The organism is Pontibacter brevis, assembly GCF_054779655.1.
In genome coordinates, this window is sequence record NZ_BAAGXV010000029.1 from 56,036 (window position 1) to 145,077 (window position 89,042).

The window sequence follows — 89,042 nt, forward strand, 5'->3', positions numbered from 1 at the left end:
ATTTCATGGAGCAGCACCTGTCAAATGTTAAAGTTTACAGAGTAGGCAGGAGAGAGGTGGCAGCACTGGTGTTAGGTCATATGCCAGAAGGTGGCATAGCAGGACTGAAAACAACACTCATAGAGACTTAAACCTGACTTTTGGTGATTTTACACGGCAATCACCAAGCTGCTTTTGTTTCACCTAACTGTACCAGCTTCTCCTTTATATATAAGTAAAATTGATAAAGGATATGCTTATACTAAAATACAGTTACCTGGACAGGGAAAAGCAACTGGTCAAGCTGCTTTCTAATGGCAGCTACGGAATATTTAACCTTTTAACAGATAGTGTTCTTGCTGAGCCAGTATTTGACCTGCTGCAATACCACAGCCACACGGATTCTATTTGGGCAAAGCAAAATGGCTTCTGTTTTTTGATTGACCACACTGGCAAGAGGTTAAGTGATGCGGCAGTATCAGAGGATGAATGGATGTTTATAGATAAGAATGACTACTGTCCTGGCTGCCATGGCAACGGCTGTAGGAACTGCCACGGCTTCGGTATAGTGCCTTTGGGTGGTGATTATGCCAGTTACTATGATGAACTATAGTGGCTTAAGCAAGGCATGGTAACAGGTATAGCTGGAAATTCTATACCTGCTTATCTAATATCTTATAATGCTTTCCCGTTACTGTTTTTGAAGTCGTTAAACTTCAGGACTTTATTGGTGTTATCCACTTGTAAGTAAGTTGCAACGCTTACTATGTCGATGGATACTGTGCATGGAACCAGTCGCACCGCTGGTGAGTCTTCACAATGAATTACCACACAAACCATTAAATGTTCTTCCAGTTCATAAATCTGTTCCTCATAGGTGTTTATGATACCTTTTACGCGGTTTTCCACTTCCTCCTGCTCCCACATGTAATCAAAGGTCATACTTTGATTGTCTTCACACACAGTCAATTTAATCGTGTAGCAGACTTCTTCGGTATCATAAGTAAAAACTTTTTGAAATGCATCATTGAAAATTGTTTTGAAATTATAGCTGTTTTCAATTTTGCCGAGTACGCATAAATCGCACCCAAACATTTCGTCAGTACCATTGCAGTTGCACCTCGAATCGCCTACCCTTAAAACTTCCCAAATTACCCTGCTCAAATCATCCATTTCGGACTCGTTCAAATCAGTGTCAATCCACATCCACACCCACTCAATCCCACCTACAAATCTCAGCGCAGCGGCTCTCTGATTCTCAAAAGGGTGGATAAGGGTGTAGTGATATTCCGACCTCCTGTAGCCATCAGGTGATGTCCAGTAAAGTCCATAGCTGTCTTCCTCTTTATTATATGTCTTATAAATTTCTATCTCGCCTGCTTTGTATAGCAGTTCGTTTTTCAGTACATGTTCCATGATTTTTATTCCTTTTGAAGTATATATCATGGTAGAAAAGTGTAAAAGTGTAGAAATCCGATTCTAAATTCTGATATATAAGATAAATCAACATACCCATAAATGAGAAGCTTAAAGATATCAGAAGATACTGATTACCAGATAGAACTAATTAAGATGCTGCTGGCTAAGGACTACAAAATCAGAGTGACAAAAGGAAAAGTGGTGCGTTATGCGCTCAAAGCACTGAAAGAAAAAATGGATAGCAAAGAAGATGGAAACGAGTAGCTATCTAAATCCTATGATTTATGACTTGGACAGCGACATGTATGAATTAGATGTTCCGAAAAACCTGAGGGTTGTAACTAAAGATGGAGTCTATGATGTAGTTGTCGAAAGCGTAATCAAGGACAACCTGTTTGATTGTGTCACCAGCTTTGAAGATTACGATTACGTCATGGAGCAGTACGTGAAAAAGCAGATGCACATCTTCTCTCCATCCATAAGGGTGCTGGTTTTATTTTATGATGAAGAACTTGCTCTGCATGCTACAATGCCTGTTCGAGTGAGTATTAATGGAATCAGTGAAGGAGTTTCGGTTGCTGATGTGTCTTATAGGGTCAACAGATTAGTAATGTCGTTTCAGGAATGGCAGCTTAAATCATAAAGCTGTGGGTTTGATAACTTCCTGCGCTATTTGGCACATCATAATAGCATATTTGCCTATATAATGTTCTAATTATCTGATTAGTAATAAATATTGCTGATTTTTACATGACTGGGTGGTACACTTATCTTGTTTTGGCAAGTATACACCTTTTCTTGTGCAGTGATTATTTTATATCTTATAAATTCCTGTGCTACTATAATCTTCGTAGTTTTCTCACTCTATTTTGTCTGTGGTTGATTTGCTATATTATTACAATAAGTAAGCAAAAAAACATTTCACCTTTTACTATTCTTAGCCGATATTGGAAACCTGATTACCTTAGTATAGAATAACACATTGTATGAAAGAAACAGAAGAAGAGATAAATTTTGCTAACCTACACGAACTAACCACTATGTTAGATAAAATTAGGAAAACGGGGTTGAACAGAAATTTACTGTCTGAGTATGTAGATTTATACCTAACACTGAGAGTGAAAAAGTTTAATGAAGGTGATTTACAGCGGCAGTTAGAAAAAAGTGTGGATGAATTAGATAAATATCGGTTGGCATTACACACATTCTACAACTGCCTCAGCAATGTTATTTTGGAGCGTAAGCATGAAATTTATTCAGGACAGAAAGCTAAAAACTTCAACCAGCCAAAGTACAAGCTAAATGATTGCGCTAAAATACTTGGAGTGTCAAGACAGACGCTGTACAATTGGGCAGATGGCAAAGGGGGATATATCACAGCGTATGATGCTGGTAAAAATAAATTTGTTTTGGAATCTGATTTGAAGGCTAAGTATAGAGAATTCCATAAAAAAGAACTAAATACAGACGATAATTTCAGGTCTACTTATGAGTACAAAATTAAGCCTGAAGTTATCAAGCCCGAAGTCGTTAAACCTGAGCATGTAGAAGACTTTGATTGGGATTCGTTAGAAAAGTTAGAGTTTGGAGTAGAAAAAGGGGCAGAATAATCTGCCCTTTTTTTGTAGTACTGTTTTTCGTTACACTCTACGATGTCACCTATATCATCATATAAATCAGGTATATCCACATGAGTGGAGAAAATGATTTAAATGAAGCAGAAATTATTCTGTTATTACTTCTGGTTTGAACCCAATAACGCTCAGGTTTTAACTAAGTCCACTGAAGTGTGAGTTTTGAATATAGATTAATGAAGCACTTCTATAACTGGATAGAATATGTTCATAAGATGAAGATGGTAAATCAACAATTATAGGATTAGCGGTTCCCAATGTTGGTGCTTAGTAGTAAAGGCACCCATGTTCGAACAGCTTTACCACTGGAAGGGATAGCGCATCATAAGATTTTTCGAGTATGGCATATTGAACACATCATGCTATCAGAAGTAGATTATGTATTTGTCGTGTCTGGTTCGCCCTTTCAACTTAAGAAACCATTTATACCAGAGGATGTAGTGACTTTTTAACCCACCTCAACCCCAAACAATATATTTGTAGAAGCACCTCAGAAGGATATTTGTTTACCCTGACCTTTAAAAATAATCCTGAATAGCCTATAAGGGACTTTTATACACTTTCATAAATTGTACTTTAAAAACTTTATTTAAACAAGTGTATCGCACTTGCTTTACAATATATCGTTATGCTTTACAAAATAAATAAGCCGATTTATTCTAATTAAAGCTTTTAAGCGTCTTTTTACATTTAGTTTACAATATTATTCACAAGCCTATAACATCAATCTTTAATGAACATGTTTTGTACATATCAAAGATATGATTTTTTGTTACTACCTTTGTGATATGATAAATGCAAAACATATAAAAATCACACCAGATGGAACGGTTGAAGCAATCAGACCAGGTAAAAAACTATTTTCTGTGAAAGAATTAAGAAAAATTGTGGGTGGTAATCTTGAAGTCTATTTTACCACTGACAAGCAAAGGGCAATCATCATGAACGATAATGGTAATCCACACAACATGCCTTACAATAAGGTTGCTTCGGACTTCTTCAACGCAAATACACCATACATGAATACGGTGCAAATTAAAGGAACAGTGGCAATAATAGACATCAATGCTTATGACCCTTTGTTGCTTGCGAAAGAGAAACAAATGCTCATAAAGAAGATGTTCGGCAACGCAGCAAATATTTCACACATAATCATTCGATAGCAATTGTAGATACATGCAGTAGGTGAATGTCACTTAGTAAAGCCTCACCCAAAATATCTTGCAAGCGGGGGAGGTAATAGAAGTGCGCAGCTTTGAAAAGGCAGGTTATACCAGAAAGACAAAAAAGCTGTCTATGGCTGCTTAGCTAAAACAGTAAACGATTTTCAACACTAAAATAAATCAAATATGACTGAAGAATTACAGAGAAAGCTACAGAAGCTGCTTTGCACACTTGCAGATGCTTCCGCTGAGATTGAACAACTGGCTTTTGAGCATAAGCTTCCAGAGCTGGAAAAGCTGATGGAAAAGTGCGAGAGGGAAATTGAGCGTCCTATGCAAAAACTAATCTAATTTTCTTAAGGACAACCATGCAATATTCAGGAAACTCCGAGTGAGATTCCTAACAGGACTACATATTATAAACACTTAAATGTATAAACATGATTAGAATTATTAACGGAAAGCGGTACAATACCGAAACGGCAACAGAGGTTGCCAGCTACAGCAATAACCTGAGCGGTTACCAGTATATGAAGGAAGAACTTTTCCTAACTAAAAAAGGAGCATGGTTCCTGTATGGCGAAGGAGGGGCTATGTCTAAATACGCAGAAAGTGCTGGGAACCAAAGCTGGGGCAGTTCAAAAATCATCCCCCTGACACCTGAAGAGGCATTCGAGTGGTGCGAGAGCCACGATAAAGTTAAAGCCATCGAGCAGTACTTCCACGACAGGGTAGAAGAAGCCTAAGCTGTAACTTAAATTATTATCCACTACATATTTAACCTAATGAATGTAAGCACATTTACAAGACACCCGCAAACAAGTAGCTTTTACAAGAGCAAACAACCAAAACAGCCCTTTAACCCAGACCATATCGGCAGGGTGAAGTTCTTCGACACCATCAAAGGTTACGGATACACCTCAACTGATTTCGGTGGAGATGTTTACTTTAAGGCAAGAAATGTCTGCTCTATGCCAGTCCAGGTAAACGATGAAGTTTGCTTTCACCTTAATGCATCCAAAAGGTACCCAAGTAGACTTGAGGCAGTAGCCTTGCGCAAAGTCTATCGCTCAAAGGACGGACATCCAATCTTTAACAGGGTCAACAGCCACCTGCACACAGGTATAGAGTCAATACTCGAAGATGTAACTCGACAGGTAAATTGCCAAGGCAGAGGGTATGTACAGGAGGAAGTCAACTTTAATTATAACTTAGGAGAAAACATCCTTGTCCGCCTTAATGCCGAAGATAGTGTGGTTTACGCTATCAGAAAAGGTCGGTCTGGCTATACCAAGTTCGTTTTGAACCGAGAGCCTGAGGAATGTAATACAGCTACCATCGTATTGAAAAAGGTTGAAGTAGGCTACTTGATAATTACTGCCTACATCGGCAAAATTTCTGCCCCAGAACCTTGGGATAAGAATGCCACGTCAGCATCGCTGCCATTCTGGGAAAATCACGCACTTATCTATGGGCATGAGGACGTGTATGAGGACACACTTACTGATGTTTGTCCTTGGAGATTAAGAACAGCAGCATAGTACCGTGTGATTCTATCTCACCAAAGAATACTTTCAGTTAAATTATTTTTAAACATTTAAACCAATAAATCATGAAAAAACAAAAAGTTTACAAAATCAGAAAATCAGGCACAGACGAGTATTTGGGATACTCGAAAGAAGAGTTCTCCGAGGACTTCAGCAAACAGAAGGTGTACGTTTCGGAAAAAAGCGTGAAGAAGGTCTGTGACGAGTTAACAGCTAAGGGCTATGACGTGGAGGTTGACGGCTTTGAACTTAACCTAAAGAACAGGAAAACTGTAATTGCTGACCTGGTAGAGAACCTGTAGTGAGAAGACTCAGAGGGTAAGGAGGATATATTTTTTGCCTGAATCTGTTACGTAACTTATCTAAGTCAAGTTAATAATCAGTGTATGCGGAATGTATCCTCCTTTAACAACCAATCTTTGAAAAGAATCTTCAATATTAACACTAAACCAATTACTTAAAAATTAACATCAATCAACTAAACATCAATTATGGGATACACATTTAGAACATTAAAAACGTTGCCTTACATCAAAAAGAAGGTACGGGCATTAATCGAAGATTATGAAAAGCCACTGTGGGATGGTGCTGAGCCACGACTTCTTACTATTGTTTATTATGGCAGTGTGTACGGTGAAGATGGCGGTACTATATCATTAAACCATTGCCAAATCACAATACCAGGTAAAGTGTTTGAGGATGAAGTCCTTCCTGCAATGGAATGGATTCATGAAGGCACAGATATGAAGTTTGGAATGGGTGATGGTCCAGGTTACTATTCTTTAAAGGAGGGCTTGCAAATCAACACCAGGCTTAAAGAATGGGCGGAGCTTTTTGACCGAAAAAGGAAAATCCAGAACATCCTGAATTCTCCCGATAGCTAATGCCTCAGGATAGTGTTAATGCACCCTGCACAGGTGGCAGCAAAATATTGCTACTTTAAATCATTTGTAATCCTTTAAATTAACATGAATATGATAAACAGAAAATTGAAAAAGAAAGAGTTCAGCGATTTACAAACCCTGAAGAGCATGCTGCGGGGCTGTGTCATGAGAAGAATGGAAACTCCTTTGACTCCCAGGGCAAAAGGCAAGCTGGTGTTTGAAAGCAGGTTTACTCAGGAGTACTTCTGGCTTGAGTTTGCCGATGATATCATCCAGGTGTTCAAGCCAGCGGTGCAACCTCATCCGTTCAACACCGCCAACAAGTTCTTGGTGGACCCTGCGGCTTTCGATGCTATCCTGACACGACTGCTGAGGGAGCTGAAGATAAAGAACCCGTTGAAGTAGAAGCGCCCTTAGAAGTTTCCGAACCTGATAATATATTTTTTGGCTTTTCTTGTTACGTTAAGTAACATTAACTAAATTAGTATCAAAATAATGTGATATCAAAAGCGATGAGTCATGAAATACACAATTGATACGGAGAAGGAGCTGCCTCCTGCACAGTACGCCAGGCGCATTGGCGTAGATGTGCATGTGGTCAGCAACTGGATGAAGCGGGACCAGATAAAATTTAGAAAAATTGAGGAACTGGGGCTGACGCTCGTGGAAATAGGAAGTGAAAGCGAGAAAATCAGGGAAAGGAGAAAACGCATTATAGACGCCTTTTTAAAAGAAGAGCGAAGGAGTAAAGGTTAATTTTTAAATTTCAAAACAAAGAAATGATTATAGGAAATATCAGGAGCATCAAAAGTCTCTCGAATAGCAACAGGAACATCTTTGTAATAGCTGGTGGAAAAACCTGCACCGACATTGATAAAATTGATGAGCTATTCGAATCGCTGAGCGAGCAGACAGTAATAGCAGGCGATTGCTTAGAACTTAACTATATCGTCAGTGGTAGCGTGTACCACTTCAAAGTGTTTGAGGAAAATGGGGGAGTCTATAAGTTGGATACAAACCAGAGTCTTTGTGTTGACTTTTCCAAAAACCCAGCGGGTGACATCGAGTACTGTAGCAACATTACCGAGAAACAGTCCGCTGAGGATAGGAGGCAGTTGAGGAAATCAAAAATAGATGCAGTTCTAAATGATGATGGTATTTAGTAAATGCCAATGGTTATATGTTTTAACTAAAAGTCCACTATGAAAGTAGCCCTTTATTGCAGAGTTTCCACCTTTACCCAGTCGAATGACACCCAAAAAGCCATATTGATTGACTATGCCCAAAGAAATAGCTTAGACTATGACCTCTATGAAGAGGAAGAGAGTTCTCGTAAGACACGACCGATAAAACAGCAGCTACTGGCGAAGCTTAGGTCAGGCGAGTACTCGGCAGTCTACGTGTATAAGCTGGACAGGTGGGCAAGAAGTTCGACAGAGCTTATCCTGGAAGTGACCGAGCTATATAATAAAGGAGTTGGCTTTGTCTCCCTAAGTGACCAACTGGATTTCTCATCAGCTACTGGTAAGCTACTCTTCCAACTGCTAAGCTGTTTTGCTGAGTTCGAACGCTCTCTTATCTCTGACCGAACTCGTGCCGCACTTCAACGAAAGAAGGAGTCAGGTGTGAAGCTTGGGAGAAAGGTGGGTTCTAAGGACACGAAGAAAAGAGACACCAGGAACTACAGACTTCGGGAGATGCGTAAGCGAAAAGCCGCTGATGAGGCGAAGGGAATCTTCAAGCCTATCGAGGAATACATAATGTAAGAGTCATGAGACCACGAGTAACATGAAAAGTCTGCTTCACCTGGGGCAGACTTTTTGCTTTTAAAGCCCTACCAAATAATACTCCCCCCAAACAATTCGGCATTGCCCAAACCACGTTTTTTCGCTCCTGCTGCTACCCAACCTCCCCTGTAAAAATCAGCCAAATATTCGAACGTTTATTTGCTGCTATAAGATTTGTTTGATGCCGCCAATAGAGTACTTTACACCAAATTTCCATCTACTAATTCCTAAATACATTATTCTGATTAATCTGATAGCAATATTCATTTTTAGTAATTCTTAGAAACTATAAACAACAAACCGCAGGTGCAATGAATGAAGTTAATCTCTCGAAGAGTATAAGAGAGACGGTAGAAGTAACTTTTGTTAATGGTCAATTATATTTCCCCTTCTCTGATACATATGAAAATTTCAAAAAGGGTGAAAGGAATAACCCAGAATATGGTTATATATATGTAAAGAGTTATAACTATCAAGATGAATTAGATACGATTGCTCATGACAGCATTCATCCAGAAAGAGATTGTAAAGTTTATTCAGTCGCTCTATACGGGAAGCTATCTGACCTACAGTTACTGCTCCATACCAATAGTTCCAACGTTAGAATTCCTGGAAAAATCGTTGGTGGAAAATATGTAGGCAAAATACCTCACAGGTTCATTAATAGAATTAAGAACAAAGAAATGGAGTACTACTGTGTACGTGATATCAAAGGACACAAACTTTGGTTAGAGGGAGAACCCATTTATAGATTAGCTGAATATGTATTAACTGAAACGCTGTACACCGACAATGTTGTCAAAGTCATAAAAAACTCACAAGGTGAGTTCATCAACTTGTATCGAAACTCAAATTTTGGTTACATCGATGTTAGTGATGAGGTATTCCAAGTAGATAACGGGCATTTAGAGGTGAAAACCAGATTTGCACAAATAAAGGGGGCTGTTAAGTTACTTGAGCAACTACTAAAAAGTACCACCGTGAATGACCAGCTACCTGGTCGTATCATAGTGAAAGAGTTTGTAGAAAGCGAAGTTCCTATGAAGTATGATGAAAGATACAAGGGTGGTGAATATAAAAGTTATGAGGACAAAATATCCCCGTATATTAAAAGGGAAGGTGAAGGCATTGGTTTATTAAGTAAATATTCTGAAAAAATTTTATCATTTCCAGAATATATTATGGCTGACTCCACAGAGAAAGATACTCTTGTTCGGCATCAATTTCTCCCTGAGCTTGAGGATTGGCGTAACGAAAAATACTTTACTTACAAGCAATATCCTGATTATGAAGAAAGGTGGGAGTATGAAAACAGTGATGAGTATCGGAACCAAATTTCTCACACTGAATGGTTGAAAGAAATAGAAGGAGATGCATTTGACAATGACCCCATGAACTATTGGAATATATATTAACCAATTATTTGCAATAGTCAGGATGTAGGCTGATACTCCCTGGGATTGAACAATAGTTTACCTGATATTGCCTACTTCATTCTTCTTTCGTAAACCCCTCGCACTAATGAATGGAGGGGTTGCTAAAGAAAATGAACATGCAAGCCTTCCGCTACCAAGTTTAGCAGAAGTGTCAGTTCAAGTAGTGGCAATTTCAATTTACAAATCTTCCAACCCACCCTCAACATACATTTTAATCACCAGCTAAGTTGTTAGCACCGTTCTTCTTGAGATAGAAGTAACAATACTCGTCCAGTCTCCCCTAAACTTTACATAATTTACTTTACTAACTTTCTTTACTGGCATACTCGCTGGATATGTGAGTAAGTAATTCATGTAAATAGCTGTAAAGAATACCTTCGTTTTATTTAATTAAAATTTCTATATATAATATTTCGCAAACTAATCAACATAGCTTATCTTCAGCATGAGCTAATGTATTCCATGAATGGATAAACAGAATCCTTTCTCCCTATATGATTTTTTAGGTTATCTAATACCTGGTGGTTTGTTAATCTATGCCTATTTAACCATCAGATACATTGATTCGACTAAGGAATTTAATGTTGACTTGTTCATTGAAACCTTTTCCAGAGTCAAACTTGAAGGAGTGTTTGTTTTTATCATAGCCGCATATTCTCTCGGGCATTTGTTAAGCTTTGTTTCTTCTATAACTGTAGAGATGTATGCTAACTGGCAGTACGACTACCCATCAAAATATTTACTTGGTCATAAGAACAAAAACTACTGGCAGGACTTTGATAGAAAAAATTGGAAACAAAATTTTTGGAGGGTAGCATTAATTATTATACTGTTACCTTGTGTGGTGTTGGATTATCTCTTAGGTCAGTTCTTCGAGTTTAGAAATTTCTATCAGAAGCCTCTCGATAGTTCCCTAAGAAATGCAGTAAACATAAAAGTGGTAGCTTTAATTAAGAAGCTAAGCTTAGTTGGTGAGGAAGGTTTAAATAAATCAGATTATGAGAAGCATGACTTCCATCGGATAGTTACTCATTACACCTTTGAGAATTCTAAGCAGCACCAGTTTCGGATGGTCAATTATGTAGCACTATACGGTTTCCTAAGAAACTTTTCTTTTATTTTTATCATACTATCTTGGTATTGGTTGTATCAGTTAATCTATGTACAAGGTTTGAATTTCCGACACGAATTTAGTGTAAGTAAATTATTGATATTGATTACTTTGATGGCAATATCCTACATTGCTTTCATGGCTTTTATGAAGTTCTACAGAAGATATACTCTTGAAGGATTTATGTTACTTGTGGTTGATGAAAACTTAAAGTAGGCTTTTGGATTTGAATGAATTTCATAGCAATCTGCTAATAATTCAACTTCGCCCAAACCACGTTTTTCTGCTCCTGCTCCAACCTTACCTCTTTTGCAAATATGGGGGAAACAAAATGCTGTTGAATATGACAAGCTTGACCAGGAGGTTAAGACAATTAATAGACTAAATATTAAGAGATTGTATGATGATGAAAATACAATTAGTATCCTTCAGTCTTAATCTTACACTAAGTGAAAAGCGAAGTTCAATATTAGAAGTTTTCAACAACTCTGAGGCTGATGTGGTACTGTTTGCAGGGTACAGCTTACTTATCTAAAAATGGCAAAGCCTATTTCTCAACACAAAACATGGATAGAGAAAAAGGTTTGGAGACACGTAAGCTGCAACATGCTTATGATAATGGGCAGGAAGTTGCAGTTGAATTAGTGATGTCTACACCAGAATACGTTGTCAGGGAATATCAGATATAAGTTTGATTTTATTGCTAACCCATAGCTGTATTGTAATATGGAAACTTATCTTTTTACATGGAATCCTGATAAATGGGATTGGTCAGACCTTGAACAAGGTATTAAGCAACTTGAAACAATAGGATATTTTGAAAGACAATGGAGTTGTGGAAATTCAAAGAGTATTCAGAAAGGCGATAGAATTTTTCTTATTCGACTTGGGGTTGAACCAAAGGGTATAATAGGGAGTGGCTACGCAAAGTCTTCATACTATAAGGGGCAACATTGGGATGGAACTGAAGGGAAGTTCACTAATTACATTGATATAGAATTTGATGTTTTGATTAACCCAAAGTACAATGATATTCTACCTGTAGATGCACTGGAATTCATTGACCCAAATGGAGTGCAGCTTTGGTTTCCACAACAAAGCGGTATCTCTATCAAATCTGCAATAAGGGACGAACTGGAAACTGTCTGGTTTAATTTTTTTACGGAAAACCTGTATGTTAAAACCAGCTTCATCTCTAATGATTTCCAAGGTCAAACAGTAGAGTCTTATTTTGAAGGTAAAGCAAAAGAAGTTACCCAGACACGATATGAGAGGAATCCCAAGGCAAGAAAGGTTTGCTTATACCATCATGGCTACTCGTGTGTAGTGTGCGGCTTTAATTTTGAAAATGAGTTTGGAGAAATCGGCAAAAACTTCATACACGTCCATCATCTAAACCCAGTTTCTGAAATCGGTCAAGAGTATCTGTTGAATCCAATAGAAGATTTAAGACCTGTTTGCCCCAATTGCCATTCCATGCTGCACATGAAGCGTCCTCCTTTTTCAATTGAAGAAATAATGCTTAAAAGAAAAGCCTCAAACACAAGTGTGACTTAACATGGTTGAGACATTTTTACTCATATACTTCTATTTCTTATAACAATTCGTAAGGAGATATACATTCAGTAGCCAGTAAGTGTACTTTAAAGCCTGCAAACACTTCGAACACAAGGTCAAATTCATCTAAATAACATCTACCAAAGAATACATAAGTTAAGAAACGTTTTCATGTTTATAATTGATAGAAATAAGAACAGAGTATCCAAAATACAGGAGATGAACTTTGTTGAGTTGGGGCTGAAAGAAAGAGAAAATTTGCAGGAGTGGGTTGCAAATGACCCAGCTTTCTTCGGTGAAGAATTACTTATAATACAAAAGGAATTTGATGGCTTTAATGACACACGTGAAAGACTGGATTTGTTAGCTATAGATAAGGTTGGTGATATTGTTGTCATTGAAAACAAACTTGATGATAGTGGGAGAGACGTGACATGGCAGGTTCTTAAGTATGCCTCTTACTGTGCAACTCTTTCAAAAGCTCAGATAAGGAGCATATATCAGCAGTATCTCGATAAATGTGGTGTATCAGAGGACGCTGAGTCTAATTTATCGGAGTTTCTTGAAGCAAGTGACTTTGAAGAAATAGAACTGAATAAGTCACAAAGGATTATAATGGTGTCAGGTAATTTTAGAAAAGAAGTAACCTCAACAGTTCTGTGGTTACTAAGTAATAAATTAAGGATTCAGTGCTTCAAAGTTACTCCATATAGCCTGCATGAGCAGTTGTTGCTTAATGTTGAACAAGTGATACCTGTAAAAGAAGCAGAAGATTACATTATTAGAATGGCAGAGAAAAAGCAAGAGGATTCTGATGCGCAGGAGGAACTAAAATCTCGGCACAAGATACGGCTTGAGTTCTGGAAGGAGCTTCTGGAAAGGGCTAATCAATCTGAGACAAGGCTATTTCAAAACGTAAATCCATCCAAAGATAGCTGGATTTCAGCAGGAGTTGGAATGAGCGGAGTGGGGTTGAACTTTGTGATATCGAGGAACTACGCACGTTCTGAATTGTACATATCACGTAGCGCAGCCGATGTGAATAAATTTATTTTCGACCAATTATTTGAGCAAAAGCAGCAAATAGAGTGTGAGTTTGGGGGTGACCTTGTTTGGGAAAGACTTGATGATAAAAAAGCTTGTAGGATTAAGCATGAGCTGACTGAAGTTAGCTTATACGAGAGAGAAGACTGGGATAAAATGATGAAGTTTATGATTGATGGTATGATAAGAATGGAAAAAGTTCTTGTTAAGCGTTTACAGGCTATCAACTATAAGCTTAAAAAAGAAGGAATAGATTAGTAAGATAGAATGTCTTAAGGGTTAGAATATCTTCAATATTGCTGATGTTGTTTCAGTAGCAGGTTAGCTTCGACCTCCTTTTCAAGTTTCACTATATTCTGCCACAGACATAGTTTTGCCTATTGCGTAATGCCCCTTAAAAGCCATTGAACGAATCTTGTAGCTTGTCAAATATAGTATTGCTAATACTCTTGATTATTTAAAGGGAAAGGTACATTGGAAATTTTAAAATCGTTTTGGGAGTTACTTGTTTGTACAGCACTTGTTGAAAAACAAACGGATATAATAAATAATTTATTCTTATAATTGTATTATAAAATATCTCTGTGGAATTCTACGAAAACAACTTAATAACAATAAAATGAAAAAACTTTTACTCACTCTATCACTAACATGTTTTTTGGGGCTTTCAGCTTCTTTCGCACAAACAGTAAATGATGTTCCTATCAAAGATGTCGATGTTGAATACATACAAATCGTAGGAACATCTAAGATTCTTAGTAATAAGGTAACTATAGAGATTGATTTCGGACAGGAGAACAAGTTTTGGAGTGCTAAAGACACACAAGTTAAAGATGAGAATGGTAAGCTCGTTGTATTCAATTCAATGATTGATGCTTTAAATTTTATGAGCAAAAACGGGTATGAGTTCGTTGATGCCTATGCTATTACAGTAGGCAATCAAAATGTCTACCATTATATGATGAAGAAGAATAGAGGACTTGTGTCACGTCAATAGTTTTATAAAAAGGAAGGGCAGTAGCTTCTGTAAATTATTTTGAAATAAATTATTTTTGAAAAAAAGAAGGAATTAGTAGCTGATTCCTTCTTTTTTTAGGTAGGCATCAAAGAACTTCTAACCAAGGTGATTGATGCTTTCTGTGCTACTGATAATAATTTTGATAGAAAATGGCAGCTTTACTTCTCAATTCTTACCACATTCTTCCACTGACCTGACTCAGCATACTGTTTTATCACCCTGTCTCTCTCAGACAGTAACCGAGTCATATAGCTCTTCAGAAACAACCAATCTGCCATTTTTCCCATGAAGCCGAGAGGGGAGGTGTAGTCGAACACGTCCAGCATCAGTGTGCCTTCTTCTATTTTGCTAAAATGGTGTTCATGCCTGAACCGCTTGAAGGCTCCACTTACCATTTCATCAACAAAGAAGTAGGGTCTGTCATACTCCGTAATTTTGCTCGTCAGGTGCTGCCACACGCCAAAATGCTTTGCTTTCCATGTAACTGTTTCACCCAACTCTATCAGACCAGAAGTAACGCCAGCAACGGCACGTTCACCTGTGTGCTTTGTGGATATGGTATGGAGGTCAATGCTCCTGGATAAGTCGAAGCAAACCTCTAATGGAGCATTGACCGTGGTTTCGATGGTGATGATGGGCATGATGTTCTAAAGGTACTATTGGCTTTGTGAGCAAAAGGAATATGTAATTTTGGTGTTACTTTGGAAGCAGCAGTGACAGGTCATAGAGGGGCTATTACAACATAGCCCCTTTAGTTTCACTTACTCATCCAATTTTTCTACGGCACTTCTTAATCTGCCAGAAGTTGATTTTGCATAGATTTCTGTAGTCTTGATACTTCTGTGTCCAAGAAGGCTTCTAATATCTATAATGTGAGCATTCGTATTCAAAAGATTACATGCAAAGCTATGACGTGAATTGTGAAAAGTAATATGCTTGTTTATACCTGCTTCTTTCATCCAATTATTTATTATAACATTTGATTGGCTATAGCGCAGACCTTTAAAGAGTTTGTCGTTAGGTTTACCGTTTAACTCATCTTTGATAAAATCTATGGTTTTACGAGTTATTGGTATAGCAACAGACTCTTCAGTTTTGCCCATTTGAATTGAGCATTCAAATGATTTACCATCAATGGAATAAATATCCTTTACCTTTAATCTTAGTACGTCACTAAAACGAAGACCTGTAAAGCAACTGAATATGAAAGCCTTCTTCAGTACTGTATGATTTTCAAATGAGGTCGCTTTAAGTTTCTCTACTTCCAGTTTTGACAAGAAGCTTCTTTTGGGTTGCTTATATTTTCCACGTCCTTTTATGTGATGTGTAGGATTAGAGGTCATAACTTTATCTTCGATTGCGGAATTGATTACAGCAGAAAACTTCTCAAAGTATGCAAGAGCCGAATTATTAGCAAGTCGCTCATTCTTGCGAGATATGGCTTTAGTAAAAAGATAGTCATGATAGCTTTTAGCTAACTCAACTGATAACTCACAAAATCTGACAGTTTTAGAACCAATAAATTTTTTGAAATGGTTGAAGGAAGAGATGTACTGCTGTTGGTTTTCATCCCTTTTTTGTTCAGCATATAATCTAAAATACGTTACAAAATCAGAAGTTGCAGTTAAGTTAGTCCTCGAACTGAAGCAATATGGATTATTGCCATTTTTGAAATCATCAACAAACTTCATAGCTTTTTGCTTCGCTGCATCATTCATCACTTTAACTTGAGGGTTACCTTCATCTGGATAGAGTTTCCCCAACTTAACATATTCTCTTTGTCTATATCCGTAGTAGATATCTGCATAAATGCTCGTAAACTTTTTATTCTTGCGTAATCTTAATTTTATGTTCATGATAGACGATTATTATAGGTAACTGTTGAATAGCTTCTCAGTGGTGCTGGTATTAGCTGTATTATATCTTTCTGTAGATGTGAGTGCTTCACGTAACTGTTTAGTAGAATAATAAATTTTGTTCCCATCTCTTATCTGCTTGTATCTAACGCCTCTCTCACGCAGAGTTTCTTTGGTGATATCTAATAGATATGCAGCATCATCCTGAGTGATAATATCCGTTTCCCAAAGTATCTTTTTAGTCATGCTTTTCAGATGAAGCAATTGCAATTCATATAGTGCTTGTTGTTGTTTATCTGTGGTATTCTTTTCCATTTTAATAGAGTTAAAAAATTTCAAAATCCTCCATTATGGAATCGAGAAAAGCATTAGTTTAAAATATTTTTAATTCTTCTAAAGATTCTTTCTTTTGTATTACTATTCTTCGGTTAAATCTAATTATTGGCAGCTTTTTGCTTACTATCATCCTCCTGATTGTTTTTTCAGAGACACCGAACAGGACTGAAGCTTCTTTTATGGACAGGTATGCCTTTTCGTGAAGATTATTTTCGATTACTTGGAAGGTGGCACCAGTTTCTAATTCAGACGTTGTAATCTTTTGTTCTTTTAACCTCCGTTTGTAGGCTCTTTTGGCGCAGTAATCTGAACAGTTCTTAGTGACAGTAGTCTTTGCTACAAACTGTTTTCCGCAGTACTGGCATTTGCGAGTTATTCTGATGTTGCTGCTCATGTTAATGGACTACTAAGGTCTATGGAGGTCAGCAACGGACAGGAGTGGACTGTAGTGGACATGATTTCGCCACTACACAGCATTAAAATGAAAAAGGAAGAATTCGTAACAAAAACGTCACAAATTCTTCCTTTAAAACAGGTTAGAAGCCTGTCGAATTCTTCTAAAATCGTGTCATACGCTCTAAAAAAGGAGTTTTTGAGTCGACCTATTTGCCGATGCAAAACTTCGTAAATATATTCTCCAGCAGATCATCTGTTGTAATCTCACCGGTGATCTCACCTAAGCTATAAAGCGCCCGACGAATATCAGCGGCTACAAGGTCGTTGCTGACGCCGAGGCTAAGGCCGTTGAGCACATCGTCGAGGGCAGCGTAGGTTTTATTCAGGCTGTCGACGTGGCGGAGGTTGGTGACGATGGTCTGGCTTTGGGTGTTCAGCTTGCCGAGGTTCACTTTTTCTACCAGCGCCTGCTTCAGTTCTTCCAGGTTGGCTCCTTCGGCGGCGGAAATGGTCACCAATCCTTCTATACTTTCAAAGGCTGCTACTTTGTCGGTCGGGGCACGGTCTATCTTATTGGCTACAGCCACCAACGGCAGCTTCTTCGGGTTGAGCCTGTCCAGTTCTGCCTGCACTTCCTTTGCTGTTACTTCTGTGATATCGAACAGGTAAATGATCAGCGACGACTGGCTGAGCTTCTGCATGGTGCGCTCCACCCCAATGGCTTCTACCTTGTCAGTTGTTTCGCGGAGGCCGGCAGTATCGATGAAACGGAAGGTGATGCCTTCGATGTTGATTTCGTCTTCAATAAAATCGCGGGTAGTGCCAGGCACATCCGATACGATGGCTTTTTCTTCGTTCAGCAGCTTGTTCAGGAGGGTCGATTTACCGGCATTGGGATTGCCCACAATCACAGTCGGAACACCATTCTTGATGACATTGCCCAATTCAAAAGACTTCAGTAACTCCCGGATGATGCGCTGGATGTTGCCAATGAGGTTTCGTAACTGATCGCGGTCGGCAAACTCCACGTCTTCTTCACCAAAGTCCAGCTCGAGTTCTATCATAGAAGCGAAATGCACCAGCTCTCCGCGCAGCCGTTTTATTTCCTGCGAAAAGCCGCCGCGCATCTGCTTCATGGCTACCTCATGGGAGAGGGCAGAGTCGGACGCAATCAGGTCAGCTACGGCTTCGGCCTGTGCCAGGTCGAACTGCCCGTTCAGGAAAGCGCGCTTTGTAAACTCCCCGGCATTGGCGAGGCGGGCACCCTGCTTCAGGAGCAACTGGATAATCTGCTGTACAATAAAGTCGGAGCCGTGGCAGGAGATCTCCACCACATTTTCTTTGGTATAGGAGTGAGGCGCCACAAAAAGTGACACCAGCACCTCGTCCAGTACCTTCTCCTCGTTTCGGATGGTGCCGAAGTGGATAGTGTGGCTGGCCTGCCTGCTCAGGTCCTTTCCTTTGAAAACCTTATTCGTTATAGTGATGGCCTCAGGACCAGAAAGCCGGATAACAGCAATCGCACCCACACCAGGTGCGGTTGCCAGGGCCACTATTGTATCGTTGGATATATTTAGATTTATCAAGTTCGTACGCTTGTGCTTCAGTTGAAGTACAAATTTACGATTTTTAAGGTATAAAATGGGGAGAAGGGTATTGAGGTTTTACGGTGCCGGGTCCAACCACCCCTAACCCCGCCTTGTCTAAGGCGGGAAGTCTGCTATTCGGCAAGAAAGGTATATGTTCTATGGGCGCCAGTTGTCTAAGAGTATACATATTAAGTAACTTGGCTAAATAAAAAAACACCCTCTCCTGTTCTTAGGAGAGGGCGGGGGTGAGGTTACTTCTTCTTTTCATACTCCTGCCAGGTCATCTTCTTGTGATGGTCTTCACCGAAGTAGCGCAGGATGGGAGTGATGCTTTTGGCGTCGAGGTAGCCGGGCACAGGGGTGAGCATGTTCATCTGCTCGTCGAGGTAAACCGTAGTCGGGAAACTCATCTGGCCGTTTAGCAGTGCTACCGCCAGTTCATGGGCTTTGTACTCTGGTTTGAATGTAAAGGTGTGGCCTTTTAAAGTGATAGGGGCCTTGCCTTCAGCATCCAGTTTTACAGCATAGTAGTGCTTGTTGATGATGGCGGCTACTTCCGGATCCGTAAAGGTGTTCTTGTCCATCTTTTTGCACCAGCCACACCAGTCGGTATACACGTCAACCAAAATTTTGCGTGGCTCCTGTTTCATCTTTTCTGCCGCCTGCTCCATCGTGAGCCACTGAATCTTTTCTGCCGGTTTATTGGCTGGCGTTGCCGCCGTAAAGGTAGCTGGAATCGCTGCAGTTGTGGCTTCTGATGTAGTGGCAACTGGCCGTGTGTCCTGCTGGCAAGCGCTCAGCAGGAGGGTGGCAACTATAGGGAGCAAAAATTTCTTTTTAAACATAACGAAGTCTATACTATACATAACGAAACAGGATGAAGCCTTAACATGCACCACTGAGGTTAAATATAACGTTTTTAGCGTTTATTTCCTGCAGGGCAAACTTTCGGCAATGGCAGCTTCATGTTTAGTTCTTTCTGTATTCATAAACCATGCCCAAAACCTTTATACAAATTAAACGACGAAGCAACTCCACTAAGGCTGTGCCACCTGTACCTGTTTGCGTCTGAAAAGGATGCCTCGAGCAGGCGAAAATAAAAACGCCAGCAAAAATTCGAAGCCAATGAAAGTGGCAATGGCGCCTGCTATAGAGCCATCCATCCAAACAGCGAGATAATAGCCGGCAAAGGAAGCCAGGATACCTGCCAGCACAGAGAGCACCAGCATGGTTTTGAAATTGTCAGTTAAGAGGTACCCTGTGGCAGGAGGGCCCACCAGCAGTGCCACCACCAGGATAGCCCCCACCGACTCAAAAGAAGCAACCGTCGTCAGGGAAACGGCTGTCATGAGGGCATAATACCAGGCGGAGGTAGAAATACCAATGGCTGTTGCATAGGCAGGGTCGAAGGCGGTCAGGAACAGTTCTTTATAGCCGAGCACGATGAACAGCAGGATAAGCAGCATCACCACTCCCAGTATCCAGACGGTGCGGGGACCGAAGCTCAGGCCGCTTTCTGTTATCCAGAGGTCGAGGGGCACGTAAGCAATTTCTCCATAGAGCACACAGTCCTGGTCCAGGTCGACCTGACCAGCAAAAACGGAAAGCATGATGATGCCGATGGCGAAAAGCCAGGTGAAAGTAACGCCAATCGAAGCATCAGCCTGTACACGGGCGTAGCGGTGGAAAAACTCAATCAGGAGGGTGGTGAGCACGCCTAATAGGCCTGCGCCAATCAGCATCGGCACGGAGTCGCGGGAACCTGTCAGCAGGAAAGCAATGACAATGCCTGGCAACACGGCATGTGAAATCGCATCGCCGACCATGGCCATGCGGCGCAGTATCAGGTAGCAACCCAGCAGACTGCAGCAGGTGGCTACTAAAGAACCGGTTAAGATGATCCAGAATGCGTTCATGGTTTATTTATCAGTTAACGTTGGTCATTTATCAGTCTCAAATTTGTTGTGAGAAGCTGTTGTCGCTGCTTCTGTTCAATTTGTCCAACCACCCCTGACCCCTCCTTGTCTAAGGCGGGGAATCTGCTTTTTAGTATGCACACTGCCTTTTGCATTGCAACTCTTCGCCCTTACTGTGTCTTTTGACCAGCAAGTATTTGTTGGTCAAAAGACACAACAACGGCAGCGGGTGTTGCTAAAAACCCCCCTAGGCTGGGTTATGTGTGCTTTTAACTATTCGTTTTTTTTATTCCCATTTGTCTTTGCTCCATCTTCTATCACGGAATTTTAGAACTATGCGGGTCGAGGACCGGGAAGCTCAGTTCTTCCATGAGTTTCTGCTCCAGTTCCGGGGTAATGATGTGCTCTATCGTTTCGGCGTCTTCGTGCACGTGGTCGGAGGCGAGGTGCAGGTACTGTGTCAGGTAGAGTTCCCAGAGGCGGTGCAGCCGGACCACGCGTTGGCCACGGCGCTGGCCCTGGTTGGTGAGCTGCCAGCCTTCCGGTGTTTTCTTTACATAGCCCTGGCTTCTGAGTTTTTGCAGCCCTGCCCTGGCCTGTTTCATAGGAATCGCCCGGCGCTCCAGGAGGTCTTCCAGGGTGTGAGCCGCCATGTGCGCTTGCTTTTGCTCACCGGTCTGGTAGAGTAATTTCAGCAGGTTTTCTTCCAGCACCTGCGAGCGGTTGCGGCGCTGCCGGATGATGCGGGCCACCCAGCCTTTGCCAGGGGCCAGCGCGAAGGACAGGATAGCAATCATGGAGATGATGAGTACAATCCAGGGACCGGTTGGCATGGCCGGGGCGGTATACGACACAAAAGCGCCGGCTATACCGGAAAAAGCCCCCATCAGTGCTGCCAGCACGAGCATCACGGGGAGTCTGTCTGTCCAGAAGCGGGCGGCGGCCGCCGGGGTGATGAGCATGGCCGCCATCAGTACCACGCCCACTGCTTGTATACCTACGACCACGGCAAAAACAGTGAGGGTGGTGAGTAGCAGTTCGAGTGCCCGTACCGGGAAGCCGATGGTGCGGGCATAGGCCTGGTCAAAACATAGAAGTGTCAGCTCCTTGTAAAAGACGATAGTGGACACAAGCAGCACCACTGCCACCACACTAAAGGCTATCAGGTCTTCTCCTACAAGGGAGGCCGCTTTCCCGAACAGGAACTTGTCGAGTCCACTTTGTGCTGCGTTGCCGGAATGCTGGATGGAGGTGAGCAGTAGGATGCCGATGCCAAAGAACACGGACAGTACCAGGCCAATGGCGGTGTCTTCTTTGATGCGGGAACGGGAGGTGACAAAATCGATGCAGATAAGGGAGAGCCAGCCGGTAATGAAAGCACCGATGAGCAGTATGAATGGGTTCTTGGTACCTGAAAGAATAAAGGCCAGGCAAACGCCCGGCAGCACAGCATGGGCTACGGCATCACCTACCAGCGCTCTTTTTCGAAGATACGTAAAGCAGCCTACCACAGCGGAACTGGCAGCCAGCAGCACGGAGCCAATGGTAACGTAGCGGACATTGGCATCGGCAAAGGAAAAGAACTCTAAAAACGCTTCCATGGCCGTATCAGCTTTTAACTTCTCTGCTCGGAAACTCCTGCTTCCGTAGTAAATCCCCAACCTTGGACAGCACGGTCAGTTTGCCGCCGTACGTTTGCTCCAGCAGCTCCTGCGTAAGGGCGTGCTCGGTGGGGCCGGAGGCAACCAGGCGCATGTTCAGGAGCACCACCCAGTCAAAATACTCGGCTGCCGACTGCAGGTCGTGGTGCACTACTACCACGGTTTTGCCCTGCTCCCGCATCGTGCGGAGCAGTTCGATGATGGCAGTCTCCGTGGCAATGTCTACACCGGCAAAGGGCTCGTCCATAAAATAGATGTCGGCGTTCTGGGCCAGGGCCCTGGCCAGGAAAACACGCTGCTGCTGCCCCCCGGAGAGCTGGGAAATCTGCCTTTTGGCAAAGGAAGCCATGCCTACTTTTTCGAGTGCTTCCATGGTCGCATCCTTGTCGGCTTTGCGGGGGCGACTGAAAAGCCCCAGCTTGCCATAGCGCCCCATCAGCACTACATCGAAAACAGAGGCCGGGAAATCCCAGTCCACCGACTCGCGCTGCGGCACATAGCTGATACGCGTGCGAACCTCGTTGATGGATTTTCCGAAAATGCGCACATAGCCGCTGCCGGTTGGCAGCAGGTCCATCATCGCTTTTACCAAGGTCGACTTACCGGCACCATTCGGTCCGATAACGCCTACCAGTGATCCTGCCGGCAATGTCAGGTCAATACCCCATAGAACAGGTTTACGGTCGTAGCTTACAGTCAGGTCATGTACCTCTACTACCGGGTTATTTACTTGAAGTATCATGATGCAAGCAATTTATTTTAAAGAAGATACAATAGTATTCACGTTATAACGTACCATGCCTGTGTACGTGCCTTCTGGTGTGCCCTCCTCACCTAAAGCATCGGAGTATAATGTGCCCCCGATTTTTAGCTGATGCCCTTTTTGCTCACTGCCAACCACTACTGCTTCTATGGCCTTTGGCGATACGGAAGACTCTACATACACGGCCTTCACCTTATTGTCTACTATAAAATTTACAAGCGAGGAAACATCCTGCAATCCAAATTCTGATACAGTAGAGATTCCCTGCAGGCCGCGAACCCTGATGTTGTAGGCATCGGCAAAATACCCGAAGGCATCGTGGGCCGTAATCAGGATGCGTTGCTGTTCAGGAATGGATTGTATCTGCTGTTTAACCCACATATCAAGCTCCTCCAGTTCCTGTAAGTAGGACTGTGTGTTCCGCTGGTAAACAGATGCGTTGCCAGGGTCTTTTCGCTGCAGTTCCTGGCTCAGGTGCTGCACTACCTGCTGCCAGAGTGCCACATCAAACCAAACGTGCGGGTCGTGGCTGCTCTGGAACTGCGGCGATTTGCGCAGCGATGCTTCGGGTATGCCCGCCGTAGCGGCCACAATCGTTTTGTAACGACTCAGCTTTTCCATGACTTCTCCCATCTTACCTTCCAGGTGCAGCCCGTTGTAGATGATAACATCTGCATCCGTCAGTTTTTGCAGGTCTCCCTGTGTGGCTTTGTACAGGTGAGGGTCTACGCCGCTGCCCATAATGGCAGTAACATCGGCCGCATCTCCTGTTATATGCTGCACCGCATCCTTTAAAATGCTGGTGGTGGTAACTACTGACATACGCTTACCTGCAGGCACGGGTGCCTTGCTGTCGGTCTGCATGCAGGCAGCAACAAACATGCTGATGAACAGCAGCAGGAAAAGGATAGTCGGTTTCATTGTTGGTGCTGATGTTACTTGTGTTTTATGTCCCAGTCTGACTCTTATCATTTGCTGATAACCAATGAGCACAGTGCTTAAATTATCATTTCGCACATGCCTCCGACGTGAATCGGGAGGGATTTGCGAAGCTGTGAGGAAGTTGAATTAGTTCATATCCACGCCATAACTCAGTTTTCTCACTGCATTCGAAATGACATCGTATCTGATAAATCGATGATCATGACTTTTACTCAATCTCATTTAGGCAGATAAAAAAATGTTTTTCGTTACTTCGCTTGAGAGCAGCAGGTTTCTATCATCCTCCAGGATGATCTCATAGGAGTTGTCGTAGGCAATGCGATCGATCACCTTTATTCTGGAGCCGAGTGAGATACCCATTTTGTCCAGGTATTGCAGAAAAAGCGGCTGCGAATCATTCACTCCGACGACTATGCCAGCCTCATTCACATCCATTTCAGCCAGCAACCGCTGCTTTTTCTGTTTTATTTCCCCATTTTCAGTCGGAATAGGGTCTCCGTGCGGGTCGAAACGCGGATGCCCCAGGAACTCGTCAAGGCGTTGGGTGAGCAGGGGGGAGGAGATATGCTCCAGCTCCTCGGCCACCTCATGCACTTCGTCCCAGTTAAACTTCAGTTTTTCTACCAGGAATACTTCCCAGAGCCGATGTTTCCGGATAACCTGTAGGGCAACACGTTCTCCTTCCTTTGTCAGCGATACGCCCCGGTACTTGATATAGTGTACCAAATCTTTCGCACTCAGCTTGCGGAGCATATCTGTGACGGACGCCGCTTTGGTCTCCAGCGCCTCGGCTATGGCATTGGTATTCACTTCCTGCGTTCCGTTAGCAGAGAGTTTATAAATGGCCTTTATGTAGTTCTCTTCTGTATAGCTGTGCACAATTCTAATTTTGAATGATTGAATAACTGAATAACTGAATGATGTTAGCTGAATCTGTAAAAGGGTTTTCCTTCTGCTTCTGTTATTCAGTTATTCAAAATTCAGTCATTCAAAATTCCTCCAGCTACCAGCGAATCAGCGCTGACGCCCAGGTGAAACCGCTACCGAAAGCTGCCAGACACACCAGGTCTCCCTCCTTAATGCGGCCTTCTTCAACAGCTTCACTCAATGCAATTGGCACAGAGGCAGCCGTGGTGTTGCCGTACTTGTGGATGTTGCTCATTACCTTCTCAGATGGCAAGTCCATTTTCTGCTGAATGTAGGAGGTGATGCGCAGGTTGGCCTGGTGTGGCACCAGCATGTCTATGTCTTCAGGCTTATAGCCATTCTTTTTCAAAGCCTCTTCTATCACTTCCGGAAAGCGGGTAACAGCATGCTTGAAAACTGTGTTACCGTTCATGTAAGGGTAGATAGCGCCGTTGTCTATCATTTCGTGTGTCAGGCGCTCTTTTTTATTGGTGTCCGGAGCCAGCACAGCCAGTTCTTCGGCAAACTCACCGTCAGCGTGCAGGTGCGTCGACAGGATACCTTTGTCATTGCTCTCAGCAGGTGTGAGCACTACAGCACCGGCACCGTCGCCGAATATAACCGAAACACCACGGCCACGGGTAGAGAAGTCAAGTCCGCTGGAATGGATTTCGGCACCTACCACCAATACTGTGTCATACATACCTGTTTTAATGAACTGGTCACCAACAGACAAGGCATAGATAAAGCCGGAGCACTGGTTGCGCACATCCAGCGCCGGGATTTCTTTCAGACCCAGCTCACGCTGCATCAGCACGCCGGAGCCAGGGAAGGTATAGTCGGGACTAAGCGTGGCAAAGATGATCATGTCCACCTTTTCTGCCTCTACGCCTGCATTTTTCAAAGCTCTTCGGGCAGCTTCGGCACCCATGTTGGCAGTAGTATCTATTCCTTCCTGAAAGTAACGACGCTCTACAATACCCGTTCTCTCGCGGATCCACTCATCCGAGGTGTCTATCACCTTCTCCAGATCCTTGTTCGTTACCACATTTTCAGGTACATAGTGGCCTACACCAGCAATTTTTGAGTTACGCATATGTGTATTGTTAATAAAACAAATATAATGATTTAAAATGAATTTAGGCAAGCCTAAAAATATAATTTAGTTAGCTGCTTCTCTAGTTTAAGATGCCTTTAATCAGCTGTAGCAGTTTTATCTCTTCACTTTCCCAAAATACGCCTGCAGGCACGCCGGGTTCATAAAATGGAAATTCCCTGATTTTCTGGAGCAGTTGCTGTGGGTTTGGCTGCATGAAATTGGTAGAAACTCCCGCCTGGTGCTGCTGCAGGAAAGAATTCCACAGTGGGTTGTGCTGCACCACCATCGGCAGGGCATGTGCCGCATACTCATACAGCTTCGTCGGAATGCAGCGGAAGGTGCTCTCATTGGGCTGGTAAGGCAGCAGCCCAACATTGCTTTCTTCTATGGCAGCTATTATCTGCTGGTGCGGCACCAGTTGGTGGCCACCTATAAGCTTGATATAAGGTTTGTACTCTATCTGCTGCAGCACTTCCCGGAAGGTTGCTTTGTCGGCACAATAACCGATGATGGTCAGGGTAGTCTGACTGTCAAGCTGGTGCAGCTGCTCTGCCAGGGCAATAGCTTCAAAAATGCCGTACACGCGGCCGATGGTGCCGGAGTAAAGTAGGCGAAGAGGAGTGTGCCGGAAATTTACGGGAGTGGAAGGAGTGTATCCAGCGGCTGGCTTGTACTTGTTTTGAATGATTGTGTACCTGTCTCCGAGAAATGGCAGTTCTTTGGCGTAACTGCGTTCAGCTAAAATGAAATGATAAACCTGGCCCGACGTAATGCCTTCGATACTTCGCAGCCCGAAGGCCATTACTTGCCTGAGCAAGGGAGGGTAGTTGTCCTGTGCGCGTATGTTCAGGGCATAGTTTTCCTGGACATCATATATCAGCTTTGCTTTCTGCTGGCGGCAATAGAGGTAGCTTGCCGGTAACAGCTCGTGTGTGCAGGCGATAATCAAATCCGGCCGGAGCTCCTGCAGTAGCTTATAATACGTGCCTTGTGCTTTGGCCCGGCCGGTGCTGAGGCGGTCAAAGCGAAAGACAGGGTGAAAAGAGACAGTAGCAGGTGCGCCGATAGGAGCAGGGGCATCAAACCCGCAGACATGTACCTGCACCCCTGGAAGCTTGCACAGCGACAGGGCTAGTTTTTCGTACATGCGGGTGTCGTTTACAGGCTTCAGCAGCGAAGCAATCAGGATTCTCTTTTCAGACATCGTTTAAAATTAATACTTTTGCGCATCAATTGTATTTAACCTAAACCAGATATGGAACTTAAACAAATTATAGAACAAGCCTGGGACAACCGGGAGTTACTGAAAGAGAGCAATACCGTAGAAGCCATTCGGTCTGTTATTGAAGAGCTTGACAAAGGCAGGTTGCGCGTAGCCGAGCCAAAAGGCGAGGAGTGGCAGGTAAACCAATGGGTGAAAAAAGCAGTGCTGCTTTACTTCCCTATCCAGCAGATGAAGACCATCGAGGTGGGCCCTTTTGAGTTTCATGACAAGATGGACCTGAAGCGCAATTACGAGCAGTTGGGTGTGCGTGTAGTTCCTCATGCCGTAGCGCGATACGGTGCTTTCCTGGCCAAAGGCGTTGTGATGATGCCTTCTTATGTAAACATCGGAGCTTACGTTGATTCAGGCACCATGGTAGACACCTGGGCTACAGTAGGTAGCTGTGCGCAGGTAGGCAAAAACGTGCACCTGAGCGGTGGCGTTGGCCTTGGCGGTGTGCTGGAGCCTGTGCAGGCTGCTCCGGTTATTGTAGAGGATGGTGCTTTTATCGGCTCCAGAAGCATCCTGGTGGAAGGTTGCCACATTGGTAAAGAAGCGGTGATTGGTGCAGGTGTTACCATTACCGGCAGCTCGAAGATATTTGACGTGACAGGCTCCGAGGAGAAAATATACAAAGGCTATGTACCACCTCGCTCTGTGGTTATTCCAGGTTCTTACACGAAGAAGTTCCCGGCAGGTGAGTTCCAGGTGCCATGCGCCCTCATCATCGGCCAGCGCAAAGAAAGCACTGATCTGAAGACATCCCTGAACGACGTACTGCGCGACCACGCCGTAGCTGTTTAGTTTGTTGTTCGAAAAACGAATATAAAGGAGACGCCTCTGCTGATGAATCGGCAGAGGCGTCTTTTTTGTCTGAATCAGGATTTTCATGATTATGAAGATACTCAAGATTGATGTGAATTCACAAGATTTAGGGTTGCAGAATATTTATTTGCTACTACTCATCCTATCAGTCTTATTAATCCTGATATTTTAATCCTTCAAATCCTGATAAATCATGTAAATCCTGATTCAAATTACTTCTTAAACCTGTCGGCTACTACCAGTTCTTTTGTGCCGTGAGACCAGGAATAGAATCCGTTTCCGGATTTGATACCTTTGTGGCCGGCCTGCACCATATTTACCAGCAGCGGGCAGGGAGCATACTTCGGGTTGCCAAAGCCGTCGTGCAGCACATTCAGGATAGACAAGCACACATCCAGGCCAATAAAATCGGCCAGCTGCAGTGGGCCCATTGGATGCGCCATGCCTAACTTCATGATGGTATCTATTTCTTCTACACCAGCCACACCTTCATACAGGCTGTAGATGGCCTCGTTAATCATCGGCATCAGGATGCGGTTGGCTACAAAACCAGGGTAGTCGTTAGCCTCTGCCGGTACTTTGCCCAGCTGCTTCGACAGCTCAATGATTCTACTGGTAACTTCATCCGAAGTAGAGTAGCCCCTTATAACCTCCACCAGTTTCATGACTGGTACCGGGTTCATAAAGTGCATTCCGATTACCTTGTCAGGTCGATCGGTTACGGAGGCTATTTTGGTGATAGAGATGGAAGAGGTGTTAGATGCAAGAATGGCTTCCGGTTTGGTAAAGCTGTTCAGGTCGCGGAAAATCTGAAGCTTCAGGTCTACGTTTTCGGTGGCGGCTTCCACCACCAGGTCCACGTCCTGCACGCCTTCCTGCATGCTGGTATAAGTAGTAATGTTTTGTAGCGTCTGCGCCTTTTGCTCTTCTGTCAGGTTGCCCTTCGAGATAATGCGGTCGAGGTTTTTAGAGATTGTTCCGATGGCCTTCTGCAGTGCCTCTTCAGAAATATCTATGAGTGAAACAGGAAAACCGTTCTGCGCGAACACATGTGCGATTCCGTTTCCCATGGTTCCAGATCCAATAACTGCAACTTTCTTCATATTGCTCTTTATAAGGTTTGGTTATCAATACAAAGCTAACAGAAATGAGGCTATTCTGTGGCTATGGCTGACGCTTCTTCAAATTCTTAAATTAAAGGCACCCTCCCTAAACTGCTTAAGAAGATAAGGTTGTAGAGGTCGAATAGAACTATATTTCTGCAGCAAAAATAATTGAGGCTGGTGTTATTATATTTAACAGTTTGTATATCAGGGAGAAGGAAATTGTTTTGACGGCTCGTGGTATGGCGATAATGTTAATGTTCTATAACATAATAGATAATTATAAATCTTTTATATAGGAGTGCCGTAAAAAGCCTTAATTATAAAAAGTACAAGAACGGCAGGCTGTTTTGTGCTGATAACGAATAGAGGCAGACAGCAGGCTTTTAACAAAAACTAAAAATAGAACGATGGGAAATTTGCTTTATTTAATAGCTGTAGTACTTGTAATTTTCTGGCTGATTGGCTTTCTGGGATTCCCGGATTCCGTTGGCGGTATCATTCACGTACTACTAGTACTGGCGGTTATAGCAGTATTGCTGCGGCTTATACGTAGTGCTTAACCTGAATTAACTATTTCCGTAATATAAACTTGAACACTTAATATTCGAATCACACTAAACAAATAAAACTATGGGAAATTTATTGTATATTATAGCAGTGGTACTTGTGATTATCTGGCTGATTGGTTTCTTAGGATTCCCTGATGCTGTAGGTGGTCTAATCCACATACTACTCGTAATCGCTATTATTGTGGTATTATTAAGACTCATAAGAGGCTGACATACTACGCACTATATGAAATAAAAAAAGCGGCTGCCAATATCTGGCAGCCGCTTTTTTTATGGCAATTTTAAGTGTGTTTACCTGCTTGTGAAAGGTATATTGAACCCGACCCTGAAGACAGGGTTGTTGTAAGGGTTGCCTGCTACACCCTCGTTCACGTTGTACAACAGCAGCATGTCAACTGATGCATTGTCGCTGATGCGCTGCCTGTAGCCAACACCCGCCAGGGGGAGTGTAATATTCGTTCGGTTAGTACTAAGGCGTCCTCTGTCTTCGAACTTGGTATTCAGAAACTCAACCTCCGCATGCCCCAGCACAGCACCGTCCCCGATATTAAACAACTCTAACTGTGAAAAGGCACGGGCACCATAGCTGCTGTAGGCATAGCTGGCGAATTTAGAGAAGTGATAAACTAGTCCCACTCCCAGGCTGAATTTGTCCGTGAGCCTGTAGCCTAGTATAGGCAGCAGGGAGATATTAGTATATGTACCAAACTGCAAACCAAAACTGCCACCTGTGTACATGCGGTCAATGGGCCGGCGCGGCAGGTCCGTTGCAGGCTCCTGCTCACCGGGGAACGGCAGCCTTGCCGGCTGTTGCTGTGTAGGCCCTGGCTGCACGGTCGATTTTCGTTCCTGCTGCTGAACTGGCCGGGGCTGTTCAACAGGCACGGTAGGGCCTGTTGGCAACACTGGCTTTGTTCTTTCTGTAGTATCCGGTTCTACCTGCGCCTGGGCAGTAGTTCCGGTAAACAGCATCAACAGGAGTGAGCAGAGAAAGCAATAAAATAGACGCTGTTGTTTTAGCATAATCAGGTTTACGGGGTGAAACAAGTTTATTTATTAAACCATTTCAGTGGCATACATCTTCTTGCGCAACTCCCTGATAGTCTCGTCAGACAAATACTCCTCATAGCTCATACGCTTATCGATGATGCCGTTAGGGGTCAGTTCAAGAATACGGTTCGCAATCGTATCCACGAATTGTAAGTCATGCGAAGAGAAGAGGATGGTCCCATCAAAGTCTCTCAGCGCATTGTTCAGGGCCGTGATGGATTCCAGGTCCAGGTGGTTGGTAGGTTCGTCGAACACCAGCACATTTCCGGACTGCAGCATCATGCGGGAGAACATACAGCGCACTTTCTCGCCACCTGATAAAACATCTGCCTTCTTCAAAGACTCTTCACCTGAGAACAACATACGGCCCAGGAAGCCACGGATGAAGCTCTCGTCCTTCTCAGTAGAGAATTGGCGAAGCCAGTCTACCAGGTTCAGGTCTGTTTCGAAGAATTCAGTATTGTCTTTCGGGAAGAAAGAGGCGGTAATGGTGGTTCCCCACTCATACGTACCGGAATCCTGCTTTTCTTCTCCCATGATGACTCTGAAGAAAGTAGAGGCTGCGATATCGTTACGTCCTATCACAGCAATCTTATCACCCTTGTTTACCATCAGGTTTACATCTGTGAAAACAGGAACCCCTTCAATGGATTTGCTCAGGTTAACGACATTCAGCAACTGGTTTCCTGCTTCACGCTCCGGCTTAAAGGCAATGTAAGGGTACTTGCGCGACGAAGGCCGGATGTCTTCCACCGTCAGTTTCTCTAGTAATTTAGCGCGGGAAGTTGCCTGCTTTGATTTGGAGGCGTTGGCGCTGAAACGGCGGATAAACTCCTCCAGCTCCTTGCGCTTTTCTTCTGTTTTCTTGTTTGCATCAGAGCGCTGCTTCAGGGCCAACTGGCTGGACTCATACCAGAAGCTGTAGTTACCGGCGTACAGCTGGATTTTACCGAAGTCAATATCAGCCACATGCGTACACACAGAATCCAGGAAGTGGCGGTCGTGTGATACCACAATCACGGTATTCTGGAAGTTGTCCAGGAAGTTTTCGAGCCAGATGATGGACTCTGCATCCAGGTGGTTGGTAGGCTCATCGAGTAACAGGATTTCGGGGTTGCCGAACAGGGCCTGTGCCAGCAGCACGCGTACCTTTTCGCTACCACTTAAATCCTTCATCAGGGAATAGTGCAGGCTTTCGCTGATGCCAAGTCCGCTCAGCAATTCAGCCGCTTCGTACTCTGCGTTCCAGCCTTCCAGGTCGGCAAATTCACCTTCCAGTTCGGCAGCACGCAAGCCGTCTTCCTCATTAAAATCAGGCTTTGCGTAAATGGCATCTTTCTCCTGCATAATCCCGAACAGGCGCTTGTGGCCCATGATAACGGTTTGCAGTACCTGTGATTCGTCATACTCAAAGTGGTTCTGCTTTAGCACCGCCAATCGGGCATTGGCCGGAATATCTACAGTACCTGTGTTTGGCTCTATTTCGCCAGATAATATTTTTAGAAAAGTAGATTTACCGGCACCGTTGGCACCAATCAGGCCATAGCAGTTACCCGGAACAAACTTTATTGTTACATCTTCAAATAATGTGCGCTTGCCGTATGCCAAGCTGACATTGTTCGTACTGATCATAAAGGTTTATGTATGAATATGAAAATTAGATTCGTGTGCAAAGCTACGAAATTATTGCATGGTTTAGCACGAAACCACTACCTCACCGGTTCTTTGGGCTTTACTTTTAGTGCTTTGCATGTGTTTCAAATTCAGGATCTTGAGAGCCCTCTTTCAAAAAACATTCGGCAAAGCACAACGCCATGCCACTTTCTTTAGTATATAGTTTTGATAATATACAGGTAGCTAATGAGATAGGAGCACTTACGGCTTTGCTTTATAGTCTCTTAACCATTTATACAGCTAATCTGTTCATTATCATGAAACAATTGATAAATCTTAAACAGAACATAATATGGCATCTTCTAACGTATCTTATCAACAAGTCGCAGTAAAGTATGGGATTTTGGTAGGGATAGTTCACATAGTTTATTTCCTGATCATGTGGGCCCTCGGGCTGCTTGAAATAACCGAGCTTTCTTTTATCAGTGGAATATTTCTGGTGATTGGAATAGTAGTGGCAATCTCAAGCTATAAGAAAGTTAGGAGAGGGGGTATTCGGTATTTGGAAGGGTTTGGTATCGGGGCTACTGTTGGTGCGGTATCCTCCATTATCCTGGCCCTGTTTTTAATGGTGTTCCTGAGTGCTTTCAGAACGGGCTATCTTGAAAACCTGCAGGCCAGTGCCCTGTTCCCGGAAAGCCTGACGCTGCTGTCGCTTTTTGTGCTGACTATCCTGTATGGAACAATACCTGGTGCCTGGGTAGCCTTTATCGCCATGCAGTGGTTTAAGCGCCAGGACCACAACACCATGCCGAGCCAGGACTAAGTCCAGGCTTCAGTTACTTAAGCAAGAAATTCACTGCAACAATCCTCTTCACCCATGGAAAAAATAGGCCTGAAGTATGGTTTACTGACAGCAGCCGGCTTAATTCTTTACTTTTTCCTGATGAAAATTTTAGGACTCATTCATATAACGGAGTTACGGTTCCTGAATGGCCTTATCATGGCAGTTGGCGTTGTACTTGCCATCCGATCCTATAAAGCATTGACGGCAGGAAACATAAGCTACCTGAAAGGACTAGGCACCGGCATAATCACAGCTGTGACCGGTACTGTGCTCTTTGCTGCTTTCATGGTAGCATACGCCAACATAGCAGGCGATGCAATGACTGAAATGCTGACAGCAGAGCGGTACTTCGGGGAAAGGGTAGAGGCGACCCCAGGCATTGTTATATTCTCCGTACTGATGCTGGAGGGACTCATTTCCGGTTTCCTGATATCATTTATAGCCATGCAGTATTTTAAGCGAGACGATTTTCAGGGCACCTGATAGTCCGTGATGCCAACGCTTTAAAAAACAGACAGACACAAAAAAGGCGGCTGCATTATATAATGCAGCCGCCTTTTTCTCTTCAAACTTTGTTTTATTTAATGATATGATCAGGCCTTTGTATGATCTGTACAACAACTTCGTGTATGTCGCCCTCTTTATCTTCTAATCTGTAAATGACCAACGGGTTGTCAGCATCAAGTACCGATTCTATATCGATTACCCTTTCACCTTCATCCAGCTTTCCCTCCAGTTGTGGGGTTAGATCTTCCAATGCCTGTGCAAATTTAACTTCAAGTGTACTTGGGTTGTAATACGTTGTCCTCATGTTGGTTTATTTAAATCAGAACCTTTGTGGGTGCTGCGTTTCTATTTATCTAAAATTCAATTCTTTGCTATACTTAAGTATACCCGTCAGAACTGTTATTGTTTCGGAAGACGGGCTATACTTGGATAAAAATATTATATAATGCTCTTATTCTATATTTGGTTTGATTGATGTTTTTAGTAGCTATAATTTATATATAAATAGTATAAAATATTTCCGGGTGTTTTCAACCTGTGGCCCCAGAATCCGTTAAAGACAAAAGCTGAATTGCTGAATTTGTGAAGACTTGGTTTTAACCTTAACGAGATATATGAAAAACACTTTACTCACCCTTATTTTTCTGGCTGTTGGTGCTGTAAGTTTTGCCCAGAGTGTCAGAATCACCGACGACGGCCTTGACAAGGTGGTGCTTGCCACCAACCTGGATGGTCTTGCTATGGCAAATCTGGAGATGAAGCAGGAGCTGAACCTGACGGAAGAGCAGTTCAGCAAAGTAGAGCGTGTTAACGAACAGCGCTTTCTGCAAATGCTGGAGGCAGAGCAGGTTTATACTGATAATGAGGTGCTACGCTCTAATTCCCTCCGCAGAATTCATGTAGTTTGCGACCAGATTCTGAAGGAAGTACTGGACGAGCAGCAAATGCGTCATTTCCTTGAACTGGAGGGGCGCTTTCATATGCAGCTAATCTCTGAAAACGAAGGCGAATAAAAATCTAAAGCCATATTATAACAGCAAAGCCCGATTTATTCGGGCTTTGCTGCGTTTACAGGTCTGGTGTACGTTATTTCGGATACCTTGCCTAAAGAATTGATACGCACTTCAACACGGTTTGCTTCTGAAAGCATCGTTCGGTCTGTGCACTGTGTACCGGGTTCGAGGTAGTAAAAGTAATTGCGCTGGTTGCGTTCCAGTAGCTCCTCATGGTCAGGTTTGCCCAGGAGGTTTCTCAATACATACTCTTTCCTGCCATAAAGGGCTTTCCTGATCTCTTCGAAATCATCTGCCAACTCTACGCGTTTTCCCTCACAGGCATATCTATCTTCTTTCCAGGTTTCGCTGTCGAAACTTCGCAATTCCTCCGGTGTGCTGCAGGCGTTTAAAAAGCCTACTACAACTAACCCGGGCATTATGAACAGGCGCTTTAACATAAGTTTAAATTGATACCCTAAAGTTGCAGCCCCAAACTTTGCCACACAAGTATCGGTTAAAAAAACAGCAAATACAGGCTTTTGCTCGATAGCAACATTGTTCCTAAAAAAAGCCTTTTCGCTTTTTATGGCTTGGTTTTATGGGGCTTAAGCTGTATTTTGGATGCCCTGACAACAGCGGAAAGTAGCTTTTGTTCAAAATGAACGGAACAATTTACTTCTGATTGCCTGTTGCCAATATAGAACGAATCAACTGAAGCCAAAGAAACTTATGTTAAGAGTCACCCTAACTTCATTAGCCGTCGGTTTATTTTCCTTTACCTCACCAGCTTTCAATAGTAACGAAGCTGCTCCTAAACCAGTCCCTGCAGCGGATAAAATAGCCACTGTGGCTACTGGTACAATGCTCACGTTTGCTGAAAAGCAAGCTGCATTTGAGGACCATCTGCTAGACATATACAATGAGGCCAACCTTGAAAGCAAAGGATTAGCGCTTGATGTGTTCAGGAAAGCCGCTGTAGGATACCAGAATTTCAAGCAGAAAGGTTTGGTGTCTCCCTCTAAGTCTGTTATCACTGTTATTGATTTCACAAAATCGAGCAGGGAGAAGCGCCTGTGGATCATCGACCTGAAATCAAAGAAACTCCTTTTTAACACCCTTGTAGCACATGGCCGCAATACCGGTCAGGACAAAGCTGTGAAGTTCTCGAATACACCGAACTCTTACATGAGCAGCCTTGGTTTTTACCTGACGGATGCAACTTACTTCGGCAAACATGGGCTTTCGCTGCGCCTGACTGGTAAAGATGCTGCTTTCAACTCCAATGCTATGGCGCGTGCCATTGTAGTGCATGGAGCAGACTATGCTACTGCTGCTTTTGTAAAACAGAATGGCAGGTTAGGCAGAAGCTTAGGGTGCCCGGCTATCCCACAGGAGGTGTCAAAAGAAATCATCATGGCTATCAAAAATAATACGGTGATGTATATCCACGGCAACGATAAAAACTACAAATCAGACTACCTGAACACTACGCTTGCTGTAGAAGCCTTTGCCATGGAAGCGCTGTCAGGAACAGTTGCTACCATATAGACAACATATTTCTATAAACAGAAAGCCCCTGCAGTACAGCTACTGCAGGGGCTTTCTGTTTATAAACCAGTTTTACCTGGTATCCGTGTCACGAATAGTCTTAACCAGGTTGATGCCGGAAAAGAAGAAAATCAACCCCACCACAAATGGTACGGCAGACGAGAATTTTCCTACCAGGGCACCGTCTCCTCCCATCAGAAAAGCATATGCTCCCCATATGATGCCGATGATTCCTAAGATAGTCAGTACAGCACCGAATGTTCGCTTCATGTTCATCGTTTTATCTTTAGTTCTCTTTTATGCAATGCCATGCAGGCAGTGTGCCTTTGTATTACGATAGTGCAACAAAAAAGATGTAAACAGCTTTGTTTTGTGAGTTAAGTGCAAGTGTTTGTTTTTCTTTTTCAGCCCTGTTGATAAAACCTGCAGGTGCCCTGAGGAACAATTTTGCCACTGAGCTTTGCTTTGCCTGTGCTGCAACCGCATTACTTCCTGTGCCGTTCACTTGCATATTACTGCCTGCACCTGTTGGTGCATTGAAAGCATTTCTTTGATGAGAGGACTCTTAAAGTTTATCGTGGGTATACTGCTAGCGGCTGTGTCGCTGGTTATGTACTGGTGTAACACACAGGAAAACGAGTTTACCGGCGAAAAGCAGCATGTTGACATGACGGTGGAGCAGGAGATAGCCTTAGGTTTGCAGGCAGCTCCTGAAATGGCAGACCAATATGGTGGTCTGCATCCGGACAGGGAGGCGGCGCAGGCTGTAAAAGACATCGGGCAGCAGTTGGTGCAAAGCGCACGCGTAAAAGATTCCCCTTATCAGTTCGACTTCCACCTTTTAGCTGATGAACAAACTGTTAACGCCTTTGCCTTACCGGGAGGGCAGATTTTTATTACTGGTGGCTTGCTCAGGCGCCTGAACTCGGAAGCACAGCTGGCAGGCGTGCTGGGGCATGAGATTGGACACGTGGTGGCCAGGCACTCTGCTGAACAGCTGGCAAAGGCCAAGCTGACGCAGGGGCTGACTGGTGCCGCTGCCATTGCCACTTATGACCCGGAAAACCCAGCCAGCAGGGGAGGAGCTGTTGTGGCGGCTATGGTAGGCAAGTTGTTGAACATGCGTTATGGCCGGGAGGATGAGTTGGAATCTGATAGGCTGGCGGTGCAGCTAACGGGCTCGGCTGGTTACGATCCAAGAGACATGAAAGAGGTAATGCGGATTCTGGAGGAAGCCAGTGGCGGAGCCGGTGGTCCTGAGTTCTTGCAGACCCACCCTAACCCGGGTAACCGCATCAACCAGATTGAGCAGGCAATCTAGGAGGAATATCCAAATGGCTTGCCCGAAGGCCTGAAGTAGTAGGCTATTAATTGTTCTTTCTCCAAAAATACTTTACTAAAGTTTTACCGTATCAAGAGGCAGGCATATATGCTCCACCCGCAGCACCATGGAAATAAAAATGCTCAGGCACCTGCTCTTTGTCATTAATCCTATTGCAGGAGATATAGATAAAGACGAACTACAGGAAGAGGTAGTGACCATTTGCAATGCACATGGCATTACGTATGATATTTACCGGACCACCGGCGAAAATGACAAAGAGGTCATAAAAGCTAAGCTGGACGAAATAAAATATGACGGGGTCTTTACCGCAGGCGGTGACGGTACAGTGAGCATTGTGGCGTCGCTGCTGATTGGAACCTCCATCCCGTTGGGCATGATTCCGCTTGGTTCAGGAAACGGGCTGTCCAAAGACCTGGACATCCCACAGGATATAGAAGAGGCGCTGGAACTGATTCACCGGAACATCATCCGTAACATCGACACGCTTACCCTGAACGGGCATCCATCCATTCACCTGAGTGACCTGGGATTTAATGCGCTTGTGGTAAAAGGATTCTGTGAGGGCTACACACGTGGTCCTGGAGCCTATGCCCGCGTGGCACTGCAGGAATACCTGGGGTATGAGCCCAAGACGTACCGCATAGAAACAGACAAGGAAATCTTTGAAGGCAAGGCCTTTATGGTAACCATCGCTAATGCAAATGCCTTTGGGAGCAATGCCAACATAAATCCCAATGGTATACTCAACGACGGCCAGTTTGAGATATGCCTGATTGAGCCCTTTCCTAAAGCAGCAGGCATTGCTATTCTGTATAAACTGTACACCGACAGTATCGACACCTCTGTTTATACGCGCCGCCTTTCCTGCAAAACCGCTACCATTTATAATCCCGAACACGAAGTAATGCACATCGACGGTGAGCCAGTTGACCTGGGTGAAAAGGTGGAAGTGCAGATACACCCTAAAAGCCTAAAGGTGATTCTGCCGGTGTACCAGGATGATAAGGAGCTTTAGGAGTCAGAATCTATCTTTACCTGCTGTTTTGGCTGTAATATACTTTTAAGTTTTTTGCGGAATACAACCATATCTTCTTCCGGTTCAGCCACGGCAAGCGCTTCCATCCACATTTCACCGTTGCTGTAGTAGTTGAGCACGAAAAAGCCCAGTTCTTCGAGGGTGAAGGTCGCTCTGCCTCCTTTCTTTACAAAAGCTGTTTTACTGGCAGAGCCACTCACAATGTAATGGTTTTGCTGTATCTCGAAGTGCTGCAGGTTGTGGTCATGCCCGGCCACGTAAATCACGTTGCTGTACCGGTTCATAATCCGCACCAGCCGTTTCCGCATTTTTTTGTACTTGCGGTGCGACATGTCTTCGTAAGCTCCGAATAGCTTGCGGTAGAAGGGGTACAAAGAGCCGAAAAGGGGCAAAGGGATATAGAAGCGTTTGTGGGCTGCAGTGAGGGGGAATATGTGTTGCTTCATGGTAAACTTGCCGCCATGCATGGCATTGCTGTACAGCGGGTGGTGGGCTGCCACTAAAACACGTTGGTGCTGGTTTTTGCGCAGAATGGTATTGAAGCTGATGAAGAACTCTTCTATATCTGAATAAGGACAGTCGTACTTGCTGCCCAGGGGCTTCTCGCCCCGCTGCACAAACCATTGCGTGTTAATGACTACAAGCAGCAGCCCCTCTGCCAGCTGCAGGCTAACAGGGCCGGGGCAGCCGTTCCGTGGCAAATAACTGCTCTCGTCCTGAAGTTTCTCCAGCACATAGCGTTCCTGCCGCAGCATTTGCTCATATCCACCTTTCCGGCCTTTAAACCAGTCGTGGTTGCCGCTCAGGAAGATGCCTTTCCCCGAAAAGTCCCTGACGCTGTCTATGAGTACATCCAGGCGCCTGACCGCGTTCTCGCGTAAGCGGTGGCCTGGGGCTGGCAAACCAATTGGATAAATGATGTCACCCAAAAAAACTACTGTGCCTGCTTCTCCAGCGCGCTCTTTCCATACTTCCAGGAGTTGCATCACCGGGTCACTGCCATCAGTGGCTACAGCGCCCGGATCTCCCACCATGGCCACAGAGTGTACAAGCACAGCATCAGAAGGCGGCACCTGCCGCTGCCAGCCGATGTCTGCCAGTTTATAAAAGGGCTTACGCCGGTACTTTCGTTCCTGCCAGTAGCTGAAGGCTATGAAGAAGAAAAGCAGTGTCGGGATGATAGTGAGAAAATATATCAGCATATATCTTTATGTTGTTCGGCAAGGGTGAGTGGGAGCAGGAACACGCTATGTATAAAACAGGGAGAACGGCCGGTAAAAACACTCCTGTTATTCATTCATAGCAATTGAAGCAAATGATCTTTGTTCTGGTATACCCTTCTCTCTTGCATCCTACTAAAAGTCCGGCGGCATCAGGTTTTTAAAGTGGCCATTCAGCTTCACCCTGTCTTTCAGCCGCTCTGTTTCCTGCACTACCGGCAGAATCTGTTGCAGGTGCTGGTAAATCGCCTCCTGTCGCTCCGTTTCGCTTTCCAGCTGCAGCAGGGCATACTCCTGCTCCGTTGTCAGGCCAAGGTGGTGCGCAATGTCAAAACTCTTATAATTCTCCGGCAACTCTAAAAACAGCTTACTGATGCCAAGCGCCTCGTACAGTTTTTTCAGGCTCTCGGTTATGTTCAATTTTGTGACAATGTCCCCATCATCCTTGTTCTCTACTTCCTCTACTTCGCCGCCAGCGTATAACCTGCCGGGCGCCATCCTGTCGAAGTGCAGAATTTTAAAAATCTTTAGACCCCTGGTGCGTATGTCCATTTCCCCGTTATCGTACTTCTTTTCGATGTTCAGGATTTCTACTTCGGTGCCGTACACCCCAACTCCGCTCTGTATGTAGGTTGGTATACCAAACGTTTTCTCGTTCTCCACACAATCCAGCACCAGTTGCTTATAGCGTGGTTCAAAAATGTGCAGGTTGAGTTTCTCGCCCGGAAACACAACAATGCTGAGCGGAAAAAGCGGGAGGTATCTCGTCATCCAGGTTGTTTATCTATACAGTAACAGCAAACATTGCCTTTTGTGTTGGGCAAGCCAGCCATTTAAACTCCCTTACGCACACAGGGCAGTAGTGTTAGCGAAATGCAAATACGAAGAAGCCCTGCCGGCTTGATTAGTTTCCTAAACTCATTACCTTTGCGGCCATAGAATAATTGTGCAAAAATGGCTAAGAAGCGTTTGGGGTTCAGAACGGTGAAGTTGCTTTTCGTGAAGCTGGTGCTGTGCCTGTTCCTGCTGAGTATTGTGTGGGTGTTGTTGTACAGGTGGGTCGCGCCACCTGCCACTTTGCACATGGTGCAACGCCGCGCAGAAGCAGGCTTAGCCGGTAAAGATTCCCCACAGATACGCTACAGGTTTGTATCGCTGGAAGAAATGTCGGAGCAGCTTCCTTTGGCTGTGGTAGCCTCAGAAGACCAGCGTTTCCTGGTGCACAATGGCTTTGATGTAGACGCCATTCTCGATGCTTTCAAGCGCAACCGCAAAGGAGGTAATATCAGGGGCGGAAGCACCATCAGTCAGCAAGTGGCCAAGAATGTGTTCCTGTGGCACGGGCGCAGTTATTTCAGGAAAGCGGTAGAGGCTTATTTTACCATGCTCATAGAGGTGCTTTGGGGCAAGCAGCGTATCATAGAAGTTTACCTGAACATTGCAGAAATGGGGGATGGTGTTTTTGGCGTGGAGGCCGCCTCACAAAAGTTTTTCAAGAAGCCGGCCAAGGCAGTAGGCCGGCAGGAAGCGGCCTTATTAGCAGCTGTGCTCCCGAACCCAATTCGCTTTTCTGCACAAAATCCATCAGCCTATACCAGAAAGCGCCGTGGCCGTATCGCCCGGGCCATGGGTAGCCTGGGAGGCGCGGTATATATTAATGACATTCTTCCGGAAAAAGATGAGAAATAGACTGCTGTTTTTAGTGGGGCTTAGCCTTGCCTTTGCAACGGCCTGCACCAGCAACCGAACGCCAAAGGCTTCTGCTGATGCAAAAGTTGCCGTACGGAAGGTGCTGGAAGAGCAGAGTGCCTGCTGGAGCAAGGGCGATTTGGACTGCTACATGCAGGGCTACTGGAAATCAGACTCCCTGCTCTTTGTCGGTTCCCGTGGTCTTACGTACGGGTGGCAACAGACGCTGGAGAACTATAAGCGGGGCTATCCGGATGCCTCAGCCATGGGGAACCTCACTTTTGACCTGAAGGAAATGCGGCCCCAGTCGCCTGAAACAATGCTGGTAGTAGGACAGTGGCATCTAAAACGTACTGTTGCTGCAGGAGACCTGGAAGGCCATTTCTCTGTCATCTTCCGGAAATTCAGTGATGGCTGGAAAATCATCGCTGACCACTCCAGTTAAAGCTCCGCTGCTTCCGTTACTCTACAGTACTAAATAGCCGGTTCCAGCGCACTTTGTCCATTAACCCGGCACCCTCAGCATCCATAGACATCCAAACGAATACGGCTTTCCCCACTATGTGATCTTCGGGCACAAAACCCCAATAACGGGAGTCGAGGGAATTGTGCCGGTTGTCGCCCATCATAAAGTAATAGTTCTGCTGAAAAGTATATCGTCTGGTTTCCTTGCCGTCAATATAAAGCCTCCCATCTTTAACCAGCGTATTTCTGTTCTGCTCATACTTCAGGATAATGTCCTGGTAGAGGGGAAGCACTTCTGGCGTGATAGCAATAGTTGCTCCTTTTTCAGGAATATAGAGCGGCCCAAAATTGTCGTTGTTCCATTTGTAAAAGGCTGGTACGTTGGGGAATATTCCCGGTTCTGCAACTCCGGCTTTTTGTTTCTGCAGCGTCACCCTGTTTATAAAATCTAACGCCAACAATCGTTTCGCCTTGTCGGGGCTTAGGAAGGCCATGTAACCTCCCTGCACTGGATAAACTTCTGTGATGTCACAGTCCCTGAAAAAATGCTTGTTCAGTATTCTGTTAGTTTCTAAAAGGTAGGCAAACTGTCGTTCTTCAGGGTTTTCAAGCGCTTTGCCATTTACGTACACCTGCGTATCGTTAATTTCTATTGTATCTCCGGCTATGCCCACGCAGCGCTTTATATAGTTGGTTTTTAAATCTGTAGGGCGTGCTTCCTCTGCAGGGTAATTAAAAACTACAGCATCGTTGTGCTTTATTTCAGAGAAGCCTGGCAAGCGGAAAGCCTGCAAATGAATAGCATCAGAGTAGGAGGGAATATTTGTACCCCATATGGTTTGGTGTGTCAGTGGAACCTGCAGAGGCGTAGCCGGTGTGCGGGAGCCATAATGCAGTTTGCTGACAAAAAGGTAATCACCCACTAGCAGTGACTTCTCCATGGAGGAAGTTGGAATGGCATATGCCTCAAACGTTGCCCACCGGATGATGCTGGCCGCAACTACTGCAAACATAACAGCGTTTCCTCATTCTCTGGCTGCGCTCTTTTTTTCAGGTGCATTCACCGCAGTTTTCTTCTTCCAGAATTTTATCTTCATAAGGATAAGTGTGTGGCTTTAGAATATATGTTTTTCATATATAACCGTGATTGCTTCTGGTAAAGTATATGCAGCAAATTATATTTTTTAAGTTAGCTGCTTAATAAAAGCTATACATCGCCCTCTTCGTCTATCTTTACTTCCCGTTTCACTTCCTGCACCTGCTCAGTGAAGATGAACCCACACTCTGCAGCATGTTCTGCGGCGGCGGCGGTGTCTTTCACCAACAGCATCTCGACCTCACCATCCTGCTTCATCTCGTCAGCGATCGTGGTAACGGCTTTGGTACGGGCTTCAATGTTCACGTCCCGGATGTAAATAGCCATAATGCGGCCCGGGTGGTTTTTAACTACTTCGCTGTAGATTTTAGCATCCTGCTGCCCGCTGTCGCCAATCAGAATAAAGTTCAGCTTCGGATACGTCATCAGTAGGTTCGCAATCTCCTTATACTTGTGGCTCATATGGTCTGAAGACAAAAACTTTTTTTCGTCAATGCCAAAGTCGCGGAGCAGGAGCGGGCCCTGGGGAATTTCATTTAGCTCTAGAAAATGGTACAGCAGGTCGTACGTGTTCCAGGGGCTGCTGGACACGTAGAAAAAAGGATTGTTCCGCTTGCCGTTGCGGCCCAGTTGCAGCGAGCGGTAAAACTGAGACACCCCATGAAACGGGATGCGGGTGTGGGCATTGTTCAGCAACACGTTTCGTCCTGTTTCCAGCAGGCTTGTTGCCCCTGTGCGAATAATGGTGTCGTCTATGTCAGAGATAATGCCGTACTCGGCATCAGGTGGTGGCACCAACACATAGGCGGGCTCGCTCACTTCACCCTCAAACGTCATGGGGGCGTCAATTAGCCTGATGTCAATCTTATGCCAGATGTCATCTAATTGAAGCGGCTCCTTCGGCTCCATGTTCAGCACAAAGTAGCCTTCCGCATCCGTGGTTATTTCATGCTGTTGCCCCTGCAGCGTTAATTGTACCCGTGCATTTGGTATTTCATCGCTTTCGAAGCGGCGGTACATGTTCAGGAGGTTCTCCCAGAGGGTATCATTCGTTTCTGAACGCCTGATACCTTTGTTTACCAGTACCCGCCCTTTAACATAAAGCCGGTTGGGGGTGCCGTAGCTCCGGTACGTGACAATGTGCAGTGGCCGGTTCAAGCCCAGCTTGTTCTTGAGCTCAAACGTGAGGTGGTCAACTTTTTCTTCTGCTTTCAGGATGGCTTGGGTGCCTTTTTTATTGAGATTTTTCATAGTGCTCGAATTAAAAATGCCTGCTGGTCGGGCAGGCATTCCAGGTTTATAAGTTTAGCGCGTTTTTCAGTTGGTTGAAATCAGTATCAGGTGCTGAACTGGTTTTGCAGCCCTTCTGCGAGGCCAGCTGCTGAATGTTCTGAACACGGTTGCCCGGGTTAGGGTGTGTGCTGAAGAACTCCGGTATAGACCCTTGCTGCGCCTCCTGTTCTAATTTGATAAAGAAGCCTGCTGCCCCATCGCAGGCATAGTAATCGGTGCCTCCCAGGTAATCCACAGAGGCATTATCAGCTTCCGTTTCAGCATCGCGGCTAAACTTTAGCCCGGTCAGGTTGCCCGCTACCTGTGCCGCTATCTGCTGCAAGGTGCCGGGGTCGTTGCCCAGCGCTACCGAAATCAACAGCGAGATGCCGTAGTCACGTTGAAGCTGCTTGATGCTGTGGCGTTTGTCAGCGTGCGCAATTTCATGGGCGAGCACTCCGGCAAAATGGTCCTCATCTTCTAAATACTGAATAAGGCCGGTGTAGACGTAGATGTACCCCCCTGGAGTGGCAAAAGCGTTCAATGTTTCATCATCCTTGATGATTTTTATTGTCCACGGAAACTCCCGCTCATACTTAACAGCTCCTGAACTCAGAATGCGGTCTACAATGCGATCCAGGTTCTGGTACGCCCGCTGTACGTTGGCATTGCTGCTGTTGCGCTCCAGTAACTTGCCCTGGGCCCTGTAAGTAGAATCCACTTCCCCGGATACCTGCTGCCCCAGGTTTATATCATCCTGTATCGAAAAAATGACGCCGTCATTGTCTTTGCAGCTGCTGAAAAGGAATATGCTGAGGAACGTCAGTAACCAGAAAGTATTTTTGTTGTTTTTGTTCATAAGTATTTAAGCGTGTTTTAGTGCAACGTTCCGCCTGTCCCCACTCATATAGTTCTTTTCAAATATTTTGATGATAAACGAAAGCAGCTACACGTGCTTCTGCCATACGCCGGTTTACGCAGGTATGGTTACACCAGTTCCGGGGGCGGTGTAGCATAAAGGGTATAAAACAAAAGAGCCCTTGCACAGGCAAGGGCTCTTTTCATATCAGCTGAAAAGTGTGTTACTTCACAGAAGAGCTTCCGATGGGGTTACCGTCGGCATCCACTTCTACCACCTCATACTGCAGGGCTTCTAACTTTGGCAGGACAGTTTTCTTGTCGCCCACCACCACAATGTGCATGTTGTTTACAGGCAGGTTTTTAGCTGCCAGTGCATCAATCTCCTTCTTGGTGATGTTGTTCAATATTTCTGTCTGCTTTTTCACAAAATCCTTGCTCAGGTTATGCTCAATGATGTTGCCCAGGAAGCCCGCTTTCTGGTAAGGTGTTTCGTATTTGCGCGCTTCAGCCTGGCCGATGGAGCTCTTCATGAAACGAAGTTCATCTTCTGAGATGCCCTGGTTCTTGTAGTTCGTCAGCTCCTTCATGAATTCTGTTACAGACTCTGCTGAGGCATCGGCACGAACACCGGCAGAAGCCGTGAAAGGACCAGCATACTGGCTACCGCCAAAGTAAGAGCGGGCACCATAGGTATAGCCTTTGTCCTCGCGCAGGTTCAGGTTGATGCGGCTGTTGAACGCACCACCTAATACATAGTTCATCAAACCGGTTTTGTAATACTCGCCGGTTGCATCGAAGGGCATAGCAACATAACCAATTCTGATTTCAGATTGCGCTGCATCCGGCTTGTCAACAATGTAGATGCGGGTTTTCTCGATCTGCGGTGCTTTTTGGTCAGCAGGTAGCTTCACCTCTTTCTTTTTCCAGTTCTTCAGGAAGGTGAGCTTTTTCATGATCTCTTTCTCTGAAATGTCACCCACAACTACCAGGTTAGACACCGTTGGAGTGTAGTTCTGCGCATAGAAGTTCTGCACATCCTGCAGGGTGATGTTTTCTACTGTCTGCACTGTGCCTGATGTTGGAATGGCCATGATGTTGCCTTCGCCATAAAGCAGCTTGTTGTACACCTTACCGGCAATGGCAGTAGGCTGTGTGGCCTGGTTGGCAATGGCTTCCAGCTGCTGCTTCTTCAGGCGGTCAAAATCTTCCTGGTTAAACTTTGGTCTGAACAAGCGCTCCTGCAATAGGGCCAGGGTCTTGTCCAGGTTCTTTTTCAGCGACTGTACCTGAATATATGTTTCTTCGGCGCCTGAGCCGATGCGGATAGAAGAGCCCAGTTTGTCCAGTTCGTTGCTGAACTGTTCGGAAGTATAGTTTTCGGTGTCCTCATTCATCATATCAGCAGTCAGTGCGCTGATACCTGCTTTGGCTGGGTCTGCAGCAGACAGGCGGTGACCACCTTTTATGGTCAATTGCAGAGTAACGGTTGGCAATTCAGTTGAATTAGCTCCGATTACCTTTAAGCCGTTCCTGAACTTGTTTGTGTAGTAGTTCGGAACATTGATAACCGGGTTGGCACCAGCGGCCGGACGCACGGAACGGTCGAAGGTGTCTACTGCCTTGGTGTACTGCAGGCCGCTGTACTCATCTGCAGCAGGTACGAAGCCTTCCTGGGAGATAGTGTAGTTATCGGCTTTGGCTAACAAGTCTGTTTTACCCTTTGGTACCACACTCAGGATGACACTGTTCTTGCCTTTGATATACTGGTTGTATACCCGCATTACATCCTCTTTCGTTACCGACTGGACGCGCTTCAGCTCTTCCTGGATATAGTTCGGATTATTGCGGAAGGTCTCGTAAAAAGCAAGCTGGCTCACTTTCCCGCTGACGCTGGCCATACGGTTAATCAGGCTGGATTCTGCACCCGCTTTAAAGCGAATCAAGTCTTCTTCGTTGATGCCGCGTGTCTCGAACTCGGCAAGAGACTTGCGCACCAGATCTTCTGTTTCAGCCAGGCTGGTATTCGGGTAAGCCATTACAGAAATACCGAATTCACCTGCCAGTTCAGAAGTAGAGTTGAAGGTGGAGGCATTCATGGCCTTTTGTGCCTTCACGAAGTTCTTGTAAAAGATAGAGTTTTTGCCCTGTCCCAACACTTCTGCCAGCACGTCCAGTGCCGGCTCGTCTTTATGGCCTGCCTCTGGTGTCGGGAAAGTCATGCGCAGCATCGGGAAACGGATGTTGTCTTCGTAAGAAACGTAACGGTCCTGCGTTAGCTGCGGCATCACCGGCTTCATGTCCTGCACAGCCGGGCCTGCCGGTATAGAACCGAAATATTTCTCTGCTAATTTCACTACCTCTTCCGGCTTCACATCGCCACCTACCGTTAAGGTCGCGTTGTTCGGGCCATACCAGCGGAGGAAGAAATTTTTCAGGTCGTCTAAAGTCCCTCTGTTCAGGTCCTCCAGGTAGCCGATGGTAGTCCAGGAGTAAGGGTGGCCGTAAGGGTAGAGGTTTTTAGAGGTCATTTCATACACCAGACCATAGGGGCGGTTATCGTAGTTCTGACCACGCTCATTCTTTACCGTTTCGCGCTGCACTTCAAACTTCTGCTGCGTTACTGCATCCAGTAAAAAGCCCATGCGGTCTGCTTCCAGCCAGAGGGCTGTCTCCAACTGGTTGCTTGGCACAGTTTCATAGTAATTGGTGCGGTCGCGGTTGGTTGAGCCGTTTAAGGTACCACCAGACTCAGACACAATTTTGAAATGCTCCTCGTCGCCCACGTTATCGGAGCCCTGGAACATCATGTGCTCGAAGAAGTGCGCAAAACCGGACTTACCTATTTCCTCGCGGGCGGAGCCTACGTGGTAGGTGACATCCACATGCACTACCGGGTCAGAGTGGTCTTCGTGTACTATCAGTGTCAGGCCGTTTGCCAGTTTATACTTGCTGTAAGGGATTACCAGCTCGTCGCCTTGCTTCGTTACCTTTTCTACGAGCTTTGTCTGAGCCTCAGCCGCACTTATAAGGCTGGCTGTAAGAACCATGCTCAAGCCAATTTTTTGAACCATGTTTGCTTTGTTAAGGTGGAGTTAAATTAACAAAACAAGATAGGCTTTGAGTTGCAGAAGAGAAAACTTTATAGACGAACGCCTATTTTGTCTCTCTTAACACCTGCTTCCCGAACATAACGGAGACGGCCAGTGTCAGAAATGCAATAACCAGCATAGCGGTTGTGAGAAGAAAAGCCATGCCCGCTGTTTCTGTGGAGAGGGTGTCCTGCGGCTGCTGCATCAATCCCAGGAGTTTCAGAAAGTAAGTGGCAGAACGCCACCCCAGCAGCAGTGTCAGTAGTCCGGCTTCTATGGTGCCAAGCATATAGCCCCAGCGCTTGCCCCGGTTCAGGAAATGCCCGGCCGTAAGACCAATAAGCCCGCCTGCTGCGCCTGTTATCAAGGCTGTGTTGGCCTGTTCACCTGCCAGATCGACGGCCACAACGCCGCAGGCCAGCATAAAAAAGCCGAAAAAAGCATAGAGGTAAGATATGTTTTTGTGCATGGTATCAGCTTTACAAAAGTGTTGAGGTGTAGCAAAGATAAGGCAGAATCGAAAACTTGTTGTACATACAGCATGAAAGCCGCAGATATTGTACAACTTTTGCCGGAAAGTGAAGTATGATGTGCAGGGGTAAGAGAGAAGAGGACGCCTCATAAGATGGCAAAGAAGAACGACTTTCACGAACTATATGCCGATCCATCCAAATCTGCAGCTTGGGCCGGTCTGAGTTATACCACCGATGAAAAGCCCGGTTATACCCGCAAGGGAGCAGGGAAAGGCTTTTATTTTCTGGATGAAAAAGGCGAACGGGTGACAGATGAGAAAACACTGGAGCGCCTGAAGGCTTTGGTTATTCCGCCCGCCTGGAAGGATGTGTGGATCTGTAAATCACCGAAGGGGCACCTGCAGGCAACGGGGCGAGATGAAAAAGGGCGCAAGCAGTACATTTATCATCCGGATTGGCAAAAGGCCCGCAGCCTGACCAAGTTTGGACGCATGATCGAGTTTGGGGAGCACCTGCCAAAGCTGCGGGAGCGCATCCAGCAGGATATCAAATCGCCTAAACTGGACCGGCGCAAAGTTACTGCGTTGGTCCTTTCTCTCATGGACAATGCCCTTATCCGGATAGGAAACCGCCATTATGCCAAGTCTAATAAATCCTATGGGCTCACTACCCTGCGTGATAAGCATGTGAAGATTAACGGGAGCAACATCCGCTTTGCCTTCAGGGGAAAGAAAGGGGTGGAGCATGAAATAGAATTAGAAGACCGCACCATGGCACGCCTTGTGAAGAAGTGCCGCGATATTCCTGGCTACGACCTCTTCCAGTACTACGACGAAAGCGGGGAGCGGCAGACGCTGGAATCAGGGGATGTGAACGAGTACCTGCGGGAAGTAACTGAGGAAGACTTCACAGCCAAGGATTTTCGTACCTGGGGCGGCACCGTCAGGATGGTGGAGTGCCTGGAGAATGTGCTGGAAGAAAAGCCGGATCTGACCAAAGATAAAAGCATCAAAGAAGCTGTAAAGGATGTAGCCAGAGGCCTGGGCAACACGCCCAGCGTTTGCAGTAAGTACTATATCCACCCGGAGGTAGTTAACCTGTTCCGGGAAGACAAGCTGTTAAAGTACCTGAAGCGGCACGATGCTGAGGATTCTGAAACAAGGTATCTTTCTGATACCGAAGAACTGGTGCTGAAAATGCTGAAGAAGGTAGCGAAGGAGAAGAAAGCCAATTAAGTTAGTTTCCTTCCCTGTCATAGGCGTGCACCCGTACGTCGCGGGTGGTTCTGTCCTGCGCTTCGGAACCGAAGTAGATTTCGTTCCCTCTTTCTGTATCGTAAATCCTGGTCAGTTTTTTCCAGCCAGCCACAGCAGAACTGTCTGCTATGACGTCTTCTCCTAAGCCTCCGTAAATTTTTAGCGGAATGGCGTCATCTACCTTTCCTTTTACAACAAATGTGTCGTCGCCTGCCAGTCCGTGAAGAATAATTTCCTCTGTTTCATTCTCAAAGAAGATGCGGTGGTACAGTTGGCTGGCTGGTACCCCAGCGTATGCAGGACGCCTTACGGTTACTTCTGTCCGGCCGTTATCAAGGCGGTTCACAAAGAAATGCTCCGCTGCATCGGAGCCAGCCACAGTGACCCCTTTCGCTAATATCCCGTACATTTTGGTAGCCGCACCGTGTAGCAGGTCACGCCTGCTTTTTAAGTTTTGTGCCAGGTTCTCGCCTATTTGTTTATAGATAGGGTCTGGTAGCTGCCTCACGGCTTTCTCAATTACATCATCCGTCAATGCTGCCTGCATATCTTTTGCTATCTGCTGCCATTCCTGCAGTGTAAGCTCGTTCAGGAAGCGCTCATCCACAAACTCAGCGTTTATCATATAAGCTTTCACATCGCTGAAGTCATCATCGAAAGAATGAAACTTGCGCACCAGGAGTTTACTGGTGGCTATAGCGGGAATTAATCCGTCGCCCATTTCCAAAAAAACCTGGTCCCGGTCTTTGGGAATAGGTACATAGTAAGTATCTGCACCTTCTTTCTGAACGGCCCATTCCCACTGCCCTTTGTGGCGGTCCCAGTCGCCGATGAGCAGGTCCAGTAGCCGCGCCCTTGCAAATGCTTTCTGATTTATGTAATGGGTATTGTTATCAAAACGGAGGCGCAGTGCTTTCTCGGAGCTGACAAAATCAACAGCCTCGTTAAAATCCGGCGTAATATCACGGGGTTTTTTATACTTTTCCTCCAGCATGAAAATCTTTCCCTGCACATCAGGTGCATATTGGCCAAAGCTTGTATCATCGTGGGGCACATAGTAAAGCTTGGGGTTAGCATGATGCACGCCTACAGCCTCAGCCAACACAGGCACCACAAGTGCTCCATAAGGGTTTGCCGCCGATATCTGATCCCGCAGGATGTTTGCAACAAAAGTTTTGCGCCAGAACGGTGGTACAACCTCCACCGGATCTTTATCTACAGAGCGAAAGGCATACAGGCGGCCAGCGCTGTCCTTTAAATCAAAGCTTGTTGTCTGGAAGCCGCCTCCTTTATCAACTACACGAAGTCCTCCGTGTACAGAATCTAATTTAAATACAGGAAGCTTTACCGGAGTAGCCCAAAGGGCACGATTATGGTCGCCCCAGAAAAAGCGGTGGAACCCGCTGCGGTCGTAGTGGCGGCCTGCCACTACCCATACGCTGTCGGGGCCTGCGGGCGCTTTGCCCTCTAACTCCGTACCGGTTGCAAGCGCGTCCTCCTGAAAAAAGCCATCGTTGGCACAGCCACTCAACAGAAAACAAATTATCAGCAGCAGTACCAGGGAGGGCAGTTGCTGCACAGGGGAGTGTGAATGTTTGTTCTGAGTTTTATAAAACATAAAAGCGAGATACACCAGCTTTCGTGGTATACCTCGCTTTTAACGTGACATGCTAATTCTTGTTAGCGGTTATTCCTGTAGTAATTTATCAGGCCTGCTGTAGAGCTGTCGTGGTTAGCCTGCTTGTCCTGCAACAGCTCTCCTTCAATAGTGCCTGCCAGCTGCTTGCCGAGCTCAACACCCCACTGGTCGAAGCTGTAGACATTCCAGATAACGCCCTGTACAAAGGTTTTATGCTCATACATGGCAATGAGGTTACCAAGGGTATAAGGCGTCAGCAGTTTGAACATGATAGAGGTGGAGGGCTTGTTTCCTTCAAATACTTTATGCGGCACCAGTTGCTCCAGTTCTTCGCTGCTCATGTTCTTTTTGCTCAGCTCTTCCCGCACTTCCTTTTCTGTTTTTCCTTTCATCAAGGCTTCTGTCTGGGCAAAGAAGTTAGAAAGCAGGAGCGGGTGGTGCTGGCCTACCGGGTTGTGGCTGTTGGCAGGGGCTATAAAATCAGAAGGAATAAGCACGGTACCCTGGTGAATGAGCTGGAAAAAAGAGTGCTGGCTGTTCGTGCCGGCGGCACCCCAGATAACAGGCTGTGTCTGGTACGTTACTGTTTCTCCGTTGCGGTCTATGCTTTTACCATTGCTTTCCATCATCAGCTGCTGCAGGTAGTCTGGCAACAGGCGCAGGTACTGGTCATAAGGCAGCACAGCATGCGTCTGGCATCCGAAGAAATTGGTGTACCAGATACTTAGCAAAGCCAGTTGCACCGGAATGTTCTGGCGCAAGGGGGCCTGGCGGAAATGCTTATCCATGGCTTCGGCACCTTTCAGCAGTTCCTCAAACTTGTCGTAACCCAGGGCGCAGGCGATAGAGAGGCCAATAGCAGACCATAAAGAGAAGCGGCCACCTACCCAGTCCCAGAAGCGGAAGGTGTTTTCAGGGGCGATGCCAAATTCAACAACTGCCTCCACGTTAGTAGAAAGCGCCACAAAGTGTTTCTTGACATACTCTTTATCCTCTGCTTTCTTCAGGAACCACTCACGGGCAGTCTTTGCATTGGTGATGGTTTCTTTTGTGGTGAAGGTTTTGGAGGCGATGATAAACAGAGTCGTTTCAGGGTTCAGGTGGCGCAGCACCTCCGCGGCGTCTGTGCCATCTACGTTAGAGATGAAGCTGATTTCGATGTTTTCCTTTTTGTAGCTTTTCAGCGCTTCACACACCATCTGTGGCCCGAGGTCAGAACCGCCGATGCCAATGTTGACCACATGGTTGATGGCTTTGCCTGTATAGCCCGTCCACTCGCCGCTGTGCAGCTTCCCGCAGAAGGCTTTCATTTGCTGCTGCACCTCCCGTACTTCTGGCAGAACGTTTTCACCGTCCACTTCCAGCGTTTCATCAGAGAAATTGCGCAAAGCGGTATGCAGCACCGCACGGCCTTCCGTTGCATTTATAGGCTCTCCCCTGAACATGCTTTCTATGGCGGCAGGCAATTCCGTTTCTTCCGCCAGTTCTGTCAGTAAAGAAAGCGTTTCTTCGGTGATGCGGTTTTTAGAAAGATCGAACAGCATGTCCTCTAACTGCAGCGAGAACTTCTCAAAACGCTGTGGGTCCTGCTCAAAAAGCTCCCGCAGGTGCTTCGGTGCTATTTCCTGATAATGTTTTTCTAGTTTTTGCCACGCCTTGGCTTGGGTAGGGGAATAGTTTTTCAGCATAATATTTCTTTTTACAGTGTAGCTACAGCTTGCCCTCCCTTCAAACATGAAGCCAGGAGGTTGTGCGCGTATTCTTCATAAGTTTTCTATGCAATGATAGCTTTATAAGGATAAAGAATCAAAGTTATGATCATAAAATGATTCTCTATCCTTTTGTGAAGGTGCATGATTGAAGGCAAAATCAAATCTATGTTTTCCTTCGTAGACAGGTTATGTATACCCTTAAAAGAGATAAAAGTATAACAATGAAGGAAAATAGGCAGCATCAGGCGGCAGAGGTACAAAACAAGGAGCAGAAGCAGGGCAAAAAGCCTGTTCAGCCTGAAGAACCGGTTGGGAACATCACCAGTAGTGAGGATAATGTCCGGCGGCCTGAGCATGATGCCAACATACCGCCGGAAGAGCAAACGAAAGGCAACCCCTGAAAGAAGCAAAAGCTTTAGGCACCCCCTTGCCAGCACTAAAAAATTCTGGCTCCCTTCGCTGAACCCGTGTGCATCAGGCACAGCTTCCTTGGTTGATGACAATCCTGCCGACTGGAGCTTAGTCTTTCACAAATCCTGTTGCTACCCGGTCATCAGCCGGCTTGGTGCGTGCGCCTTAAGCAGGATGGTTTAAACTGTTCCGAATTTCAGATTCAACCCAAAGGCAAAGCAGTCACTCGCTGCTTTCATGCCCATATTTCATTTTTTGTGTGCCTGCACACCAAAAACCGGCTGAATTAAGTTTAATTTCTAGAGGCCAATCCCGCATTTAAATTAATATCTTTTTATATTTGGTAAGAATGCCGGCAAATGGCCAGGTATAGGAACAGCAGCAAAAGCAGGAAAAGATAAAAGTGCGTTTTTGCGCCTGTAAAAACTCCTGTCTAAACAACTTAATTTGCAGATTGGTGTAAAGCATCAGCACATGCCTGCGCGAAGGTGTAGTTCCGGAATTGAAGGGGAATCAAAGGCAGTTACCAGGAGCAGCCAGGAAATTGTTCCTGCCGGAATTCTGATAAGAGGAAACTATTGCGACACACTTTAAGAGCAGGTCTGTGTTTCCTTTCAGTTATCGGTTTTATTCCGGACCTGTTTGACTTAAGGCGTAATTAAAAGCTAAAGACTAATTAAACGAATATGAGTAACCTGAACAATCTTATAAAAGAAAGAAATATCAAGGCCCTTATCATGGATATGGATGGTGTTGTTACCAACACGTCGGCTTTACATGCGGAAGCATGGAAAAAGCTTTGTGATTCGTATCTGAAGCAAAGGGGCGAGCAGGAAGGCAAGACATACGAGCCATTCAACTTCATGGAAGATTACCGTACTTTTGTGCATGGTGTTCCGCGTCTTGAAGCCATGCGTAATTTCATGAAGTCCCGTGGCATTGAAGTTCCTGAAGGCAATCCGGATGATGATGAAAACGAAAACACCATTGTCGGACTGGGTGAGCGTAAAGACTTTTACTTTCACGAGCTTTTGAAGCAGAACAGCGTCGTGGTGTTTGACAATGCTGTGAAGTGGATAAACGAACAACAGGAGCAGGGTATGAAAACTGCCATAGTTTCTGCCAGCAGAAACTGCCTGACCATCATCCGGCGTGCCAACTTGGAGAAGCTTTTTGATGCGCGTGTAGACAGAGTGGTGGCTGCAGAGCTGAAGCTGAAAAACAAACCTGCTCCGGATATTTACCTGGAGGCAGCACGGCAACTGGGAGTGGAGCCGAAGGAGGCTGCTGTGTTCGAAGATTCTGCTGATGGATTGCAATCCGCCAAGCAAGCAGGTTTTGGGCTCGTAGTGGGCGTGGATCACGGCCAGAAAAGGGAGTCACTGGAGGAGAGTGGTGCAGATCTCATTATAAAAGGTTTTGCCGCTGAGGTACAAGTGAACGACGAAACTGCCGTAAACTCCTAAGGAGGTACTTCCTGTTTTCGTTGCTTCAGGAAAGCATTATATCAAACAAAGCCTCTGCATAAAGAGGCTTTGTTTGTTTACAGGCATTATAGCAGCAGCATTCTTTAGACTGCTCCTGCAGCAAGCTGTCGTCTTGAAAGAGGCAGCTTAAAACAACTTAAGGCAGGTGAATTGGGTAGTATCACTTAAAGTGAACATCAAAATGCGCGTTAAGAACCAAGCCATGCCTTCATCCAACCTCTCACAGCTATTTGCGCAAAAGAATATAAAGGCGCTTATCTTTGATTTAGACGGGGTGATTACGCAGACAGCGAAGGTGCATGCTAATGCCTGGAAGAAGATGTTTGATGATTACCTGCTGCAGCGAGGAGGGCAGGAGCAGCTGGTATACAAGCCGCTGGATATCGCAACAGATTACAGGGACTATATCGATGGGATGCCGCGCTACGATGGTGTGCGGAATTTTCTGGCCTCCCGGAACATCGTGCTGCCAGAAGGTACAGCGGCAGATGCTGCCGGAAAAGAAACAGTGGCTGGTTTAGGCAACCTGAAAAATGATTATTTTCAGGAATTGATTCGCCAGGAAGGCGTTGAAGTATATGCTGATACAGTATCTTTTATAAAACAGATGATAGTGCAGGGCTTCCGTACAGCAGTTATTTCAGCCAGTAAAAACTGCCAGGCTATTCTTGCTGCGGCCGGGCTGGAGGAGTTATTCGAGGTGCGGGTGGATGGTGTAGTATCCATAGAACTGGGCCTGAAGGGCAAGCCTGCTCCGGATGTATTTACAGAAGCCGCCAGGCAATTGGGCGTGCTGCCAGACCAGGCGGCGGTTTTTGAGGATGCCCTGGCTGGTGTGGAGGCAGGCAAGGCAGGTGGCTTTGCCCTGGTGGTTGGCATTAACAGAACAGACGAAGCTTCAGAACTTTTAAAACACGGCGCCGACCTGGTGCTGGATAAATTTCCAACAGAACAAATATTATGAAAGACCAATCCAACAAACCTGTTCAGAAACAGGAGGCAACAGATTTACCTTCCGCTTTGCACGACATCCCCCAGCTGATTCAGGGGAAAAAGCCTGCTGTTTTCCTGGATTATGACGGCTGCCTGAGCCCCATTGTTAAAGACCCTGATAAAGCCGTAATGACGCAGGAGATGCGGGATACGCTGCAACGGCTGGCCAATGTTTGCAGTGTGGCAGTGGTAAGTGGCCGTGACCGCGCTAACGTAGAAAAGCTGGTACAATTGGATAATCTGTACTATGCCGGCTCCCATGGCTTTGACATTTCCGGGCCAAATAACATGCATACTGAACCGGGTGGCGCCAGCGAAGCCGTGCCAGCACTGGACAAAGCCCAGAAAACACTTGACGAAAGGCTAAAGGACATAGAAGGTGTGTTGGTGGAGCGAAAGCGCTATGCCATAGCCGTGCATTACCGCAACGTGCCTGATGACCAGGTAAGCAAGGTGCTCCAGATTACAGAGGAAGTCATCGACCAGCACCCGGAGCTGAAGAAAGGGCCCGGCAAAAAGATAATGGAACTGAAGCCCAACCTGGACTGGCACAAGGGCAAAGCCGTAAGGTGGCTGATGGAGGAACTCGACCTGAACAAGCCGGACATTGTACCGCTCTACATTGGGGATGATATCACAGACGAAGATGCTTTTGCTACGCTGCAAGGTGAGGGCATAGGCATTATGGTGGGCGAACACGATGAAAAAACTGCGGCAGAATACAGGCTGGAAGATGTAACTGATGTGCTTGCCTTTTTAGAAGCTTTGACACAAACAGTGAAGAGCCAGCAAAATGTATGATTGGAATATCATATATGACGCCTTGGTACCGGAGGAGCAGCCGCTTCGGGAGGCCCTGTGCACCCTGGGCAATGGCTATGTTGCCACCCGCGGTGCTTTTGAAGAGGCGGAGGCAGATGGAAAGCGCCATTACCCCGGCACTTATTTAGCCGGCGGCTATAACAGGCTTACATCTGAGGTTGCCGGTAGGAAGGTAGAGAACGAGGACTTGGTAAACTGGCCAAACTGGCTGCCATTGACCTTCCGGCATAAAGCTGAAGCCTGGTTTGACGTAGAGCGGGTAGAGATAGTCAGTTTCAGGCAGGAACTGGATGTAAAGCAGGGTTTGCTGGAGCGCAACATGCGCTTCCGCGATGCCAGTGGCCGCGAAAGCACCCTTCGCAGCAGGCGGTTTGTCAGTATGGCTAACCCACATGTGGCAGCTGTAGAGTGGGAACTCACACCACAGAACTGGACTGGCGAGATAGAGATAAAGTCCGCCCTGAACGGGCAGGTCACCAACAGCGGCGTAGCCCGGTACCGGGATTATGAAAGCCAGCACCTTACAGCACTGCAGCAGGGGCAGCATAACGAGGAAACCATCTTTCTGGAAGTACAAACGGTGCAGTCAAAAATTCTGATGGCGCAGGCAGCGCGCACCCGCGTGTTTATGGAGCCCAATGGGAATGGCTTTGAGCGCACACTGCAGGCGGAAGAGGGGTATGTCGCACACCACATTAAACTGAAATGCGAGCAGCAACGGCCGCTGCGGGTAGAAAAGGTGGTGCAACTGCACACCTCCCGGGATAAAGCCATTTCAGAACCCTTGCAGGATGCCTGCCGGAACAGTGAAAGGCAAGGCAGTTTTGCCCAACTGCTGGAGAAGCACAGGCTGGCATGGCAACGCCTCTGGAAGCGCACAGACATACAGATAGCCAGCAATACCAGAGCGCAATCCATTCTTCGGCTGCATATTTTCCATTTGCTGCAAACGGTCTCCCCCAACACGATGGGCATGGATGTAGGGGTGCCGGCACGCGGATTGCACGGGGAGGCATACCGTGGGCATATCTTCTGGGACGAGCTTTTTATCTTTCCATTTCTTAACCTGCACCTGCCGGAATTAACCCGTGAGTTGCTTTTTTACCGCTTCCGCAGGCTTCCCGAAGCACGATTTGCTGCCGCCCGGGCAGGTTACCGGGGGGCAATGTTTCCCTGGCAGAGCGGCAGCAATGGACGGGAGGAGACGCAGCAGGTACACCTGAATCCTCAGTCTGGTAACTGGCTGGTAGATAACACGCACCTGCAGCGCCACATTAACGGGGCCATCGCCTACAATGTTTGGCAGTACTACCAGGCTACCGAGGACATGGAGTTTCTCACCTTTGTGGGAGCCGAGATGATACTGGACATTGCCCTCTTCTGGTCTGCTATCGCGGAGTTCAACAGTAAGTCCGGACGCTATGAAATCCATCATGTCGTGGGCCCTGATGAGTACCACGCCGACTACCCGGGCTCTGACGAACCTGGCCTTAGCAACAATGCCTACACCAATGTCATGGCGGTGTGGGTGATTCAACGGGCATTGCAGCTGTTTCAGATACTGGATGATGCTCACATCGGGGAGCTTTTGCAGAAGTTAAGTGTCACGGAGGCAGACATAGCCCGTTGGCGCGACATCAGTCAGAAAATGTACGTACCCTTTATTGGGCAGAGCAACATCATAGCGCAGTTTGAGGGCTACGATCAGCTACAGGAGTTTGCCTGGGAGGAGTACAAATCTAGGTATGGCGAATCGATGCGGCTGGACCGTATATTGGAAAGTGAAAACGATAATGTAAACAGGTACAAAGCCAGCAAGCAGGCAGATGTACTGATGCTCTTTTACCTGTTCTCCTCTGATGAGCTGGTACATTTGTTTGATTTGCTGGGCTATGCTTTCAAGCCCGAACATATACCTGAAAACATAGCCTACTATGAGGAACGCACCTCCCATGGCTCTACCCTCAGCAAAATTGTACACTCTTGGGTACTGTCGCGCTCAGACCGGAAAAGGGCCTGGAACAACTTTGAGGTAGCCCTGGTGAGCGATGTAGAAGACGTACAGGGAGGCACTACACCTGAGGGGATACACCTTGGTGCGATGGCAGGTACAGTAGATTTGATGCAACGTGGATTCACCGGGATTGAAATTCAGGACAACGTGCTGTGGCTAAATCCCGTTTTGCCTGAGGAAGTAGGTTGCCTTGATTTCAAACTCCGCTACCGCAGCCACTGGATTTCGCTCCAGTTCACGCACGACAAACTGCAGATTGTCGTGGACAAAGGGTGGGCAAGGGAAGTGCAGATTGGGGTAAATGGTACCGTCTTCACTTTTAAGACCGGCGACCGGCGGGAGTTTGATATCAGCAGATAAGCGATACTAAATTGCAGTGTGGCGAAGGGGTTCAGTCTCCATTGCCGCTGCTTCACTTTTTAAGACTTTGATTATGCACGAAATACTAACCATTACACTAAACCCTGCTTTAGATAAAAGCACTTATACCGATAGGGTGCAGCCAGAGAAGAAAATACGTTGCAGTGTACCCTTCTATGAGCCGGGAGGTGGTGGCATCAACGTTTCCAGGGCCATAAAAAAGCTTGGAGGAAGTTCCTGTGCCTGGTTCTTAGCCGGCGGACCTTCAGGTGAAAAGCTTTGTAACCTGCTGAAGGAGGAAAACATCAGCTTCAAGGCGATGCCCATTCAGAACTGGACCCGTGAAAACCTGATGGTAATGGAGGAAAACTCCGGCAACCAGTTTCGCTTTGGTATGCCAGGCCCTCAGGTAACAGAAGCGGAGTGGAGGCAGTGTTTTGATAAGTTAGAGGCGATTCCGGATGCAGAGTTGCCGAAGTACGTGGTAGCCAGCGGAAGTCTGCCACCGGGAGTTCCGGATGACTTCTATTTACAGCTGGCACAGATGGCCCATCGGAGAGGATTTAAGCTGATTGCTGATACGTCAGGTGATGCACTGCTTAAGGCTGCCGGAGAAGGAGTATACCTGTTGAAGCCAAACCAAAATGAGTTTGCTGCCTTAGTTGGCAAAGAAGAGGTTTCGGCCCTGGAGCAGGAGCAGATTGCACAGCAGATACTGGATGAGGGCAAGTGTGAGGTGCTGGTCGTTTCCTTGGGGCCGCGTGGCGCCATGGTGGCATCCAAAGAAAGCGGTATCAGTTATGTCATCACACCTCCGGTAAAGCAGAAAAGTGCAGTGGGCGCCGGCGACAGCATGGTAGGGGGAATGGTGATGAGCCTGTTAAAAGGCGACAAAACACTGGATGAAGTGGTTCGGTTTGGTGTAGCAGCAGGCACAGCCGCCACCATGACCCCGGGCTCGGAACTTTGCACGAAAGAAGACACAGAGAAGATTTACAAGTGGCTGCTGGAACACAAGGAACTGACGAATATATAAGCAGTAGCGCATCAGCTATAGCGCATAAAACAGAAAAGGTGGAGCTTCTTGGCTCCACCTTTTCTGTTTTATGGTGTACGAAATATTTATGCGTTACGGTTGATGGCATTCAAATCTTCGAACGCTTCTTTCAGGCGCTTGATGAAAGTTTTCTCACCTTCACGCAGCCACACACGTGGGTCGTAGAATTTCTTGTTAGGCGCATCCTCACCCTCTGGGTTACCCAGCTGGGTCTGCAGATATTCTTTCTTAGACTCATAGTAGTCTCTGATACCTTCCCAGAAAGCCCACTGCATGTCCGTGTCGATGTTCATTTTTATCGCACCATACTCGATTGCCTCAGTGATTTTAGCCTTCTCCGAGCCAGATCCACCATGGAACACGAAGTGTACCGGGTTAGGGCCTGTGTTGTGCTTCTCCTGGATAAACTGCTGAGAGTTTTTAAGAATTTCAGGGCGAAGCTCTACGTTGCCTGGCTTATAAACGCCATGCACGTTGCCGAAAGCAGCCGCAATCGTGAAGCGGTGGCTAATCTGGTTTAGTACCTCGTAGGCATAAGCCACTTCTTCAGGTTGTGTGTACAGGCGGGCGCTGTCTACATCCGAGTTGTCTACACCGTCTTCCTCTCCGCCAGTTACACCTAGCTCGATTTCTACGGTCATGCCCATTTTGTCCATGCGTCTTAAATATTCGGCGCAGGTCTCAATGTTTTCCTGTAAATCTTCTTCTGATAGATCCAGCATGTGCGAGCTGAACAACGGCTTGCCGTGATCTGCGAAGAATTTCTCACCGGCATCCAGCAGGCCATCTATCCAGGGCAATAGTTTTTTTGCTGCGTGGTCGGTGTGTAATACAACCGGAACGCCGTAGGCCTCTGCCATAATATGCACGTGGCGCGCACCGGCAACGGCTCCTGCAATAGCAGACTTCTGCAGTTCGTTTGCCAGGCCTTTGCCTGCATTGAATTGCGCGCCGCTATGTGAGAACTGAATAATTACAGGTGAGTTTACATCTCTTGCTGTTTCAAGTACAGCGTTAATAGAGTTCGTACCAATGACGTTAACAGCCGGAAGGGCAAAGTTATTTTCGTTGGCATACTTGAAAAGCTCTGTTACTTCGTCACCATGCAATACGCCTGCTCTGAATCTTGTTTTTGTTTCGCTCACAGTTTATAATAATTAAGTTTTAGACATTTTTAATTTCTAGTACCCTTTCTTACGAGGCTGGTATGAAATCATCCGAAAGTAAACTTACTATATAGTTTATAAAATAGAAAATTACTCCCTCATATATATTGTCTGCAGCGTTGCACAAGAAGGGAATGCAGGTACAAACAACATGGCTTCTGTTTTCTATTGTACCGGTGCGAGGCACTCCTGCACTTCCTGGAGGGAAAGTGCTCCCTTTAGAGTTCAGAGAGGGAGCACAGGAAGGCAAAATTGAAAAAGCCGTTTATCATTCGCTGGACAAGCTGTTGATACAGCGGCTCAGGCAGAGCCGGTTCATGAAGTTTACAAGTTCACCCTAATAGAGCTGAGATTATATTCCACAGCATGAAATTCCCTAAGATGCACTCTACAAAGTAAGTATACAGCACCAGGAAGCCTTAGCGCCCAAGGTGCTCTTTTAAATCGGAGATGCTGCGGATGTTCAGTTTCGCGGCCTGCTCTTCCCGCATCATTAAGGCGTAGGTATTGTTAAAGCCCAGCGGCGGCAGCCAGACTATATGATACTGCTCCTGAAACTGCTGGACCACGTACCGCAGTACTTTGTCCTTGTCTTGAGACAATGTTTCTGCTACTGCCGGAGGTGTATTCAGTATTACCTGCAAGCCTGTGCCCGTGTACTCGGGGTAAATGTCTATCTCACCGGCTTCCAGTGCATCAAAACAGATTTTAGTGCCACCCAAACCAGTTTGTGCCGCTACCTGCAGATTGGTGTAGCCCCGGATGAGTTGTGCAAGTATTTCAGTCAGAATATATTGCTCGGTAAATATTTTAGAACCTAGCCGGATGGTTTCGCCGGTACCTTTCCGTGGAGGCTGCCAAAGGCCCTGCTGCTGCAGAAACTGCTGAGCTACCAGTGCTGGTGCTGCTTTACCAAAATCTACCTGGTAGTTAAGGGCAGTCATCAGGGAGTCGCTGATGGTGCCGCTCAGCAGTTCCAGTACCTCCCGCAGTTCCGGATGGCTCCTCAGCACCTGCTCCCGTACCAGAAAGGAGGCCTGATAGGGAGGGAAAGAGTGCTGGTCATCTTTCAGTACCCGCAGGTCATATGTTTTTATTTTGCCGTCTGTAGAGTAGCCGTCAATTACATCCACATCGCCTTCATACACCGCTTTGTACACAAGCGCGGGCGCCATGATAACAGTATTCAAATCAAGGGCATATGTCTTTTTCAGCCCAGGATACCCGTCGGCTCTGCCGGCAAACTCCGGGCTGAGGCCTGCCACAAAGCCGCCGCGGTTAGGCAAGAGGTAAAACGACGATAAAAGGGGCATAGTTAGCAAAAGTAGCAGCGCAGCCGGGCGAAGCAGGTGAAGCCGCAGGTGCTGCAGGCGCGCCAGCAGAAAATCGAGAAGCACAGCCAGCAGGGCCGCAGGGATGGCCCCGGCCAGTATCATCGGGGTGTTGTTCAAGGCGATGCCGCCAAAAATGAACTCCCCCAGTCCGCCTGCCGCTATGTATGCCGCCAAAGTCGCGACGCCTACATTCAGCACCGCTGCCGTACGGATGCCGGCAAACAGCACCGGCAACGCCAGTGGCAGCTCCACCCGCGTCAGCAGTTGCCAGTCTGTCATCCCCATGCCCCGTGCAGCTTCTTTTACAGTGGCATCAACTTGTGTGATGCCGGTGAAGGTATTGCGGATAATTGGAAGCAGCGAATAAAGGAAAAAACAAAGATGGCTGGCTTCGGACCGATTCCCAATAGTGGAATGAGGAAACCCAGCAAGGCTATGCTTGGGATTGTCTGCAAAATGCCTGTTGTTCCGAAAACAGGTCCAACGCATCTTTTATATCTTGTGATGAGCAGACCTACGGGCAAGCCAACCAGAATGGCCAGTGCAAGGGAAATAAAGGTGAGGCCGATGTGTTCCAGTGTCTGTTCCAGTAGCTTATCACCCTGTATCTGAACAAATTCCCATAAGTTCTGAAGTAAAGTCATGCGCGCAAGGTAGGTGTAAGTTGTTCTACAGCGGCCATTAGTTCAGCCACGGTAGCCGTCTGTGCCGGGGCTGAAGCATTTGCTGCTAAAGCAAGGCGCTGCTGCGGTGCCCCTGTGGCAGTTAGCGCCTGTGTTGCCTCCAGTACACTGGCCGTTTCAGGCAGCGCAATGGTATCGGATGTGGCATCGGGGGAAGCGTCTGGCAAAAAGGGCCGAAGCTGGTGAAGGTTCAGCACCTGTAACTGCAGCTGGAAAAGGTGCTGCCCTAGGAATCGTGTCACAAAGCCATTGGCAGGACGGAAAATTAGTTCCTGCGTCGTTCCAACCTGTTGCATCTTACCGTCGTCCATCAGGCAGATGCGGTCTCCCAGCGCAAAGGCCTCCTCAATGTCGTGTGTCACCATTACAGTGGTTTTATGCCGCAGTGCTTCAATATCCTTAAATTCACGCCGGATACTGTTGCGGGTAATCGGGTCCAGGGCTCCAAAAGGTTCGTCCATCAGAATCACGGGCGGGTCAGCGACCAGGGCCCGTGCCAACCCTACCCGTTGCTGTTGCCCGCCGCTGAGTTCGTGCGGGTATTTAGAGAGGTACTTCTGATAGGGTATCCTGAGCAGTTCCAGCACCTCGAGGGTGCGTTGCCTGGTTTTTGATTTGTTCCAGTGCAGGAGGCGTGGCACCACAGCGATGTTTTCCTGAACGGTGTAGTGCGGAAACAACCCGGCACCTTGTATGACGTAGCCAATCTTGCGTCGTAGTTCCTCTGGTTTCTGTTGCCGTATGTCTGTGCCTGCTACCTCAATGTTGCCTGCAGTCAGCTCTTCCAGCCGGTTAATGAGTTTGAGGGTGGTTGTTTTACCGCAGCCGCTGGTGCCCAGCAGTACCAGTGTTTCCCCTTTCTTCACCTCCAGCGTCACATCATCCACTGCCATCAAGTCACCGAATTTTTTCGTTACGTTGTGGAGGCGGATCATGGGGCTTAAGGTGTTTATTTCTGTATCAAGGTTCTTCTACGGGAGAAAACTGATTTGGCTGACCTGGTTGATGATATAAGAAAAACCAGCTAATCAAAAACAATTACCTTGTCCTTGTGCTTGCTGCGCATGTGCCCCCGGATAATCTGCTGCACGTCTTTGTTGTCGTTGTAGCGCTTGATGGCCCCTTTGAAGTCTTCCAGGTGATGTGCAGAAAAAGTATCATCCACAAAGCCAAAGCCCAGGTAGGTGCCATGCTCCACCACTACCACAGATTTCTCGCCAGGCTCGCGTCCTTTACCTACTATTACAAAGCTGTTGTGCTCAAATGTAAAAGACTCAATGGCGGCATCCACTCGCTTGTTATATTCTTCCGGGCTCTCTTTGCCCACGCAGGCGCCATTGCACTGGTGCACCTGGTAGTCGAAGCAGGCTCCTGTTGTCTTATATAAGTCGCAGAGCTTCTGGCAAAGGTTGTACTTGCCTACTTTATGGTACAGGAAGCCTTTCGCCTTAAACTGGTTCGACAGTGCGATGATAGGCGTCATGCTTACATTGTCTGCCTTGTTCACGCTGCCAAATGTCAGGCACTTATAGCCGTTGCCGTCTTCATACACATAAATACCGGTGTTAAAGACAGAGCGGCGCTGCTGGCGGTTATACTGCGGCTTCATCCGCTTTATCTCGGCAGATTCGAAGAGAAGCGCCACCAGTTCATTGCCCATCGTCTCGTAGGTGATGTCCGCAATGCTGTTCTTGAAGTCAAGCGATTTCCTGCTTTTGTAGTCGATATTAAAGTGCTGGATAATGCGCTTTTTTATATTGATGCTCTTGCCAACATAGATAACCTCGCCGGCTTCGTTATGGAAGTAGTATACCCCTGGCACCATCGGCAGCGCATCCACCTGCTCTTTCCGGATATTCGGCGGTAGTAAAGACGTTTTAATTTCCTCCTTCAACACCTGCGTGGTATTGTCGGCGGCCATGTGCATGTTGCCGTCCACCACAGGGCGGTTCAGTTTAATGAGTTTGTCGAACAGAACAGCCGTTGCTTCGGCATCGCCAATGGCGCGGTGGCGCTGTTTCAGTTCAATGTCGATGCTTTTGCAGAGCTTGCCTAAACTATAGGAGGGAAGGCCAGGAATAAGGGCCCGGCTCAGGCGCACGGTGCAGAGCGTTTTGCGCTGAAAGGTAAATCCTAAATCTGCAAATTCCTTCTTAATAAAGGAATAGTCGAAGCGTACGTTATGCGCCACAAAAACTTTCCCTTCCGTAAACTCTACGATGTCTTTGGCTACCTCATAGAACTTCGGAGCGTCCTGCACCATCTCGTCGGTGATGCCGGTCAGGTTCGATATAAAGAAGGGGATAGGGCGCTGGGGGTTTATCAGCGTGTGGTATTTGTCTACAATTTTCTCTCCGTCGTGGATGAAAATGGCAATCTCCGTTATTTTGTCCTGAGCCGGCTGTCCGCCTGTGGTCTCAATGTCTATAATAGCGTACAAAATGCTAATGTTTAGTGCTTACAGAAAAGGTGCCGTGGCGGGTGCCATGTGCTAACACTACAACCAATGTTTTTAGTATTACGTTTCATGTCAGCTTTCTCTTCTGCTAATAAAGCAAATTATATTAGCAACTTCTTTTCATTTGACATCGTCTTCTTTTTTTCCGCGGCCAATGCCATTCACAATTTCATCAAACCAGCTCTTAATGCGCCCCTGTTTTTTCGGTTTCAAGTCGTCCACGTCAGCCAGCAAATAGCCGAAGGGACGCAGCGGGGCATAGGCATCAAAAATCACTTTTAGCATGGCAATGACAGGTATAGAAATAATCATACCGGCAGCTCCCCAGATTTCTCCGCCAACCAATAAGGCAACAATGGCAGCAAACGGATTGATACTCACTTTGGAGCCGACCACAAAGGGTGTGATAAAGTTACCCTCCAGGAACTGTACGAACATAAAGATGAGCACCACCACTACAGCATTGAAGAAGTTACCGGTGGTGGCCAAAATAAACAGGGCGGGCAGTGAAGCACCAATCATGATGCCGATATAAGGGATAATGGTCAGGATAGAGGCAAAGACCCCAAAAAATATGGCATACTTAACGCCTAAAATCAATAATCCAGCTGAGTTGAGCAGCGCCACTACTACTATTACTATCATCAGCCCTGAGATATAGCTTTGAACAACGTGCTGTATGTTGGACATAGCCCTCGTGAAATCGCTTTGGTGATCTTTCGTGGTGAACTTAAATATAAACTGCTCCAGGTGGTCGCGGTAGTAAAGCAGGCAGAAAACGAAAATAGGGATGATAGTGAGCAGCGTTAGCACCCCGGTTGTAACGGAAATCGTGCTGCCCAGGAAAGTAGTGGAAATATCCTGAATGCTGCCAATAGCATTACGGATGATTTGGTTTCTGTTGGAAGGTGGAATCTCGAAGTGCGTGTAGAGAAACTCCTGTACATTAGCCAGGAGTGCTTCCAGGTTTTGCCCTACTGTATCCAGCTCGGAAGTAAGGCTCACCAACTGCATAGACAGAAACCAGATGACAAGGCCCAGCACCACCATCACGAGGATGATGCTTAACAGAATGGCCAGCGGACGCGGGATGCCCCACCGCTCCATGTCGCGGTTAATAGGCAGCAGCAGCAGCGAGAAAAGCAGCGCGAACGCCAGGGGCATCAGAATAGGCTTGAAGGTTTGAAGGCCTAAAATGAGCAGCGCCAACGCCAGTAAAATAACAGTAAACTTAAAGTACTTGGGTAATTTTATTTCCATTTAATCTTGATGTCTTCTCTTACTTAAGCTCCTGAGGTACAGTTATTGCACTTAAAGAGAGGCAAATGTAAGGCAATAGGATTTAAAAAATCAGATATTTGCATGCTAAAAAGGTTAGTTTAAAAGGCCCCGGTTTTTCTTTGTTTACATGAACTTCTAGCCTTAATTAAGAGTTATGAATTGACTATTAGCCTCTAGTTTTGTATATTTGACTAATATTTTTAGCATTGCAGGAACAGATAGGTTGTATAGATCGGGACGCGGAACTTTATATAGTGTCTTGTCACTTATATTTTTCTATATTTCCGGTTGAATTTACCATAACAACTACACTTACGCTTAAAGAATGGCAGAGTTAGCGCAAAATAACTACAACGAAGACAGTATCCGGTCGCTGGAGCCGCGGGAGCACATCAGGCTGCGCCCCGGTATGTACATTGGAAAACTGGGTGACGGGTCTTCGGCTGATGACGGTATTTACATCCTGGTAAAAGAGGTAATTGACAACTCCATCGACGAACACGTGATGGGGCATGGCAAGACCATTGAGGTGAAGATCTCTGACCATAAAGTGCAGGTGCGGGATTACGGCCGCGGCATTCCGCTGGGCAAGGTAATCGACTGCGTGAGCAAAATAAACACAGGTGGTAAATACGATAGCAAGGCCTTCCAGAAATCAGTGGGTCTTAATGGTGTGGGAACGAAAGCGGTAAACGCACTTTCCAGCCATTTCCGCGTGCAGTCAGTGCGCGACGGACAGATGAAGGTGGCCGAGTTTGAGCAGGGGGTGCTGGTGCAGGACTATGACCTGCAGGAGACCAGCCAGCGCAACGGTACGCTTACTTCTTTTGTGCCGGACGAGACGATTTTCAAAAACTTCCAGTTCAACCCAGATTACCTGGAGAACCAGATCTGGAACTACGTGTACCTGAATGCCGGCCTGACCATTAACTTCAATGGCAAGAAATACTACTCTGAGAACGGCCTGCTGGACTTGCTGCGTAACAAGGCAGATGAGGAAAGTATGCGCTACCCTATCATTCACCTGAAAGGGGAGGATATAGAGCTAGCCCTTACGCACGGCAACGATTATGGCGAAGAGTACTACTCCTTCGTGAACGGCCAGTACACAACCATGGGCGGTACACACCTGGCGGCTTTCCGTGAGGCAGTGGTGAAAACCGTGCGCGATTTCTATAAGAAAGATTACGACGCAGCGGATATCAGAGGCTCTATTGTAGGTGCTATCAGTATCCGGGTGCAGGAGCCGGTGTTCGAGTCGCAGACGAAGACAAAACTTGGTTCTATTGAAATGGGGCCTGATGGTCCGGCCGTGCGTGCCTATATCAATGACTTTGTAAAAGAGCACCTTGATAATTACCTGCACAAAAACGCAGCGACAGCCGAGGCGCTGAAGAAGCGCATAGAGCAGAGTGAGCGTGAGCGCAAGGACATGGCAGGGGTGAAGAAACTCGCCAACCAACGCGCCAAGAAAGCGAACCTGCACAACCGCAAGCTCCGCGATTGCCGCCTGCACTTCAACGAAGACAAGCATGAGAACTCGCTGCTTTCTACGCTTTTTATTACAGAGGGTGACTCAGCAAGTGGTTCTATCACAAAATCCCGCAACGTGGATACAGAGGCGGTGTTCTCCTTAAGGGGTAAACCGCTTAACTGCTATGGCTTGAAGAAGAAGGTGGTGTATGAAAATGAAGAGTTTAACCTGCTGCAGCACGCGCTTAACATAGAAGAAGGTCTGGAAGGCCTGCGCTACAACCGTGTGGTGATAGCGACAGATGCCGACGTGGACGGGATGCACATCCGTTTGCTGCTGCTTACTTTCTTCCTGCAGTTTTTCCCGGACCTGGTGAAGAACGGCCACGTGTACATTTTAGAGACGCCGCTGTTCCGGGTGCGCAATAAAAAAGAAACCATCTATTGCTACAATGAGACGGAAAAGCAGGAGGCGATCAATAAACTGGGCAAGCGCCCTGAGATTACCCGCTTCAAGGGTTTGGGTGAGATTTCGCCGGACGAGTTTGGAAAGTTTATTGGAGACAACATTAAGCTGAAGCCGGTTATCCTGCACAAGGACACGACGATACAGAAAATCCTGAGCTACTTTATGGGCAAGAACACGCCGGAGCGCCAGAATTTCATTATCGACAATCTGAAGATTGAAAAAGACATAGTAGAGGAAGTATATGCATAACGACGAGTTGAACAACGAAGAATTACAGCACGAAGACGATCTGGAAGTAACCTTCAACGACGGTGAGGGAGAACTGATCCATAACGTTACGCCCGTAGCCGGCCTTTATGAAAACTGGTTCCTCGACTATGCTTCTTACGTAATCCTGGAGCGTGCGGTGCCAGCCATTGAAGACGGTCTGAAGCCTGTGCAGCGACGCATTCTGCACGCCATGAAGGAAATGGACGATGGCCGCTTTAACAAGGTGGCCAACGTGATAGGGCAGACCATGCAGTACCACCCGCACGGTGACGCCTCCATAGGCGACGCCATGGTGAACCTGGGTCAGAAGGATCTGCTGATCGAGACGCAGGGTAACTGGGGGGACGTACGCACCGGCGACAGCGCAGCTGCTCCACGATACATTGAGGCCCGCCTCTCTAAGTTTGCACTGGATGTGGTGTTTAACCCGCAGACTACCCTGTGGCAGCTGTCGTATGACGGCCGTAAAAATGAGCCGGTTACATTGCCGGTGAAATTCCCGCTGTTGCTGGCGCAGGGCGTGGAGGGTATTGCCGTAGGTTTGTCTACGAAGATAATGCCGCACAACTTCCGTGAACTGATCAAAGGCTCCATTGATGTGCTGAAGGGCCGTAGTACGCAGCTCATGCCAGACTTCCCTAACGGTGGCCTGGTAGACGTAACGAACTATAACTCCGGGATGCGTGGCGGTCGTATCCGCGTGCGCGCCACTATCGAGAAGGTCGATAAGACCATGCTCATCATCCGGGATGTGCCTTACGGCATCACCACGACCGGCCTGATGGAGTCGATTGTGAAGGCGAGTGAGAACAACAAGATTAAAATCAAGAAGGTTATCGATAACACGGCAGCCAATGTAGAGATACAGGTACACCTGCCTGCCGGCGTATCACCTGACCTGACTATTGATGCCCTTTATGCCTTCACGGATTGCGAGGTTTCGATTTCTCCGAATACCTGCGTGATCATCGACGACAAGCCGCACTTCCTGAGTGTGGATGAGCTGCTGCGTATTTCTACGTTCAAAACAGTAGACCTGCTGAAGCGTGAGCTGGAGATTCGCAGGGCAGAACTGGAAGACAAGTGGCACCACTCTTCCCTGGAGAAGATTTTCATTGAAAACCGCATTTACCGCGACATCGAAGAGTGTGAGACGTGGGAGGCGGTATTGGAAGCAATAGACAAAGGGCTGGACCCGTTCAAGCCGCTGCTGCGCCGCGAGGTGACAGAAGAGGATATTGTGAGGCTGACTGAAATCAAGATCAAACGCATCTCCAAATACGACTCCTTCAAGGCAGACGAGTACATCCGGAAGCTGGAAGAGGAGATGGCTGAGGTAGAGGATAACCTGGCAAACCTTATCCGTTATGCTATTGCTTACTTCGAGGCACTGCTGAAAAAGTACGGGCAGGGTCGTGAGCGCAAGACACAGCTGAAGACGTTCGATGTAATTAACGCACAGAATGTTGCCATTGCTAATCAGAAGCTTTACATGAATGCCAAAGACGGCTTTATTGGTACAGGCCTGCGCAAAGACGAGTTTGTGTGCGACTGCTCTGATATGGACGACATCATCGTGTTCCGCAAAGACGGTAAGTTTATGGTGACGAAGGTGGCAGAGAAAACCTTCGTTGGGAAAGATATTATTTTGGCCGGCGTCTACAACAAGAACGATGAGCACATGGTGTACAACATGATTTACCTCGATGGTAAAAGTGGAGTGTCCTATGCCAAGCGTTTCTCAGTAAAATCTATTACCCGTGATAAAGAGTATGATCTGACCAAGGGAAACAAAGGTTCAAAGGTGCATTACCTTACAGCTAACCCGAACTCAGAGTCTGAAGTTGTAACTATTTCATTGTCACCACAGGCAACAGCTCGTGCTAAAGTTTTTGATTATGACTTTGCGGAGCTGATGATAAAAGGGAAAGGCTCGAATGGTAATATCGTGACGAAGTACCCGGTGAAAAAAGTGGTGCAGAAAAGTCTTGGTGAGTCTACCTTAGGTGGCCGGGAGATCTATTACGACGAAGTAATAGGCCGACTGAACACAGAAGGCCGCGGCCGCTACCTGGGTTCCTTCAACACGGAAGATACTATTCTGGTGGTGTATGAGGACGGAAGCTATGAGCTGACTTCCTTTGACCTGGCCAACCATTATACAGTGGAGAAGATCAAGGTGCTGCAGAAATTCGATCCGGAGTTGGTTATTTCTTCTATCTACTATGAGGGAGAAAACAAAACCTACTATGTGAAGCGCTTTAAAGTAGAGACTTCTACGATAGCTAAGAAGTTTGCCTTCATAGCTGAAACCAAAGGTTCACGACTGGAGGCTGTTTCCACCCATCCGGAGCCCCTGGCAACCATCTCCTTCAAGCGCGATCGCCGCAGCGAGAAAGAGGTGGAGAAGCTGCTGCTCAGCGAGTTCATCGATGTAAAAGGATGGAAAGCTTTAGGTAATAAACTCAACTACTACAAGGTGCTGGATGTGTCGATGCCGAAGATGGAGGCAGTAGAGCAGCCGGATGATGAAAAAGCGAAAGCAAAGAAGTCGGCGCCGAAGAAGGGGCCGGTGACGGTTCCTGCTGAGTTAAAGGAACTTGCGGAAGAAGCTGCCCGTATAAGTGCTGCCCAACACAACGAGGCGGAAGCCGTAGAAAAAGGGGTAGACGATAGCCTTGAAAGCCTGGAAAAGGAGGCTCTCAGAAGAAAAAAGCAACTGGATCTGTTTTAGATTCCAAAAGGAGCCTTTTTCTGCAGGATTATTCTTGCTAAAGTCTTCTGCAATATGTAGATTGTAGAGTGGGTAAGTAAATATGAGAAGACTTTTCAAAATATTTCTGATGGTAAGCATACTCTGTGCAGGAACGCCTGCTGCCATGGCAGGCGTCTCCTACTCAGGGAATGAGCAACTGCTGCAACAGGCAAAGCAACTGCTGAGCAGCTACAAAGACAGCGAGGCGCTGCAGCTGTATGAGCAGGTGCTCTCTGCTGCGCCGGATAGTTATGAGGCGCTCTGCAAAGCCAGTCTGCTGCATTGTCGCATAGGCGACCGCTACAACAGCGATGACAACGCCAAGCTGCACCATTTCAACAAAGCTAGGCAGTACGCGCAGAAAGCATATGACATCAACCCGGCTGATGCTGAGTCTAATTTTGTGATGGCCCTTTCTTTAAGTTCTGAGGCAATGGTTTCGGGAGCCAAGAGCCGCCTGGTCGGTATCAATCAGGTAAAAACCTTTTTAGATGCCGCTCTGGCTTCTAATGCGCAGCATGCGGGAGCCTGGCATATCCTGGGGCGCTGGTATTTTAAAATGGCGAATCTGAATGTGGTTGAAAAGGTAGCCTCAAAGGTTCTGTTTGGTGGTGTTTGTGGGGAGGCAACAAATTATGAGGCTGCGAATGCAATGGAAAAAGCTGTTGCTTACGAACCATATAATATCCGCTATTACTACGACCTTGCCTGTATCTATGATGAGATGAAGGATATTACAGCCAGAAATGCGACGTTGGAGAAAGCCATTTCGCTCACCTATGAGACGAAGGAGGAGCTGGAACTAAGCAGGCGCTGTAAAATAATGCTTCAACAGCAGTGATATAATATCCTTAGCTGATGCTTTAGCAGCCTGCTTCCGGACGGTGGCAGGCTTTTTGTTTTTTAAGCTGCCGTGCTCAGGTTATTTCAATTCGGGTAAATTATCTTAATTTAGCGCCCAAGTGTTAAAGTACCTATTTTATAAGTTTCCTTTGAGGCAGGTGATGGTTCGTGTAACTGGCTTACTTCTGTTCGTGCTGCCCTTCTTTTTTACCTCCTGTAGCCTTGAAGAAGGTAACAGGGAGCAGATGGTAAACCTGCAGCAGGTGAAGGACGACCCTGAGGCGCAGCTTGTGAATCTGAATGCAGCCATTGAGCAAACAGGTAACGACGGTAGCCTGTATGCCCGACGGGCGGTTGTGCTGTTGCGCAAAGGAGAGTTGCAGCAGGCACTGGATGACGCAAACAAAGCAGTAGCCCTTACCCGAAACGAGCCTTCCAGCTTGTTTGTCAAAGCACAGGTGTTGCGCAACATGGGCAAAGCCGATGAGGCGCTTCCGTTGGCTTTGCAGGCAGAACGGAATTCGTACCAGAGTGCCTCGCTGTATGTGCTATTGGGAGATTTATACCTGCAGCAGAAGAATTATGAGCAGGCGCGGATTTTTTTGAATAAAGCCCAGGAGCTCTCTCCGGATGATGAATTTGCCTTTTACTACAAAGGGCGTGTTCTGGAAGAAACCGGAGACTCAGCGAGGGCCATACAGCATTACAGGAACGCCCTGCAGCGGGCTCCGGGTTTTGTGGAAGCACAGCGTGATCTAAGCGGCTTGCTGATAGCGAGAGGAGATTTTCCTGCGGCGAAACCTTATCTGGCCAGTGCTTTAAAAGTGGCACCTGCTGACGGGCTTTTATGGTATTACAAAGGCCTTGCTTACAAAGCAGAGCAGAAGCCGGACAGTGCACTGCAGGCCTTTAACAAAGCAGTCAGTATAAACGATACGATACAAGGGGCGCATTACTGGCTGGGAATACAGCAGCATGCTTTGGGTAATAACGAGGCAGCTATTGCGCATCTGCTGAAGGCGGCAGAAAGTTATAGGGGAAAGCCAAAATTCATGACTACGCTGGCCAGCGCATATGAGCGAACGGGGCAGTATGGTCTGTCTCTGGCGGCTTATCAGCGACTGGTGGAGGCAGAGCCAACATACACGTACGCTTACCAGGCTATCAGCCGAATTAAAAGTAAATTAATGAAACCAAGACCTGACAGCACTTTCGTGCAGCAGGTACAGATAGAACAATAGATAAGACATGATCAACATCACACTGCCGGATGGCTCTGTACGCCAGTATGAAAAGGGCGTAACAAGCTTTGAAGTGGCACAGAGCATCAGCGAAGGACTGGCGCGCAATGTGCTCGCTGCTAAAGTAAATGACACTGTTTGGGACCTGTCGCGCCCTATAACTGAGGATGCCACGGTACAGCTGCTCACCTGGAATGATGATCTGGGAAAGAACGCTTTCTGGCACTCATCAGCACACTTACTGGCAGAGGCACTGGAGGAGCTATTTCCTGGCGTGAAGTTCGGTATTGGACCTCCCGTGGAAAACGGTTTCTACTATGACGTGGATCTGGGCGAGCACTCTTTTTCACAGGAAGATTTTGCCAAGGTAGAGCAGAAGATGCTGGAGCTGGCCCGCAACAAAAGCGAGTTTAAGAGACGTGATGTGTCCAAGGCGGAAGCCATTGAATACTTCACGAATAAAGGGGACGAGTATAAGCTGGATCTGATCAAAGACCTGGCGGATGGTACCATCTCTTTTTATGAGCAGGGGAATTTTGTTGACCTTTGCCGTGGGCCGCACATCCCGAATACCAGCCACATCAAAGCTGCCAAAATCATGAACGTGGCCGGTGCCTACTGGCGCGGCGATGAAAAGAACAAGCAGCTGACACGTATTTACGGTGTTACTTTCCCGAAACAGAAGGAACTGACAGAGTACCTGCAGCGACTAGAGGAAGCCAAAAAGCGCGACCACCGCAAGCTAGGTAAGGAACTGGAGCTGTTTGCTTTCTCAGAGAAGGTCGGAATGGGGCTGCCGCTCTGGTTGCCGAAAGGAACTTTGCTGCGGGAGCGCCTGGAGCAGTTTATGCGAAAAGCACAGATGCGTGCCGGCTATCAGCCGGTGGTAACCCCTCATATTGGCAGCAAAGAGCTTTATATTACTTCCGGCCATTATGAGAAATATGGAGCCGATTCGTTCCAGCCGATTAAAACGCCGAACGAAGGAGAGGAGTTCTTCCTGAAGCCGATGAACTGCCCGCACCATTGCGAGATTTATAAAACCCGTCCGCGCTCTTATAAGGAGTTGCCGGTGCGCCTGGCTGAGTTTGGTACTGTATATCGTTACGAGCAGAGCGGTGAGTTGCACGGTTTAACTCGGGTGCGCGGCTTTACGCAGGACGATGCACATATCTTCTGCCGCCCTGACCAGGTAAAGGAAGAGTTTATTAAAGTAATAGACCTTGTGCTTTATGTGTTCCAGGCATTAGGTTTCGAAGATTATACTGCGCAAATCTCCCTGCGTGACCCGGAGAACAAGAAAAAATACATTGGCGGCGACGAAGCATGGGAAAAAGCTGAGACAGCTATTATAGAAGCTGCCTCAGAGAAAGGCTTGCGTACTGTAACCGAACTGGGAGAGGCTGCGTTCTATGGACCGAAGCTCGACTTTATGGTGAAGGATGCCCTTGGCCGTAAATGGCAGCTTGGAACTATCCAAGTAGATTATCAGTTGCCTGAAAGGTTCCAGCTGGAATACATTGGCGCTGATAACCAGAAGCATCGCCCGGTAATGATTCACCGTGCGCCTTTCGGTTCGCTGGAGCGTTTTGTGGCCGTGCTGATAGAGCACTGTGGCGGTAATTTCCCGCTGTGGCTGAGCCCGGAGCAATTCGCTATTCTGCCAATATCCGAGAAATACCAGGATTTTGCGCAGGAAGTGTATGAGCGCCTGCAGCAGCACGACATCAGGGGTTTTGTAGACAACCGTGATGAGAAAATAGGCCGCAAGATTCGCGATGCAGAGGTACAGAAAGTACCTTACATGCTGATCGTAGGAGAGAAGGAGCAGGAAAACGGTGCCGTTTCGGTGCGTAAGCACGGGGAGGGCGACCTGGGCACTATGTCGGTGGAGGAGTATATCAACTTTTTTCAGGACAAAATAGCCGAAGTGTTGAACAAATAAGGAAAGTAATTTTCTTTTTGATATAAAAAGTGCGATATTCGCAGTCTGATTGTAAAAACTAATTTAAAGGAGGTAATACTATAGCTACTCAAAACAGGCGCTACATCCCACGCGGAAAAGTGGAGGAGCCATACAAAGTCAATGAAAAAATAACTGCCAGAGAAGTAAGGGTGGTTGGAGACAATGTAGAGCAAGGTGTATACTCGACAAGAGATGCTCAGCGAATGGCCAATGAGCAAAATCTTGACCTGGTTGAGATTTCGCCGACAGCCAATCCTCCTGTATGCCGCATCATCGACTACTCGAAATTCAAGTACGAGCAGAAGAAGAAAACCCGGGAGATGAAGGCAAAGGCTCAGAAGGTTGTGATCAAAGAGATCCGTTTCGGTCCGAATACAGATGATCACGATTTCGAGTTTAAGCTAAAGCATGCGAAAGGGTTTCTGGAGAGCGGTTTCAAGGTGAAATCATACGTTCACTTTGTGGGTAGATCTATCGTGTTCAAGGAAAGAGGAGAAATCCTGCTTCTTAAGTTTGCACAAGCGTTGGAAGAAGTGGCAAAGGTAGAGCAACTGCCGAAGCTGGAAGGTAAGCGAATGTTCCTTATCCTTTCTCCGAAGGCTGCTACACCAGCTAAAAAATAATTTTTTTAATCAATTATATAACCATGCCAAAAGTAAAAACTAAATCTGGTGCAAAGAAGCGTTTTTCTTTGACAGGCACTGGCAAAATCAAGCGTAAGCACGCTTTCAAGAGCCACATCCTGACGAAGAAAACGACAAAGCAGAAGCGTAACCTTACTCAGACTGGCCTTGTTAGCGCAGCTGACACGGACAGAGTAAAACTTATGCTCAACATTTAATTATTTAAGGTTAATTATTAGTACGAACCCGGCACCTGGTCTTTTTAAAAGTATTCTATAATCACCAGTCGCTAAAACTCAAAAAAAATGCCTAGATCGGTCAATGTCGTAGCAGCACGACACAGAAGAAAAAAAATAATGAAAATGGCCAAAGGTTACTTTGGCCGTCGCAAGAACGTTTGGACAGTTGCGAAAAACGCAGTTGAAAAAGGTTTAACCTATGCGTATCGCGACAGAAAAGCAAAGAAGAGAGACTTCAGAGCCCTTTGGATCCAGCGTATCAACGCGGGTGCACGTGAGCACGGTTTGTCTTATTCTGCCCTGATGGGTGCCCTTAAGAAGGCAAACATCGACCTGAACCGCAAGGTACTTGCTGACTTAGCAATGAACCACCCGGAAGCTTTCAGATCAATTGTTGAGAAGGTAAAGTAATTTACTTGAACATATAGAACAGAAGGGCTTAGCATGTTGCTAAGCCCTTTTTGTTTTAGGCTTTAGTTGGAGTCCAGTACCTGATCAGGCATGTTGCTTTACACATTTATCCTCAAGTGAATACCTGTTCGTGTTTATCATATAGTCATAGTAATCAACTAAAAGTATGCAAGCTATTATCTTCTGTGGAATTCAGGCGAGCGGAAAGTCAACTTTTTACAAAGAGCACTTCTTTAACAGCCATGTGCGTGTCAGCATGGACCTCTTGCGCACGCGCAATCGTGAGCGTCTTTTTTTGGAGGCATGTCTCCGCTCCCAGATGCGCTTTGTGGTAGATAACACTAATCCTACTGTAGCGGAAAGGCAAAAGTACATTGCGTTGGCGAAGGCTGCGCGCTACGAGGTTATTGGCTATTTTTTTCATTCCACAACCAGCGATGCTGTAGCACGCAACAGCCAGCGCACTGGCCGGTTTCTGGTTCCGGAAAAGGGAATTTATGGGACAAATAAAAGACTTCAGAAACCAACCCTGGCCGAAGGTTTCGATGTGCTTTATGATATTGTGCTGCAGCCAGATAGCACCTACAGCGTTAGTTTGGTGCAGGAACAAGCGGATAAATAGCACTGTTTTCCGCCGTTTTCATTTTTATAATTATGAGCTGTTTATTAAATGTTTGGTTATGATGTTTAATTATTAACGGCAGCAATGTTATATTGAGAAAATTTTAAGAGTATGATACAACGAAGCGACAGGCTCCAAAATGTTTCTTACGAACTACGGGGGCCGGTATACGAGAAGTCGAAAGAGATTGAATTACAGGGGCATTCTGTCACCAAACTGAATATAGGTAACCCGGCGCCATTTGGTTTCAGCGCGCCGCAGGCAGTGTTGCAGCATATCGTAGAGAATCTGAGTCTTGCACAAGGCTACTCTGATCATAAAGGGCTTTTAAGTGCAAGAGAGGCTGTTAAGGCATATTATGAAAAAGCGGGTGTACATAACATTCATGCAGATGATATCTTTCTGGGGAATGGACTCAGTGAGCTGATCATGCAGTCAGTCCAGGCCCTGGTGAATAACGGGGACGAAATGCTGGTGCCTTCACCGGATTATCCTCTCTGGACGGCTGCCGTTAATTTTTCGGGCGGTAAAGCGGTGCATTACCTTTGTGATGAGGCCTCTGACTGGTTTCCGGACGTAGCGGATATCAGAAGTAAAATAACATCAAAAACACGTGCCATTGTTCTGATCAACCCAAACAACCCCACGGGCGCCGTATATTCAAAAGAGGTGCTGCAGGAAATTGTAGCGTTGGCAGAGGAGCACAGTCTCATCATCTTCTCTGATGAGATATATGATAAAATTTTATATGATGGGGTAGAGCATGTTCCCACTGCCACCCTCTCTGATACGGCGCTTTGCATTACCATGAGCGGTCTTTCCAAGAACTATCTTGCGGCTGGTTTCCGTGCCGGCTGGATGCTGATAAGCGGAGACAAATCAAAGGCCTCAGACTATATTGACGGACTGAACACCTTGGCAAGTCTGCGGGTATGCAGCAATGTGCCCGCTCAATATGCCATCAAAGTAGCGTTGGAAGGGGCTCCCTCTGTGCAGGATTTGGTGCTGCCAACCGGGCGCTTAGGCCAGCAGCGGAATGTGTGTTATGAAAAGCTGATTTCTATTCCGGGAGTTTCCTGTGTTAAGCCTATGGGGGCTTTCTACATGTTCCCGAAGATAGATATCAGGAAGTTTGATATTCACAATGACCAGCAGTTTGTACTGGATTTACTGGCTGCGCAACACATATTCGTGGTGCAGGGGAGTGGCTTCAACTGGCATAAGCCAGACCATTTCCGGATTGTGTACCTGCCGGAAGTGGAGGTGCTTCGTAAGACAATAGATAAAATGGGAGATTTCTTCTCTACTTATAAGCAGGCCCCTAAAACTGCTTCTGAAAAGGAGCCGGTGCTTACGTTGTCAGTGCAGTTGTCTGACTAAATCTATAGCGTATTAAAGAGAAGAGGCCTCCCCACAAAAATGGAGAGGCTTCTTCTTTTATATCCTGCCAAACTCATTCATCATTCATAATTATATGGTATACTTCCTGCCTTTGTTCTGCTCTTTGAGGTAGTCCATCAGCGGCTGGAAGTAGTCTACCATAGCACGGGCGCTGAGTTCTTCGCCGGTTTTTTCCTTCAGCATCTGGCGCCAGCCTGCTGAGGCCCCCGGGTACATAATGTCGCGCAGGAAGTTGCCGACTTCTTTCTTGCCGTAGTAGTTGGTGGCGTGCGGGTCCTGCTTCAGAATGTTCTTGGCGATATGGTCGTGCAGCTGGAACAGGATAACGTAGCTCAGGGCATAATCATAGTATTGTGCAGCGTCATCGTTTATATGTGTCTTAGTGGCAGGGTCCAGGTACTGCTCTCCACGCTCTGTTGGCGGTACAATGCCCTGGTACTTCTTCGCTAGTTCCCACCAGCGTTTGTTCAACTGGTCTGCCGGCAGGTTCTGTGCATAAAAATCATGCTCCCACTCACTCATCACACCAGCGGAGAAAGGAATAAAAGTCACATAGCTCAACGCTTCTTTCAGTAGCGTCTGCACTTCGTCTGTCTGTGCATTTTTGTCAATCAGGTTCAGCTCAGCCAGGAATGGCTTCTGCATGGCCGCTAATCCCATCAAGCTACCGATAGCCTCATGATAAGCCCGGTTAGCACCACCACGAAGTAACACAGGCACGTCAGGGTTGGTATACGTCATGTAGTAGTAGATGTGGCCCAGCTCGTGGTGTGTTGTCTCATACCATTCCGAGTTTGGCTCCACACTCATCAGGCTGCGCACGTCCTTGTCCAGGTCCATGTGCCAAGCAGAGGCATGGTTGTTTTTCTTGTAGTTTGCCCCCTCTGGCAGTGGGTACAGGCTGGATTTGGTATAGAAGGTCTGTGGCAGGCTTGGAAAGCCTAAGCTGGTGTAGAAACGCTCTCCCTGCTGCACCAGCCACTCAGCACCTTTTGGCTTCAATGCTCCATCCAGGTCAAGGCCTTCCACATTCACCATAGCACTCCAGTCCTGGCCCCATCGGTTCGGCAGCCAGTGGGCGGGAAGGTAGTCAGGCACTTCCTTTACGCCATATTTCTTCGCCAGTTCGTAGCGGGCGTATGTATGTAGTTCGCGGTAGAGGGGGCGGAGTTCTTCATTTACCTGTTTCATCAGGTCCATCATCTCTTCGCGCCTCATGCCATAGTCGGAGGCCTGGTAAGAGAAATAATCGTCGTAGCCAAGGCTCTGCACGGTTTGGTTACGCAGCTGGCGCAGGTTAAGCAGCCCTTCTTTCAGACCCGGACCTACTTCTTTACTCGCCTCCCAGGCAGCCTGGCGCCGCTTCACGTTGTTCTCGTTCCGCAGCATGTTATCGATGTCGTTCGTGCTGACCTCTTTCTCAAATACCCTGTAGTTGAAGCCGTAGAGTTTCTCTGTCTGCTCTGTCTCGGCTTTGATGCGGGCTTTTACCACGTCCGGTATTATTTGCGGGTTGTTGGCTCCGGTGTAGAGGACAGCCTCGAGTTGTTTTACCTGCAGGTCTGTCAGCTGGTCTTTCTGATCCAGCAATGCCTGGGCTTTCTTCAGGTTTTCAGCACTGCCTGTAAATGCGGCAAAGGCTTCGTTTGCTCGACGTGTGGCTGCCGCATTAGTTGTGTCTCCTTCTACTATTTTTGTGTTAGAGGCCCACTCTGCCTCTGCGGATTTGGTGTAAAGGTCCTGATACGTTTGGGAATACTGATCTAGAAAAGCCTGTGCGTCCTGCTGCACAGCCGTTGCTTCAGCTGTTAATTCTGATCCGGCTGTTTCTGTTCTCTGGCTGGAGCAGGAAGAGAACAATATGGCGGCTGTTAGCCCGGTAAAGATGATTTTTTTCATGTAGTGTGTCAAGGTTCGTTGTATGAATCAATGGGAGTTGCAGCAAGAACGGTGCAGTCCTTGTTGTAACTGCTTCAAACTTGCAGCCTAAATATACTGAAAAATCAAGTGCCTTTTTTATCTGCTTTTTACCGTACCTCCTGAGTTCAAATAAATCCTGGGAGCCAGCTGGTCTGTCGCATGGTTAAAGCCAAGTATCAAGTTTTGTCTGTTCCTAACAGTTAATTATCAGTTGATTATGGTTTTAATCTGCTACATGAGCCCCTGTAATTAAAAAATAAAATTAAAATTATACATTTTTACATCCTAATATTTAGATATACGTATATATTTACATCGTTCGAATATCATGTAAGATTAATCGGGCAATGCTCCCATGGCTTTTTGCAGTATCATTAGCAGGCATCTTTGCTAGAACTGTTATTTTAAATAGTAATTTAATCTAACCTTTAGATTAGCGCTATAACATTTTTCTAATAGTTATACTTTCATATTACCAGGTACAGAGGTAACTTTTACCTATACCTGAAGAGCAGCCAGTGCACTACCCGCTAACAAGGTGAACAGGTCTATTAGACGAATCAGTCTGGCTGCTTTATTTCTCAACCCGCAGGCAGGGGTCATATAGATTTCGGGACACAAGGGCCCATCATAAAGGTTTCGATTCACCGCTTGCACAACCTATTGAAAGATATGGAAAAGCCTATTGATTCCCAAGCACCCGCCTTCATTCTGGGCGTTGACGTCTCCAAGGACAGCCTGGACGTGTGCCTGGCTAACTGCAGCGGTGGAGAAACGCTCCACCAGAAGTTCAACAACAACACCAGCGGCTTCAAGCGCATGAAGGCATGGCTCAAGCAGCAGGGCTGCGAGGCAGGGCAAGAAACGCTCTGCTGCATGGAGCACACTGGCCTCTACACCCGCCAACTGGTGCACTATCTGCTGGCTCGTGATGTGCGGGTGTGGATGGAGAGCGCCCTGCAGATAAAAAGGAGCATCGGCATGGTCAGGGGAAAGGACGACAAGGTGGACGCACAGCGCATCGCCCGATATGCCCTTCTCCACCAGCAGGAGGCTCAGTGCCTCTCCCTTTCAGGTGTGACGCTGGAAAGGCTAAAGGATTTGCAGGCAAACAGGAGCAGACTGCTTAAGGCCCTGCAGAGCCTTAAAATCACTGTCAAGGAGCTGCTGCAGGTGGACCCTGTCTCTGGAAAGACGCTGGAGCAGGTAAACAGAAAGGCTATCAAGGGGCTGGAGAAAAGCATGGAGCAGGTGGAAGAGAAGATGCAGCAGTTCATTGAAAAGGACACAGAACTGAAGCGCAAGTACGACCTGCTCACCTCTGTAAAAGGCGTGGGAAAGGTGCTGGCCATCTCCCTTCTGGTCTACACTCAAGGCTTCACCAAGATGGAAGACGGCAGGAAGCTTGCCTGCTACTGCGGGGTAGCTCCCTTCGAGTACAGGAGCGGCACGAGCGTGATGGGCAGGACGGGCGTTTCCAAGTTCGCCAACAAAGAGCTCAAGCATGTGCTGCACATGGCGGCCATGAACAGCGTTCGCTATAACCATGAGCTCAAGACGTACTTTGAGCGGAAAATCGGGGAAGGCAAAAGCAAGATGAGCGTCTTGAATGCTGTCAGAAACAAGCTGCTCCACCAGATTGTAGCTGTGGTAAAACGAGGGACGCCTTATGAGGTGAGATTGAACAATTTTTAGCGCAACACGCTTGTTTTACTCATAGATTTCCTTTAGTGAGGAGGGAGTACCAAACTGTAAGGAAAAAAAGACAAAATAATACTGTCTTACATCTTATATAAAAGAAGGCACCTGAATATGGTGCCTTCTTTATTCAATTATCTTCTATTTCCGTCACCTGCGCCTCCTGCAGCAAATTATCGTCAATCGTTTTGCTTGTCTTCGCACCTAGTTCTCTCAGAATCTCCACGCGCCGCACCAGGTTGCCCTTGCCCTCGGTGAGTTTATTCATGGCAGCATTGTAGGAACTTTGGCTGTTGTCCAGGTGCTTTCCAATTGTCTTCAGGTCATCCACGAAGCCAACAAATTTATCATAGAGCTTGCCGCTTTCTTCTGCTATCCGGATGACGTTGCGCTTCTGGTCTTCCTGGCGCCACACGCCGGCAACGGTACGCAGTGTCGCCAATAGGGTAGAGGTGGTGACAATAACAATGTTGCGGTCAAAAGCATCGGTAAACAAATCATGGTCGTGCTGTAGGGCCAGGCTAAAAGCGGGCTCCAGCGGGATGTACATCATCACGAAATCAGGGGAGTTGATGCCGCTGAGACGATGGTAGTTCTTGCGGCCCAGGTCAGTGAAGTGGGTGCGTACAGAGTTTATGTGGCTTCGCAGGTACACTTCCTGCTGGTTTTCGTCTTCGCAGCTGCAATAGGCTTCGTAAGCCACCAACGACATTTTTGAGTCGATGATGAGGTGTTTGCTGTCAGGCAGGCGCACGATCACGTCTGGCCGGTATACTTTGCTTTCGTCATTCTGACGCACTTCCTCGCGCTCATAATGCACGCCTTTGCGCAAACCTGACTTCTCGAGCAGGCTCTCCAGCAGGTACTCTCCCCAATTACCCTGTGTTTTGCTTTCGCCTTTAAGGGCTCGTGTCAGGTTAATGGCATCCTGGCTCATTTGCTGGTTCAGGGAAGCAAGCTGTGTTATCTGCTCTTTCAGGGAAACGCTGTCTTTCAAAGTTTTCTCATAGGTCTGATCAACTTTTGCTTCAAAGTCCTTGATGCGCTCTTTAAGAGGCAACAGGATACGCTCCAGGTTTTCAGAAGAGGCTTTGTTGAAATGCTCCGCATTCGTCATAAGCACCTGGTTGGAGATGCTCTGGAACTGCTGCAGGAATTTTTCGCGTAGCTGCTCCAACTCCCGTCCCTGTTCCTGAAGGCGTGATTTCAGGTGCTCATAGTCCGTTTCGGTTTTAGTGAGGGCGTTGGTTAACTCGAGTGTCTCAGTCTGCGCTTCGCGCAGCAGCTTCTTTAACCCCTCCAGCTCTTCCGTCTTCTGCTTTGCCTGCGCCTCCAGCACACCCTGCGTTACGGCGGCCTGATTCGCTGCCTGCTGCAGTGCCTGCTGCTTTCCCTTCAGCGCCATAAAGGCCACCACCAGTCCCCCTAAAAATGCGGCTATTCCTATGATAATTTCCATAGGGGTAAAGGTAAGCGTTTTTAGTATTTCCAGCTACAGATTTGCTAATGAAATTAGTTTGTGGCCCCGTTTAGTGGCTGCTAATAAAAAAGCGGCTGTACCTACCGGAGTAAGTATAGCCGCTTCATATTTTAAGAAAGGGGGAGGCTATTCTTTCTCCTTTTTCTGCGCTGCAATTATCAGGTCCTTCTGAAACAGTTCACCTTTCCTGAAAGCTTTCTTTTCTTTCTTTAACTGTTTCTTCTCAGTTTTAGTGAGAGGCTGGTACATCAGCTTCTCCATATCCGGTTTGCCGCCGTCTACCCAAGCAGTATACCAGAAATTTGCCACCTGCTGTGCAGCTATGCTCATTTGCTGCTCCACCATAGAGCCTAATTTCTCCTGGTAAGCCTTTGCGAAAGCATCCGAGTAGTACTGGCGCGTTCTGCCGTTGCGCTCCACAAGATCATACTTCGTTTCTTTTGTGAAGTTTTTACTTACTTCCCGCTCATACTCCAGCGTGTTCGGGATCAGCGAATAGGTATTGCGTACCACTTTCCAGATTTGTTTTTCAGCGTCTGGCAGGTATTCTGCCTGCTTTGCATTCAGTTTGTAGGTCTGGGCGAACATCTCTGGCAGTTTAGACTCCCAAAGGCTGTGCATGCCTTTCTGCTCTGTCAGCTGGCCATCATAATTAACGGTGGTATGCAGCGGCACATGGGCATCTGCAATATAATGGCCTAAGTCAGCAGAGTAGTAGAGGATGCTGTCTACATTTTGCTGCTTAAACGCGTTCGTAAGGCGCTCCTGCATCACCACGACGTGCCACGGCACAATGCCGTACTTCAGCAGCGTATCCGTGGTGTAGCGGCTGGCTGCAGCCTCCCAGGCTTCGGGCATTGTATTTATGGCTTCCTCCCCATATACATCTATGTCGATGAAGTGACGTGGCGCTTCGGTCGGATCGTTGTTGCGGCGCTCATCAGGGCGTATCGATTTCGCGATGATGTAGTTCTGGTGCTTAAAATAAAAGCCTTGCAGCTGCTTTGGCAGGTTATAAATGGCCAGCTGGTGTACTACCTTATGGCCAAAAAAGCCCCATCCGTAGGAGAGGGCACTACATACCACAAGGGCTGCAGCAAGAAGTGAAATCTTTTTCATGGAGATTGGATGTATAAATCAGGTGCAAAATTACCGCATCTGTTTAAAAGAAAGCAAAAGCCATGCAAAACTATTGTTAAAACGTTGGTTATTTCACAAGGCTCACTTTGTATTTGCGGCCTTTTATCCTGCCGTTGTTCAGGCTTTCAATTGCTGCCTGAGCAGCTTTAACCGGGACAGCTACAAAGCTCTGCCGATCCTGTACTTCAATCTTGCCTATCTGATCGGCTTTCAGGCGCGCTTCGGCTATAAGAGCACCTACAATGTCTTTAGGGCTTATCTTGTCTTTGCGGCCTCCATTGATGTAAAGCGTAGCAAAGGCTGCCGTTTTTATTGCAGATGGTTTGGCTGTGGATTTCTCGATTTCTTTAACGGACAGCCACTCATCTACATGCTGCAGGTTCCACTCCCGAAGCTTTTGTTCATCACGTGAAGTCATGATAGTGTAAACGGTGCCCCCTTTTCCAGCCCGTCCCGTGCGGCCGCTCCGGTGCAGGTAAGAAGCAGCATCATCCGGAAGTTCTAAATGGATGATGTTCTGCAGGGCCTCAATGTCAAGGCCGCGTGCTGCCAGATCAGTGGCAATGAGCACCTGGGTGCTGCCGTTGCGGAACAAGGTGATGGCTTTGTCGCGGTCTGGCTGTTCCATACCGCCATGCAGTGCCCTGGCCGATAGACCCTGTTGCTGCAGTTTGCTTGTAAGCTCATCGGCTGTAGCCCGCGTGTTTACAAATACGACGGTGCCACCTGTATTCACACTGCGCAGTAGTTTCGACACAAGCTCCTGCCGCTGGTCATGCTCCGATTTTACTCCGACAAGTTTTACCTGGTCCGGAATGGTGGTGGAAGTGGCTTTGATAAACTTTGGGTTGTGAAGGGAAGCGGCAATCAAGGCCTTTACTCCTTCCGGCATCGTGGCAGAAAAAAGTATGGTTTGGCGTTTGGATGGTAGGGCGGCAACAACCTGATCTATTTCTTCTTCAAAGCCCATTTCCAGTAATTTGTCGCCCTCGTCTAATACAAGTTGCCTGGTGGCAGTTATGTTCAGCGTTTTACGGTTGAGGTGGTCGGTCAGGCGGCCGGGTGTCCCGATTAATATCTGAGGAGGATGTGCCAGCGAAGCCCTTTCCTGAGAAAATGCATGTCCGCCGTAAAAAGCGCTTATCTTCAGGTTATCCATATTTTTCGCGTACTGCTTTAGCTCCTGGCGCACCTGCACGGCCAGCTCGCGGGTAGGAACAATCACAAGCGCCTGCACCTGCTGTAGCGTGGTGTCGATGTTATGGAGCAGGGGCAGTCCGTACGCTGCTGTCTTACCGCTGCCTGTTTCGGCCTGGCCCGTTACGTCATGCCCCTGCAGCAGCACCGGAATGGCGCTGGCTTGTATGGGGGTGGGTGCAGTGAAATCCAGGTCCTGCAGGCTTTGCAACAGCTCCGGTTTTAGCTTTAGATCTTTGAAAGAGGTCATATTAAAGATTGATAAGCGCAAAGGTACACATTAAAGTAGCTACTTACGGGAAACTTCCATACGGCTACACCTCCTACAGCAACAGGATGAACAGCAGAGTTTATATTTTTTTAATCCTGTACCGGGTTAGAACCTCTCAGCTTTTTGCGCTAATGAGGCTTGAACGCTTTCAGTACGATTAATTTTCCACTGGCCTTCATCTGTTTAAATTAAAATATATAACAAAAACATTACTAAACACAGTAGTAGGAATATGGAAAATAAGCAAAGCCGATTACAGCGACTTACTTTGATCTTGTTATTCGGCCTACTGCTCGTCTATGTACTGGTGGAGGCCCGGGATTTCCTACACCCGGTGTTTATGGCGGTGTTGTTTGCTTACCTGCTCTACCCTGTGGAGAAGAAGCTGGAAGACTGGGGGGTGCCCCGTATTCTGGCTAGTTTTGTTACTATCATTTCGGCCATGGCTATTTTTATAGGATTGATTTTCCTGCTCTACAGGCAACTGACTACCTTCCTGAGTGATTTTCCGACGTTGCAGCAGAATGCCATGCAAAATGTTGACCGGCTACAAGAGGCTATAGATGAGAAGTTTGGTTCAAGTGATCCGGAGGATGAGCGGTGGCTCCGGAATCAGGTGAACAGTGCCATTGAGGTGAGCGGCAGTTTTATTGCGGACATTCTTTTTACGATGACAGACACGCTGACAAAAATCGGCCTGATGCCGGTTTATATTTTCCTGATGCTGTATTACCGTAACAAGTTTGAAAACGTCATTTACCGCCAATTGTCAACGTACAAGCACACAAAGGCTAAGCGTATCATAAATGACATATCTGAGGTGACAAAAAAATACATGCGGGGGATTGTTATCGTTATTTTGATTCTTTGTGTGATCAACACCTCTGGCTTGTTGCTGATTGGGATTGAGTATGCCGTTATGCTGGGTATTATATCGGCTTTGATGAACTTCATACCCTATTTCGGCACCCTGATAGGTGGGGCAATTCCGCTTACCTATACGTTGCTGGTGCAGGGTTCACCTCAAAAAGCCCTTTGGGTGTTACTCTTTTTCCTGCTGGTGCAGTTCACTGAAAACAACATTCTTACCCCCAACATCACAGGAAGCCAGGTGAACATCAACCCAATGGTGACCATCCTGAGTATCGTCATTGGTGCTATGATCTGGGGCTTGCCCGGTATGTTTGTTGTTGTTCCTTTTCTGGGTATGTTCAAAGTGTACTGTGACAATCAGGATGATATGCGGGCCTGGTCTTATATGCTGGGTTCAGAAGGTACGGAAGAGCATGCCCTTACGCTTGACAAAATCAAAGCCTGGTTTAAATCAAAGTTCTAGGTCGTGTTGACAATTAATGAATGATTTTGTTTTACTGTTGTTTAAGTTTCAAAAAGCTTATGCGACGTTACGAAATCAGCGACTATGACTGGCAACGCCT

At 46.7% G+C, this 89,042-nt stretch carries 91 protein-coding genes (1 of these 91 cut by a window edge); 51 read left to right on the forward strand and 40 right to left on the reverse strand.

Going from position 1 to position 89,042, the window contains the following annotated elements; all coding sequences use genetic code 11:
- Together ACYVB1_RS09145 and ACYVB1_RS09150 are read left to right on the forward strand one after the other, a co-directional pair.
- On the forward strand, window positions 1–131 hold the final stretch of the coding sequence (locus ACYVB1_RS09145; RefSeq protein ID WP_460923064.1) for a nuclease A inhibitor family protein. Its footprint begins 280 nt before the window's first position; 131 of the gene's 411 nt are visible here — the last part of the coding sequence; its start codon lies beyond the left edge, outside the window; its stop codon occupies window positions 129–131.
- A 101-nt stretch (window positions 132–232) separates the two neighbouring features.
- A complete protein-coding gene (locus ACYVB1_RS09150; protein ID WP_460923066.1) occupies window positions 233–592 on the forward strand; it encodes a hypothetical protein in 360 nt (119 codons plus the stop codon).
- Between the two features lie 62 nt (window positions 593–654).
- Here the strand turns inward: ACYVB1_RS09150 and ACYVB1_RS09155 are convergent, their stop codons facing one another.
- Entirely contained in the window at window positions 655–1,395 is a 741-nt protein-coding gene (locus ACYVB1_RS09155; RefSeq protein ID WP_460923068.1) for a hypothetical protein, read from the reverse strand.
- 102 nt (window positions 1,396–1,497) lie between these two features.
- Between ACYVB1_RS09155 and ACYVB1_RS09160 the strand changes: the two genes are divergently transcribed.
- From ACYVB1_RS09160 to ACYVB1_RS09250, 19 genes are all read left to right on the forward strand, one after another.
- Window positions 1,498–1,662, forward strand: a complete 165-nt coding sequence (locus tag ACYVB1_RS09160; RefSeq protein ID WP_460923070.1) for a hypothetical protein — start codon at window positions 1,498–1,500, stop codon at window positions 1,660–1,662.
- Window positions 1,663–1,675: 13 nt separating this feature from the next.
- The gene (locus ACYVB1_RS09165; RefSeq protein ID WP_460923072.1) at window positions 1,676–2,041 is read left to right on the forward strand and encodes a hypothetical protein; all 366 of its coding nucleotides are present in this window, start codon (window positions 1,676–1,678) and stop codon (window positions 2,039–2,041) included.
- 343 nt (window positions 2,042–2,384) lie between these two features.
- The gene (locus ACYVB1_RS09170; protein WP_460923074.1) at window positions 2,385–3,008 is read left to right on the forward strand and encodes a helix-turn-helix domain-containing protein; all 624 of its coding nucleotides are present in this window, start codon (window positions 2,385–2,387) and stop codon (window positions 3,006–3,008) included.
- 812 nt (window positions 3,009–3,820) lie between these two features.
- Window positions 3,821–4,195 (forward strand): DUF3846 domain-containing protein, encoded by a 375-nt coding sequence (locus ACYVB1_RS09175; RefSeq protein ID WP_460923076.1) that lies wholly within the window; start codon window positions 3,821–3,823, stop codon window positions 4,193–4,195.
- Between the two features lie 186 nt (window positions 4,196–4,381).
- A complete protein-coding gene (locus ACYVB1_RS09180) occupies window positions 4,382–4,546 on the forward strand; it encodes a hypothetical protein (protein ID WP_460923078.1) in 165 nt (54 codons plus the stop codon).
- An 89-nt stretch (window positions 4,547–4,635) separates the two neighbouring features.
- Window positions 4,636–4,941: a hypothetical protein gene (locus ACYVB1_RS09185; protein WP_460923080.1), complete on the forward strand. Its 306-nt coding sequence runs from the start codon at window positions 4,636–4,638 to the stop codon at window positions 4,939–4,941.
- A gap of 39 nt (window positions 4,942–4,980) precedes the next feature.
- The gene (locus ACYVB1_RS09190; RefSeq protein WP_460923082.1) at window positions 4,981–5,736 is read left to right on the forward strand and encodes a cold-shock protein; all 756 of its coding nucleotides are present in this window, start codon (window positions 4,981–4,983) and stop codon (window positions 5,734–5,736) included.
- Between the two features lie 71 nt (window positions 5,737–5,807).
- On the forward strand, window positions 5,808–6,044 hold the full coding sequence (locus tag ACYVB1_RS09195) for a hypothetical protein (RefSeq protein WP_460923084.1): 237 nt from the start codon (window positions 5,808–5,810) through the stop codon (window positions 6,042–6,044).
- Window positions 6,045–6,233: 189 nt separating this feature from the next.
- On the forward strand, window positions 6,234–6,626 hold the full coding sequence (locus ACYVB1_RS09200) for a hypothetical protein (protein WP_460923086.1): 393 nt from the start codon (window positions 6,234–6,236) through the stop codon (window positions 6,624–6,626).
- 90 nt (window positions 6,627–6,716) lie between these two features.
- Window positions 6,717–7,031, forward strand: coding sequence for a hypothetical protein (locus ACYVB1_RS09205; protein WP_460923088.1), 315 nt, complete (start codon window positions 6,717–6,719; stop codon window positions 7,029–7,031).
- Window positions 7,032–7,145: 114 nt separating this feature from the next.
- Complete coding sequence (locus ACYVB1_RS09210; RefSeq protein ID WP_460923090.1) at window positions 7,146–7,382, forward strand: hypothetical protein; 237 nt, start codon at window positions 7,146–7,148, stop codon at window positions 7,380–7,382.
- Between the two features lie 23 nt (window positions 7,383–7,405).
- The gene (locus ACYVB1_RS09215; RefSeq protein ID WP_460923092.1) at window positions 7,406–7,789 is read left to right on the forward strand and encodes a hypothetical protein; all 384 of its coding nucleotides are present in this window, start codon (window positions 7,406–7,408) and stop codon (window positions 7,787–7,789) included.
- A gap of 39 nt (window positions 7,790–7,828) precedes the next feature.
- The gene (locus ACYVB1_RS09220; protein ID WP_460923094.1) at window positions 7,829–8,392 is read left to right on the forward strand and encodes a recombinase family protein; all 564 of its coding nucleotides are present in this window, start codon (window positions 7,829–7,831) and stop codon (window positions 8,390–8,392) included.
- Between the two features lie 332 nt (window positions 8,393–8,724).
- Complete coding sequence (locus ACYVB1_RS09225) at window positions 8,725–9,828, forward strand: hypothetical protein (RefSeq protein WP_460923096.1); 1,104 nt, start codon at window positions 8,725–8,727, stop codon at window positions 9,826–9,828.
- Between the two features lie 487 nt (window positions 9,829–10,315).
- The gene (locus ACYVB1_RS09230) at window positions 10,316–11,176 is read left to right on the forward strand and encodes a hypothetical protein (RefSeq protein WP_460923098.1); all 861 of its coding nucleotides are present in this window, start codon (window positions 10,316–10,318) and stop codon (window positions 11,174–11,176) included.
- Between the two features lie 350 nt (window positions 11,177–11,526).
- On the forward strand, window positions 11,527–11,649 hold the full coding sequence (locus tag ACYVB1_RS09235) for a hypothetical protein (protein WP_460923100.1): 123 nt from the start codon (window positions 11,527–11,529) through the stop codon (window positions 11,647–11,649).
- A 37-nt stretch (window positions 11,650–11,686) separates the two neighbouring features.
- The gene (locus ACYVB1_RS09240; RefSeq protein ID WP_460923102.1) at window positions 11,687–12,517 is read left to right on the forward strand and encodes an HNH endonuclease; all 831 of its coding nucleotides are present in this window, start codon (window positions 11,687–11,689) and stop codon (window positions 12,515–12,517) included.
- A gap of 171 nt (window positions 12,518–12,688) precedes the next feature.
- Entirely contained in the window at window positions 12,689–13,819 is a 1,131-nt protein-coding gene (locus ACYVB1_RS09245) for a DUF4268 domain-containing protein (RefSeq protein WP_460923104.1), read from the forward strand.
- Window positions 13,820–14,180: 361 nt separating this feature from the next.
- Window positions 14,181–14,558, forward strand: a complete 378-nt coding sequence (locus ACYVB1_RS09250; RefSeq protein WP_460923106.1) for a hypothetical protein — start codon at window positions 14,181–14,183, stop codon at window positions 14,556–14,558.
- 179 nt (window positions 14,559–14,737) lie between these two features.
- Here ACYVB1_RS09250 and ACYVB1_RS09255 read toward each other — a convergent pair whose 3' ends face one another.
- The 13 genes from ACYVB1_RS09255 to ACYVB1_RS09315 form a co-directional block, all read right to left on the reverse strand.
- Entirely contained in the window at window positions 14,738–15,220 is a 483-nt protein-coding gene (locus ACYVB1_RS09255; protein ID WP_460923108.1) for an SRPBCC family protein, read from the reverse strand.
- Window positions 15,221–15,340: 120 nt separating this feature from the next.
- Window positions 15,341–16,435, reverse strand: coding sequence for a tyrosine-type recombinase/integrase (locus ACYVB1_RS09260; protein ID WP_460923110.1), 1,095 nt, complete (start codon window positions 16,433–16,435; stop codon window positions 15,341–15,343).
- A 12-nt stretch (window positions 16,436–16,447) separates the two neighbouring features.
- The gene (locus tag ACYVB1_RS09265; protein WP_460923112.1) at window positions 16,448–16,750 is read right to left on the reverse strand and encodes a hypothetical protein; all 303 of its coding nucleotides are present in this window, start codon (window positions 16,748–16,750) and stop codon (window positions 16,448–16,450) included.
- Window positions 16,751–16,808: 58 nt separating this feature from the next.
- Entirely contained in the window at window positions 16,809–17,165 is a 357-nt protein-coding gene (locus ACYVB1_RS09270) for a helix-turn-helix domain-containing protein (protein WP_460923114.1), read from the reverse strand.
- A gap of 208 nt (window positions 17,166–17,373) precedes the next feature.
- Entirely contained in the window at window positions 17,374–18,753 is a 1,380-nt protein-coding gene (mnmE, locus tag ACYVB1_RS09275; RefSeq protein WP_460923116.1) for a tRNA uridine-5-carboxymethylaminomethyl(34) synthesis GTPase MnmE, read from the reverse strand.
- Window positions 18,754–19,007: 254 nt separating this feature from the next.
- The gene (locus ACYVB1_RS09280; protein ID WP_460923118.1) at window positions 19,008–19,601 is read right to left on the reverse strand and encodes a thioredoxin family protein; all 594 of its coding nucleotides are present in this window, start codon (window positions 19,599–19,601) and stop codon (window positions 19,008–19,010) included.
- Between the two features lie 192 nt (window positions 19,602–19,793).
- Window positions 19,794–20,672 carry a metal ABC transporter permease gene (locus ACYVB1_RS09285; RefSeq protein WP_460923120.1) on the reverse strand — a complete coding sequence of 293 codons (879 nt, stop codon included), beginning with the start codon at window positions 20,670–20,672 and terminating at the stop codon, window positions 19,794–19,796.
- A 317-nt stretch (window positions 20,673–20,989) separates the two neighbouring features.
- Complete coding sequence (locus ACYVB1_RS09290) at window positions 20,990–22,273, reverse strand: metal ABC transporter permease (protein ID WP_460923122.1); 1,284 nt, start codon at window positions 22,271–22,273, stop codon at window positions 20,990–20,992.
- A 7-nt stretch (window positions 22,274–22,280) separates the two neighbouring features.
- Window positions 22,281–23,075, reverse strand: coding sequence for a metal ABC transporter ATP-binding protein (locus ACYVB1_RS09295; protein ID WP_460923124.1), 795 nt, complete (start codon window positions 23,073–23,075; stop codon window positions 22,281–22,283).
- 12 nt (window positions 23,076–23,087) lie between these two features.
- Entirely contained in the window at window positions 23,088–24,017 is a 930-nt protein-coding gene (locus ACYVB1_RS09300) for a metal ABC transporter solute-binding protein, Zn/Mn family (RefSeq protein WP_460923126.1), read from the reverse strand.
- A 243-nt stretch (window positions 24,018–24,260) separates the two neighbouring features.
- A complete protein-coding gene (locus ACYVB1_RS09305; RefSeq protein WP_460923128.1) occupies window positions 24,261–24,917 on the reverse strand; it encodes a metal-dependent transcriptional regulator in 657 nt (218 codons plus the stop codon).
- 124 nt (window positions 24,918–25,041) lie between these two features.
- Window positions 25,042–26,040 (reverse strand): 3-oxoacyl-ACP synthase III family protein, encoded by a 999-nt coding sequence (locus ACYVB1_RS09310; RefSeq protein WP_460923130.1) that lies wholly within the window; start codon window positions 26,038–26,040, stop codon window positions 25,042–25,044.
- Window positions 26,041–26,122: 82 nt separating this feature from the next.
- The gene (locus ACYVB1_RS09315; RefSeq protein WP_460923132.1) at window positions 26,123–27,247 is read right to left on the reverse strand and encodes a glycosyltransferase family protein; all 1,125 of its coding nucleotides are present in this window, start codon (window positions 27,245–27,247) and stop codon (window positions 26,123–26,125) included.
- 51 nt (window positions 27,248–27,298) lie between these two features.
- Between ACYVB1_RS09315 and ACYVB1_RS09320 the strand changes: the two genes are divergently transcribed.
- On the forward strand, window positions 27,299–28,111 hold the full coding sequence (locus ACYVB1_RS09320; protein WP_460923134.1) for a 2,3,4,5-tetrahydropyridine-2,6-dicarboxylate N-succinyltransferase: 813 nt from the start codon (window positions 27,299–27,301) through the stop codon (window positions 28,109–28,111).
- Window positions 28,112–28,344: 233 nt separating this feature from the next.
- Here ACYVB1_RS09320 and ACYVB1_RS09325 read toward each other — a convergent pair whose 3' ends face one another.
- Window positions 28,345–29,235 carry a 3-hydroxybutyryl-CoA dehydrogenase gene (locus ACYVB1_RS09325; RefSeq protein ID WP_460923136.1) on the reverse strand — a complete coding sequence of 297 codons (891 nt, stop codon included), beginning with the start codon at window positions 29,233–29,235 and terminating at the stop codon, window positions 28,345–28,347.
- A gap of 410 nt (window positions 29,236–29,645) precedes the next feature.
- Between ACYVB1_RS09325 and ACYVB1_RS09330 the strand changes: the two genes are divergently transcribed.
- Window positions 29,646–29,798 carry a lmo0937 family membrane protein gene (locus ACYVB1_RS09330; RefSeq protein ID WP_460923138.1) on the forward strand — a complete coding sequence of 51 codons (153 nt, stop codon included), beginning with the start codon at window positions 29,646–29,648 and terminating at the stop codon, window positions 29,796–29,798.
- Between the two features lie 70 nt (window positions 29,799–29,868).
- A complete protein-coding gene (locus ACYVB1_RS09335) occupies window positions 29,869–30,018 on the forward strand; it encodes a lmo0937 family membrane protein (protein ID WP_115566706.1) in 150 nt (49 codons plus the stop codon).
- Between the two features lie 80 nt (window positions 30,019–30,098).
- Here ACYVB1_RS09335 and ACYVB1_RS09340 read toward each other — a convergent pair whose 3' ends face one another.
- Window positions 30,099–30,830: a hypothetical protein gene (locus tag ACYVB1_RS09340; protein WP_460923140.1), complete on the reverse strand. Its 732-nt coding sequence runs from the start codon at window positions 30,828–30,830 to the stop codon at window positions 30,099–30,101.
- A 33-nt stretch (window positions 30,831–30,863) separates the two neighbouring features.
- Window positions 30,864–32,489, reverse strand: coding sequence for an ABC-F family ATP-binding cassette domain-containing protein (locus ACYVB1_RS09345; protein ID WP_460923142.1), 1,626 nt, complete (start codon window positions 32,487–32,489; stop codon window positions 30,864–30,866).
- A 334-nt stretch (window positions 32,490–32,823) separates the two neighbouring features.
- On the opposite strand from ACYVB1_RS09345, the gene ACYVB1_RS09350 reads away from it, so the two are divergent.
- Both ACYVB1_RS09350 and ACYVB1_RS09355 read left to right on the forward strand, forming a co-directional pair.
- Window positions 32,824–33,297 carry a DUF4199 domain-containing protein gene (locus ACYVB1_RS09350; protein WP_460923144.1) on the forward strand — a complete coding sequence of 158 codons (474 nt, stop codon included), beginning with the start codon at window positions 32,824–32,826 and terminating at the stop codon, window positions 33,295–33,297.
- A gap of 54 nt (window positions 33,298–33,351) precedes the next feature.
- Window positions 33,352–33,801 (forward strand): DUF4199 domain-containing protein, encoded by a 450-nt coding sequence (locus ACYVB1_RS09355; RefSeq protein WP_460923146.1) that lies wholly within the window; start codon window positions 33,352–33,354, stop codon window positions 33,799–33,801.
- A 94-nt stretch (window positions 33,802–33,895) separates the two neighbouring features.
- Here the strand turns inward: ACYVB1_RS09355 and ACYVB1_RS09360 are convergent, their stop codons facing one another.
- Window positions 33,896–34,129, reverse strand: coding sequence for a hypothetical protein (locus tag ACYVB1_RS09360; protein WP_460923148.1), 234 nt, complete (start codon window positions 34,127–34,129; stop codon window positions 33,896–33,898).
- A 310-nt stretch (window positions 34,130–34,439) separates the two neighbouring features.
- Here ACYVB1_RS09360 and ACYVB1_RS09365 point away from each other — a divergent pair, with 310 nt between their 5' ends.
- Entirely contained in the window at window positions 34,440–34,838 is a 399-nt protein-coding gene (locus ACYVB1_RS09365) for a hypothetical protein (protein WP_460923150.1), read from the forward strand.
- A gap of 35 nt (window positions 34,839–34,873) precedes the next feature.
- Here ACYVB1_RS09365 and ACYVB1_RS09370 read toward each other — a convergent pair whose 3' ends face one another.
- Complete coding sequence (locus ACYVB1_RS09370) at window positions 34,874–35,257, reverse strand: hypothetical protein (RefSeq protein WP_460923152.1); 384 nt, start codon at window positions 35,255–35,257, stop codon at window positions 34,874–34,876.
- 292 nt (window positions 35,258–35,549) lie between these two features.
- Between ACYVB1_RS09370 and ACYVB1_RS09375 the strand changes: the two genes are divergently transcribed.
- Window positions 35,550–36,368 (forward strand): murein L,D-transpeptidase catalytic domain family protein, encoded by an 819-nt coding sequence (locus ACYVB1_RS09375; protein ID WP_460923154.1) that lies wholly within the window; start codon window positions 35,550–35,552, stop codon window positions 36,366–36,368.
- Window positions 36,369–36,440: 72 nt separating this feature from the next.
- Here ACYVB1_RS09375 and ACYVB1_RS09380 read toward each other — a convergent pair whose 3' ends face one another.
- Both ACYVB1_RS09380 and ACYVB1_RS09385 read right to left on the reverse strand, forming a co-directional pair.
- Window positions 36,441–36,638 carry a hypothetical protein gene (locus ACYVB1_RS09380; RefSeq protein WP_460923156.1) on the reverse strand — a complete coding sequence of 66 codons (198 nt, stop codon included), beginning with the start codon at window positions 36,636–36,638 and terminating at the stop codon, window positions 36,441–36,443.
- Window positions 36,639–36,699: 61 nt separating this feature from the next.
- Window positions 36,700–36,873: a hypothetical protein gene (locus ACYVB1_RS09385; RefSeq protein WP_460923158.1), complete on the reverse strand. Its 174-nt coding sequence runs from the start codon at window positions 36,871–36,873 to the stop codon at window positions 36,700–36,702.
- Between the two features lie 48 nt (window positions 36,874–36,921).
- Between ACYVB1_RS09385 and ACYVB1_RS09390 the strand changes: the two genes are divergently transcribed.
- Both ACYVB1_RS09390 and ACYVB1_RS09395 read left to right on the forward strand, forming a co-directional pair.
- Window positions 36,922–37,689, forward strand: coding sequence for a M48 family metalloprotease (locus ACYVB1_RS09390; protein ID WP_460923160.1), 768 nt, complete (start codon window positions 36,922–36,924; stop codon window positions 37,687–37,689).
- Between the two features lie 127 nt (window positions 37,690–37,816).
- Entirely contained in the window at window positions 37,817–38,728 is a 912-nt protein-coding gene (locus ACYVB1_RS09395) for a diacylglycerol/lipid kinase family protein (RefSeq protein WP_460923162.1), read from the forward strand.
- On the opposite strand, the gene ACYVB1_RS09400 is transcribed toward ACYVB1_RS09395, so the two are convergent.
- Together ACYVB1_RS09400 and ACYVB1_RS09405 are read right to left on the reverse strand one after the other, a co-directional pair.
- Complete coding sequence (locus tag ACYVB1_RS09400; RefSeq protein WP_460923164.1) at window positions 38,725–39,951, reverse strand: metallophosphoesterase; 1,227 nt, start codon at window positions 39,949–39,951, stop codon at window positions 38,725–38,727. The genes ACYVB1_RS09395 and ACYVB1_RS09400 overlap by 4 nt on opposite strands.
- 153 nt (window positions 39,952–40,104) lie before the next feature.
- Complete coding sequence (locus tag ACYVB1_RS09405) at window positions 40,105–40,740, reverse strand: LON peptidase substrate-binding domain-containing protein (protein ID WP_460923166.1); 636 nt, start codon at window positions 40,738–40,740, stop codon at window positions 40,105–40,107.
- Between the two features lie 183 nt (window positions 40,741–40,923).
- Here ACYVB1_RS09405 and mtgA point away from each other — a divergent pair, with 183 nt between their 5' ends.
- Window positions 40,924–41,658, forward strand: a complete 735-nt coding sequence (gene mtgA / locus ACYVB1_RS09410) for a monofunctional biosynthetic peptidoglycan transglycosylase (protein ID WP_460923168.1) — start codon at window positions 40,924–40,926, stop codon at window positions 41,656–41,658.
- The gene (locus ACYVB1_RS09415) at window positions 41,648–42,103 is read left to right on the forward strand and encodes a YybH family protein (RefSeq protein ID WP_460923170.1); all 456 of its coding nucleotides are present in this window, start codon (window positions 41,648–41,650) and stop codon (window positions 42,101–42,103) included. Before mtgA ends, ACYVB1_RS09415 begins: the two co-directional genes overlap by 11 nt.
- 16 nt (window positions 42,104–42,119) lie before the next feature.
- Here ACYVB1_RS09415 and lepB read toward each other — a convergent pair whose 3' ends face one another.
- From lepB to ACYVB1_RS09440, 5 genes are all read right to left on the reverse strand, one after another.
- Entirely contained in the window at window positions 42,120–43,136 is a 1,017-nt protein-coding gene (gene lepB, locus ACYVB1_RS09420; protein WP_460923172.1) for a signal peptidase I, read from the reverse strand.
- 194 nt (window positions 43,137–43,330) lie between these two features.
- A complete protein-coding gene (locus ACYVB1_RS09425) occupies window positions 43,331–44,470 on the reverse strand; it encodes an App1 family protein (RefSeq protein ID WP_460923174.1) in 1,140 nt (379 codons plus the stop codon).
- A gap of 46 nt (window positions 44,471–44,516) precedes the next feature.
- Window positions 44,517–45,350: a M48 family metalloprotease gene (locus ACYVB1_RS09430; protein WP_460923176.1), complete on the reverse strand. Its 834-nt coding sequence runs from the start codon at window positions 45,348–45,350 to the stop codon at window positions 44,517–44,519.
- Window positions 45,351–45,573: 223 nt separating this feature from the next.
- Window positions 45,574–48,423 (reverse strand): M16 family metallopeptidase, encoded by a 2,850-nt coding sequence (locus ACYVB1_RS09435; RefSeq protein ID WP_460923178.1) that lies wholly within the window; start codon window positions 48,421–48,423, stop codon window positions 45,574–45,576.
- Between the two features lie 82 nt (window positions 48,424–48,505).
- Window positions 48,506–48,910, reverse strand: a complete 405-nt coding sequence (locus tag ACYVB1_RS09440) for a hypothetical protein (protein WP_460923180.1) — start codon at window positions 48,908–48,910, stop codon at window positions 48,506–48,508.
- Window positions 48,911–49,066: 156 nt separating this feature from the next.
- On the opposite strand from ACYVB1_RS09440, the gene ACYVB1_RS09445 reads away from it, so the two are divergent.
- On the forward strand, window positions 49,067–50,149 hold the full coding sequence (locus ACYVB1_RS09445; RefSeq protein ID WP_460923182.1) for a DNA topoisomerase IB: 1,083 nt from the start codon (window positions 49,067–49,069) through the stop codon (window positions 50,147–50,149).
- 1 nt (window position 50,150) lies between these two features.
- Here ACYVB1_RS09445 and ACYVB1_RS09450 read toward each other — a convergent pair whose 3' ends face one another.
- Window positions 50,151–51,788 carry a hypothetical protein gene (locus ACYVB1_RS09450; protein WP_460923184.1) on the reverse strand — a complete coding sequence of 546 codons (1,638 nt, stop codon included), beginning with the start codon at window positions 51,786–51,788 and terminating at the stop codon, window positions 50,151–50,153.
- Window positions 51,789–51,850: 62 nt separating this feature from the next.
- Window positions 51,851–53,497: a glucose-6-phosphate isomerase gene (gene pgi, locus ACYVB1_RS09455; protein ID WP_460923186.1), complete on the reverse strand. Its 1,647-nt coding sequence runs from the start codon at window positions 53,495–53,497 to the stop codon at window positions 51,851–51,853.
- Window positions 53,498–53,742: 245 nt separating this feature from the next.
- Between pgi and ACYVB1_RS09460 the strand changes: the two genes are divergently transcribed.
- From ACYVB1_RS09460 to ACYVB1_RS09485, 6 genes are all read left to right on the forward strand, one after another.
- Window positions 53,743–53,922, forward strand: a complete 180-nt coding sequence (locus ACYVB1_RS09460) for a hypothetical protein (protein ID WP_460923188.1) — start codon at window positions 53,743–53,745, stop codon at window positions 53,920–53,922.
- Window positions 53,923–54,618: 696 nt separating this feature from the next.
- A complete protein-coding gene (locus ACYVB1_RS09465) occupies window positions 54,619–55,398 on the forward strand; it encodes an HAD family hydrolase (protein WP_460923190.1) in 780 nt (259 codons plus the stop codon).
- A 166-nt stretch (window positions 55,399–55,564) separates the two neighbouring features.
- Window positions 55,565–56,383: an HAD family hydrolase gene (locus ACYVB1_RS09470; RefSeq protein ID WP_460923192.1), complete on the forward strand. Its 819-nt coding sequence runs from the start codon at window positions 55,565–55,567 to the stop codon at window positions 56,381–56,383.
- On the forward strand, window positions 56,380–57,213 hold the full coding sequence (otsB, locus tag ACYVB1_RS09475; protein ID WP_460923194.1) for a trehalose-phosphatase: 834 nt from the start codon (window positions 56,380–56,382) through the stop codon (window positions 57,211–57,213). Before ACYVB1_RS09470 ends, otsB begins: the two co-directional genes overlap by 4 nt.
- Window positions 57,206–59,608, forward strand: coding sequence for a glycoside hydrolase family 65 protein (locus ACYVB1_RS09480; RefSeq protein ID WP_460923196.1), 2,403 nt, complete (start codon window positions 57,206–57,208; stop codon window positions 59,606–59,608). Before otsB ends, ACYVB1_RS09480 begins: the two co-directional genes overlap by 8 nt.
- A gap of 73 nt (window positions 59,609–59,681) precedes the next feature.
- Window positions 59,682–60,644 (forward strand): 1-phosphofructokinase family hexose kinase, encoded by a 963-nt coding sequence (locus tag ACYVB1_RS09485; protein ID WP_460923198.1) that lies wholly within the window; start codon window positions 59,682–59,684, stop codon window positions 60,642–60,644.
- Window positions 60,645–60,730: 86 nt separating this feature from the next.
- On the opposite strand, the gene fbaA is transcribed toward ACYVB1_RS09485, so the two are convergent.
- The 6 genes from fbaA to ACYVB1_RS09515 form a co-directional block, all read right to left on the reverse strand.
- A complete protein-coding gene (fbaA, locus tag ACYVB1_RS09490) occupies window positions 60,731–61,810 on the reverse strand; it encodes a class II fructose-bisphosphate aldolase (protein WP_460923200.1) in 1,080 nt (359 codons plus the stop codon).
- Between the two features lie 440 nt (window positions 61,811–62,250).
- Window positions 62,251–63,573 carry an ABC transporter permease/substrate-binding protein gene (locus ACYVB1_RS09495; RefSeq protein WP_460923241.1) on the reverse strand — a complete coding sequence of 441 codons (1,323 nt, stop codon included), beginning with the start codon at window positions 63,571–63,573 and terminating at the stop codon, window positions 62,251–62,253.
- Window positions 63,468–63,809 (reverse strand): hypothetical protein, encoded by a 342-nt coding sequence (locus ACYVB1_RS09500; protein WP_460923243.1) that lies wholly within the window; start codon window positions 63,807–63,809, stop codon window positions 63,468–63,470. The genes ACYVB1_RS09495 and ACYVB1_RS09500 overlap by 106 nt, the downstream gene beginning before the upstream one ends.
- Window positions 63,806–64,783 carry an ABC transporter ATP-binding protein gene (locus ACYVB1_RS09505; protein WP_460923202.1) on the reverse strand — a complete coding sequence of 326 codons (978 nt, stop codon included), beginning with the start codon at window positions 64,781–64,783 and terminating at the stop codon, window positions 63,806–63,808. The genes ACYVB1_RS09500 and ACYVB1_RS09505 overlap by 4 nt, the downstream gene beginning before the upstream one ends.
- A gap of 89 nt (window positions 64,784–64,872) precedes the next feature.
- On the reverse strand, window positions 64,873–66,288 hold the full coding sequence (locus ACYVB1_RS09510) for an exonuclease domain-containing protein (protein ID WP_460923204.1): 1,416 nt from the start codon (window positions 66,286–66,288) through the stop codon (window positions 64,873–64,875).
- A 138-nt stretch (window positions 66,289–66,426) separates the two neighbouring features.
- Window positions 66,427–67,566: an AI-2E family transporter gene (locus ACYVB1_RS09515; RefSeq protein ID WP_460923206.1), complete on the reverse strand. Its 1,140-nt coding sequence runs from the start codon at window positions 67,564–67,566 to the stop codon at window positions 66,427–66,429.
- A 346-nt stretch (window positions 67,567–67,912) separates the two neighbouring features.
- On the opposite strand from ACYVB1_RS09515, the gene ACYVB1_RS09520 reads away from it, so the two are divergent.
- From ACYVB1_RS09520 to ACYVB1_RS09565, 10 genes are all read left to right on the forward strand, one after another.
- Window positions 67,913–69,778 carry a DNA topoisomerase IV subunit B gene (locus tag ACYVB1_RS09520; RefSeq protein WP_460923208.1) on the forward strand — a complete coding sequence of 622 codons (1,866 nt, stop codon included), beginning with the start codon at window positions 67,913–67,915 and terminating at the stop codon, window positions 69,776–69,778.
- On the forward strand, window positions 69,771–72,533 hold the full coding sequence (locus ACYVB1_RS09525; protein ID WP_460923210.1) for a DNA gyrase/topoisomerase IV subunit A: 2,763 nt from the start codon (window positions 69,771–69,773) through the stop codon (window positions 72,531–72,533). Before ACYVB1_RS09520 ends, ACYVB1_RS09525 begins: the two co-directional genes overlap by 8 nt.
- 82 nt (window positions 72,534–72,615) lie before the next feature.
- Entirely contained in the window at window positions 72,616–73,395 is a 780-nt protein-coding gene (locus ACYVB1_RS09530; protein ID WP_460923212.1) for a tetratricopeptide repeat protein, read from the forward strand.
- 121 nt (window positions 73,396–73,516) lie between these two features.
- Window positions 73,517–74,638, forward strand: coding sequence for a tetratricopeptide repeat protein (locus ACYVB1_RS09535; RefSeq protein ID WP_460923215.1), 1,122 nt, complete (start codon window positions 73,517–73,519; stop codon window positions 74,636–74,638).
- 7 nt (window positions 74,639–74,645) lie between these two features.
- Window positions 74,646–76,583: a threonine--tRNA ligase gene (thrS, locus tag ACYVB1_RS09540; protein ID WP_460923217.1), complete on the forward strand. Its 1,938-nt coding sequence runs from the start codon at window positions 74,646–74,648 to the stop codon at window positions 76,581–76,583.
- Window positions 76,584–76,702: 119 nt separating this feature from the next.
- Complete coding sequence (gene infC / locus ACYVB1_RS09545) at window positions 76,703–77,227, forward strand: translation initiation factor IF-3 (RefSeq protein ID WP_460923219.1); 525 nt, start codon at window positions 76,703–76,705, stop codon at window positions 77,225–77,227.
- A gap of 23 nt (window positions 77,228–77,250) precedes the next feature.
- Window positions 77,251–77,445 (forward strand): 50S ribosomal protein L35, encoded by a 195-nt coding sequence (rpmI, locus tag ACYVB1_RS09550; protein WP_460923221.1) that lies wholly within the window; start codon window positions 77,251–77,253, stop codon window positions 77,443–77,445.
- An 87-nt stretch (window positions 77,446–77,532) separates the two neighbouring features.
- Complete coding sequence (gene rplT, locus ACYVB1_RS09555; protein ID WP_460923223.1) at window positions 77,533–77,877, forward strand: 50S ribosomal protein L20; 345 nt, start codon at window positions 77,533–77,535, stop codon at window positions 77,875–77,877.
- A 166-nt stretch (window positions 77,878–78,043) separates the two neighbouring features.
- Window positions 78,044–78,499 (forward strand): AAA family ATPase, encoded by a 456-nt coding sequence (locus ACYVB1_RS09560; RefSeq protein WP_460923225.1) that lies wholly within the window; start codon window positions 78,044–78,046, stop codon window positions 78,497–78,499.
- Between the two features lie 111 nt (window positions 78,500–78,610).
- Window positions 78,611–79,879 carry a pyridoxal phosphate-dependent aminotransferase gene (locus tag ACYVB1_RS09565; protein WP_460923227.1) on the forward strand — a complete coding sequence of 423 codons (1,269 nt, stop codon included), beginning with the start codon at window positions 78,611–78,613 and terminating at the stop codon, window positions 79,877–79,879.
- Window positions 79,880–79,969: 90 nt separating this feature from the next.
- Here ACYVB1_RS09565 and ACYVB1_RS09570 read toward each other — a convergent pair whose 3' ends face one another.
- The gene (locus ACYVB1_RS09570) at window positions 79,970–81,799 is read right to left on the reverse strand and encodes a M2 family metallopeptidase (RefSeq protein WP_460923229.1); all 1,830 of its coding nucleotides are present in this window, start codon (window positions 81,797–81,799) and stop codon (window positions 79,970–79,972) included.
- A 693-nt stretch (window positions 81,800–82,492) separates the two neighbouring features.
- On the opposite strand from ACYVB1_RS09570, the gene ACYVB1_RS09575 reads away from it, so the two are divergent.
- Entirely contained in the window at window positions 82,493–83,515 is a 1,023-nt protein-coding gene (locus tag ACYVB1_RS09575) for an IS110 family RNA-guided transposase (protein ID WP_460923231.1), read from the forward strand.
- A gap of 133 nt (window positions 83,516–83,648) precedes the next feature.
- On the opposite strand, the gene ACYVB1_RS09580 is transcribed toward ACYVB1_RS09575, so the two are convergent.
- The 3 genes from ACYVB1_RS09580 to ACYVB1_RS09590 all read right to left on the reverse strand — a co-directional run bounded on the left by ACYVB1_RS09580 (window position 83,649) and on the right by ACYVB1_RS09590 (window position 87,585).
- Window positions 83,649–84,977 carry a DNA recombination protein RmuC gene (locus ACYVB1_RS09580; protein WP_460923233.1) on the reverse strand — a complete coding sequence of 443 codons (1,329 nt, stop codon included), beginning with the start codon at window positions 84,975–84,977 and terminating at the stop codon, window positions 83,649–83,651.
- Between the two features lie 147 nt (window positions 84,978–85,124).
- Window positions 85,125–86,117, reverse strand: a complete 993-nt coding sequence (locus ACYVB1_RS09585; protein WP_460923235.1) for a zinc dependent phospholipase C family protein — start codon at window positions 86,115–86,117, stop codon at window positions 85,125–85,127.
- Between the two features lie 88 nt (window positions 86,118–86,205).
- The gene (locus ACYVB1_RS09590; RefSeq protein WP_460923237.1) at window positions 86,206–87,585 is read right to left on the reverse strand and encodes a DEAD/DEAH box helicase; all 1,380 of its coding nucleotides are present in this window, start codon (window positions 87,583–87,585) and stop codon (window positions 86,206–86,208) included.
- A 289-nt stretch (window positions 87,586–87,874) separates the two neighbouring features.
- Between ACYVB1_RS09590 and ACYVB1_RS09595 the strand changes: the two genes are divergently transcribed.
- A complete protein-coding gene (locus tag ACYVB1_RS09595) occupies window positions 87,875–88,942 on the forward strand; it encodes an AI-2E family transporter (protein WP_460923239.1) in 1,068 nt (355 codons plus the stop codon).
- Window positions 88,943–89,042 lie beyond the last annotated feature (100 nt).

Coding starts and splice junctions, on each gene's coding strand:
- ACYVB1_RS09345 (WP_460923142.1), bottom strand. CDS start 32,489: ATGATCAGTACGAACAATGTCAGCTTGGCATACGGCAAGCGCACATTA.
- ACYVB1_RS09395 (WP_460923162.1), top strand. CDS start 37,817: ATGGAAATAAAAATGCTCAGGCACCTGCTCTTTGTCATTAATCCTATT.
- pgi (WP_460923186.1), bottom strand. CDS start 53,497: ATGCTGAAAAACTATTCCCCTACCCAAGCCAAGGCGTGGCAAAAACTA.
- ACYVB1_RS09400 (WP_460923164.1), bottom strand. CDS start 39,951: ATGCTGATATATTTTCTCACTATCATCCCGACACTGCTTTTCTTCTTC.
- ACYVB1_RS09170 (WP_460923074.1), top strand. CDS start 2,385: ATGAAAGAAACAGAAGAAGAGATAAATTTTGCTAACCTACACGAACTA.
- ACYVB1_RS09220 (WP_460923094.1), top strand. CDS start 7,829: ATGAAAGTAGCCCTTTATTGCAGAGTTTCCACCTTTACCCAGTCGAAT.
- lepB (WP_460923172.1), bottom strand. CDS start 43,136: ATGTTTGCAGTAGTTGCGGCCAGCATCATCCGGTGGGCAACGTTTGAG.
- ACYVB1_RS09195 (WP_460923084.1), top strand. CDS start 5,808: ATGAAAAAACAAAAAGTTTACAAAATCAGAAAATCAGGCACAGACGAG.
- ACYVB1_RS09255 (WP_460923108.1), bottom strand. CDS start 15,220: ATGCCCATCATCACCATCGAAACCACGGTCAATGCTCCATTAGAGGTT.
- ACYVB1_RS09465 (WP_460923190.1), top strand. CDS start 54,619: ATGAGTAACCTGAACAATCTTATAAAAGAAAGAAATATCAAGGCCCTT.
- ACYVB1_RS09515 (WP_460923206.1), bottom strand. CDS start 67,566: ATGGAAATAAAATTACCCAAGTACTTTAAGTTTACTGTTATTTTACTG.
- ACYVB1_RS09585 (WP_460923235.1), bottom strand. CDS start 86,117: ATGAAAAAGATTTCACTTCTTGCTGCAGCCCTTGTGGTATGTAGTGCC.
- ACYVB1_RS09560 (WP_460923225.1), top strand. CDS start 78,044: ATGCAAGCTATTATCTTCTGTGGAATTCAGGCGAGCGGAAAGTCAACT.
- ACYVB1_RS09200 (WP_460923086.1), top strand. CDS start 6,234: ATGGGATACACATTTAGAACATTAAAAACGTTGCCTTACATCAAAAAG.
- ACYVB1_RS09290 (WP_460923122.1), bottom strand. CDS start 22,273: ATGGAAGCGTTTTTAGAGTTCTTTTCCTTTGCCGATGCCAATGTCCGC.
- ACYVB1_RS09360 (WP_460923148.1), bottom strand. CDS start 34,129: ATGAGGACAACGTATTACAACCCAAGTACACTTGAAGTTAAATTTGCA.
- ACYVB1_RS09250 (WP_460923106.1), top strand. CDS start 14,181: ATGAAAAAACTTTTACTCACTCTATCACTAACATGTTTTTTGGGGCTT.
- ACYVB1_RS09445 (WP_460923182.1), top strand. CDS start 49,067: ATGGCAAAGAAGAACGACTTTCACGAACTATATGCCGATCCATCCAAA.
- ACYVB1_RS09150 (WP_460923066.1), top strand. CDS start 233: ATGCTTATACTAAAATACAGTTACCTGGACAGGGAAAAGCAACTGGTC.
- ACYVB1_RS09175 (WP_460923076.1), top strand. CDS start 3,821: ATGATAAATGCAAAACATATAAAAATCACACCAGATGGAACGGTTGAA.
- ACYVB1_RS09315 (WP_460923132.1), bottom strand. CDS start 27,247: ATGTCTGAAAAGAGAATCCTGATTGCTTCGCTGCTGAAGCCTGTAAAC.
- otsB (WP_460923194.1), top strand. CDS start 56,380: ATGAAAGACCAATCCAACAAACCTGTTCAGAAACAGGAGGCAACAGAT.
- ACYVB1_RS09370 (WP_460923152.1), bottom strand. CDS start 35,257: ATGCCCGGGTTAGTTGTAGTAGGCTTTTTAAACGCCTGCAGCACACCG.
- ACYVB1_RS09375 (WP_460923154.1), top strand. CDS start 35,550: ATGTTAAGAGTCACCCTAACTTCATTAGCCGTCGGTTTATTTTCCTTT.
- ACYVB1_RS09205 (WP_460923088.1), top strand. CDS start 6,717: ATGATAAACAGAAAATTGAAAAAGAAAGAGTTCAGCGATTTACAAACC.
- ACYVB1_RS09180 (WP_460923078.1), top strand. CDS start 4,382: ATGACTGAAGAATTACAGAGAAAGCTACAGAAGCTGCTTTGCACACTT.
- ACYVB1_RS09185 (WP_460923080.1), top strand. CDS start 4,636: ATGATTAGAATTATTAACGGAAAGCGGTACAATACCGAAACGGCAACA.
- ACYVB1_RS09500 (WP_460923243.1), bottom strand. CDS start 63,809: ATGACTTTACTTCAGAACTTATGGGAATTTGTTCAGATACAGGGTGAT.
- ACYVB1_RS09260 (WP_460923110.1), bottom strand. CDS start 16,435: ATGAACATAAAATTAAGATTACGCAAGAATAAAAAGTTTACGAGCATT.
- ACYVB1_RS09240 (WP_460923102.1), top strand. CDS start 11,687: ATGGAAACTTATCTTTTTACATGGAATCCTGATAAATGGGATTGGTCA.
- ACYVB1_RS09300 (WP_460923126.1), bottom strand. CDS start 24,017: ATGAAACCGACTATCCTTTTCCTGCTGCTGTTCATCAGCATGTTTGTT.
- ACYVB1_RS09330 (WP_460923138.1), top strand. CDS start 29,646: ATGGGAAATTTGCTTTATTTAATAGCTGTAGTACTTGTAATTTTCTGG.
- ACYVB1_RS09525 (WP_460923210.1), top strand. CDS start 69,771: ATGCATAACGACGAGTTGAACAACGAAGAATTACAGCACGAAGACGAT.
- ACYVB1_RS09155 (WP_460923068.1), bottom strand. CDS start 1,395: ATGGAACATGTACTGAAAAACGAACTGCTATACAAAGCAGGCGAGATA.
- ACYVB1_RS09210 (WP_460923090.1), top strand. CDS start 7,146: ATGAAATACACAATTGATACGGAGAAGGAGCTGCCTCCTGCACAGTAC.
- ACYVB1_RS09285 (WP_460923120.1), bottom strand. CDS start 20,672: ATGAACGCATTCTGGATCATCTTAACCGGTTCTTTAGTAGCCACCTGC.
- mtgA (WP_460923168.1), top strand. CDS start 40,924: ATGGCTAAGAAGCGTTTGGGGTTCAGAACGGTGAAGTTGCTTTTCGTG.
- rplT (WP_460923223.1), top strand. CDS start 77,533: ATGCCTAGATCGGTCAATGTCGTAGCAGCACGACACAGAAGAAAAAAA.
- ACYVB1_RS09405 (WP_460923166.1), bottom strand. CDS start 40,740: ATGACGAGATACCTCCCGCTTTTTCCGCTCAGCATTGTTGTGTTTCCG.
- ACYVB1_RS09310 (WP_460923130.1), bottom strand. CDS start 26,040: ATGCGTAACTCAAAAATTGCTGGTGTAGGCCACTATGTACCTGAAAAT.
- ACYVB1_RS09440 (WP_460923180.1), bottom strand. CDS start 48,910: ATGCACAAAAACATATCTTACCTCTATGCTTTTTTCGGCTTTTTTATG.
- ACYVB1_RS09530 (WP_460923212.1), top strand. CDS start 72,616: ATGAGAAGACTTTTCAAAATATTTCTGATGGTAAGCATACTCTGTGCA.
- ACYVB1_RS09565 (WP_460923227.1), top strand. CDS start 78,611: ATGATACAACGAAGCGACAGGCTCCAAAATGTTTCTTACGAACTACGG.
- ACYVB1_RS09505 (WP_460923202.1), bottom strand. CDS start 64,783: ATGATCCGCCTCCACAACGTAACGAAAAAATTCGGTGACTTGATGGCA.
- ACYVB1_RS09430 (WP_460923176.1), bottom strand. CDS start 45,350: ATGAACAAAAACAACAAAAATACTTTCTGGTTACTGACGTTCCTCAGC.
- ACYVB1_RS09165 (WP_460923072.1), top strand. CDS start 1,676: ATGATTTATGACTTGGACAGCGACATGTATGAATTAGATGTTCCGAAA.
- ACYVB1_RS09580 (WP_460923233.1), bottom strand. CDS start 84,977: ATGGAAATTATCATAGGAATAGCCGCATTTTTAGGGGGACTGGTGGTG.
- ACYVB1_RS09335 (WP_115566706.1), top strand. CDS start 29,869: ATGGGAAATTTATTGTATATTATAGCAGTGGTACTTGTGATTATCTGG.
- ACYVB1_RS09460 (WP_460923188.1), top strand. CDS start 53,743: ATGAAGGAAAATAGGCAGCATCAGGCGGCAGAGGTACAAAACAAGGAG.
- ACYVB1_RS09425 (WP_460923174.1), bottom strand. CDS start 44,470: ATGAAAAATCTCAATAAAAAAGGCACCCAAGCCATCCTGAAAGCAGAA.
- ACYVB1_RS09380 (WP_460923156.1), bottom strand. CDS start 36,638: ATGAAGCGAACATTCGGTGCTGTACTGACTATCTTAGGAATCATCGGC.
- ACYVB1_RS09365 (WP_460923150.1), top strand. CDS start 34,440: ATGAAAAACACTTTACTCACCCTTATTTTTCTGGCTGTTGGTGCTGTA.
- ACYVB1_RS09230 (WP_460923098.1), top strand. CDS start 10,316: ATGGATAAACAGAATCCTTTCTCCCTATATGATTTTTTAGGTTATCTA.
- ACYVB1_RS09415 (WP_460923170.1), top strand. CDS start 41,648: ATGAGAAATAGACTGCTGTTTTTAGTGGGGCTTAGCCTTGCCTTTGCA.
- ACYVB1_RS09520 (WP_460923208.1), top strand. CDS start 67,913: ATGGCAGAGTTAGCGCAAAATAACTACAACGAAGACAGTATCCGGTCG.
- ACYVB1_RS09570 (WP_460923229.1), bottom strand. CDS start 81,799: ATGAAAAAAATCATCTTTACCGGGCTAACAGCCGCCATATTGTTCTCT.
- ACYVB1_RS09235 (WP_460923100.1), top strand. CDS start 11,527: ATGGATAGAGAAAAAGGTTTGGAGACACGTAAGCTGCAACATGCTTAT.
- ACYVB1_RS09215 (WP_460923092.1), top strand. CDS start 7,406: ATGATTATAGGAAATATCAGGAGCATCAAAAGTCTCTCGAATAGCAAC.
- ACYVB1_RS09325 (WP_460923136.1), bottom strand. CDS start 29,235: ATGAAGAAAGTTGCAGTTATTGGATCTGGAACCATGGGAAACGGAATC.
- ACYVB1_RS09390 (WP_460923160.1), top strand. CDS start 36,922: ATGAGAGGACTCTTAAAGTTTATCGTGGGTATACTGCTAGCGGCTGTG.
- ACYVB1_RS09280 (WP_460923118.1), bottom strand. CDS start 19,601: ATGTTTAAAAAGAAATTTTTGCTCCCTATAGTTGCCACCCTCCTGCTG.
- ACYVB1_RS09355 (WP_460923146.1), top strand. CDS start 33,352: ATGGAAAAAATAGGCCTGAAGTATGGTTTACTGACAGCAGCCGGCTTA.
- rpmI (WP_460923221.1), top strand. CDS start 77,251: ATGCCAAAAGTAAAAACTAAATCTGGTGCAAAGAAGCGTTTTTCTTTG.
- ACYVB1_RS09590 (WP_460923237.1), bottom strand. CDS start 87,585: ATGACCTCTTTCAAAGATCTAAAGCTAAAACCGGAGCTGTTGCAAAGC.
- ACYVB1_RS09480 (WP_460923196.1), top strand. CDS start 57,206: ATGTATGATTGGAATATCATATATGACGCCTTGGTACCGGAGGAGCAG.
- thrS (WP_460923217.1), top strand. CDS start 74,646: ATGATCAACATCACACTGCCGGATGGCTCTGTACGCCAGTATGAAAAG.
- ACYVB1_RS09160 (WP_460923070.1), top strand. CDS start 1,498: ATGAGAAGCTTAAAGATATCAGAAGATACTGATTACCAGATAGAACTA.
- ACYVB1_RS09190 (WP_460923082.1), top strand. CDS start 4,981: ATGAATGTAAGCACATTTACAAGACACCCGCAAACAAGTAGCTTTTAC.
- ACYVB1_RS09485 (WP_460923198.1), top strand. CDS start 59,682: ATGCACGAAATACTAACCATTACACTAAACCCTGCTTTAGATAAAAGC.
- ACYVB1_RS09450 (WP_460923184.1), bottom strand. CDS start 51,788: ATGTTTTATAAAACTCAGAACAAACATTCACACTCCCCTGTGCAGCAA.
- ACYVB1_RS09435 (WP_460923178.1), bottom strand. CDS start 48,423: ATGGTTCAAAAAATTGGCTTGAGCATGGTTCTTACAGCCAGCCTTATA.
- ACYVB1_RS09340 (WP_460923140.1), bottom strand. CDS start 30,830: ATGCTAAAACAACAGCGTCTATTTTATTGCTTTCTCTGCTCACTCCTG.
- ACYVB1_RS09265 (WP_460923112.1), bottom strand. CDS start 16,750: ATGGAAAAGAATACCACAGATAAACAACAACAAGCACTATATGAATTG.
- ACYVB1_RS09295 (WP_460923124.1), bottom strand. CDS start 23,075: ATGATACTTCAAGTAAATAACCCGGTAGTAGAGGTACATGACCTGACT.
- ACYVB1_RS09320 (WP_460923134.1), top strand. CDS start 27,299: ATGGAACTTAAACAAATTATAGAACAAGCCTGGGACAACCGGGAGTTA.
- ACYVB1_RS09575 (WP_460923231.1), top strand. CDS start 82,493: ATGGAAAAGCCTATTGATTCCCAAGCACCCGCCTTCATTCTGGGCGTT.
- ACYVB1_RS09350 (WP_460923144.1), top strand. CDS start 32,824: ATGGCATCTTCTAACGTATCTTATCAACAAGTCGCAGTAAAGTATGGG.
- ACYVB1_RS09225 (WP_460923096.1), top strand. CDS start 8,725: ATGAATGAAGTTAATCTCTCGAAGAGTATAAGAGAGACGGTAGAAGTA.
- ACYVB1_RS09245 (WP_460923104.1), top strand. CDS start 12,689: ATGTTTATAATTGATAGAAATAAGAACAGAGTATCCAAAATACAGGAG.
- ACYVB1_RS09270 (WP_460923114.1), bottom strand. CDS start 17,165: ATGAGCAGCAACATCAGAATAACTCGCAAATGCCAGTACTGCGGAAAA.